The organism is Burkholderia sp. GW821-FHT14F03, assembly GCF_058803765.1.
The window spans coordinates 1-90116 of record NZ_JBXAPG010000034.1 but is presented as its reverse complement, the minus strand read 5'-3'; the positions used below and the strand labels follow the sequence as shown (position 1 = coordinate 90116).

The 90116-nt window shown below is 67.0% G+C and carries 74 protein-coding genes and 2 tRNA genes; 28 read left to right on the top strand and 48 right to left on the bottom strand.

Features of this window, described 5'->3' with window-relative positions:
* Positions 1-82: 82 nt before the first annotated feature.
* The 7 genes from purU to AC1RQF_RS22545 all read right to left on the bottom strand — a co-directional run bounded on the left by purU (position 83) and on the right by AC1RQF_RS22545 (position 9907).
* Complete coding sequence (purU, locus tag AC1RQF_RS22575; RefSeq protein ID WP_274004276.1) at positions 83-964, bottom strand: formyltetrahydrofolate deformylase; 882 nt, start codon at positions 962-964, stop codon at positions 83-85.
* 58 nt (positions 965-1022) lie between these two features.
* On the bottom strand, positions 1023-2138 hold the full coding sequence (locus AC1RQF_RS22570; protein WP_274002422.1) for an aminotransferase-like domain-containing protein: 1116 nt from the start codon (positions 2136-2138) through the stop codon (positions 1023-1025).
* A 21-nt stretch (positions 2139-2159) separates the two neighbouring features.
* The gene (gene ggt / locus AC1RQF_RS22565; protein ID WP_274002421.1) at positions 2160-3884 is read right to left on the bottom strand and encodes a gamma-glutamyltransferase; all 1725 of its coding nucleotides are present in this window, start codon (positions 3882-3884) and stop codon (positions 2160-2162) included.
* A gap of 72 nt (positions 3885-3956) precedes the next feature.
* Positions 3957-5816 (bottom strand): NAD(P)/FAD-dependent oxidoreductase, encoded by a 1860-nt coding sequence (locus AC1RQF_RS22560; protein WP_492872988.1) that lies wholly within the window; start codon positions 5814-5816, stop codon positions 3957-3959.
* A 72-nt stretch (positions 5817-5888) separates the two neighbouring features.
* Positions 5889-7211, bottom strand: coding sequence for a hypothetical protein (locus AC1RQF_RS22555; protein ID WP_274002419.1), 1323 nt, complete (start codon positions 7209-7211; stop codon positions 5889-5891).
* 20 nt (positions 7212-7231) lie between these two features.
* Positions 7232-8056 carry an alpha/beta fold hydrolase gene (locus AC1RQF_RS22550; protein ID WP_274002418.1) on the bottom strand — a complete coding sequence of 275 codons (825 nt, stop codon included), beginning with the start codon at positions 8054-8056 and terminating at the stop codon, positions 7232-7234.
* A gap of 15 nt (positions 8057-8071) precedes the next feature.
* On the bottom strand, positions 8072-9907 hold the full coding sequence (locus AC1RQF_RS22545; RefSeq protein WP_492872987.1) for an FAD/NAD(P)-binding protein: 1836 nt from the start codon (positions 9905-9907) through the stop codon (positions 8072-8074).
* Positions 9908-10347: 440 nt separating this feature from the next.
* Here AC1RQF_RS22545 and AC1RQF_RS22540 point away from each other — a divergent pair, with 440 nt between their 5' ends.
* Positions 10348-11253 carry a LysR family transcriptional regulator gene (locus AC1RQF_RS22540; RefSeq protein ID WP_274002415.1) on the top strand — a complete coding sequence of 302 codons (906 nt, stop codon included), beginning with the start codon at positions 10348-10350 and terminating at the stop codon, positions 11251-11253.
* Positions 11254-11283: 30 nt separating this feature from the next.
* Here the strand turns inward: AC1RQF_RS22540 and AC1RQF_RS22535 are convergent, their stop codons facing one another.
* The gene (locus AC1RQF_RS22535; protein ID WP_274002414.1) at positions 11284-12162 is read right to left on the bottom strand and encodes a LysR family transcriptional regulator; all 879 of its coding nucleotides are present in this window, start codon (positions 12160-12162) and stop codon (positions 11284-11286) included.
* A gap of 543 nt (positions 12163-12705) precedes the next feature.
* On the opposite strand from AC1RQF_RS22535, the gene fabV reads away from it, so the two are divergent.
* On the top strand, positions 12706-13896 hold the full coding sequence (fabV, locus tag AC1RQF_RS22530; RefSeq protein ID WP_492872985.1) for an enoyl-ACP reductase FabV: 1191 nt from the start codon (positions 12706-12708) through the stop codon (positions 13894-13896).
* 584 nt (positions 13897-14480) lie between these two features.
* On the opposite strand, the gene AC1RQF_RS22525 is transcribed toward fabV, so the two are convergent.
* On the bottom strand, positions 14481-15314 hold the full coding sequence (locus AC1RQF_RS22525) for a DNA-binding transcriptional response regulator (RefSeq protein WP_337995310.1): 834 nt from the start codon (positions 15312-15314) through the stop codon (positions 14481-14483).
* A gap of 380 nt (positions 15315-15694) precedes the next feature.
* Between AC1RQF_RS22525 and AC1RQF_RS22520 the strand changes: the two genes are divergently transcribed.
* Positions 15695-16192: an acyl-CoA thioesterase gene (locus AC1RQF_RS22520; RefSeq protein ID WP_274002410.1), complete on the top strand. Its 498-nt coding sequence runs from the start codon at positions 15695-15697 to the stop codon at positions 16190-16192.
* 10 nt (positions 16193-16202) lie between these two features.
* Here AC1RQF_RS22520 and AC1RQF_RS22515 read toward each other — a convergent pair whose 3' ends face one another.
* Both AC1RQF_RS22515 and AC1RQF_RS22510 read right to left on the bottom strand, forming a co-directional pair.
* Complete coding sequence (locus tag AC1RQF_RS22515; protein ID WP_274002409.1) at positions 16203-17648, bottom strand: sensor histidine kinase; 1446 nt, start codon at positions 17646-17648, stop codon at positions 16203-16205.
* Between the two features lie 534 nt (positions 17649-18182).
* Positions 18183-19118 (bottom strand): LysR family transcriptional regulator, encoded by a 936-nt coding sequence (locus AC1RQF_RS22510; RefSeq protein ID WP_274002407.1) that lies wholly within the window; start codon positions 19116-19118, stop codon positions 18183-18185.
* A gap of 101 nt (positions 19119-19219) precedes the next feature.
* Here AC1RQF_RS22510 and AC1RQF_RS22505 point away from each other — a divergent pair, with 101 nt between their 5' ends.
* Complete coding sequence (locus tag AC1RQF_RS22505) at positions 19220-20404, top strand: MFS transporter (protein WP_492872984.1); 1185 nt, start codon at positions 19220-19222, stop codon at positions 20402-20404.
* A gap of 320 nt (positions 20405-20724) precedes the next feature.
* Here the strand turns inward: AC1RQF_RS22505 and AC1RQF_RS22500 are convergent, their stop codons facing one another.
* Positions 20725-21039, bottom strand: coding sequence for a hypothetical protein (locus AC1RQF_RS22500; RefSeq protein WP_492872983.1), 315 nt, complete (start codon positions 21037-21039; stop codon positions 20725-20727).
* Positions 21040-21368: 329 nt separating this feature from the next.
* Between AC1RQF_RS22500 and AC1RQF_RS22495 the strand changes: the two genes are divergently transcribed.
* Positions 21369-22022 (top strand): hypothetical protein, encoded by a 654-nt coding sequence (locus AC1RQF_RS22495; protein WP_274002402.1) that lies wholly within the window; start codon positions 21369-21371, stop codon positions 22020-22022.
* Between the two features lie 125 nt (positions 22023-22147).
* Here the strand turns inward: AC1RQF_RS22495 and AC1RQF_RS22490 are convergent.
* Both AC1RQF_RS22490 and AC1RQF_RS22485 read right to left on the bottom strand, forming a co-directional pair.
* Positions 22148-22224, bottom strand: a tRNA-Arg gene (locus AC1RQF_RS22490).
* Between the two features lie 137 nt (positions 22225-22361).
* On the bottom strand, positions 22362-23192 hold the full coding sequence (locus AC1RQF_RS22485) for an undecaprenyl-diphosphate phosphatase (protein ID WP_274002401.1): 831 nt from the start codon (positions 23190-23192) through the stop codon (positions 22362-22364).
* Positions 23193-23702: 510 nt separating this feature from the next.
* Here AC1RQF_RS22485 and AC1RQF_RS22480 point away from each other — a divergent pair.
* Both AC1RQF_RS22480 and AC1RQF_RS22475 read left to right on the top strand, forming a co-directional pair.
* Positions 23703-24611 carry an aldose epimerase family protein gene (locus tag AC1RQF_RS22480; RefSeq protein WP_492872982.1) on the top strand — a complete coding sequence of 303 codons (909 nt, stop codon included), beginning with the start codon at positions 23703-23705 and terminating at the stop codon, positions 24609-24611.
* A gap of 158 nt (positions 24612-24769) precedes the next feature.
* On the top strand, positions 24770-25486 hold the full coding sequence (locus AC1RQF_RS22475) for a peptidoglycan DD-metalloendopeptidase family protein (RefSeq protein WP_274002399.1): 717 nt from the start codon (positions 24770-24772) through the stop codon (positions 25484-25486).
* Positions 25487-25543: 57 nt separating this feature from the next.
* Here the strand turns inward: AC1RQF_RS22475 and AC1RQF_RS22470 are convergent, their stop codons facing one another.
* Complete coding sequence (locus AC1RQF_RS22470; RefSeq protein ID WP_252983284.1) at positions 25544-25699, bottom strand: LPXTG cell wall anchor domain-containing protein; 156 nt, start codon at positions 25697-25699, stop codon at positions 25544-25546.
* A 114-nt stretch (positions 25700-25813) separates the two neighbouring features.
* On the opposite strand from AC1RQF_RS22470, the gene AC1RQF_RS22465 reads away from it, so the two are divergent.
* The 3 genes from AC1RQF_RS22465 (at position 25814) to AC1RQF_RS22455 (ending at position 29194) form a co-directional block, all read left to right on the top strand.
* Positions 25814-27436, top strand: a complete 1623-nt coding sequence (locus AC1RQF_RS22465) for an acyl-CoA synthetase (protein ID WP_274002397.1) — start codon at positions 25814-25816, stop codon at positions 27434-27436.
* A gap of 75 nt (positions 27437-27511) precedes the next feature.
* Complete coding sequence (locus AC1RQF_RS22460) at positions 27512-27832, top strand: DUF2288 domain-containing protein (RefSeq protein ID WP_274002395.1); 321 nt, start codon at positions 27512-27514, stop codon at positions 27830-27832.
* Positions 27833-27841: 9 nt separating this feature from the next.
* Positions 27842-29194 carry an MATE family efflux transporter gene (locus AC1RQF_RS22455; RefSeq protein ID WP_492872981.1) on the top strand — a complete coding sequence of 451 codons (1353 nt, stop codon included), beginning with the start codon at positions 27842-27844 and terminating at the stop codon, positions 29192-29194.
* Positions 29195-29213: 19 nt separating this feature from the next.
* On the opposite strand, the gene AC1RQF_RS22450 is transcribed toward AC1RQF_RS22455, so the two are convergent.
* Positions 29214-29405, bottom strand: coding sequence for a hypothetical protein (locus AC1RQF_RS22450; RefSeq protein WP_492872980.1), 192 nt, complete (start codon positions 29403-29405; stop codon positions 29214-29216).
* A 182-nt stretch (positions 29406-29587) separates the two neighbouring features.
* On the opposite strand from AC1RQF_RS22450, the gene AC1RQF_RS22445 reads away from it, so the two are divergent.
* Positions 29588-29758, top strand: a complete 171-nt coding sequence (locus AC1RQF_RS22445) for a hypothetical protein (protein ID WP_274002390.1) — start codon at positions 29588-29590, stop codon at positions 29756-29758.
* Between the two features lie 195 nt (positions 29759-29953).
* Here the strand turns inward: AC1RQF_RS22445 and AC1RQF_RS22440 are convergent, their stop codons facing one another.
* The gene (locus tag AC1RQF_RS22440) at positions 29954-30766 is read right to left on the bottom strand and encodes a GNAT family N-acetyltransferase (RefSeq protein WP_274002388.1); all 813 of its coding nucleotides are present in this window, start codon (positions 30764-30766) and stop codon (positions 29954-29956) included.
* A gap of 151 nt (positions 30767-30917) precedes the next feature.
* Positions 30918-31379: a phosphohistidine phosphatase SixA gene (sixA, locus tag AC1RQF_RS22435; RefSeq protein WP_492872979.1), complete on the bottom strand. Its 462-nt coding sequence runs from the start codon at positions 31377-31379 to the stop codon at positions 30918-30920.
* A 136-nt stretch (positions 31380-31515) separates the two neighbouring features.
* Between sixA and AC1RQF_RS22430 the strand changes: the two genes are divergently transcribed.
* Positions 31516-31592 (top strand) — tRNA-Pro (locus tag AC1RQF_RS22430).
* Between the two features lie 150 nt (positions 31593-31742).
* On the opposite strand, the gene AC1RQF_RS22425 is transcribed toward AC1RQF_RS22430, so the two are convergent.
* The 3 genes from AC1RQF_RS22425 to AC1RQF_RS22415 form a co-directional block, all read right to left on the bottom strand.
* A complete protein-coding gene (locus tag AC1RQF_RS22425; RefSeq protein WP_492872990.1) occupies positions 31743-32456 on the bottom strand; it encodes a hypothetical protein in 714 nt (237 codons plus the stop codon).
* A 388-nt stretch (positions 32457-32844) separates the two neighbouring features.
* The gene (locus AC1RQF_RS22420) at positions 32845-35817 is read right to left on the bottom strand and encodes an FAD-binding and (Fe-S)-binding domain-containing protein (protein WP_492872978.1); all 2973 of its coding nucleotides are present in this window, start codon (positions 35815-35817) and stop codon (positions 32845-32847) included.
* Between the two features lies 1 nt (position 35818).
* Positions 35819-36856: a DUF1338 domain-containing protein gene (locus tag AC1RQF_RS22415; RefSeq protein WP_274002383.1), complete on the bottom strand. Its 1038-nt coding sequence runs from the start codon at positions 36854-36856 to the stop codon at positions 35819-35821.
* Between the two features lie 135 nt (positions 36857-36991).
* Between AC1RQF_RS22415 and AC1RQF_RS22410 the strand changes: the two genes are divergently transcribed.
* The gene (locus AC1RQF_RS22410) at positions 36992-37909 is read left to right on the top strand and encodes a LysR family transcriptional regulator (RefSeq protein WP_274002381.1); all 918 of its coding nucleotides are present in this window, start codon (positions 36992-36994) and stop codon (positions 37907-37909) included.
* A gap of 3 nt (positions 37910-37912) precedes the next feature.
* Here AC1RQF_RS22410 and AC1RQF_RS22405 read toward each other — a convergent pair whose 3' ends face one another.
* From AC1RQF_RS22405 to AC1RQF_RS22395, 3 genes are all read right to left on the bottom strand, one after another.
* Positions 37913-39181, bottom strand: a complete 1269-nt coding sequence (locus AC1RQF_RS22405) for an NAD(P)/FAD-dependent oxidoreductase (protein WP_492872977.1) — start codon at positions 39179-39181, stop codon at positions 37913-37915.
* A 144-nt stretch (positions 39182-39325) separates the two neighbouring features.
* Positions 39326-40906 (bottom strand): amino acid permease, encoded by a 1581-nt coding sequence (locus AC1RQF_RS22400; protein ID WP_492872976.1) that lies wholly within the window; start codon positions 40904-40906, stop codon positions 39326-39328.
* A gap of 544 nt (positions 40907-41450) precedes the next feature.
* Entirely contained in the window at positions 41451-42419 is a 969-nt protein-coding gene (locus AC1RQF_RS22395) for a phosphatase PAP2 family protein (RefSeq protein ID WP_492872975.1), read from the bottom strand.
* A gap of 387 nt (positions 42420-42806) precedes the next feature.
* Here AC1RQF_RS22395 and AC1RQF_RS22390 point away from each other — a divergent pair, with 387 nt between their 5' ends.
* The 5 genes from AC1RQF_RS22390 (at position 42807) to AC1RQF_RS22370 (ending at position 49028) form a co-directional block, all read left to right on the top strand.
* Positions 42807-44987, top strand: a complete 2181-nt coding sequence (locus AC1RQF_RS22390; protein WP_492872974.1) for a S46 family peptidase — start codon at positions 42807-42809, stop codon at positions 44985-44987.
* A gap of 364 nt (positions 44988-45351) precedes the next feature.
* Positions 45352-47121, top strand: a complete 1770-nt coding sequence (locus AC1RQF_RS22385; protein WP_492872973.1) for a S10 family serine carboxypeptidase-like protein — start codon at positions 45352-45354, stop codon at positions 47119-47121.
* A 64-nt stretch (positions 47122-47185) separates the two neighbouring features.
* Positions 47186-47575, top strand: a complete 390-nt coding sequence (locus AC1RQF_RS22380) for a hypothetical protein (RefSeq protein ID WP_443111565.1) — start codon at positions 47186-47188, stop codon at positions 47573-47575.
* Between the two features lie 197 nt (positions 47576-47772).
* Entirely contained in the window at positions 47773-48336 is a 564-nt protein-coding gene (locus tag AC1RQF_RS22375; protein WP_492872972.1) for a cupin domain-containing protein, read from the top strand.
* A gap of 254 nt (positions 48337-48590) precedes the next feature.
* Positions 48591-49028: a hypothetical protein gene (locus AC1RQF_RS22370; protein WP_274002373.1), complete on the top strand. Its 438-nt coding sequence runs from the start codon at positions 48591-48593 to the stop codon at positions 49026-49028.
* A 102-nt stretch (positions 49029-49130) separates the two neighbouring features.
* Here the strand turns inward: AC1RQF_RS22370 and ppx are convergent, their stop codons facing one another.
* The gene (gene ppx / locus AC1RQF_RS22365) at positions 49131-50645 is read right to left on the bottom strand and encodes an exopolyphosphatase (RefSeq protein ID WP_492872971.1); all 1515 of its coding nucleotides are present in this window, start codon (positions 50643-50645) and stop codon (positions 49131-49133) included.
* Between the two features lie 274 nt (positions 50646-50919).
* On the opposite strand from ppx, the gene ppk1 reads away from it, so the two are divergent.
* On the top strand, positions 50920-52983 hold the full coding sequence (gene ppk1 / locus AC1RQF_RS22360) for a polyphosphate kinase 1 (RefSeq protein WP_274002371.1): 2064 nt from the start codon (positions 50920-50922) through the stop codon (positions 52981-52983).
* 33 nt (positions 52984-53016) lie between these two features.
* Here ppk1 and AC1RQF_RS22355 read toward each other — a convergent pair whose 3' ends face one another.
* Entirely contained in the window at positions 53017-53613 is a 597-nt protein-coding gene (locus AC1RQF_RS22355) for a TetR/AcrR family transcriptional regulator (RefSeq protein ID WP_274002369.1), read from the bottom strand.
* 99 nt (positions 53614-53712) lie between these two features.
* Between AC1RQF_RS22355 and AC1RQF_RS22350 the strand changes: the two genes are divergently transcribed.
* On the top strand, positions 53713-54504 hold the full coding sequence (locus tag AC1RQF_RS22350; protein WP_274002367.1) for an SDR family NAD(P)-dependent oxidoreductase: 792 nt from the start codon (positions 53713-53715) through the stop codon (positions 54502-54504).
* A 65-nt stretch (positions 54505-54569) separates the two neighbouring features.
* On the opposite strand, the gene phoR is transcribed toward AC1RQF_RS22350, so the two are convergent.
* The 11 genes from phoR to AC1RQF_RS22295 form a co-directional block, all read right to left on the bottom strand.
* On the bottom strand, positions 54570-55880 hold the full coding sequence (gene phoR, locus AC1RQF_RS22345; protein ID WP_274002365.1) for a phosphate regulon sensor histidine kinase PhoR: 1311 nt from the start codon (positions 55878-55880) through the stop codon (positions 54570-54572).
* A gap of 67 nt (positions 55881-55947) precedes the next feature.
* Entirely contained in the window at positions 55948-56649 is a 702-nt protein-coding gene (gene phoB / locus AC1RQF_RS22340) for a phosphate regulon transcriptional regulator PhoB (protein ID WP_017332664.1), read from the bottom strand.
* Between the two features lie 31 nt (positions 56650-56680).
* Positions 56681-57385, bottom strand: a complete 705-nt coding sequence (phoU, locus tag AC1RQF_RS22335) for a phosphate signaling complex protein PhoU (protein WP_274002363.1) — start codon at positions 57383-57385, stop codon at positions 56681-56683.
* A gap of 18 nt (positions 57386-57403) precedes the next feature.
* Positions 57404-58252: a phosphate ABC transporter ATP-binding protein PstB gene (gene pstB, locus AC1RQF_RS22330; RefSeq protein ID WP_492872970.1), complete on the bottom strand. Its 849-nt coding sequence runs from the start codon at positions 58250-58252 to the stop codon at positions 57404-57406.
* Between the two features lie 15 nt (positions 58253-58267).
* Positions 58268-59164, bottom strand: a complete 897-nt coding sequence (gene pstA, locus AC1RQF_RS22325) for a phosphate ABC transporter permease PstA (protein WP_274002359.1) — start codon at positions 59162-59164, stop codon at positions 58268-58270.
* The gene (gene pstC, locus AC1RQF_RS22320) at positions 59161-60138 is read right to left on the bottom strand and encodes a phosphate ABC transporter permease PstC (protein ID WP_274002358.1); all 978 of its coding nucleotides are present in this window, start codon (positions 60136-60138) and stop codon (positions 59161-59163) included. Before pstC ends, pstA begins: the two co-directional genes overlap by 4 nt.
* Before the next feature lie 89 nt (positions 60139-60227).
* Positions 60228-61259 (bottom strand): phosphate ABC transporter substrate-binding protein PstS, encoded by a 1032-nt coding sequence (pstS, locus tag AC1RQF_RS22315; protein ID WP_274002356.1) that lies wholly within the window; start codon positions 61257-61259, stop codon positions 60228-60230.
* Positions 61260-61969: 710 nt separating this feature from the next.
* Positions 61970-63328: a phosphoglucosamine mutase gene (gene glmM / locus AC1RQF_RS22310; protein ID WP_492872969.1), complete on the bottom strand. Its 1359-nt coding sequence runs from the start codon at positions 63326-63328 to the stop codon at positions 61970-61972.
* Positions 63329-63353: 25 nt separating this feature from the next.
* Positions 63354-64160, bottom strand: coding sequence for a dihydropteroate synthase (folP, locus tag AC1RQF_RS22305; protein WP_443111592.1), 807 nt, complete (start codon positions 64158-64160; stop codon positions 63354-63356).
* A gap of 179 nt (positions 64161-64339) precedes the next feature.
* A complete protein-coding gene (gene ftsH, locus AC1RQF_RS22300; protein WP_274002353.1) occupies positions 64340-66226 on the bottom strand; it encodes an ATP-dependent zinc metalloprotease FtsH in 1887 nt (628 codons plus the stop codon).
* 167 nt (positions 66227-66393) lie between these two features.
* On the bottom strand, positions 66394-67056 hold the full coding sequence (locus tag AC1RQF_RS22295) for an RlmE family RNA methyltransferase (protein ID WP_274002352.1): 663 nt from the start codon (positions 67054-67056) through the stop codon (positions 66394-66396).
* A gap of 183 nt (positions 67057-67239) precedes the next feature.
* Between AC1RQF_RS22295 and AC1RQF_RS22290 the strand changes: the two genes are divergently transcribed.
* On the top strand, positions 67240-67782 hold the full coding sequence (locus tag AC1RQF_RS22290; RefSeq protein WP_492872968.1) for a YhbY family RNA-binding protein: 543 nt from the start codon (positions 67240-67242) through the stop codon (positions 67780-67782).
* A 27-nt stretch (positions 67783-67809) separates the two neighbouring features.
* Here AC1RQF_RS22290 and AC1RQF_RS22285 read toward each other — a convergent pair whose 3' ends face one another.
* The 8 genes from AC1RQF_RS22285 to gloB all read right to left on the bottom strand — a co-directional run bounded on the left by AC1RQF_RS22285 (position 67810) and on the right by gloB (position 78294).
* Positions 67810-68295, bottom strand: coding sequence for a DUF4149 domain-containing protein (locus AC1RQF_RS22285; RefSeq protein WP_274002349.1), 486 nt, complete (start codon positions 68293-68295; stop codon positions 67810-67812).
* 1 nt (position 68296) lies between these two features.
* Positions 68297-68773 carry a transcription elongation factor GreA gene (greA, locus tag AC1RQF_RS22280; RefSeq protein ID WP_274002347.1) on the bottom strand — a complete coding sequence of 159 codons (477 nt, stop codon included), beginning with the start codon at positions 68771-68773 and terminating at the stop codon, positions 68297-68299.
* A gap of 117 nt (positions 68774-68890) precedes the next feature.
* Positions 68891-72145, bottom strand: coding sequence for a carbamoyl-phosphate synthase large subunit (gene carB / locus AC1RQF_RS22275; RefSeq protein ID WP_274002345.1), 3255 nt, complete (start codon positions 72143-72145; stop codon positions 68891-68893).
* 51 nt (positions 72146-72196) lie between these two features.
* On the bottom strand, positions 72197-72862 hold the full coding sequence (leuE, locus tag AC1RQF_RS22270) for a leucine efflux protein LeuE (protein ID WP_274002343.1): 666 nt from the start codon (positions 72860-72862) through the stop codon (positions 72197-72199).
* Positions 72863-72881: 19 nt separating this feature from the next.
* The gene (carA, locus tag AC1RQF_RS22265; RefSeq protein WP_274002341.1) at positions 72882-74027 is read right to left on the bottom strand and encodes a glutamine-hydrolyzing carbamoyl-phosphate synthase small subunit; all 1146 of its coding nucleotides are present in this window, start codon (positions 74025-74027) and stop codon (positions 72882-72884) included.
* Between the two features lie 326 nt (positions 74028-74353).
* Positions 74354-75583, bottom strand: a complete 1230-nt coding sequence (locus tag AC1RQF_RS22260) for an MFS transporter (protein WP_274002340.1) — start codon at positions 75581-75583, stop codon at positions 74354-74356.
* Between the two features lie 147 nt (positions 75584-75730).
* Entirely contained in the window at positions 75731-77320 is a 1590-nt protein-coding gene (locus tag AC1RQF_RS22255; RefSeq protein ID WP_492872967.1) for a transglycosylase SLT domain-containing protein, read from the bottom strand.
* Between the two features lie 152 nt (positions 77321-77472).
* Positions 77473-78294, bottom strand: a complete 822-nt coding sequence (gene gloB, locus AC1RQF_RS22250; protein ID WP_274002337.1) for a hydroxyacylglutathione hydrolase — start codon at positions 78292-78294, stop codon at positions 77473-77475.
* A gap of 19 nt (positions 78295-78313) precedes the next feature.
* On the opposite strand from gloB, the gene AC1RQF_RS22245 reads away from it, so the two are divergent.
* Genes AC1RQF_RS22245 through dnaQ form a run of 3 tightly spaced genes read left to right on the top strand, consistent with a single transcriptional unit; the run spans position 78314 to position 80330 of the window.
* Positions 78314-79126, top strand: a complete 813-nt coding sequence (locus AC1RQF_RS22245; protein ID WP_274002335.1) for a class I SAM-dependent methyltransferase — start codon at positions 78314-78316, stop codon at positions 79124-79126.
* Positions 79123-79569, top strand: coding sequence for a ribonuclease HI (gene rnhA / locus AC1RQF_RS22240; protein ID WP_274002334.1), 447 nt, complete (start codon positions 79123-79125; stop codon positions 79567-79569). The genes AC1RQF_RS22245 and rnhA overlap by 4 nt, the downstream gene beginning before the upstream one ends.
* A gap of 56 nt (positions 79570-79625) precedes the next feature.
* Complete coding sequence (gene dnaQ / locus AC1RQF_RS22235) at positions 79626-80330, top strand: DNA polymerase III subunit epsilon (protein ID WP_274002333.1); 705 nt, start codon at positions 79626-79628, stop codon at positions 80328-80330.
* A 25-nt stretch (positions 80331-80355) separates the two neighbouring features.
* Here dnaQ and AC1RQF_RS22230 read toward each other — a convergent pair whose 3' ends face one another.
* The gene (locus AC1RQF_RS22230) at positions 80356-80688 is read right to left on the bottom strand and encodes a YnfA family protein (protein ID WP_274002332.1); all 333 of its coding nucleotides are present in this window, start codon (positions 80686-80688) and stop codon (positions 80356-80358) included.
* Here AC1RQF_RS22230 and AC1RQF_RS22225 point away from each other — a divergent pair.
* Positions 80687-81091 carry a proline/betaine transporter gene (locus AC1RQF_RS22225; RefSeq protein WP_492872966.1) on the top strand — a complete coding sequence of 135 codons (405 nt, stop codon included), beginning with the start codon at positions 80687-80689 and terminating at the stop codon, positions 81089-81091. The genes AC1RQF_RS22230 and AC1RQF_RS22225 overlap by 2 nt on opposite strands.
* Before the next feature lie 122 nt (positions 81092-81213).
* Positions 81214-82695 carry a glycine betaine/L-proline transporter ProP gene (gene proP, locus AC1RQF_RS22220; RefSeq protein WP_492872965.1) on the top strand — a complete coding sequence of 494 codons (1482 nt, stop codon included), beginning with the start codon at positions 81214-81216 and terminating at the stop codon, positions 82693-82695.
* Between the two features lie 92 nt (positions 82696-82787).
* Here proP and AC1RQF_RS22215 read toward each other — a convergent pair whose 3' ends face one another.
* Both AC1RQF_RS22215 and AC1RQF_RS22210 read right to left on the bottom strand, forming a co-directional pair.
* Positions 82788-82985 carry a hypothetical protein gene (locus tag AC1RQF_RS22215; protein WP_274002327.1) on the bottom strand — a complete coding sequence of 66 codons (198 nt, stop codon included), beginning with the start codon at positions 82983-82985 and terminating at the stop codon, positions 82788-82790.
* 173 nt (positions 82986-83158) lie between these two features.
* Entirely contained in the window at positions 83159-83788 is a 630-nt protein-coding gene (locus AC1RQF_RS22210) for a glutathione S-transferase family protein (protein WP_274002325.1), read from the bottom strand.
* Positions 83789-84106: 318 nt separating this feature from the next.
* Between AC1RQF_RS22210 and AC1RQF_RS22205 the strand changes: the two genes are divergently transcribed.
* Positions 84107-84325 (top strand): MbtH family protein, encoded by a 219-nt coding sequence (locus AC1RQF_RS22205; RefSeq protein ID WP_274002323.1) that lies wholly within the window; start codon positions 84107-84109, stop codon positions 84323-84325.
* 641 nt (positions 84326-84966) lie between these two features.
* A partial coding sequence (locus tag AC1RQF_RS22200; RefSeq protein WP_492872964.1) for an amino acid adenylation domain-containing protein occupies positions 84967-90116 on the top strand: 5150 nt, incomplete at its 3' end.

The window sequence follows — 90116 nt, the reverse complement described above, 5'->3', positions numbered from 1 at the left end:
CCCCCCCCCCCCCCCCCCCCCCCCCCCCCCCCCCCCCCCCCCCCCCCCCCCCCCCCCCCCCCCCCCGCAGCGCTTCAGCCGCCTAGCGGAACACGACGGTCTTGTTGCCATTGAGCAGGATCCGGCGTTCCGCGAACCACTTCACGGCCCGCGCCAGCACCACGCATTCCGCATCCCCGCCGATCGTCGCGAGCGCCTGCGGCGACATCGCGTGATCGATCCGCGCGACGTCCTGCTCGATGATCGGCCCCTCGTCCAGCTCGCGCGTCACGAAATGCGCGGTCGCCCCGATCAGCTTGACCCCGCGCGCGTGCGCCTGGCCGTACGGCTGCGCCCCCTTGAAGCTCGGCAGGAACGAGTGGTGGATGTTGATCACGCGGCCCTTCAGCGCATCGCAGAACTGCGGCGACAGAATCTGCATGTAGCGCGCGAGCACCACCAGCTCGATGTCCTGCGCGTCGACCAGCGCGAGAATGCGCTGCTCCTGCTCGGCCCGCTCCTCCGCCGACGCGTGCGGCGGCAGCGGGAAATGATGGAACGGCAGGTTGTAGCCGTCGACGAGCCGCGCGAAGTCGCGATGATTCGACACGACGCCGACCACCTCGACCGGCAGCGTGCCGCTCGCGTGGCGGAACAGCAGGTCGTTCAGGCAGTGCCCTAGCCGCGACGCCAGCAACAGCACGCGCGGCCGCGCGGCCGTGGCGTACAGCGTCCATTGCAGGCCCGAGCCGTCCTCGAGCCGGCCGATGCCCGCGCGCAGCGCGGCCTCGCTCGCGCCGCCCTCGTCGAGCGCGAACACGATGCGCATGAACAGCCGCCGCGACGCCGGGTCGCTGTACTGCGCGGAATCGAGCACGTGCCCGCCCAGTTCCGCGAGCACGCTCGACACGCGATGCAGCAGGCCGCGCTGCGCGGGACAGGACGCGAGCAGTGCATACTCGACGCCGGCGGGCGGCTCCGCCAGCGCCGCGGCGCCGGACGCGCCGGTTTGGCTTGATGTCAACACGACGTCTTCCTCCTCGTCAGAGCGCGGCATGCGCGTGGCTGCCGCGCGCCGCCATGTTCAGGTGGTCCACCACGTCACCGAGCCGGCGAATGCCTTCGGTGAGGTCGGCGGCGCTCAGCGCGCAGAACGGCACGCGCAGGAACTGGTAGCCGGGGTGCGCGTCGAAGAACGCGCTGCCCGACGACAGCACCAGGCCCGCCTCGAGCGCGGCCGAGCGCAGCGAATGCTCGTCGATGCGCGCGCCGAGCTTCAGCGACGCGAAGAAGCCGCCCTCCGGCCGCACGAACAGCCGTCCGGGCAGGTAGCGCTCGATGGCCTGCACGCAGGTTTCGAGGCGCGGCCCGTAGAGCGCGCGCAGGCGGTCGAGCTGCGGCGGCAGCTGGCCGCTCTCGCACCAGGCCGCGACGACGCCCTGAGCGAACACGCCGGGCGTGATGTAGTGCCGCTCGGCGACGCCCGCGACGCGCTGCACGACCGCCTCGGGCGCGACCAGGAAGCCCGTGCGCACGCCCGGGCTGATCAGTTTCGTGAACGAGCTCAGATGCAGCGTCAGGTCCGGCGCGAGGCTGCGCAGCGACGGCAGCGGCGCGCCCTGGTAGCGCAGCAGGCCGTACGGCCCGTCCTCGACGAGCAGGAAACGGTATTCGCGCGCCCAGCGGATCATGGTTTGCCGCGCCTCCAGGCTCATGCACGCGCCGGTCGGATTCTGGAAATCGGGAATCAGGTAGACCAGCTTCGGCCGGCGGCGCTGCAGCTCGCGCTCGAACGCATCGAGCCGGACGCCCTCGTCTCCTACCTCGATGCCGACCACCGTGACGCCGTGCTGGCGCAGCGTCGTGAGCGCGCGGTCATAGGTCGGGCGCTCGACGAACACCACGTCGCCCGGCCGCAGGTACGCGTCGCAGATGAAGTTGAACAGTTCGAGCGAGCCCTGGCCGATCAGCACGTTCGACATCGCGCAATCGAACCACGACGCGATGAATTCGCGCAGCGGCGGATAGCCGAACGCCGGCCCGTATTGCAACATCCGGCTCGCGTCGCGCGCGAGCGCGCTCGACGCCATCGCGCGCAGCGAATCGACCGGAAACGATTGGGGATCGGGCACGCCGCGCGACAGATCGATGGTTTTCATGGGAAGTCCTCTCTACGGGGATTAGTTGACGAGCCGCACCGTACCGCGCGCGCGCGGATCGGACGCCGCCTCCGGCATGTCGCCGGCGACGCGGATCACCTGGATGTCGCCGTTCGTGAAGCGCGGCTGGAGGTTGTAGCCGCGCGCGATCAATTCTTCGGCGAGCGCGCCCTCGATCGGCGCATAGGGTTCCCAGTACACGGTGTTGACGGGCAGCAGCTGATGGTGAACGCGCATCTTCGCGACCGCTTTCGCGAGCGGCATGTCGAACGCATGCACGTTGTTCAGCACCTGGAAGATCGAGCCGAAGATCCGCGAGCCGCCCGGCGTGCCGATCACGAACGCCACCCGGCCGTCCCGGGTCAGGATCGTGGGCGTCATCGACGACAGCATGCGCTTGCCCGGCGCGATCGCGTTGGCGTCGGCGCCGACGAGGCCGAAGCGGTTGGTCGCGCCCGGCTTCGCCGAGAAGTCGTCCATGTCGTTGTTGAGCAGGAAGCCCGCGCCCTCCACCACCACGCCGCTGCCGAACTTCGAATTCAGCGTGTAGGTGTTGGACACCGCGTTGCCGAACTTGTCGACGATCGAGTAATGGGTGGTCTCGTCGCTCTCCCCGAGCCCCGGGCGCACGGCCTCCATCCGGGTCGGCACCGCGAGGTCGATCTCCGCCGCGCGCCGGCGCAGGTAGGCGGGGTCGAGCAGCGCGTCGACCGGCATGATCTGGAAGCCCGGATCGCCGAGGTATTCGGCGCGATCGGCGAACACCCGCTTCATCATCTCCGAGAACAGATGCACGTACTGCGTCGAGTTGTGCTCGACGCCCGCGAACGCGCCGTCCAGCTCGTCCCGCATCTTGAGCAGTTGAAGCAGCCCGATCCCGCCCGAGCTGGGCGGCGGCGCGGTCACGACCTCGTAGCCGTTCCAGCGCCCGACGAGCGGCTTGCGCCAGATCGTGCGGTAGTGGCGCAGGTCGTCCTTGGTGATCGGCACGTCCTGGCCGGACAGCTGGCGCACGAGCAGCTCCGCCGTCGCGCCCAGATAGAACTCGCCGACCCCGAAGCGGGCGATCCGTTCGAGCGTCGTGCCCAGCTCCGGCTGGCGGAATACGCCGCCCTCCTCCATCTTGCCGAAGTAGTGCTTGAAGTTCGTCTTGCCCTCGAAATCGTCGAGCATCACGTCGCGCCGCTCGATCAGCTGGCGATGCACGATGAAGCCCTGCCGCGCGTAGCGGATCGCGGGCTCCACGAGACGCCGCCACGGCAGCGAGCCGAAGCGGCGGTGCGCATCCCACAGCCCGCGCACGGTGCCCGGCACCGCGACCGAGTGGCGGCCGACCACGCCCTTGCCCGGCACCACCTCGCCGGCCTCGTCGAGGTACATGTCGCGCCGCGCGTTCTCCGGCGCGCATTCGCGGTAGTCGAGGAAGTACGGGATGCCGTCGTGGAAAATGGTCATGAAGCCGCCGCCGCCGAGGTTGCCCGCCTCCGGATAGGTGACGGCCAGCACGAACGCGGCCGCGACCGCCGCGTCGACCGCGTTGCCGCCCTCGGCCAGCACCGCCTCGGCCTCGTTCGCGCTGTACAGGTCCGGCGCGGCCACCGCGCCCGCCTTCAGCACCTGCGGCGCGCGCGCACCGGGTTCCTGCTGCAGCTTGCGCATGATGCGCCGCGATTCCTCGGCCGCATCACGCGAGCGCGCGTCCTGCTCCGGTTCGTGCCGGGTGGGGTTTTCATTGCTGATCTTCATGGTCTGCCAGTCCTGATGAATGGATATGAGACGGCGCGCGGGCGGCCGGAACGCGGCCCGCGCGCCCTGCCGTCAGCCGAGCGCGGCTTCCGGGTGCGCGACGGCCTGCTGTGCCGGCGCGGAAGCGCCCAGGAACACGCCGGGCCGGTTCGGGTGGTAGGCGAAATGCATCGGGTGTTCGCGGCGCTCGACCGCGTCGAACACCGCCTGGGCAATCTCGGGCGCCTGCGCGAAGCCGCCCGTGTTGTGCCCGCCCGTGATCACGCAGCGGCCGCCGCGCGCGCCCGGCACGATCTCGAACACGCCGAGACCCGACGAGGTCCACGGCCGCACGCAGTACTTGAAGCTGTCCTGCAGGTTGCCCGCCTCCGTCGCCGCGCTGTACGAGGCCGGGAAATACTTGGCCGCCGTGTCGACCAGCCCCTGGTAGATCTGCTGCAGCTGCGCGAGGTCGATGTTGCGCGGATCGACGCCGGTATGGCCGTAGCCCGAGCCGATCACGAGGATCGGCTGACCGCGCTCGTCGGTCGCCACCGTGATGTTCGCGTCCTCGGTGATGTGCCCCTTGCGCGCGAGCTTCAGCGAATGGCGCAGCCCCGGTTCGAGGTTCGGGATCCGCAGCCACGCGCCCAGCACGCCGTGGATCTTGCCCTTCGTCTCGGTGCCGCCGAGCAGCGCATCGCCGTACGCGCCCGTCGACAGCACGTAGTGGTCGGCTTCCAGCACGTCGTCGCCTATCCGCACGCCGCACACGCGCTGCTCCGCGTCGCGCTCCAGGCGCTGCGCGGCGCAGCCCCAGGTGAACTCCGCGCCGCCCGCGCGCAGACGCTGCAGCAGCCCCCGCACGAACTTGTGCGCGTTGACCGTGAAGCCGACCACGTGGATGCCGCCTGCGATATGGCCGCCCCGCACGGCGTCGGCCAGCGCCGGATGCCGCTGCGCGACCTCCTGCGGCGTCAGCACCTGGCGCGTCGCGCCGATGCGGTTCTGGCGTCGCACCGCGCCCGCGAACTGAGCGCCGTCCGAATAGAGCCGCAGGATCCCCTCGCGCAGCAGCGAGGCCGAGAACAGGTCCGGGTCGTCGTCGATCCAGCGGGTCCAGCGCGGATGGCTCGCGCGCGACAACGCGAAGATGTCCTCGTTGTACTTGTCGGCGAGCCAGACCGGGATCCCCTCGAACTCGCGCACCCAGCGCATCTCGTGGTCGGACAGCGTCTCCTTCCAGTGCACGTTCCAGCCCAGCTCGGTCACGCTGCGCCGGAACAGGTTGTTCATCGTCAGCGACACCTGCCGGTCGTTGTAGTTGTCCATCTCCGACAAGGTGAACATGCGCGCGTCGTCGCCGCCGTGGGTGCAGCCGTAGGCCGTCCACGGATGCGCCGCGCCCGGGTCCGGGCGCGCATCGACGAAGTGCACCGCATAGCCCTCCTGCTGCAGGCGGAATCCGGTCACGAGATTGACGAGCCCCGCGCCGACCAGCAGCACCGTGGTGCGGCCGACGATCGTCTCGGGCGCGGCCGCCTCGTCGCGCTCGGCGCGGCTGCGCAGCGCGTGGCGCACCCAGCGGGCTTCGAGCAGCTCAAAAGCGTTGACGTACGCGTCGCCGAGCGACTTCCCGACCGCCTGCAAGGTCATGCTGTTGCCGGCCTCGATCTCGCCCGACGGCGCGTAGTCGAGCAGATCCTGCGCATTCGGATCGGGGATCACGACGCGCACGACGTGGACGGGCGCCGCGCTCGCCGCGGCCCATTCGTCGATCGCCTTGCGCGGCACCGGATCGCTCGAGATCAGCGCGTCGACGCCGCCTTCGATCAGGGTGCGCGCGAGCATGTCCTGGCTCTTGTGCAGCAGGTCCGGACGGTAGATCACGTTGTCGGCGAGCAGCGCGTCCTGCAGCGGCTGGTCCAGCACATCTAACAACAGTATTTTCATGGTGGTATCCGATGGAATGTCGGTAAGGGTCAGGGATGCGCGCCGCGCATCCGATACGGTCGCGGCCGGGCCTCAGCCATGCGGGCTCAGCGCCAGCAGCCCGAGCACGTAGACATAGGCGAGCACCATGCCGAGCGCACAGAAGCGACCGTTCGACACGAAGCTGGTCTCGCGGCTCGACATCTGCAGACTGGTGGCGGCGAGGATCGAGCAGATCGACACGGGCGACAGCAGGTTCGACATCACGAACATCGACGTCCACGCGAGGTACTGCACGTAGGTCGGCCCGAGCACGGTGGCATCCACGAGCGGGAAGAAAATGCCGAACAGGATCATCGGATGCACGCCCAGCATCGTGATCGCGGGCAGCACGGCGATCAGCAGCACGCCCACCGCGTAGGGATTGCCGAGCGGCGCACGCACGGCCTGCGGCAGGTACGCGGCGAGGTCGACGTGCTGGATCGTGAAGATCAGCAGGCTCGACGCCGCGAGCAGCAGCAGCTCGGGCGCGATGCCGTCGATGCTCTTCGGCGCTTCCTTCGTCACCGCCCCCGCCTTGCCCGACAGCACCAGCAGCTCGAACGCGTAGCCCGCGATCATCGCGAACGCGAATGACCAGGTCAGCTTGCCGGTGGCCACGTAGCAGATCGCGCCGAACCCCGCCACCATCGCCGCGAGCACGAGCGGCTTGAGCTTGTCGACTTCGCGCGCCTTGGCGGCGCCCGTGTCGATCTCGAGACGCGGCGTCATCGCCCCCGCCACCACGAACAGCGCGAGCGGCATGCCGAGCAGCAGCACCGCGCCGGTATCGAGGTGCGGGATCGCGGCGGCGATCGACGCCGACGCGACCGTGGTCGGCAGGATGAACATCGATGCGCACAACGCGCGCATCGTGATCCGCGCGATGCCCTGGCGGTTCTTCACCTGCGGCCCGCACACGGCGCCCATCATCGAGATCGCGCCCTGGCTCGTGAACAGCGTGAGCGCCATCGTCGCGAGCGCCACCCGCACCGAGTTCCGCGCGCCATCGGGCGGCGTGATCAGGCGGCTGCTCACGAACGCGGCGAGCCCCGAGCGCGTCAGGCTGTGCCGGAACAGCGACACGCCGACGAGCAGCGCCATCACCGGCGAGAAGCGCCCCATCGCCGCGAGCAGCTGCGGCGCATCGACGACGCTGCCGAGCAGCGGCAGGCAGATCACGAAGATGCCCACCGCGTACCACAGCGTCTGCTTCTTGCGGCTCTCCTTCGACAGGCACAGGATCGCGAGCGGAATGCACGCGACCACGCCGACGCTCGACGCGAGCTTGGGCAGCGCGGCCGAGAACGTCGTCGCCGCCAGCAGCAGCAGCGAACTCAGCATCAGCGCGCTGGCCTTCTGCCATCCATTCAACATGGTGTCTTCTCCTTATCGTCCTAGATGGATTGCAGGAATTCGTTGAGGAGTTCCGGCTCGGTCACCATCGGGTCGTGCCGCGCGTCGAGCTCGCGCCAGATCCAGCCCGGCTGCGCGCGGATGTCCTTCTTGAGCTTCGCGAGCGGCGCGAACGAATGGGCGACGCAATCGACGTAGATGCGCGGCACGCCGTTGCCGATCGGGTGCTTCAGGAAGAACTTCTCCTGATAGGGGCCGACCGGATGCGGCGTCAGCAACGATCCGACCCAGGCCTTGTCCGCCTCCGAGACGATGTCGTAGGTGCTGAGCGGCGGCGTCGGGATCGCGATACCGTTGCCTTCGCGCGCCACCTGCTCCAGCCGCTTGCGGGTGATCTCGGCCGGCTGCGCGTCGAACGCGGACATTCCGTTCGGCACGACGAGCGCATCGAGGTAGACGAGCGTGCGCAGCGCCTGCGGGATCCGGTCGGCCACGCCGCTGATGATCAGGCCGGAAAATCCGCTGCCGACCAGCACCACGTCGCTCAGGCCTTCGTACTGGATATGGTTGACGATGCTCGTGATGTGGGTGGTGAGCGTGATGTCCTTCGACAGCAGATGCTTCGCCTCGCCCACCCCGGGGCAGGTCGGCGTGGATACGTTGTGCCCGGCCGCGCGCAGCTTCTGCGCGACCTTCTTCCAGCACCAGCCGCCGTACCACGCGCCATGCACGAGCACGAAGGTCTTGGCTCCGCCCGGCGCGGCCGCGGGGAGCTTGGCGGACGCATCCTGCGCCTGCGCGGAACGGGCCGCGAGCGCGCCCAGCGCGAGGCCGATCGCCCCGCTGTTGAAATTGCGTCGATTCATGGTTCCGGTCTCCTCTCAGACAGCTTCAGCGTTGAGCGCCTGCTCTGCTTCGCAGCGCGCCTCGATGTCGTCGGCCATCGCCATGCAGGCCTTGCCCGCGTCCTGCAGGCCGCGCGAATTGGAAAACGGGCGCGGCAGCACGTAGGTGTAGAAATGCGCGCCTTCCACCACGTAGCCGAGCGCCCATAGGTTCGGGATCACCGCGCCGTCGCGGTTGATCACGTTGACGCCCGCCGTGATCTCGATGCCGCTCGGGCTGAATTCGCCGTTGCGGAACGGCGTGATGGCGCCGGACGCGAGCATGTTCCGCACCAGCGGCGACGGGCTCGTCTCGGGCTCGAACAGGTCGACCTTGGCGCGGATCAGCACGTCGAACGATTCGCGGGCCGGCGTCTCGAAGCGGTCGGTCGACAACGTGAAGCACTGCTCGTCCTCGTCGTAGCCCAGCTCCGGCTTGGGACCGAAGAAGGACAGCACGCCCGCGTCCATCAGCGCCAGCATCTCCATGTTGCGTTCCTTCGGCGGCCCGCTCGCGATGCGGTTGCTGATCGAGCACCAGTACGACAGGAAGCGGCGGTGCGATTCGGGCGTGAGCCGGCAGTAGTCGACGGCGTGCCGGATGTTGTCGCGGATGTCGCGCAGGATGTCGGCCGAGGCCTTGCGCGGGTTGTCGACGTTGCCGCCGAAGCAGTCGGCGATGTCTTCGGTCAGGTGGCCGCGCACGTACTTTCGATAGGCCTCCTGATCGACGAACGTCAAATTGGCGGCGGGCAGCATCAGCAGGTCGACCGCCGCTTCGATGTCGGGCTCCGGCACATAGGTCTCGGGATCGGCCCAGACGCCCGTCACCGAACGCGAATACACATAGGCCATTTCCTTTCTCAGCGTCGGCCACAGATCGCGATCGAAATCGAGCTGCTCGTTGCCGCGCTCGCGGCGGTTCTTCGCGCGGCAGACGTCGACGAAATCGCGTGTGAAGAATTTCGCCTTGTACTGGCCGTAGGTGCCCTTCTGGTTCACCGCGCGGCCGCCCGCCGGCAGGCCCTGGCGCGAGAACACGGTGAGCTTCGGCTCGCGTCCGCAGGCGATGTAGCGATAGCGGTCGAACGACACCTTCTCGAAGCGGCCGCCGAGGCCGATGGTCAGCGCCGAGATGGCATCCGCCGCCGTCAGGCCCGTGCCGCAGATCGCCACGCGCGCCTGCGCGCTGATCGCATTGAGCGAGGTGATCGGATACGGCGACTTGAAATAGGCGAGATGGCTGTTGCCCGCCTTGCCCTGCTCGACCCAGCGGTCGAACTTGTGGTCGAACGCGTCCTTGCCGCCGAGGCTGTGGCCCATCGTCATGAACACGTAGTTCGCGTCGATCCGGAAATCGCCGTCGAGATGCACCTCGATCCGCTGCGCATCGATCGGCACGATGTTCACGACGTTGCGGCGATGGTTGATCACGTTCACGTAGTCGGGGAGGCTGTCGAGCAGGCGGTCGTATACCCAGGTCAGGTACTCGCCCAGCACGGCGCGCGGCAGATACATGTTCTCGTCCACCGGTTCGCCCTCGTCCGACACGACGTAGCGGCCATCCAGTTTCTTGTAGCCGCGATCGAGCGCCCACTCGAGAAAGGACGGGCCGGGCAGCACCGGGCCGGAATCCGTGACGGACTCGTCGCAATACATCGTGATCTGCGCGGCGATGGTGTTGACCAGCAAATGATCCGGCTGGCTCCATTCGTGAATGCCCTGACCTGGCGTGGATGGATCGATCAGATGCAGGTCAATACCGACATCCAGTTCGCGCTGCGAAAGCACGGCGTGCAATCGTTCGAGGAGCGTCAGCCCGCGCTGACCCATGCCCACAATGGCTACACTAATTCTTTCCATATTTGTTCCCGAATTATTTAATCATATACACCACACCCGGATTCAATAATCGAAAGACAAAACCTCCCCCCGGCGCTGGTCTCGCGACAGCACCGCTCCAGCCCGCCCGACGGACCTTACAGGCCTATCAAATGCACGGGGATCGGATGCCTCCAATTACCACGCGATCAGCGTCGAATTAGGCAATCCGCCCTCGACATCAATCACCAGGTAAATTCTATTTACAGGTGACCGACGGGGATAATTCAAATTTTTGATAATGCATTCGCTTTTCAAGAAACAGTTGCCCGCAGATTTAGAAGCAATGAAACTATCCTAATAAAGGAAATTTCCCGTATTACGAGGAATTTCAAATTCATCGATGGATGGGTGGGGCAAATCGCGGGGCGTATGGCATGGATCTAAGGGCATTGCAGATATTCAAGGCGGTCGTCGACGAAGGCGGCGTGGCGCGCGCCGCCGAGCGCCTGCACTGCGTTCAGTCGAACGTATCGATGCGCATCAGGCAGCTGGAAGACATGCTGGACACCCAGCTGTTCGAACGGGTCGGCAAGCGCCTGACCGTGACCCCGCGCGGCGTCGTGCTGCACGGCTATGCCGTGCGTCTGTTGCAGCTCGCCGACGAGGCGCGGCAGATGGTGAAAGGATCGGGCATGCCCTGCGCGGAGCTGCGCATCGGCGCGATCGTGACGACGGCGACGCTGCAGCTGCCGCATGCCTTGACGGAATTCCATCGCACGCATCCCGCGGTGCAGTTGCACGTGAACGTGGCCACCTCCGGCAGCATCGTGCGCGACGTGCTCGGGCAGGAGCTCGACATCGGTTTCGTCGTCGGCCCGGTGCGGCACGAGGAACTTCAGCAAGTCGAGCTCGACGCGGAGGCGCTCGTGCTGCTGACCGATCGCCGTCACCCGGTGATTCGCAGCGCCAAGGATCTCGCGAACACGATGATCATCGGCTTTCGCGAAGGCTGCGCGTACCGCAGCCGCCTGCAGCGCTGGATGGCCGAGGCCGGCGTGCCGTGGTCGCGCACGCAGGAGTTCGACACCGCCGAGGCGATCCTCGGCTGCGTCGCGGCCGGGCTCGGCGCCGCGCTCATGCCGGCCGCCCTGGTCGACACGCTCGGCTTCACGGATCAGATCCAGTGTCATCCGCTGCCCGAGAAATATGCGCTCGCCAGGACGGTGATGATCTGGCGCAGCGACAGCCGGCACGACGCCGACCACCGCCTGCTCGCGGACAGCCTGCGCGCACACGCCGCCCCGCCCGCCCTGTTCGCGCCGCCCGTCGACCTCTGCGACATCTGCGACACCTGACTCCCTCGACGCGCCGGCGCACCGCCGGCGTCACGACACGCGCAGCTCCTGTCCCTTGAGGCTGCGCACGAACGCATCGCGCGCGTTGTGACGCGCGATGTCCTTGCGCCAGACGAAGTGCACGCGATTGCGCGCGACGTCCGGCAGCACGGCATGGCACTTGATGACATTCGTCAGGTCGCGGCGCTCGATCAGCGAGCGCGGCATCAGCGACACGCCCATGCCCGCGCCGACGCACGCGATGATGACCTCGAGCGCGCCGAACTCCAGCACGATGCGCGGCTTGATCCCCGCGCCTTCCAGCCAGCTCTCGAAGCGTGCGCGATGCGTGCCGTCCGAACGGAACGCGAGGAAGCTGCAGCCGCGCAGGTCCTCGGCCGACGTGACGGTCGGGTGGCTGTGGTCGGTGATCAGCAGCAGTTCCTCGTCGAACGCGGCCTCCTCCGCCAGCTCGTCGGACGTGACCGGCGCGGGCACGAGCGCGATGTCGAGGCGATGGCCGATGACGGCGTGCGTGATCTGCTCGATCGAGCCGGTCTCGATCGTCATGTCGACCTTCGGGTAGCGCTGGTGGAACCCGGCCAGCATGCGCGGCAGGCGCGCGGCGGCGGTGGCCTCGGTCGCGCCGATCCGCAGGCGCCCGGCGGGCTCGCCGCCGCCCTTCACGATCGAACGCGCCTCGTCCGCCAGCTGCAGCATGCGCTCCGCGTAGCCGAGCAATTGCGAGCCCTCATTCGTGATGACGAGGCGCCCGTTGACGCGATAGAAAAGCGGAATGCCCAGCCGGGTCTCGAGTTGTCGCAGCCGGGTCGAAACATTGGACTGCACACAGTTCAGCACGGTGGCCGCGCGGGCAATGCCGCCCTCGTCCGCAACGGCCTTGAAGATCTTCAACGCCTGCAAATCCATCCTGGTCCCTCGTCACTTTCGCTTGCCAATGACGTATTGGCTGTCCTGCTCTGGGTTGCCCTCGTCAAACGGGCGGGAACGGGCGCGGTCGTGCCGCGCGTAGGCTCGCCTCACCAGACCGGCCTGGTGATGGAAAAACAAAGCGGCGAGAAGTGAAGCGTGAAGCGCTGCGCCGTGCGCGAACCCGCGCGCGCGGCGGACCGGCCGGGCACTCAAGCGCCGTCGGCCGATGGAGGTCGGTAGGTGCGCGCGCGCCGCTGGCCCTTGCGGTGCGGCCGCCCGCCCGCCGGCGCAATGGCCGACGCAATCGGAACGTCTCTCATGATTATTCTCGGACTAGAAATGATTGTTTGTCGACATGATAGCGAACTATGCGAACAATGGGTTTCTTTTTGAAAGGAAATAGAAATATATGTCATGCGACGTCATGATTCTTCGGTCCGCCGCTGCGCCGCGCGGGCCGGCGCGCCCGCCCGCGCGGCCTCGGATAGAATGCACGCACTCCCGCCGACCGACCGGCCGGCTCACTCCCATGAGGCTCCCATGATCGTCAAACCGCGCGTGCGCGGCTTCATCTGCGTGACCGCGCATCCGACCGGATGCGCGGCGAATGTCGACGCCCAGATCGACTACGTGCGCGCCCACGCGCCGCACGGCGACGGACCGAAGAAGGTGCTGGTGATCGGCGCGTCGACCGGCTACGGGCTGGCCGCCCGCATCAGCGCCGCATTCGGCTACGGCGCCGCAACGCTTGGCGTGTTCTTCGAACGCCCCGGCGCCGCCGACAAGCCCGCCACGGCCGGCTGGTACAACAGCGTCGCGTTCGAGCAGCGCGCGGACGAAGCCGGCCTGTATGCGGCCAGCCTCAACGGCGACGCGTTCTCCGACGAGATCAAGCAGAAGACCATCGAGACGATCCGCCGCGACCTCGGCCAGGTGGACCTCGTCGTCTACAGCCTCGCCGCGCCGCGCCGCACGCATCCGCGCACGGGCGAGACCTTCACGTCGACGCTCAAGCCGGTCGGCCGCGCCGTCAAGCTGCGCGGCCTCGACACCGACCGCGAGACGATCCGCGACACGCAGCTCGAACCCGCGACCCAGGACGAGATCGACGCCACCGTCGCGGTGATGGGCGGCGAGGACTGGCAGATGTGGATCGACGCGCTGCTCGCGGCCGACGTGCTCGCGCCCGGCGCGAAGACCACCGCGTTCACCTACCTCGGCGAGAAAATCACGCACGACATCTACTGGCACGGTTCGATCGGCGCGGCCAAGCAGGATCTCGACCACAAGGTGCTCGCGATCCGCGACACGCTCGCCGCGCGCGGCGGCGACGCGCGCGTGGCGGTGCTGAAGGCCGTGGTCACGCAGGCCAGCTCGGCGATCCCGATGATGCCGCTCTACCTGTCGCTGCTGTTCAAGGTGATGAAGGCGCGCGGCACGCACGAAGGCTGCATCGAGCAGGTTCATGGCCTGTACCTGGACAGCCTGTACGGCGCGAACCCGCGCCTCGACGAGGTGGGCCGCCTGCGCGCCGACGGCAAGGAACTCGACGCCGACGTGCAGGCTCAGGTCCAGGCGCTGTGGGACCAGGTGAGCGACGCCAACCTGTACGAGCTGACCGACTTCGCCGGCTACAAGCACGAATTCCTGCGCCTGTTCGGCTTCGACATTCCCGGCATCGACTACGACGCGGACGTCGCGACCGACGCGCCGCTGCGGCACCTCGTCTGACCCGCGCGCGGACGTCGCGCGAGGCGACGGCCGCGTCACCGTCCTTTGGCCGGCATCGGACGCGGCACGGTCGACGCCCCACGTTCGGAGACGTGCGCGAATACGACCACCGATGCGGTGCTGCCCGCGATGGAGCCGGCACGCGCGACAGGGTCGCGCGCGGCGCCTTCACCGCATGCGCGAATCTCGCGGACGGCGCGCCCAAGGTCGCGCCGCGCCGATGACCACCACGCTGGCCCAGTCGCCCGCCCGGATATCAGACGTCGCGCTCACGCCCGCCCTGCCGCGGCTGCTCGCGCGCTGCGCATCGGCGCGCGGGCCGGCCGCGCGGATCGCCGCCGGCCGCTCTGTGCGGCTCGCGAATGCGATGCGGCTTGCCCCGACCACGGCGCCGGCCGCGCCGAATATCGACGCGTGCCGACGAGCCGGCAGCGCCGCGGCGCGCCAGCCTTGGACGAATCGAACACGCTGGAAGTCGACACGCGCGCCGCATCGCATCGGCACGGCGTGCGCCGGGCATCCCGACGAAGGAACCCGTCGCCGCGCTCAGCGCGACGACGGGCGGATGCAGGCAGGAGCGGCGCTTACGACCGCCCGCCGTCCGCGGCCGCCGCGTCGCGCTTCGCGCGCCGCCAGCCGGCGAAGCTCAGCCACGCAGGCGCCAGCTCGTCGGCGTCGAGCGGCGCCACGCAGTAGGACGCGCCCGCCCACTCCGGCACCGGCAGCGGCTCGGCCGAACGGACCCCGATCAGCTCGGGCCGGTACGCCTGATGCGGCCAGAACAGCGGCATGATCCTCCGCTCCGCCATGCCGCGGTGCAGCCGCGACGGCGCGCCGGCATCCGCCGCGGTGTCGCACTGGAACGACCATTCGTCGGCATCCCAGGCCACGAACACCGACGCCTGCCCGGCGTCGTCGAACATCAGCACCGCATTCTGCTCGGGCCGCCAGTAGTATTCGACGATCTCGCCGCGCGCGACCCGCTCGTCGAGCAGGCGAACGACGCGCGGATCGCAGTAGGTCGCGCCGATGTCGTGCACGCTGATGTGGCCGCGCAGCGCGCAGTGCTTCTTCTTCGCCTCCGCCAGCGCGGCCGTGAGCTTGCCCGGCATGCCGGGATCGCTCTTCCTCAGATAGAAGTCGATGAGCCCGGCGTTGAACGCATCCACCGCCTCGCGATCGCCCGCCGCGCCCGTCAGCAGGATCCGCGTGCACACGGCGCCCTCGAGCGAGGTCAGGAAACGCAGCCCGTCGATCTCCGGCATCTCGTAGTCGACCACCACCGCGGCGACCTCCTCGAAGCGCGACGCATCGTCGAGCGCATCGCGCCCCAGCGCGTTGCTGCCGCCCTTCTCGACTTCCGAGTAATCGGCGCCCGCGATGCGGGCCACGGGCACCGCGCGATCGCGCGACGTCATGAAATCGAGCGCGGCCCTCGGGCGCGTGAAAAACCGATTCAATTCCCGATCCCGGAAGCGTCCCCGCAAGCCATCGAGAAAATCCGCACTATCGTCGAGAAAGACAACTGATACCGGGTGAAACATCGGTTGCCTGACAAAGGAGCTCATTTCTGCCTCGGGAAAAAGAAAGTTACGCGCGCAAACGATAAACGAATCAAGCCGCGCCCCGATTATCCAGCGCCGTCCGGAATATCGGCAAGCCCCCGCGCCCGCGCGCGCCGGCCGCCACGCCAAGGCTTCGCTATCACGCCGGATAAAGGCGGTAAGAATCCGTCATTCCGCCAATACAGGGGGAATGCGCTGCTACCGCCTGTAGCGATGTTTACGAGGACCTGATCATGTTGAATCGCGACGCTATTCCCGCCCTGCTCTCCCGTGGCCCGGCACTGCTGACGCCCGACGGCATGGACGTGACCGCTCACAAGACTTTTCACCATGTGATCGATATCTATCTCAAGGATTCGAATGCCTTCATGAACACCTATTTCGCGCGTTATTTCGAATGGCAGGGCATCTGCCGCGAACGCTGGTTCCACGAGTGCATCGACAACAACCTGTTGGGCGCGGGCGGCAGTTTCATCACGAAGCGCGCGCACCAGGAATATGTCCAGGAAACGTTCCCGTTCCAGCGGGTCGACTGCTACCTGAACACCGTCAAGGTCAGGCAGTGCTCGGCGTACCTGCTGTTCCGCTTCTACGTGGACGGCCGCCCGGTGTCGATGGGCTACCAGCAGATCCTGTTCGCCGGTCCGGACAAGCGCATTCGCCGCTTCCCGGCCGGCATCCTCGCGCGGGTCGAGGAATATGAACTGAGCACCGATATGGCGACTCTCTGAGCGCCGTGATTCACCCGATCCGATAGTCTCCGGACGGTTGCGGCAGATCGCGAAGCCTGCGGTCTGCCGCCGACCCCGGCTCCGGCAACTGCAGCGTGAAGGTGGTGCGCACGCCCTGCGCCGATTCGCACGCAATGCCGCCGCCGAACGCCTCGCACACGCGCCGGCAGAACGTCAGGCCGACGCCCGTGCCGCGGCCGTGCGCCTTGGTCGAATAGAACGGATCGAAGATCTGCGGCAGGACATCGGGCGCAATGCCCGGCCCGCTGTCGCTGAAGCGCAGCACGCAAAAGCCCTCGCTGCGATAGGCGGCGATCTCGATGCGGCCCTCGCCCACCGAATGAATCGCCTGGATCGCATTTTTCAGCAGGTTGAACAACACGAACATGAGCAGCGTGTCGGAACCGGAGAAGCGGATCTCCGGATCGATCTGCGCGACGGACACGAGCGCACGCTCGCCGTCCCGGAACGGATAGCGTTCAAGCGCCGCCTCGACGCACGCGCCCACCGAGTGGACCGCGAAGCTGCGCTTGTCGAGCCGGTTCAGGGTCAGCGAGGCGAGCGACATCTCGACCACGGTATTGGTGCTGTCGACGTGGCGACGGATCGCGGACACCAGCGCGGGCAGCCGCTCGGGCTCCTCGGCGGTGTCGAGCCGGTCGTCGACCAGGCGATGCTCCACCGCCAGGCGGTAGCCGCGCATCAGCTCGGGCAGCGCGTGGCGCAATTCGTCGGCATGCAGGCCGATCGTCGCGAGCGGCGTGGCGACCTCGTGCGCGACCGTCGCGAGCGTCAGGTACGGCCCCATCAGCCCATAGCGCACGATCGACACGGCCAGCATGCCCAGGCTGACGGTGATGAACAGCACGCCCAGCGGATACAGCTCGTAGCCGTAGTTGACAAGGTAGTCGGTGGCCGCGAGCGAATACAGCCCGAGACTGACGAGGCACAGATCGAGCAGCCGCCGCGAACCGGCGTTGGTGATCTTGCGCCGCGCACGCAGCAGCAGCCAGGCGGCGCGGCAGACCAGGAAGACCGTCTGCGCGACGTGCAGCGGATGCAGCCGCCCGGCGCGCGGGTAATAGCCGAAGAAATAGGAACCGAAGCCGTCGACGACTTCGTTGCTCGTGACGAGCAGCACCGCCAGCACGGCGCTCAGCGCATACGACGCGAGCAGCAGCGGCCGCTCGTCGCGGCGCGCGACGACCTCGACGACGAAGTGATAGAAGGTGGTCGGCAGGAACAGGATGAACAGATAGCCGATCTTGACGAGCAGGCCCGCGAGATCGGGGCTCGTGGCCTGGAACAGCAGCGCCCAGGTGCCTTGCCACACGAAGGTCGTGACGCACATCACGGCGAACGGGATCGATACGCGCGTCGCCCCCTCCGTGATCAGCACGTAGGTGCCGAACCCGAGAAACAGCGCCGATACGAAGGCAGGCAATAACGAGTACATGGAGCTGGTTCGCGTTTCCCGTGTTCCCGCCGAGCGCATCACTCGCGAGCGGCCGTCTCGTGAGCGGGAATTGGCGCGGCGCTCGCCGTGCGTGGTTGAAATCGTCTCCGGATAGTTGGCTTCACCGATACCGGGGAATTTTTGTTTCGTGGCGCCGGGAAAACCCACCCCGATGCAGCTGCGATCTTAACGCATCTTCAGGGGTGGGGCGGAGGTCGATTTCATTGCGTTAGAGCAAATGATCGCGCCATATTCATGAACAATATCGGGAAATAGATCGAAAACCTTCAATTCGTTCGACGCTGAAAATGATCGGGAACGTAAAGCGGAAGAACGAGGCGCGACGATTTGTCCCGGCCCCGATTGCAAGACCGCGCGGCCGACGTTCCGCGAATTGCACCGCAAGGGATGTGCGCAATGCATCGGCTTCGGTCAAGACGGAACGGCATGCGCTCGCAGGACGCATCGGGCGCCCCGGCGCGATCGGCTCGGCTCGCGCGCCGGCCCTTTCCCTTCCCGCTCCGGCCTCGCCGCTCAGGCGCGCGACAGCCTGCGTCCGCCCGCGCCGCCGCGCCGCTTGTCCGCGCCGAACGCCGCCGCCATCGCCTCGCCGAAGCATTCAAAGGGACGCGCGAGACGCCCCGCCGGCGCACGATGCACGATCCAGGCCTGGACCTGCGGCCGGAAATCCCGCACCGAGAGCATCCTCAAGCGCGCCCGGAACGGACTGCGCTCGAATGCATCCCGGGACGTCAGCGTGACCCCGAGCCCGCGCGCGACGAGCGACAGCCGCAGGTCCGAACTGAGCGCCTCGATGCCGATCTGGAACGGCAGGCGCTCCTGCGCCATGCGCCGCTGGATCACGCTGCGAAAACCACACCCATCCTGGTTGATGATCCACGGCAACGCCGACAACGCCTGCAAGCTCACCCGCGCCGGCAGCGCGACGTCGTGCGGCGCGACTACCGACAGCGCTTGCAGGCCGACCGCGCGCGCCTCCACATCGCCCGGCGGCGCAACGTCGTCGGGCAGGCAGAACGCCGCGAGGTCGATCTCGCCGCGGCGCAGCCGCTCGGTCAATTGCTCCGGCCAGCTCGTCGTCACGCAGACCGCGAGCTGCGGAAACGCCGTGCGCAACGCATCGAGCGGCGCGGCGACCGCCAGCTCCGACAGATAGGGCGTGATGCCGAGCCGCAGCTCCCCCGCGACGTCGCCGTCGGGCGACAGCCGCGTCTTCAGGTCGTCCAGCACCCGCAGCAGGCGGCGGCCGTGCTCGTAGGCTTCGCGGCCGGCCGCGGTCGGCCGCAGCGGCTTCGATTGACGATCGAGCAGCGCCGCGCCGAGCAGCGTTTCGAGACTCTGGATGCGACGGCTCACGCCCGGCTGCGTGAGATGCAGCCGCGCCGACGCCGCCACGATCGAGCCCGTCTCGACCACCGCCAGGAATGCTTCCATGTCACGCGTGTTCATGCGGGTTCCACATAATCTTCATGAGGATATTTGAATTGCATCATACAAATTTCCCCGCATAATTTCAAAGACCATCATGCGTGATTGTTATTCCCCATACGATGAACGCCACGAATTGCGCCGCGCCCGCGCGCCGCGCCGAGCCCATTTCCGCCGTCCCGCCGTACCGCTCGCTGTGGGCCGCCTGCTTTCTCGGCTATGCATCGATCGGCATGACCATCCAGGTGATGCCGTCGTTCACCCACGATCGTCTCGATGCGAATGCGGTCGTCGCGGGCCTCGCGGTCACGATCGGATCGCTCGCGACGATGCTGAGCCGGCCCTTCGCAGGCCGCTTCGCCGACGTGCGCGGATCGCGGCCGATCGTGATCGCGGGCGCGCTGCTCGGCGTGCTCGGCGGCCTGCTGCATCTGGTCGCGGCCACGCTGCCCGTCCTGATCCTCGCCCGCCTCGTCCTCGGGGCAGGCGAAGGCGCGCTGTTCACCGGCTGCATCGGCTGGGTGCTCGCGCACGCCGAGCCGAGCCGACGCGGCAAGATCGCGGGGCACTTCGGACTGTCGATGTGGGCCGGGCTCGCCTGCGGCCCGATGCTCGGCGCGGCCGTGCTGGTCATCGGCGGCTATCGGGACGTGTGGATGGTCGCGAGCGTGCTGCCGGCCGTCGGCGCTGCGCTGATCGCCCGCACGCCGCGCCTGCCCGGCCCCGCCGCCGCGCCTTCCGCACGCCGCGCGCGGCTGCCGCGCGCCGCCTGGTCGCCGGGGGTGTCGGGCGCGCTCGCCGGAATCGGCTACGGCGTGATCGCGGCCTTCCTGGTGCCGCGCGTCGCAGCGCTGCATCTCGTGGGACAGGACCTCGTGCTCGCGGCATTCGGCGCCGCGTTCCTCATCGTGCGATTCGCCGGCAGCCAGACCGTCGACCGGCTCGGCGCACCCCGCATGCTGCTGATCGCGCTGCTGACCGAAGCGCTCGGCCTGTACGCGCTGTCGGTCGCCGCTCACGCGCCGGCCGTCTTCGCGGCGACGATGCTGACAGGCGCCGGCCTCGCCATGCTGTATCCGTGCCTCGCCAGTCTCGTGACCGAAGCCGCCGCCGCGCACGAACGCAGCGCCGCGCTGGGCACGCTGACGTCCGCCTGGGATCTCGGCATCGCCGTGAGCGGACCACTCGGCGGGTTCGTCGCGGGGCACGCCCACGCCGGATCGTTCATGCTCGGCGCCGTCTCGGCGCTGCTGGCCGCCGCGCCGCTGATCGTGCGGCTTGGCAAACGCCGCGCCTCCGCCGCCTAGACGCGCGGCGCCGCGCGTCGGCGCCGACAGCCGAACGTCGCAACCCCGCTACCACCGCCTTCTACCAGCGCGCGATCTCCGGCGGCACACTGCCCAAGGTCGCGCTGGTCGCCCGCATGCGCAAGCGCCCGACCATGCTCAATGCCATGGTCAGATCCACGGGGAGCGCAGGCGTGAGCGGTCGGCGTAAGGCCGCGCAGATAGGCAAGGCAGATTTAGGTCCGTCCATTTCATCGGCGCATCAAAACCCAGCGCGATCGACCGGACCATCTTGAGCAAGACAACAATCGCCAACCACCGAACAACAGGAGCAGGGAACGTCAATCGTATTTCGGGAGCACCATCAATGCGGTGGTGGCAGCACCGTCGTCCCCGAAGCTCTCCAGATACTCGTGCTGTCCCCGCTTCACTCGAACCTTATCGGTGTGGCGATACGAGCCGGGGCCGTCAGGCACGATGACGTACACGGTGTCTCCGCCTACGATCAGATCGGCAACATCGTGATAGGCCATCGCCCTGCCCGCATCCAATCCGATGTTTCCGTCCTTGTCTTTGCTGAACTGATGCACCTTCGCCTCGGCCACTTCACCCACCGCCGCATCTAGCTTAATCATCGAAATTCCGTAGCAGCTCATCGCCGCTCCCGAGCAGTTTAGGATCAGGGCTACTCGCCCGCTGATAACGAGGATAGGTAATCGGCAATACAACCGCGACTGATCTCTTGACGCGCGCACCAAATTAATCAGCACCGCGCACCTTCATCGGTCTACCCGCCCATCCACCATTCACCGGGACAACCCAGCGCCCAATCGGCTACGCACCCGGCGCAGAAATCTCTATCGAATTTCGGCTCGGCAGTTTAAGCGGCAAGCGGCATAATCTTGCTGCCCCTCGGCTTTAAAGCTTGCCATGAATAGCGCCTCTGTTCAGCCATCATCCCCGATCCTATTTCAACCAAAATAAAATGAAACGCATAGAAGAAGGCCATCGGCAACAATTGCATTACTGCCGCGTATTCAGAGAGGAATTACAAGACGTGATTGATCTCATGACTATTGACGGCGATCCACCAAAGCTAACCAGTGGAAACTATGAGTTTGACAATGCGGAGGAGCTATTCACATTCCTCGGGGAGAACGGGAAAGGCGAGATAAGAATCAGCCGCCACAATCCCTCCACCACTCTTTGGAGCGACGGCCGACTGTATGCAACTGTGTCGACGTATGACACCAGTGACGCAAGCGTTGCGCTATTTCAGCGGATAGCCACCACTGTCAGAGGCTGCGAAGGCACGAAGCCTCTGCGAGATCGGGGATGGGTCGCATTTACTTCGGGAGCTGTGTTTTGGCTCGGGATCGGGCAGACAGTGTTCCACTACAAGTCGTGGCAAGCGGTGCCCTTTGCCTGCTTAGCAGGTATCGGCCTTGCGATGTGCATTGCCATATTTAGGCCAAGGCCACGCCGGGACACCGTGTTTTATGGCATCCGACGTGATGCCCGGAAATCGTTCTGGCAGCGCAAGCGCGATGACATCCTCGCCAACTTGATAGCGGCCGTCATAGGCGCAGCTCTCGGTGTCGGAGGAACATTGCTAACCCAGACGCTCGGCAAACAATGACGCGGCCCCAGCATAGTAGGCCCACGGGTAGATTCCATTCACACCCTATTCACGCTGAACCGTGAATGGGGCCAACTTAGCCACAGTCGCTCGCGTTGATAAGCGCTTGTTTTGGAATGAATTTCTGGCCCGCCCTACACGATTCGAACGTGTGACCTACGGCTTAGAAGGCCGTTGCTCTATCCGTCTGAGCTAAGGGCGGTCATGAAGAAGGAGGAAAACAGCGGCGCGTTCGGCGCGCCCGAGGCGCCCAAAAAGCCGAGCCAAAGATTATACCCGATCGTCAGACCAAACCAATCCGCCGACCGGGAACACTCAACACCCGCAACCCACGCCCGCTCAAGCCGGCTGCGCGTGAAACGCGAACCACCCCAGGCAGAACAACCCCGCGAGCACGCAATACAGCCCGAACGAAGCAAGCCGCCCGCGCCCTTCGAAATAGCGCATCAGGAAGCGCACGCTCAGATAGGCGGCGATCGCGGTCAGCACGCCGCCCAACACGGCATCGGCCAGTTGCCCCGGCGCATGGAACAGCTTCGGCACTTCGAGCAGCCCCGCCGCGAAAATGATCGGCGTCCCGAGCAGGAACGAGAATTCCGCCGCCTTCTCCGCGCTCAAACCCGCCGCATTGCCCGCGATCATCGTCAAGCCACTCCGCGAGAACCCGGGAATCAACGCCCCCACCTGGGCGAGCCCGACGAAAAACGCCTGCCTGAAGGTCAGCTTCTCCGGCGGCAGATGCGCGCGCGAGCGCTGCAGCCGATCGCCGAACCACAGCAGCACGCCGTTGATGATCAACGCGATCGCCACGATCCGCAGATCGTGAAACACGCGCTCGAGGCGCTTCTCGAGCAGCAAGCCGACGAGCCCCGCGGGAATCGTGCCGATGATCAGCGCCCACATCATGTGGCCGTCGTCGTTGCGACGCCCGGCGAGCGCTGCGAAGAACCCGCGGATCAGCGCGACCCAGCGCGTGCGGAAGTACCACAGCAACGCCACGGCCGTACCCAGGTGCAGCGCGACGAGGAACGGCAGGAGTTGCGGCGCATGCTTGTCGATATGCATGCCGAACAAGGCGGGCACGAGCAGCGTGTGGCCCAGGCTGCTGACGGGAAAGAGTTCGGTGACGCCCTGCAGGACGCTCAGAAATACCAGAAACCAGAGGCTCACGCGTCGGTCCTTTTTATCGGAGAAATTAAGCGAGGAGATCGGCGCGACGACACCGCGCCGCCCAGAAAAACCGCGCCCCGATTATGCCGACGGGAAACGTGCGCGCCAAGGCATCCAGCGCCGAATGGGCATCTGGCCCACAAGCGGCTCGATGCCGTAATGAAATTGAAATAAAAAACCCGCCATTGATTGAATGGCGGGTTTCATTGATGCGAAATGTATCGTGTCAGCGATTGACGCGATAGAAAAACAGTACCGTGCTGCCGGTGAACATACCAAACAGCGTGAGGCCCATTGCGGTTGCCAGATCCATGCTCGCTCCTGAAAGAGTCAAGACTCGACGCCAAGATGGGTGACGCGTAGACGGCATTGTCCTTACAACTCACGATTTTTTACACTCGCAATTTCCCTGGACGGGTTTACCCTGCCTCGGTCAGCGCACGCACCGCACAGGCGCGCGCCGATCCGCTATGCTGGCGGCCCGTCGACTACTCGCAGACTATATCCGCCATGCCGACCTTCCAGCAACAGGACATCCTCGAACTCCAGGACGGGCCGTCGCGCGTGCGCATCGCGCCGCAAGCGGGCGGCCGGCTGCTCGCCTGGGACCTCGGCGACGACGCCGTGATCTTCTGGCCCGCCGAGGCGGACTGGTCGAATCCGGCGAAAATCCGCGGCGGCAATCCACTGCTGTTCCCGTTCCTCGGCCGCCATCGCGTCGACGGCCGGCTCGGCCGCTGGCGCGACGCCGCCGGCGTCGTGCGCGACCTGCCGGCGCACGGCTTCGCCCGCGACCTGCCCTTCGCCGCCCAACCCGATGCGGACGGCCGGGGCGTCACGATGACGCTCGACAGCGGCGCGGCCACCCTGGGCGGCTATCCGTTCGCCTTCCGTTTCGCCGCCGCGTACCGGCTCGCCGACCCGCACACGCTCGACGTCGCGCTGACCACGACCAACACGGGCGAGGTGGCGCTGCCCTATTACGCGGGCCACCACTTCTACTTCGCGCTGCCGCATGCGGAACGCGCGGCCGCGACACTCGATCTGCCGCCCACCCGGCGGCGCCACCAGCAGGAAGACGGCTCGATCAGCGCGGCGGAACCCGGCGCCGCGCGCTACACGCTCGACGACGAGGCCATCCTCGACCGGTTCCACTGCCTCGACGGCGCCCCCGCGACGCCGGTGCGGATCGCGATGCCGGGCCGCCGCCACGCGATCGAGCTGGACCTGCAGCGCCCGGGTTCGATCCCGTGGTACGCAGTCACGACCTGGACCGAAGCGCCGCAATCGGATTTCTATTGCGTGGAACCGTGGCTCGGGCTGCCGGACGCCATTCACAACGGTCTCGGCCTGCGCGAGCTGGCGCCCGGCGCGACCGAAACCGCCGCGCTGCGGATCCGCGTCAGCCCGCTGGCCTGAAGGCGCGACGGCCCCCCGCGAGACGGCGCATGGGGCCCCGCCGCGAGCGCGCCGGAACGCCGCGCGACGCAAGCGAACGGTAAGCACTCTCTCGAACCCGTTAAAATCGAATGTTTTGTATCCCTGCCGCATGTCGCGGCAGCGCTTTGCGAGGTTCAATGTTGGTGAATACAACGAGACGGCTCATCGTGGCGTCACTGGCCGCCCTGCTCGCCGCCTGTGGCTCGGCCCCGGTCGGTCCCGGCTTCTACCGCGTCGAACGCGGCGACACGCTGTCGAAGATCGCGCGCGACAACCGCCAGCCGGTCGCGAACATCGTGCGCTGGAACAAGTTGTCCAATCCTGACGCCATCGAGGTCGGGCAGGTGCTGCGCGTCGATCCGCCGCCCGGCACCGCCTCGACGGTCGGCACCGGCAGCGCCGGGCGCGCGAAGAGCAGCGGCGGCAACGCCAGCAGCGCGGGCGCGAGCCGCCCGGCGCCGGCCGAGCCGGCCGCCAAGCCGCCGACCAACATCGCGCTCGTGTGGCCCGCGGCCGGCGAGGTGGTGCGCACGTTCAACGGCGCCAACGCCAAGGGCATCGACATCGCGAATGCGGCCGGCACGCCCGTCATCGCGGCGGCGGCCGGTACGGTCGTCTACTCGGGCAATGGCCTGCGCGGCTACGGCAATCTGCTGATCATCAAGCACAACGGCGATTTCCTGACCGCCTACGCGCACAATCGCGCCCTGCTCGTGAAGGAGGGCCAGACGGTCACGCAAGGCCAGAAGATCGCGGAAATGGGCAATACCGACAACGATCGGGTCGCGCTGCACTTCGAGCTGCGCTACGGCGGCCGCTCGATCGACCCGTCGCGTTATCTGCCCGCGCGCTGACAAAGGGATACCGCGCGTGGCGAACGCCCGCGTGGACAAAACCGGGAGGGAGAACGATCAGCGCTTGCGCAGACGGCCGTGCAAACGGCCGGAGAGCGGATCGACACGCCGCGCGAACGCGATCAGCGCGCCGATTCCGATCAAGCTGAGCCCCGCAGCAATCAGAAACAAGTTCATGGTCGAATCGGTTATGAGTGCAACGATAATACGCATCCTTCAAAATTCTTGCATCGAGGCCGGCCTCGGATACGCGCGCACTATCGCCTGAATGGCATGACGATCCGGTGTAATGTTCATAGAAAACAGTGACACCGGAGACCCGCCGTCATGCTGCCCGACGCCCAAGATTACGATTATCTGTCGACCGGCTTCGCCTGGTCGATTCCCGCGCGCTACAACCTCGGTGTCGATACCTGCGACAAATGGGCGGACGGCAGCGGCCGCCTCGCGCTCGTGCACGAGCGCGCCGACGGCACGCTCGAACACTTCAGCTTCGACGCGCTCAAAGCCGCCTCCAACCGGCTCGCGAACAGTTTCGCGCGCGCCGGCATCCGTCCCGGCGACCGGATCGGCATCTTCCTCGCGCAAGGGCCGCAAACTGCGATCGCGCATCTCGCCGCCTACAAGTTCGGTGCGATCGCGGTGCCGTTGTTCGCGCTGTTCGGTGCCGACGCGCTCGAGTTCCGCCTGTCCGACAGCGGCGCGGTCGCGCTCGTCACCGATCGCGCCGGCTACGAGAAGATCGCCCCGCTGCGCGCGCAGTTGCACGCGCTCACCACGGTCTATTGCATCGACGACGCCCCCGATCTCGCCGAACCCGGCGTGCTGTCGTTCGACGCCGTGCTCGACGCCGAATCGCCCGACTTCACCGCGGCCGATACCGCCGCCGACGATCCGGCCCTGATCATCTACACGTCGGGCACCACCGGCAAGCCGAAAGGCGCGCTGCATGCGCACCGCGTGCTGCTGGGCCACCTGCCCGGCGTCGAGCTGTCGCAGAACCTGTTTCCGCGCGATGCGCGACTGTTCTGGACGCCGGCCGACTGGGCCTGGATCGGCGGCCTGCTCGACGTGCTGCTGCCCTCGTGGCATCACGGCGTGCCGGTGCTCGCGCGCCGCTTCGAGAAGTTCGACGGCGAAGCCGCGTTCGACCTGCTCGCGCGGCACGGCGTCACGCACGCGTTCCTGCCGCCGACCGCGCTGAAGCTGATGCGCGGCGTCGAACGCCCGCGCGAACGCTTCGCCCTGGCGCTGCGCGCGGTCGCGAGCGGCGGCGAAACGCTGGGCGACGAATTGATCGCCTGGGGGCGCGATGCGCTTGGCGTGACCATCAACGAGTTCTACGGACAAACCGAATGCAACGTGGTGGTGTCGTCCTGCGCCGCGCTGTTCGAGCGGCAGCCCGGCGCGATCGGCAAGGCCGCGCCCGGCCATGAAGTCGCGATCGTCGACGCGGCCGGCCGCACGCTGCCGGCCGGCACGCCCGGTCATATCGGCGTGCGCGCGCCCGACCCGGTGATGTTCAGCGGCTACTGGCACAACCCCGCCGCGACGCACGCGAAGTTCGCGGGCGACTACCTGTTGACGGGCGACATCGGCGTCGCCGACGCGGCGGGCTTCATCCGCTTTGTCGGCCGCGACGACGACGTGATCACGAGCGCCGGCTACCGGATCGGCCCCGGGCCGATCGAGGACTGCCTGCTCACGCATCCGGCCGTGCGCATGGCCGCCGTGGTCGGCGTGCCGGACCCGGTCCGCACCGAGATCGTCAAGGCGTTCGTGGTGCTCAACCCGGGCCATGCGCCCGATGAGGCGCTCGTGCAGGCCCTGCAGGCGCATGTCAAAACCCGGCTCGCCGCGCACGAGTATCCGCGCGCGGTCGCGTTCGTCGACAGCCTGCCGATGACGGCGACGGGCAAGATCATCCGGCGCGCGCTGCGCGACGCGTGAGCGTCGCCGCCGCGGCCGGCGCGGAGGCCGGCACGATGGTTTATAGTGGCGCCACTTATTTTCCCCACGACAGTCATGGCTTCAAACGAAACTTCCGCGGACGCCTCGCACAGTCCGCTCTACGCCCAACTGCTCGGCGAAACCGCGAAGATCGACTGGTGCGATCTGGAACGCTTCTTCGCCCAGGGCAAGCTGCTCCTGGTCGCCCGCGACCTCGATCTCGTCAGCGTCGCCGAGTCGATCGCGAGCGACGACAAGGACCAGGTCACCCGCTGGCTGTCCGCCGGGCTGGTCCAGCGCATGCCCGCCGACGCCGCCCAGGACTTCGCGGCCCGCACGCCCGAGCTGTGGGCGGTGGTGGTCTCGCCGTGGGTGTGCGTGCAGGAACGCGCGTAAGCCCGCGCGATGTCCGTCCCCTCTCCGTCCGCGCCCGCGCCGGGCACCGCCGCCCGCTGGCATGGCCGCGTCCTGGCGCTCGCGCTGCCGATCATCCTCGCGAACCTGACCCAGCCGATCCTCGGCGCGGTCGACACCGCCGTCGCGGGTCACCTCGACGGCACGCAGTATCTCGGCGGCGTGGCGCTCGGCGGGCTGTTCTTCAACTTCGTCTACTGGGGCTTCGGTTTCCTGCGGATGGGCACGACCGGCCTCGTGGCGCAGGCGCACGGCGCGGGCGACGCCGTCGCGATCCGTCTCAACGTGCTGCGCGCCCTGATCCTCGCGGGCGTGCTCGGCAGCACGGTGCTCGCGCTGCAAACCCCGTTGCTGGCCCTGGCGTTCGCCCTGCTGGGCGGCAGCGACGCGGTGCGCGCCTCCGCGCTCGCGTATTCGCAGACGCGGATCTGGGCCGCGCCGTTCGCCCTCGCCAACTACGTGCTGCTCGGCTATCTGCTCGGTGTGCAGCGGGTGCGGCTCGCGCTCGTGATCCAGATCTTCATCAACGTGGTCAACATCGGCGCGGTACTGCTGTATGTGTATCGGCTGAACACGGGCGTCGCGGGCATCGGCGCCGCGACCGCGACCGCCGACGTCGCGGGCTTCGCGCTCGGCGCGCTGATCCTGTGGCGTCAGCGCACGCGCGGCCTGCCGCGCCCGACGCTCGCCACGCTCCTCGATCGGGGCGCGCTGCGCCGGCTCGTCACGCTCAACCGCGACATCTTCATCCGGACCCTGTGCCTGCTGACCGCGTTCGGCTGGTTCGCCCATCTCGGCGCGCGCCAGGGCGACGCGACGCTCGCCGCGAACGCGCTGCTGCTCAATTTTCAGACCTTCATGGCCTATGCGCTCGACGGCTTCGCACACGCGACCGAGACGCTCGTCGGCGCCGCCAAGGGCGCGCGCGATCGCCGCGCGTTCCGCCAGTCGCTGCGCGTCGCGAGCCTGTGGGCCGGCGGCGGCGCGCTCGCCTTCGCACTCGTGTATTGGGGCGCGGGGCACTGGATCGTCGCGCAACTGACCGATCAGCCCGGCGTGCTCCGCGTCGCCGAGCGCTACCTGCCGTGGGCGGCCGTGTCGCCGGTGATCTCGGTGTGGGGTTTCCTGCTCGACGGCGCGTTCATCGGCGCGACCGAGACCCGCGCGCTGATGCGCTCGATGGCCGCCTCGCTCGCGATCTTCGTCGCGGCGACCTTCGCACTGGTCGGCTCATTCGGCAATCACGGCCTGTGGATCGCGCTGCTGATCTTCATGGCCGCGCGCGGCGCGACGCTCGCACGCCACCTGCCCGCGCTCGACCGTTCGATCGCGCGCGGCGACTGAGCCGCGCGCGCCTTCCTTCTTATTGCACGGCCGGCACGGCCGGCGCCGTCGGCGCAGGCTCGCCCAGCATCGACGGCGGCGTCATGTCGGTCGGCACGCCGTGATAATCGACGGGATCCTGCGGAGGAACGCCGCGATGCGCGGCGCGGGGATCGCTCGCGCAGCCGGCCAGCGCGGCCGCCGCGAGCGCGACGAGAATCAAACGGGTCATGAAACATCCTGTGAACGGGAGCGCGACAGCGACATGCGGCCGCGACAAGCCCGGGGAGTCTAATGGAAATCGCGCCCGCCGGCAGCGGACGCCCGTGTCGCCACGATCCGGCCCGCTTTCATTCCGCCCGGCCTGACCTACTATCAAGGGATGGCGCTGAAGCCGCGGAAAGGAGGGCTGCCATGGATACCGAATCGATTGCGGGCCTGATCGGCCTGGCTATTGGGCTGGGCGTACTCGTCGGCCTGTCCGTGTTCGAATCGCGCGAATACAAGCGAGCGCACGGCGGCGAAGGCATGATTCATCACTGGATGGCCGAGCACCATCTGCTCGACTGGCGACGCAAACACTGACACTGACGCGCGCCGCATTCCCAATCCGTCACGACCGGCACCGGACGCCGCGCGTCCGGTCTCGCCGCGGCAATGCGCATGCGGCAGTGACCGCGCGGCAACCGGGCAACACGCGCCCCGCGCGTTGCCCATGGATCGACATGACCGGCGATCCGGCGCGCGCCGCGACAGCGCCGCGCGCGACCGGAATCCGCCTTACTGCGTTTCGCCGAGGAAGTGACGCGCGTAACGGGCGTTGATCTCCGAGAGCCGGAACAGCGTCAGGAAATCCGCGCAGTTGAAATCGGGATCCCACGCGGGCGCCCCGCAGATCTTCGCGCCGAGACGCAGGTAGCCCTTGATGAGCGCGGGCGGCGCGACTTTCGCGCCGGTTTGCAACTCGTCGACCGGCAGCGGCGTATGCGGGAACGCGCGGTACTCGGGCGTGGTCAACGCATCGCCGAGCGACTGATACAGGTTCGCCGCGTAATGGCCGCCATCGGCCATCGACACGCTCGCGCAGCCGAGCATCGTCTCGTAGCCGTTCTGCATCATGTAGGCGCCGAGGCCGCCCCACAGAGACATGATCACCGCGCCGCTGCGATAGTCGCGATGCACGCACGAACGGCCGACTTCCACCATCTTCGCGCGCAGGTGAGTCAGGCGCGACAGGTCGAACTCCCCTTCCGCGTACAGGCGCCCGATGCGCGCCGCCTGATGCGGCGGCAGCACCCGGTAGGTGCCGACCACCTTCAGTGTGTCGAGATCGCGCACCAGCAGGTGATCGCAATACGGATCGAACGAATCGACATCGAGGCCCGCGGGGCCGCTGACCTGTGCGCCCATCTCGTCGGCGAACACGTGGTGGCGCAGCCGCTGCGCTTCGCGCAGCTCGTCTTCGCTGCGCGCCCACGCGGCGCGCAGACGATATTCGGAGGTGACGGTTTCCGCGGCGCGGGGCAAACGGCGACGCGGCAGATCGAGAGGCAGCGAGGCAAAGGGGAGCGTGGGCGTCGGCAGTTCTCGCATGTAGGCTTTCCTGGTCGTAAGAAAGGAGACGACATGCACGCCAATGTAGTAACCGGCCGTGAAGCTTGCGTGGCAAAACGGTGTCTATTCGATGACGTGTCGCCGAATTGACTTTAGCAGAATGCCTGAAATGCCGTTTGATCGACCGTAATCAAATCAGATCGAGGGAGATCGCCGCACGCAGCACCGCCTGCCGGCCACCGTCGCGCGTGCGGCTTGCGAGCCACAGTACCGCGCCCTTGCGCAACGACCAGCTGTCGTCCACGCCGCCGAGCAGGCGCGCGGCGACCGCGCCGAGCGTCGGCTGGTGGCCGACCACGAGTACCGTGGGCGCAATGCCGTCGGGCCAGCCCGCGACCGTGAGGACGTCGGCAACGCTGCCGCCCGGCGCCAGTTCACGCACCGTGCGGTACTGGTCGGTCAGCGCCTCCACGGTCTGCACGGTGCGCGCGGCGGGGCTCGCGAGAATCACGGCGCTGCTTTCCATGCGCGCGCGCAGCCACTTGGCGACCGCTTGCGCGTCCTTGCGGCCGCGCGTCGTCAGCTGCCGCGCGAGATCGCTGGGCGCCGAGTCTTCCGCTTCGGCGTGGCGCCAGAGGATCAGGTTCATCATGGGGAGAGGCTCCGGAATCGGTGGGATAAGCCGACCTTGCGTCGGGGTTGCGCGCCCTCGCCTGCCGGCCTCGGGTCGCGTCGTGCGTCTGATGATTGACCTTTATATATCATTGACGCTAGAATTGCCGATTCCTCGGAGCGTAGCGCAGCCTGGTAGCGCATCTGATTTGGGATCAGAGGGTCGTAGGTTCGAATCCTATCGCTCCGACCAAGGATATCAAGGGGTTACAAGTCATTGGCTTGTAACCCCTTTCCTTTTTCCGAGGCGCCGCCGCGAAGCCTCTCGCGGCTCGACCGCCCTCGTTCCGCGTGCTTCGTCAGCACATCCGCCGGTCTCCTACCGGGCGGATCCCGCCAGCCCTCAATCCACCCTGTACCAGCGACCCGTCTCCGGGCACACGGCGGCGGGCCCGTCGTTCAACCAGACTTGCTCGTCGTCCACGTGTGGCGGGATCGAGGGCTCGGCGTCGTAGGCCACCTCGAGTACTCGCCCAACCCGGGCGTCCTCGATGGGAAGCTCCCAGGTCAGGAAGATCTGGATGCAATCCTGGTCCGATGCGAAATCGGCCGCGTCGAAACCGTCGCTGCCCCGCCGAATGACGCCATGCGGCTGACTGGGATCGAACAGCACGGCGGTTCCCCGGGTCAGGGGAATGCGACGCCCCGTAGAGGGAAAATGCACGTCCAGTCCCAAGTCTTCGCTCAGGAAGAGATTGCAGAAGGCCGCGCCGCCATATTGCCCGCCGTCGTGGTGATATCTCGCGCCTCGACAGGCCATCAAGGCGACCTCACTGGCGGCAAGCACGCCGGGCAGTCCAAGCGCGCCGGTCCAGTCGTTCATTGCCTGCACGCAGCGCGTGTAGTCCGGCCAGCGCGCCTGCGTCCGCGCCAGAGGCATGACCTCGACATCCCCCGGCTCCAGCACGAGCCGCGACGAAGTCTCTCTTTTCCAATCCGCAAGCACGCGCGCAGAGGGCATCGGGACATCGAGCGCGCCGGACAAAACAATGTCGCTCAAACGTCGACTGCGGATGACGTCGCCGCTCCAGAAATACGAGGTCAGTCTGTTTTGCATGCGATGTTGTCGGAGGAGGCGCTCATCGGGGCCATTGTAACGATTCGGCCAGACCATTCCGGCTGAAACCGGCCGCCGGCCCCATGTTCCGACCTTGGCGACACAGGGGCATCCCGCGTTATCCGCCAGCCAGGGCATTCGATCGATGGATCGCCCGGCTAACTCATCCTTGCCGGCGTGATCGCGGCGCTTTGCGTGAGTGGCATTGACGCAGGCATCGACGCCTTCGACCGGCCATCTGCCGTACAGTGACGCCCCATGCCAACCGCGCGCCGAAATCGATTGCATCGCCCGCATCCCCACGCGCTGCCGCCCGGATTCAGCCGGCATCTTTGCGATAAAGCGCACATGAGACCGTCGTTCCGCGCCCCGGGATGACCGACGGCGATTACACCGCCGCCGCCTCGACACAACCGGATCTCCGTCCGGACGGCCCCGCCCGCCCCTCCGCAAGCGCGCGCAGCGCAAGCTCCGCGATATGCAGCGTATGCCGCCCCGCCCCCTGAGCGATCTGCTCGCGGCAGCTGAACCCGTTCGTCACCACCAGCGTCTCGCGCGGCGCTTGCCGCACGAGCGGCAACAGCGCGTCCTCGCCGATCTTCATCGACAGCGCATAGTGGTCCGCATTGAAGCCGAACGACCCCGACATGCCGCAGCAGCCGGCGTCGAGCAGCGTCCAGCGCACCCCCAGCTTGTCCAGCAACGCGGCTTCGCCCTTCATGCCGAACAGCGACTTCTGGTGACAATGCCCATGCACCAGGACCGTCTCGTCGAGCGCCGGCCAATCGAACGGGATCTGCGCGACGAAGTCGGAAAAGAGAAAACTCTGCCGTGACAGTCGCCGCGCGAGATCGTTGTCCGGAAGCTGCTTCAACAACTCGTCCTTGAACACCGACAGGCAACCCGGCTCCAGCCCAACCACCGGCACGCCGCCGAGAATGTCGTCCGCGAGCGTCTCGACGATCCCGGACAGCAGCGCCCGCGCCTCGTCCAGCAAACCGTAGTCGTAGAGCGGGCGGCCGCAGCAGAGCCGCCGAGGCGGCACCACCACGTCACAGCCGAGGCGCTCCAGCACCTCCATCGCGGCGGCCGCAATCTGCGGCGAGAAATGATCGTTGAAGGTATCGACCCAGAGGATCACCTTCCGGCGCGCCCCATGCGGGCCCGCCTCGCGCCCCGCGCGCTGGCCGGCGCGCGACGCCCTGAACGACTTCGGCGCGAACGCGGGGAGGCTGCGCTCGGCGGCCACGCCCGCCACCCATTTGCCGATGCCGGCCAGCGGCCGCGCAGTCATCGCGAAGTTCGCCAGCCGGGGAAAGCGGCTCGCCCACGGCGCCCACTGTCCGATTCTTCCCATGAACAGCGCCTGCCGCGGCCGACGATGGTTCTCGTAGTAATGCGAGAGAAACTCCGCCTTGTACGACGCCATGTCGGTATGCGTCGGGCAGTCGGACTTGCAGCCCTTGCAGCCGAGGCACGTGTCGAGCGCCTCCTTGACTTCCCCGCTGTTCCAGCCGTCGGTGATGACCTCGCCCTGCAGCATCTCCCAGAACAGATGCGCGCGGCCGCGCGTCGAGAAACGCTCTTCCCGCGTCGCGCGAAAGCTCGGGCACATCGTGCCGCCGTCGAGGGACCGGCACTTCCCCATGCCGATGCAGCGTTCGAGCGCGCGCGGCATGCCGTCGCCCTCGGGGCTCTCGAAGCGCAGCTTCGTCGTCAGCGTCACGGGCTTGTAGGACGGCCCCATGCGCAGGTTCTCGTCGACGCGATAGGCGTTGACGACCTTGCCCGGATTCAGCCGATTCGCCGGATCCCAGATCGCCTTGAACGCCTCCATCGCCTGCATGATCTCGGGGCCGTACATGATCGGCAGGAATTCCGCCTTGGCCTGCCCGTCGCCGTGTTCGCCGGACAGCGAACCGCCGAAATCCACGACGAGTTGCGCCGCCTCGCGAAGAAATCCGCGCCACTTGCGAATGCCCTCGGCCGTGCGGACGTCGAACGTGATCCGCGCATGCACGCACCCGTCGCCGAAATGGCCGTACAGGCAGGTTTCGTAGCCGTAACGGTCCACCAGCGCCTGAAACGCCCGGAGATAGTCGCCGAGCCGCGCCGGATCGACGGCGGCGTCTTCCCAGCCCACCATCGGGTCGGGCGTGCCGGGGTCGATCGAGAGCGCGACCGCCGATGCGCCCGTCTCGCGTATCGACCAGATCTTCTGCTGCTGCGTTTTTTCCGTGACGACGAAGCCCGACACGTCCTCGCCGGCCGCTCCCGCGAGAAAATGGCGCGCCGCCGCCTGCGCCTGAAGCGTCGCGGCCGCCGCCGAATCCGCGCCGAACTCGAGCACGACCCACGCATCGCCGCGCGGCAGCAAGGCGATTTCCTCGTGCTTGAGGCCGCGCGCCTGCAAACCGCGCACGATGCCGCGATCCAGGCCCTCGATCGCGATCGGATTGAAGCGGTTGAAATGCGGCACCGCGTCCGCCGCGACGTAGATGTCCTTGAAGCCGAGCAGCAGCAATACCCGATGCGCCGGGCTATGCACGAGCCGCACCTTCGCGTGCAACGTGATCGCGCAGGTGCCTTCGGTGCCGACGAGCGCGCGCGCGAGGTTGAAGCCGTTCTCCGGCAGCAGCTGGTCCAGATTGAAGCCCGACACGCGGCGCTTGATGCGCGGAAACGCGCCGCGGATGTGATCCGCATAACGGTCGCGCAGTTCGCGCAGACGCCGATAGATATCGCCGCGACGGCCCCCCTCGGCAATGATCGCGTCCAGTTCGCCTTCGCTCGTCGGGCCGACCCAGAAGCGCGCGCCGTCGTACGTCAGGATCTCCAGCGCCTCGACGTTCTCCGCCGTCTTGCCGGCCATGACCGAATGCGCGCCGCAGGAATTGTTCGCGATCATGCCGCCGAGCGTGCAGCGGCTGTGCGTGGCCGGGTCGGGCGCGAAGGTCAGGCCATGTCGTTCGGCCGCGTCGCGGAGCGCATCGCAGATCACGCCGGGCTCCACGAGCGCCGTCTTGCCGACCGGGTCAAGGGAAACGACGCGATTGACGTACTTGCTCGTGTCCGCCACCACCGCCACGTTCACGCACTGGCCGTTTTGCGAGGTGCCGCCGCCGCGTGTCAGGAACGGTACGTCGTGGCGCCGGCACACGTCCACCGCGGCGACGAGATCCTCCACGTCGGCCGGCACGACGACCCCGAGCGGGATCTGCCGGTAATTCGACGCGTCCGACGCATAGAGCGCCTTCGAACCGGCATCGAAGCGCACTTCGCCGCGCAGCGCGCGACGCAAATCGGCCTGCACGTGTTCGAGCAGGCGCTCACCGGCTTGGAACGGGGTGGCGGCTTTCAACTCACGCCCCGCTGTCGGCCGTACCGGCCGTCATCTTGAAGATGCCGGCGGCATTGCCGGCGTCGAAGCGCAGATCGGTTTCCCACTGACGCGTCGCCTGATTGAACATGCGTTTGCGCGTGATGAATTCGTAGAACGAGCCCGGCACTTCCCGCATCACCATCGCGCCGTCGCTCTGGCGCAGCGCGCGCAGCACGCGGTCCGCGCGATAGGCGGTCTGGAACACGCGGCCGGAGCGCGAGCGCTCGACCTCGGGCTTCATCGGGCGCCCCTTCGCCTTCTCGTCGTCGGCGAGCTTGAACACGTCGGCCACGCGGTCGGTCGCGTGGTTGAACGCATTGCCCTCCGTCGCGATCCAGGCCATCTCGGCCGACTCGCGCAGCAGCGTCTCGTAGTCGCCGACGCCCGGCGCGTCGTGCTGACGCGCAAATGCGCCGACGAGCACGGGCAGCAACGCGCGCGCCGCGTCGAGCGGCAGGCAGCCGTCGCGCGCCAGCTCGGCAAGCTGCGCGTACGCCAGCGGCGTGAGCGGATCGCGCGATGCTCCGAGCACATTGGACACGGCCTGCTGAAACGCCGTCGAGAAGCGCTCCGGATGCAGCTCGCTGACGAAGAACTGCGCGATCTCGTCCGGCGCGTCCTCGTGCACATAAGCGCGGCCCGTCATGCCGAGCGGGTCCAGCGGATAGCGGCCGTTGAGCTTGAAGCCGAGCGGCAGCAGGATCCGCGTGAACGCGGCCTCGCCGGGCGGCAACGCGCCGCACTGCGCCCAGCGCACCGTCCGCAGCGCGCCGTGGTCGAAGTACACGGAACCGCCCTGCGCGATCGCGTCGTCGGTGTAGCGCCGGCCGTTGGGCGAGCGGTCGAGCAAATCCTCGAAAAGCACCATGTTCATCGCCTGGGCCAGCTCGGCACGCGTGACCACGCCCGCCTCCCATTCCCGCAGCAGCGCGGGAATATTCAGCGCCGCAAACAACCGCCCGGTTTTCTCCGCGCCGAGCACGCCATGCAACAGATTTTCAACATTCGAATTTCTCATCACCGCCTCTCAGATCACCGTCAATCGGGCTTGCAACGCGTTCCATCCGGTGCATCACGTCGGCGGATTATTCAAAATGCCGGGCTTGTCGTAAAGTGACATAAAATCGACAGTCGATGAGTTTTTGGAACTATCGTGCGTAAATTCAGAATCCCGAACATGAGTGCGCTGATCGCGTTCGAAGCGGCCGCGCGGCATGAAAGTTTCACGCAGGCGGCAAAGGAGCTGTTTCTCACGGAGAGCGCCGTATCGCGGCAGATCGCCACGCTCGAATCGGGTCTCGGCGTGCGCCTGTTCGTGCGCGCCAAGCAGCGCGTGGTGCTGACCCGCGCCGGCAAGCTGTACGGCATGCAGGTGCGCCGCTCGCTGGAACATCTCGATAAGGACACCCTCTCGATCGTCGTGCACGGCAGCGGCGGCGGCTATCTGGAGCTGGCGGTCCTGCCGACCTTCGCCTCCGAATGGCTGATACCGCGCATGAAGGATTTCACCGAGCGCAATCCCGACGTGCGGATCAACATGGGCGTGCGCACCGACGCGTTTTCGTTCAGCGAATCGCACTTCGAGGCCGCCATTCACTACGGGAAGCCCACCTGGCCCGGCACGACGTCCGATTACCTGTTCGGCGAAGAGGTGGTGCCGGTCTGCTCGCCGGCGCTGTTGAGGAAGCCGATCCGGAAAGCGCACGAGCTGCTCGCGTATCCGCTGCTCCACTCGACCACGCGGCCTCACGGATGGTCGCAATGGTTCGCGTCGCTGGGGGTCGAGGACAACGCGACGATGCAAGGCATCCGCTACGAGCTGCATACGATGCTCACCGCCGGCGCGGCGGCCGGGCTCGGCATCGCGCTCGTGCCGAGGTTCCTCGTCGAAGGGCAGCTCAAGCATCTGGGCCTCGTGATTCCGTTCGAATCGCCCGTGGCCCGGCATGCCAATTCAGATGCCGCCTACTATCTCGTCTATCCGACGGAATTCAGCCACGGCAAACCCCTCGAGGCGTTTCGCGGCTGGCTGCTGGAACAGGCCGCCGACTACGCCGGCGTGCCGCAATAGCCGTCAGCGCCGGTATGCCGCGAGCGCGTCGCGGGCTTGAAAAGCCGTGTACGTGAGTTGCGCGGCCGCGAGCCCGGCAAGGCCGAAGGTGCGGGTCAGGCCGAACGCGGCGAAACCGTCCGGCAACGGCCGGCGCTGCACCAGGGCGTCGGCGAGCGCCTCTCCGGCGACCGTGGTGGGCGCCATGCCGTGCCCGCCGAAGGCGATCGCGTGCCAGACGCCGTCCGCGTCGCGGCCGATCTGCGGCATCTTGTGCCGCGCATAGCTCATCAATCCGCCCCACGCGTACTCGACCTTCACGTCCGCGAGTTGCGGATACACGCGCGCGAGATCGCGCTTGAGCAGCTTCGCGATGGCCTCCGGACCGCGGTCGAGCACCGAGATCCGTCCGCCCCACACGATGCGCGTGTCCTTGAGCGGACGGTAATAGTCGAACGCGAAACGCGTGTCGTAGACCGCATAAGGCGCGTCGATCGCATCGGCGAGGCGCGCGCCGAGCGGCTCGGTCGCGATCACGTAGGTCGCGATCGGCAGCACGGCGCGCTCGATGCGCGGCGACACGCCGCGCGCATAACCGCCGCACGCGAACACCACGTCCTTCGCGCGCACGACGCCATTCGGCGTACGCACGACGAAGCCCGCACCGTCGCGCTCGATCGCGCGCGCGGGCGACTGCTCGTAGAGGCGCGCACCGCCCTGCGCCGCGGCGTTCGCCACGCCGAGCACGTATTTCAGCGGATGAAAATGAAACGCGTTGGGTTCGAAAAGCCCCCCGTGATAACGCGCGGTTTTCAGCCGCGCGCGCAGCGCATCCCGCGCCACCGGCTCCCACTCGACGCGAAAATCGCGCTTCATCAGCGTACGCAATGCATCGAGCCTCGACGGATCGTCGAACCAGTTCGCGAGCATGACGCCGCGATCGACGAGGTCGCAATCGATGCCGTAGCGGGCGATGCGCGCGCGGATCAGATCGACGGCCTCGATCGTCAGGCCGTACAGGTGGCGCGCCCGGTCCTGACCGAGCGTGCCGAGCAGGTCGCCATTGTCGAGACTGTAGCCGCCGAACACGAAGCCGCCGTTGCGCCCCGAGGCGCCGAAGCCGACGCGTTCGCCGTCGAGCAGCACCACGTCGCGCACGCCGCGCTCGACGAGCCCGAGCGCGGTGTTCAGGCCCGCGAGACCGCCGCCGATGATGCAGACCTGCGCGTCGAGCGTGCCGCTCAGCGATGGATAAGGTGAACGCGCAACCGTGGATTCGTAAAAGTTTTGCATGCGATCTGACTTCGAGAAACGAGAAAATGGATGCGGGCGCATCGGCTCCGCGAAAACGGCGCCTGCCTCGCATCCTTGTCGCGGCGCGCCGATGGAGCAGCCGACTGCCCCGCCCGCGCCGCGGTCACGGCCTGAGGCGCCGGATCACGCGTAAGGCGCCACCTTGGCCGGCGCGGGCACCTGGCCCAGGTGGTCGCCGCCCTGCTCGGCCTCGACGCGGCTCGCCGCCTGGCGCGCGATCCAGGGCGCGATCTCCATCTCTTCGTAGCGCACCAGGCGGCATCTGCGCACGAGCGCATAGCCCATCCAGATCGCCAAAAAGAGCGGCAGGCCGATATAGGTCGCGGCCACGCCCACCCAGTCTATCCTGTCGGCCAGAAACGCCTGATAGTCCTGACCGACCGTGACGAGCGCGCACAGCGCCGCGGCGAGGATCGGGCCGAACGGGAACAGCTTGGCCCGGTACGGCAGCTGTTCGAGGCGATAGCCCTGTTTCACGAAACCCTTGCGGAACCGATAGTGGCTGATCGCGATGCCGAGCCACGTGATGAAGCCGGCCATCCCGGACAGGTTCAAAAGCCACAGGTACACCGTCTGGTCGCCGTAGAGCGACGTGAGAAAGCACAGCGCGCCCACCGCGGTCGTCGCATACAGCGCATTGAGCGGGACGCCGCCCCGCGAGACCTTCGCGAACACCTTGGGCGCGCGGCCCTGGACCGCGAGGTTGTAGAGCATCCGCGTGGACGCATACATGCCGGAATTGCCGGCCGAGAGCAGCGCGGTGAGGATCACCGCATTCATCACGCCGGCCGCGAACGCGAGGCCCGCATGACGGAACACGAGCGTGAACGGGCTCACGCCCACATCGGTCACGTTGCTTTTCAGGAGGCTGGGGTCGGTATAGGGAATGAGCATGCCGATCACGAAGATCGCCAGCACGTAGAACAGCAGGATGCGCCAGAAGATCTGCTTCACCGCGCGCGGAATCGTGGTGCCCGGGTTTTCCGCCTCGCCCGCCGCGACGCCGATCATCTCGGTGCCCTGAAACGAGAACCCGGCGATCATCGCGACGCCGAGGATCGAGGCCCAGCCGCCGACGAACGGGGCGTCCTTGAGCGTGAAGTTGTCGAAGCCGTTGCTGGGGCCGCCCTGCATGACGCCGAAGATCATCAGCACGCCGATCGCGATGAACGCGATCACCGTCAGCACCTTGATCAACGCGAACCAGTATTCCGCCTCGCCGAAGCCACGCACCGACATGGCATTGAGCGCGAAGATCAGCGCGAGAAACAGCGCGCTCCACCAGACGCCCGGCACCTGCGGAAACCAGTAGTGCATCACGAGCTGCGCGGCGACCAGTTCGACCGCGATGGTCACGGCCCAGCTGTACCAGTAGTTCCAGCCGAGCGCGAAGCCGAAGCCTTCGTCGACGAATTTCGCGCCGTAAGATGCGAACGAACCCGACACGGGCATGAAGGCCGCCATTTCGCCGAGGCTCGTCATCAGGAAATAGACCATCACGCCGATCACCAGATACGCGACCATCGCGCCGCCGGGCCCCGCCTGCGAGATGGACGCGCCCGTGGCGACAAACAGCCCCGTGCCGATCGAGCCGCCGATCGCGATCATGCGCAGATGGCGAGCCTGCAGCCCGCGATGGAGAACGGGCGCCCTGGAACGCGGGTCGGATGAATCCCGGGAATGCTGCTCGGGTTGTGAACGCATGAGGTGCGCTGTCTCCATGTTTGTCTCGGATGACGGTGCACGCCTGGTTCTGCTGCGCCCGCCAGCGGCTGGAATGCCCCGACCGGCCGACGTGCGCGCCGCCTTCATCGCTGAGCCGGCCGCATGCGAAAAGCGCGGCCGAAAAACGCCGGCTGCTTGTGCCACAGACCTTGACGCCGAACAAAGTGTATTGATTAAAAAAAAGAAGCGCCAAACGACATTTCGGAACTAGTTGATGCATGTTCATCATCAACTGTCGACGGCGGGGTGAAGGCGCGGGTCGCGTGCGCGTTCGCGGGTTGAAAACGGAGGGATGGCATCCGCGATGCCGATCGGAATGGCCTCGCCCCTCACGCGCCGAGGCGTGAATAGTGTCGTCGAACGTCTCGATGCAATCGAATATATCCGACATGTTCGTCGCTACGCCGCCTGAGCGATGCACGCCCGGGGGCGTCGAGGCCGCGCCCGATCATGGCGCAGCGCCGCTTCGCAACGCTCATGATCGAACCTGCGCATCCACCGGCGCATGCGGTCTCGCGGCGCGTCATCCCTGCGCCTGTCGCCGACCGTCCAATCCGCCCGACCTCACCAACGCGATCGCCGCCCCCGCCACCACCGCCCCCGATATCACGTCGACCAGATAGTGCCCGCCCTGCGTCGGCGTCGACGCGATCATCAGCGCATTGAGCCCCAGCGCGACGATCGACACGCCCCGTGCGCGTCTCAACGCATACGCGAAGATCACGCCAAGCGCGGTATGAAACGACGGCATCGACACGAGCCCCTGCAAGGTCAGCAAGTCGATCTCATGCAGGGAACCCGCGCGCAGGCGCGCGAAATCCGCAACCGTATCCGCGGTATCCGGCGCGCTCACGCCGAAATGCACGAACGCGCTCGCCGCCGGCCAGGGCGTGGACACCGCGAGCACCATCATCCCGCTCAGCATGAACAGCCAGACGAACGCGCGCAGGTTGCCGCGATCGCGCAGCACGGCGAGCAGGAACGGAATGACGATCAACTGCCACTTCGCGCTGTCGTATGCGAACGCCAGCACCTGCCGCGCCTGGGGACGCGCCTGCACCCACGCGAATACCCGCGGCCAATCGAAGCCGAGCCATGCATCGGCGCGAATCAGCGCAGCGTCGATCAGCGGCGGATTCACGCTCACGCACAGATAGGACAACACGCCCGTCGCCGCCATGAAGGCAGCCAGCAGCGCCGTGGCGAACAAGGCCTCGGCCACCTCGCGATATCGGAAGCGCTCGGCCAGCTCGCGATAACGCGCCACGCGCGCCACGCCCACCAGCAGCACCGCGAACCCGATGCAGGTGCCGATCAGCTTCAGCGCCGCCGCCACGCCCGCGCGCTGCACCGCATAACCGCCTGCGCGCAACCACAGCAGATCGCACGCGACGATCGCGGCCACCACGCCCCATCCATACGCGTAGGGATGGGCGGCCAGCCAGCCCGACCGCACGCGCATCGCCCGCACCTCCGCCTGTCGCACCTGCATGCCTCTCCCGTCCGGTTGGCGGACCGCGCACGGCGGCCGCGTGGGTGTCGCCCCGTCTCGTCTCGTCTCGTCTCGTCTCGTCTCGTCTCGTCTCGTCTCGTCTCGTCTCGTCTCGTCTCGTCTCGTCTCGCAGCACGTTATCACGGCCGCCCCCGGTGACGGCAATACCGGCCGGCCCGCACGCCGCACACGAGCAATGGCCCCCCGCCACCGCGCCCCGCGACACGGCGATTTCTGACTCGCTACACTGTCCGCCGGGGCGGATGCCCGTCCGCATCCTTTCAGTGTGTAGGCCGGCATCGGCGCGACTACCGCCGCGCCTGCCCCGGCCATGCCCGCACACGACGCGGACATGGCTGCGTGATAACAACAAGAGATGAGGATTCAATGCTTGCAAAACCGTCACCCGCCGCGCGCCTGCTGTCGCTCGCGGCCGCCGCATCGTTGTGCGGCATCGCCCATGCGGACGAGGGCATGTGGCAACCCCCGCAACTCCCGGGACTCGCCGGCGCGCTCGAACAGCGCGGCCTCGCGCTCGATCCGGCCAAGCTCGCCACGCTGACCGACTGGCCGCTCGACGCGGTCGTGAGCCTCGGCTTCTGCACCGCGTCGTTCGTCTCGCCCGACGGCCTGGTCGTCACCAATCACCACTGCGGCTACGGCGCGCTGCAATACAACTCGACCACGCAGAACAACCTGATCGAGAACGGCTTCCTCGCGCGCGCGCCCGGCGAGGAGCTGCCCGCGGATCCGACCCAGCGCATCTACGTGACCGACGAGATCAGCGACGTCACCGCGAAGATCAACGCGGCGCTCAAGCCCGAGATGAACGGCTATGCGCGCTACGTCGCGATCGATCTCGCGAAGAAGCGGCAGGTGCAGGACTGCGAGCAGCCCGGCTATCGCTGCGACGTCTACACCTTCAGCGGCGGCTACAGCTACCAGTTGATCCGCCAGCGCGAGATCCGCGACGTACGGCTCGTCTACGCGCCGCCGCTGTCGATCGGCAAGTTCGGCGGCGACGTCGACAACTGGATGTGGCCGCGCCACACCGGCGACTTCAGCTTCCTGCGCGCCTACGTCGCGAAGGACGGCAGCGCGGCCTCGTACTCGAAGGACAACGTCCCCTACCACCCGAAGCACTGGCTGACGGTGAACCCGGACGGCGTGCGCACGGGCGACTTCGTGATGGTGGCCGGCTATCCAGGCCGCACCGACCGCTATCGACTCGCGGACGAACTGCAAAACACGATCGACTGGCGCTATCCGACCGAGATCGCGCTCTTCAAGGATCTGCTCGCGATGGTCGACACGGCGAGCCGCGCGCGTCCGGAGGTCGGCGTCAAATACGCGGACCTGGTCGCCGGCCTCAACAACTCGATGAAGAACTACCAGGGCAACCTCGAGGGTCTTGCGCGCAGCAACGCGCTCGCCGCCAAGCGCGCGCAGGAGGCCGACCTCGACCGCTGGCTCGCCGCGCAAGCCGACGGCGGCGCCGCGCAGGCCGCCGACGTCCGCGCGCTGCGCGCCCTGGTCGCCAGCCAGTTGAAGCTGCGCGACCGCAACCTCGTGTATCGCCAGCTCGGTTTCGGCGGCCTGTTCCACAGCGCCTACCAGATCGTGCGGCTCGCGCAGGAGAAGCAGAAGCCCGACCTCGAGCGCGAATCCGGCTACCAGAAGCGCGACGAGATCCGCGTGGAGGGCGAGGCGCGCCGCCTCGACCGCACGATGGATCCGGCGGTCGACCAGCAGATGCTGGTCGATACGCTGCAACGCTACGTGAAGCTTCCCGCCGACCAGCGGCTGCCGGCGCTCGATCGCTGGCTGGGCGGCGCGTCCGATCCCGCCGCGCTGACCCGCAAGGTGGCCGCGCTCTATCGCGGCTCGCGCCTCACCGATACCGCGACGCGCGTGCACTGGCTGGATGCGACACCCGAGCGGATCGCCGCGAGCAACGATACGTGGTTGCAGCTGATGCGCGCGCTGATGCCGGATCTGCTCGCCTACGAGCACGAGCAAAAGGCGATCGCGGGCGACGACGCGCGGCTGCGCGCGCGCTACATGACGGCGCTCGTCGCATTCGACGCCGCGCGCGGCCGCCCGATCTACCACGATGCGAACAACTCGCTGCGCGTGACGTACGGCACGGTGGGCGGCTATGCGCCGCGCGACGCGGTCAGCTATGCGGCGTTCACGACGGTCGACGGCATCGTCCAGAAGAACACGGGAGCCGAGCCGTTCAACGCGCCGCCCGCCGAACTCGCGGCGATCCGCGCGAAGGCGTTCGACGGCTACGCGAGCCCGACGCTCGGCACGCTGCCCGTCAACTTCCTGGCGAACCTCGACATCACGGGCGGCAACTCGGGCTCGCCGACGCTCGACCGCAACGGCAAGCTCGTCGGTCTCGTGTTCGACGGCAACTGGGAAGGCGTGAGTTCCGGCTGGCTGTTCAATCCGGCTGAAACGCGCTCGATCCACGTCGACGTCCGCTACATGCTGTGGGTCATGCATCACCTCGACCACGCGGACAACCTGCTGAAGGAAATGCAGGTCGGCACGGCGCGCTGAGCGCCGTGCGCCGCGCCCGCTTCTGGCGGGCGCGGCGATTGTCCCCATAGCCGTCTGATTTACCGCCGATTCATTCGAATCAATTACCGGGAACATTCAATCCCGCGACCTCGATATCCCTGGCCGGCGCGCGCCGGCCGCCCTCCCACGCGCTTGCGTGGCGCAGCCCGCACAAAACTCGACAGGAAAACGCCCCGCGCCGGTTGACGCCTCGATTTTGAATTTTTACGATTTATCAAAATCACACGTAATAATAAAAACGAAAGAATTAAATAATATTCACGTAAATAAACAGCTCGATGACCGAGGCTTTACCCTTGCTGCATGTATTTCGTTAAATAATCGAAAGGCACAAAGGATAAAAATGAAAGCAGAGCGCTTCCGGAAGGACGCAGGAACGGGCCGCCGGGCCCGCTACATGGGAGGGACGATACTGGCGCTGGGGCTCCTCGCGCTGGCAGGTTGCGGCGGCGACGGCACGAGCACCACGCCCCCGCCTCCCGACCAGACCTACACCGACAACGTCGCGTACTCGCCGAAGGCCGGCGACAGCCTGCCCGCCGCGCAAATCACCGAGCAAGCCGCGGTGATGCACCACAGCTGGTCCGCGGGCGGCACCACGGTCAACTACACCACCACCACCGGGCACCTGACCGCATCCGATCCGAGCGGCAATGCGGAAGCCACGATGTCCTACGTCGCGTACACCGCGCCGAGCGCGGACGGCTCGCCCCGCCCCGTCACGTTCTTCTACAACGGCGGCCCGGGCTCGTCGTCGGTGTGGCTGCGGCTCGGCTCGTTCGCGCCGACCCGCGTCGCGACGCCCGATCCGCTCATGACGAACTGGCCGAACTTCCCGCTCGTCGACAACCAGGAAAGCCTGATCGCGACCACCGACATGGTGTTCATCGACCCGCCGGGCACCGGGCTGTCGGAAGCGATCCAGCCCAACACGAACAAGACCTTCTGGGGCGCCGATTCCGACGTGCAGGTGATGCGCGACTTCATCCGTCGCTACCTGAGCGTGAACAACCGCGCCAGCTCGCCGATCTATCTGTACGGCGAATCGTACGGCACGCCGCGCACCAACATGCTCGCGCTGTCGCTCGAATCGGCGGGCGTGCACCTGACGGGCATCGTGCTGCAGTCGTCGATCCTCAACTACTTCGCCGATCCGGGCGAAACCGCCGCGATCACCAACGGCAACCCCGGCAACGCGCAGGTCGAGCTGAAGTACACGACGGACGGGATGATCGGCTACTTCCTGAGCTATGCGCAGGTTGCCGCCTACTTCAACCAGGTGGCGCCCGCGCCGACCAGCATGGGGGCGTTCGCGCTGCAGATCCAGAACTTCGTGACCTCGCAGTATTCGTCGCTCGCGCAGTACGCACCGACCTTCTTCTTCGGCGGCTCCGCGCCGCAGACGACGCCCGCGACGTTCCCGAACAACACCACGCTGTCGGCCTGGTCCGCGCAGACCAACATGACGGTCGCGTCGCTCAACGCGTACTTCGGCAACAGCCCCTACGGCACCGCGCTCGTGCCCGGCTACACGATCGGCCGCTACGACGGGCGCGTCTCGCTGCCGAGTTCCGATCCGCGCCTGGCGGCCGATTCCGATCCGTCCGACATCCTGATCTCGCAGCCGTTCACGACGGCGCTCGCGACGCAGATGCCGAACTACCTCGGCTACACGGCGCCGAACGCGACCTACCAGACGCTCAACAACGACATCATCGGCGCGTGGAACTTCAGCCATGCGGGGCAGGCGGTGCCGGACACGATCCCGGACCTGCTGGCCGCGCTGACGCTCAATCCGCAGCTGAAGGTGCTGTCCGCGAACGGCTACCACGATCTCGCGACGCCGTTCTTCATCACGGAGAACCAGCTTGCGCGCCTGCAATCGGTGTCGGGGATCAATCCGAACCTGCAGGTCACGTTCTACCAGGGGGGCCACATGATCTACCTGGACAACACCGCGCGTCCGCAGCTGAAGTCGGACCTGGTCGCGTACTACCAGAGCCAGCCGATCGCGAACGCGCTGACGCTCGCCAAGCTGCCGCCGCCGTGGCCGGATGAGAATCCGGCCAATACGCCGACGACGCTCAAGGCGGCACTCACGGCCGCGCGCTGAGTCCAATGGCGAGCGGGCCCGGTGCGGCCCGCTCGCGCGACCCTTTTTTCTTGCGAGTCACGTTATGTCCAAGTTCTCTCTGATGCGGCGCGTCCCGACCCTGATCGCGCTCGCGCTTGCCGCCGGCGCGGCCCATGCGGCGTCGCTGCAGGCCGTTTCGCCCGCCACGCCGCCCGCGGGCGGCGGCGTCGACGGTCCGTTCTTCCCGCGCGCGGCGGTGGCCGCGCCCGCCTCCGCGACGACGGGCCCCGAATTGCAGCAGCAGGCGCAACAGCGGCTCGCCGCGAGCTTCGCCGCGAACCAGGCGTTCAGCAACGGCGCGGCCGTCTCCAAGGCGCAGGCGCAAAACAGCGGCCTCGGCTATGTCGCGCAGCATTTCGACCAGATCGACACCGCGCATACCGGCAAGGTCACGCTGAAGCAGGTCCAGCAGTATCTGCAGCAACGGCAGTAACACTCGCCGTCATCGAGCTGCGACGCCGCGCCTCGCGCGGCGTTTTTTTTGCGTCGTTTTGCTTCGGCGCGGATTTGGGGAGTTTGAGGATGTGGAGCAGACTGTCGGGGCCTGCCGCAAGGAGGCCGTATCCGGCGCTCACCGACGGCTCGCGGAATCGGGTCGACAAACGCGGAGCAGACGAACCAGGAGCGAACATGCAGCCTGAGAAAGAAACCGGGAGAGACGCCGCGCCCAACGTCGTGAACGTCGATAGCGTGGAGGAAGTCGAGCAGTTCGACGGAGGTCATTGGGGCAGCGCGTGGAAGCCCTTGACGCCCGCCATGGACACGACGCCCGGTCGGCTCGGTGCGAATGTCGCGCGCGTTCCGGCCGACCGGACAGCGTGTCCATTTCACACGCACGCACGGGAGGACGAAATCTTCTACGTGCTTTCGGGGCGAGGCGTCTTCCGCTACGGCGATACCGTTCAGGAAATTCGCGCCGGCAACTGCATCTCGTGTCCAGCGGGAACGGGCATCGCCCATCAACTCGCCAATCCATTTGATGAAGATCTCGCCTACTTTGCCGTTGGGCTGATCGACCCTCACGAGGTATGCACCTATCCCGACAGCGGCAAGGTCATGGTTCGCAGCCTGAAAACAGTTGGACGGCTGACCAAAGCGCCCTACATGGACGGCGAAGCGGGCGAACCGCAAGTGTTCCACTCGCACGGCGACTGCGCGATTAGCGCCACGGCGTTTGCTTGGGCCGCGTCATAGAGGTGTCGGGTCGAATGGTAGACATGGGGCAGGCGGTCGATCCGCTTCAGGTCGAACTGCGACATCCCACGCATCCTTTCTCGGCGTGATGCCGGCGCGCCGCGATCCGCCGCTGCATCGGCCGGCCGCGCCTCGAAGCCTCCTCGCGCGGTCGCCCCGCGCGCTTTTTCGTTATCATCGGACCACAACGGCGCGCCGGAACATGCGCTGCGCCGCCCGTTCAACGACAACCTCGCGCCCCGCGCGCGCATCGCATGCCCAATCTCCTCCGCCCGGCCACGTTCGCGCTGGCCGCCGCGCTCGCCGGCCCGGCCGGCGCCATCGCGGCGCCCAAGGCGCTCGACGCCGCGCTCGACTGCTCGTCGACGGGCCACGACTTCATCGCGCCGCTTCTCGCCGCCGGCGACATCCGCGACAAGCCGATGCATGTCGAAGCCAACTCGGTCAACGCATTCCGCACGATCCATTCGCTCACCGCCTACGGCTTCCCGGTGTTCGTCGCACTCGGCTACCAGGCCAATGACCCGATCTTCGCGCACGGCGACGGCAAGCCGATCGGCGACTGGTCCTACGGCGTGGTGGTCAGGGGTTCGAAGGATGCGGTCGAGGCGAAGGTGCGCGAGGCCGGCAGCCGCGCGACCGTCAAGGAGGCGTTTCCGTTTCTCACGGCGATCGTCTGCACGTCGCCTTGACGGGATTTGCTTCGGCGCGGTCCCGCCGTGACGGCGGGACCGTAACGGCGAGACCGTGGCGCGCTCGCCGGCCGGGCGCCCGCGCGCGGCGCCCGATGCGGCTCACGCGCCGGTGTACACCACCCGGTACGGAATCCCGACCTTCTCCCATTCCGCCGCCTCCTGGCTGAGGCTGTAGTCGGTCAGCGGATTCTGCTCGACCCAGTCGCCCGGCAGCCGCACCTCGTAGCCGCCCTTCTTGATCTGCGTGACTGCGATGTCGGGCAGCCCCGCATCGGTCCGGCGCCGGCACAGCAGCGCCGCGAGCCGCAGGCAGAACAGCAGCGGCCACTCGACCTCGCGCGACTGCGACAGCTTGCCGAGCTTGCCCGCATGCCCGAGCACCAGCGCGGCAAGCCGCGCCTGGTCGGTCCGCGAGAAGCCGGGCATGTCCGCGTTGCTCGCGATATACGCGGAGTGCTTGTGATACGCGCTGTGCGAAATCGACAGCCCGATCTCGTGCAGCGCGGCCGCCCAGCCGAGGAACATGCCGCTCTCCATGCGGCGCTCCTCGTCCGGCTCCTCCAACTGGTCGTAGAACCGCACCGCCAGCGCGCCGATCCGCTCGGCCTGCGCGCGATCGACGCCGTAGCGGCGCGTGAAGCCATCGACCGTCACGGCGCGCATGTCCTCGTGCTGGGTCCGGCCGAGCAGGTCGTACAGCACGCCGAGGCGCAGCGCGCCGTCGGTCGTGTCGACATAGTCGACGCCCAGCTCCTCGAACACCGCGAGCATGATCGACAGCCCGCCCGCGAGCACCGGGATGCGGTCCGGCTTCAGCGCGACGAGCTTCAGCCGGTTCACGTTCTCCGCCTTGATCAGCGCGCGCTTCAGGCGTTCGAGCCCGCCCCGCGAGATGCCGTGCGACACGCCCGCATCGTTGAAGCCGTTCGCCTCGACCAGTTCCGCGAGCGCGCGCGCGGTGCCGGACGAACCGATCGCCTGATCCCAACCCGCCTTCTTGTAGTCGCCCGAAATGATCTGGATCTCGCGCTTCGCGGCCAGTTCGGCCTGGCGCATCGTGTATTCGTCGACGTTGCCCGCCGGGAAGAAGGCGCGGCTGTGGCTCACGCAGCCGATGTAGAGGCTTTCCATCACGAGCGGCGTGTAGTGCGAGCCGATGATGAACTCGGTCGAACCGCCGCCGATGTCGACCACGAGCCGCTTGCCCGCGTTCGCGGGCACCGAGTGCGCGGCGCCCGCGTAGATCAGCCGCGCCTCCTCGCGCCCCGCGATCACTTCGATCGGGAAGCCGAGCGCCGCCTGCGCCTCGCCGAGGAATTCGGCCGCGTTCTTCGCGACCCGCAGGGTATTGGTCGCGACCGCGCGCACGTGATCCGGGTGGAAATCGCGCAGCCGCTCGCCGAAACGCTTCAAGGCCTCCCAGCCGCGCTCCTGCGACGCCCGGTCGAGCAGCTTGTCGCCCGACAGCCCGGCCGCGAGCCGCACCGGCTCGCGCAACGCGTCGACAGGATAGATCTGACTGCCCGCCGGCGTCTCCTCGACCCGCCCGACAATCAGCCGGAAGCTGTTGGAGCCGAGATCGACCGCTGCCAGTAAATGCGGGGATGTAACCATCGAGAGGGCTCCGTTCTCGTCCGACCGCCGGGCGATTGCCGCGCCGGCCGTAAAAATCAAAGGCGCCATTTTAAAGCGTAGTACGCTTTCACGTGTCGCCTGACGCGAGATCCTGCGTTCCTTCATTGTATATAGCGGAAATCCGGATGAGCCCCGGTGTTTTCCGTCGTATTATTTGGCGATAAACATCAAACTGTCATCAAGACGTCATCGCACCGTGAGAATTTCCGAGCGTCCTTTCGAGTCTTCGCCTGATTTTCCGTCTTCTCTGCCGATGTCCATCCGTTACCCGCTTCTCAACCGCGAATTGGGCATCCTGGGGTTCAACGAGCGCGTGCTGGCACAGGCCGCCGATCCCCACGTTCCCCTCCTCGAACGGCTGCGCTTCATTTGCATCACCAGCAGCAACCTCGACGAATTCTTCGAGGTCCGCATGGCCGGGCTGCAAGAACAGATGCGCGACAACCCCGGCGCGGTCGCGCCCGACGGCATGTCGCTGCAGCACGTGTACGACCTCGTCGTCGAGCGGGCGCAGCGCCTCGTGCACCGCCAGTACACGCTGCTGCACGAGACCGTGCTGCCCGCCCTCGAACACGAAGGCATCTACTTCCATTCGCCCGAAAGCTGGAGCGAGGGGCAGATCGAGTGGGCGCACCGCCACTTCTTCGACGAGCTGCTGCCGGTGCTCACGCCGATCGGCCTCGATCCCGCGCATCCGTTCCCGCGCGTGCTGAACAAGAGCCTGAACTTCGTGGTCGAGCTGGAGGGCCGCGACGCGTTCGGCCGCCAGGCGGTGATGGGCATCGTGCAGGCGCCGCGCGCGCTGCCGCGCCTCGTGCGCATGCCGCAGGCGCTGTCGGGATTCCAGCACGGCTTCGTGCTGCTCAGCTCGCTGATGCAATACTTCGTCGGCGAGCTGTTCCCGAAGCTCACCGTGAAGAGCTGCAACCAGTTCCGCATCACGCGCAACAGCGAACTGTTCGTCGACGAGGACGAAATCACCAACCTGCGCGTCGCGCTGCAAGGCGAGTTGCCCGCGCGCCATCTCGGCAACGCGGTGCGGCTCGAGGTCTCGGCGGATACGCCGCCGCACCTGGTGCGACGCCTGCTCGACGAGAGCAATCTCAACGACAAGGACTGCTACCGCGTCAACGGCGCCGTCAACCTCGTGCGCCTGATGCAGTTGCCCGATCTCGTCGATCTGCCGGAACTCAAGTTCGCGCCGTTCACGCCGGCGATCCCGGCCGCGATCGCCAACGCGCCGTCGATCTTCGACGCGATCGACCACGGCGACATCCTGCTCCACCATCCGTACGAAAGCTTCCAGCCCGTGCTGGAGCTGCTGCAGCAGGCCGCCCAGGATCCGAGCGTGGTCGCGATCAAGCAGACCATCTACCGCACCGGCACCGATTCGCCGCTGATGGACGCGCTGATGGAAGCCGCGCGCAACGGCAAGGAAGTGACCGTCGTCGTCGAGCTGCTCGCGCGCTTCGACGAGGAGACCAACATCAACTGGGCGGCCCAGCTCGAGGCCGTCGGCGCGCACGTCGTGTACGGCGTGGTCGGTCACAAGTGCCACGCGAAGATGATGCTGATCGTCCGGCGCGTGACGCGCGGCGGCAAGTCGGTATTGCGCCGCTACGTGCACCTCGGCACCGGCAACTACCATCCGCGCACCGCGCGCCTCTACACCGACTTCGGCCTGATGACGACCGAACCCGCGCTGTGCGAGGACGTGCACCACGTATTCCAGCAGCTGACCGGGATCGGCGGCGAGCTGAAGCTGCACGCGCTGTGGCAATCGCCGTTCACGCTGCATCCGCGCATCATCGACGGCATCCGCGCCGAAATCGCCAACGCGCGCGCCGGCAAGCGCGCGCGGATCGTCGCGAAGATGAACGCGCTGCTGGAGCCGAGCGTGATCGCCGAGCTGTACGAGGCCTCGCAGGCGGGGGTCAAGGTCGATCTGATCGTACGCGGCGTGTGCGCGCTGCAACCGGGCGTGCCGGGGCTGTCGGACAACATCACGGTGCGCTCGATCATCGGACGCTTCCTCGAACACCACCGGATCTACTATTTCCATGCGGACGGCAAGGAGCTCGTCTACCTGTCGAGCGCCGACTGGATGGACCGCAACCTGTTCCGCCGCGTCGAGGTCGCGTTCCCGATCCACGAGCGCAGGCTCAAGCGCCGCGTGATCGCCGAGGGGCTGTCGGTCTTCCTCGGCGACAATCAGTCCGCGTGGCTGATGCAGAGCGACGGCCACTATCGACGCCGCCGCGCGGGCAAGACGCCGCGCAGCGCGCAGCTCGGCCTGCTCGCGAAATTCTGCCCGTGACCGCCGACGGCCGCCGCTTCCCGCGCGCGACGCTCAGGCCGCCGGCCAGGCCATGAGCGCGGTCCGCGCCACCCCTTCCAGCTGCGCGCGCGACGCGCCGTCGCGCGCCTGGATCGACATTCCGTACAGCACCGTCACGAAATATTCCGCGAGCGCATCGACGCTCGCACCAGCCGGCAATTCACCCTCCCGCAGCGCGCGCGCGAGGTGATCGCGCAAGCGCACGACGAACGCGCGCCGCTGCTCGCGCAACAGCGCGCACGCCTCCTCGCTCGCCACCTCGCCGGGCAGCGCGCCCAGCACGACCAGACAGCCGCGCGGCCGCGCCTCGAGCGTCAGGCTCCACGCGGCCGTCATCAGCGTCCGCCCGAGCGCGTCGCGCACCGCGCCCGGCGCATCGAGCGCGTCCAGCACATGTCGGCCGTCGGTGCACAGATAACGCTCCACCACCGCCCGGAACAACGCGTCCTTGCCGCCGAACGCCGCGTACAGGCTCGGCGCGGCCACCCCCATCGCCGCCGTCAGATCGGCCATGCTGGTGGCTTCGTAGCCGCGCGCCCAGAACAGTTCCATCGCGCGCGCCAGCGCTTCATCGCGGTCGAAACGACGCGGACGTCCCCGCTCTGCCATGTCATTCCCTATTTATATAACGGTCACTAAATAAATCGATTGACGGCGTGTCGGCCGTCCCGCATCATTTTATAACGATCACTACAGAAAGGAACGATCATGTCGACCTCCGTGCTTGCCCCATCCATCGTCCAACCGCTCGTGCGCGGCCGCACGCCGCTGACCGGCAAGGTCGCGCTCGTCACCGGCGCGAGCCGCGGGATCGGCGCCGCGATCGCGCGCCGCCTCGCGGCGGACGGCGCCGACGTCGTCGTCACCTACGCCCGTTCGGCCGACGCGGCGCAGGCCGTGGTGCGCGAGATCGAGGCGCTCGGCCGGCGCGCGCTGGCCCTGCAGGCCGACGCCGCCGACGCGCGCGCGGCGGCCCGCGCGGTCGAACAGACCGTGGAGGCATTCGGCCGCCTCGACATCCTGGTCAACAACGCGGGGCTCGGCCTGATCAAGCCGTTCGAGGACATCACGTTCGACGAATTCGACGAACTCGTCGCGGTCAACGTGCGCGCCGTGTTCGCGACGACCCAGGCGGCGGCGCGCCATCTGCGCGCGGGCGGCCGCGTGATCACGATCGGCAGTTGCCTCGCGGAAGTCGTCGACAACGGCGCGGCGGCCGTCTACGCGATGACGAAGGCGGCCTTGATCGGCCTCAACAAGGGCATCGCGCGCGACCTCGGGCCGCGCGGCGTCACGGCGAACCTCGTGCATCCGGGCCCGGTCGACACCGACATGAATCCGGCCGACGGTCCGCACGCGGACTACCAGCGCGGCCGGCTCGCGCTCGGCCATTTCGGCGCGCCCGACGACGTCGCCGGCGCGGTCGCCTATCTCGCGAGCGAGGAAAGCCGCTTCATCACCGGCGCGGCGATCACGATCGACGGCGGCGCGAACATCTGACGCCCGCGCGCCGGACATGAAAAAGGCGGCTCGCGCCGCCTCTTTTTCGCCGTATCGGATCGCACTCAGGCCGCGCGCCGGTTCACGATCGTGCGATGCGCGGGAAAGCGCGCGGTGAAGGTGCTGCCGCGCCCTTCCTCGCTCTGGATCAGCAGTTGCGCGTCATGCCGCTGCAGCACGTGCTTCGCGATCGCGAGCCCGAGCCCCGTGCCGCCCGTGTCGCGCGAACGGCTGCGGTCGACGCGGTAGAAGCGTTCGGTCAGGCGCGGCAGGTCGGCGGCCGGGATGCCGAGGCCGCTGTCGGTCACCGAGAACACCGCCTGCGCACCGTCGCGCCGCCATTCGACGCGGATCCTGCCGCCCTCGGGCGTGTAGCGCACCGCATTCGTGACCAGGTTGCCGAGCGCGCTGAAGATCTCCGTCTGCGCGCCTGTCACCGAGAGCGCCTCGTCGATATCGAAACTGATCTGATGATGGCCGCTCGACAGCGTGTTCGCATCTTCCCGCAGATGACCGAGCACGCCGCGCATGTCGACCACGCGATCGGCGGGCGGCTTGCTTTCGCCTTCGAGTTTCGCGAGCACCAGCAGGTCGGTCACGATCGAGCGCATGCGCGACGCCTGCTGCTCCATCATTTCCAGGTAACGCGCCCGCTCGTCCTCCGACAGGGGCAGCTCGCGCAAGGTCTCGAGGAAACCGGACAACACCGTGAGCGGCGTCTTCAACTCGTGCGACACGTTCGCGACGAAGTCGCGCCGCATCGCGTCGGTGCGTTCGAGTTCCGTGATGTCCTGCGTGAGCAGCAGCTTGCGGTTTTCCCCGTACGGGAACACCTGCACCGACAGCACGTTCTGGCGCGCGCCGCCCATTCCGCGCATCACGAGCATCTCGTCGTAATGCTGCGCGTTCAGGTAGCGGACGAAATCGGGATGCCGGACCAGGTGCGTGATGTGCTGGCGCAGATCGCGCTTCGCGTCGAGCCCGAAGTGAACCTCGGCGATCGCGTTGCACCACTCGATCTGGTCGCGGTCGTCGAGCATCGCGACGCCGTTCGGCGAGGCCTGGATCGCCTGGATGAAGCGCGAGTGCTGCTGCTCGACCTGGCGCACCTGCGCGTGCCATTGCTTGGCCAGCTTGTGCAACCGGTAATAGATTTCGCCCCAGATGCCCGGCGCGCTCGGCACCTCGCCGTAGACGGGCGCATCGAGCAGACGCCACAGGCGCTGTGTATGAAAGGTGCCGAAGAAGCTTTGCGCGACCAGCATCAGGAGCGCGAAGACCAGCGCGCTCCTGATGCCGATGAACACGCCGATCAGCGTGCTCAGCAGCGCGAGCAGCACGAGCGACACCAGAAAACGCGCCCAGATGATGTTCATGGATGGCGCTCAAGCAAGAGGAAAACTGTGTGATTCAGGCAGCGCGCGCGGCGCGCCGCGGGTGATGTCATGCGTGCTTGGCGAGCCGGTAGCCGCTGCCGCGCACGGTTTCGATCATAGCATCGCAGCCGGCCGGCTTGAGCGCCGCGCGCAGGCGCTTGATGTGCACGTCGACGGTGCGTTCCTCGACGAACACGTGATCGCCCCACACCTGATCGAGCAACTGCGTGCGGCTGTGCACGCGCTCCGGGTGCGTCATGAAGAAATGCAGCAGGCGGAACTCGGTCGGGCCGAGGTCGAGCTTGATCTCGCTGCCCTCGGCGTGCGCCGCGACCCGGTGCGTGGCGGGATCGAGGCGCAGGCCGTTGATCGACACCACGTCCTCGGTCAGCTGCGGCGCGCGGCGGCGCAGCACCGCCTTGATGCGCGCCATCAGCTCCTTCGGCGAGAACGGCTTGGTCACGTAATCGTCCGCGCCGATCTCGAGACCCAGCACCTTGTCCTGCTCGTCGCCGCGCGCGGTGAGCATGATGATCGGGATATGCTTGGTGCGCTCGTTGTTGCGCAGGTCACGCGCGAACGCGATGCCGGACTTGCCCGGCAGCATCCAGTCGAGCAGCACCAGATCCGGCAGCACGTCGCTGATCAGGTTCTGCGCCTGCTCCGCGTTGTATGCGCGAATCGGGCAATGGCCCGCGTGCTGAAGATTCACCGAGATCAATTCGGAAATCGCAGGCTCATCTTCAATGACAAGAATGTTGCTGGGCATCGGCACCTCTGTCCGTCCTTAAAGTGACGTGTTAACTGTTGGCTTCGCGGTCGAGCAGATCGCGCGGCTGGTGCCGCACGTCGGTGCCCTTCACGATGTAGATGATGAATTCGGCGATGTTCTTCGCGTGGTCGCCGATCCGCTCGATCGCCTTCGCGATGAACAGATAGTCGAGCCCGACCGAGATCGTACGCGGATCTTCCTGCATGTACGACACGAGCTTGCGCACGAACGCGCGGAATTCGAGGTCGATTTCCTTGTCGTCCTTGACGATCTGCGCGGCCGCGACCGTGTCGAGGCGCGCGAACGCGTCGAGCGCCCGACGCAGGATCGTCACGGCCATCTCGCCCGAGATCTTGATCTCGGCGATGTTCACGCTGCGCGCGACCGGCTCGTCGACGAGGCGCCGCACCCGCTTCGCGATCTTCTCCGCCTCGTCGCCCGCGCGCTCGAGGTTCGTGATCGTCTTCGAGATCGACATCAGGAGCCGCAGGTCGCGCGCGGCCGGCTGGCGGCGCGCGATGATGTTGCCGCACTCCTCGTCGATCTCGACTTCCATGTGATTGAGGCGCTCTTCCGCCGCGATCACGCGCTCGGCCGCCGCGCGGTCGAACTCGTTGAGCGCGTGCATCGCCTCCGTGATCTGCGCCTCGACGAGGCCGCCCATTTCCAGAACCTTCGACGACACCGCGTTCAGATCGGCGTCGAACTGGCTGGACAGATGTTTATCCGACATGATGTGTTCTCTCCCTCATCAACCGAAGCGGCCGGTGATGTAATCCTCGGTTTCCTTGCGCACCGGCTTGATGAAGATCTTCTCGGTCTCGCCGAACTCGATCAGTTCGCCCAGGTACATGTACGCCGTGTAGTCCGAGCAGCGCGCCGCCTGCTGCATGTTGTGCGTGACAATCACGACCGTGTAGTCGCTCTTCAGCTCCGCGATCAGTTCCTCGATGCGGCCGGTCGAGATCGGGTCGAGCGCCGAGCACGGCTCGTCGAGCAGCAGCACTTCCGGCCGGATCGCGATGCCGCGCGCGATGCACAGGCGCTGCTGCTGGCCGCCGGACAGCCCGTAGCCGCTCTGGTGAACCTTGTCCTTCACCTCGTTCCACAGCGCGGCCTTGGTCAGCGCCCACTCGACGCGGTCGTCCATCTCCGAGCGCGTGAGTTTCTCGAACATTTTCACGCCGAACGCGATGTTGTCATAGATCGACATCGGGAACGGGGTCGGCTTCTGGAACACCATGCCGATCCGCGCGCGCAGGAGCGAGATGTCGCGCGTGGTCTCGAGCAGGTTCTCGCCGTCCATCACGATCTGGCCTTCCGCGCGCTGCTCCGGATAGAGCGCGTACATCTTGTTGAAGGTGCGCAGGAGCGTCGACTTGCCGCAACCCGACGGGCCGATGAACGCGGTCACCTTGCCTTCCGGGATGCGCATGTTGATGTTCTTCAGCGCATGGAACTTGTTGTAGAAGAAGTTCAGGTTGTTGACTTCGATCTTCGCGTTGAGCGGCGCGAGCGGGCTCTCGCCCGATTGCGCGTGGCCGCCGGCCGGCGCCGTGGCGCGATCGATGGAGTTCAGGTGGCTTTCTGCCATGTTCATCGGATTGCTCCGCCGTTACTTTTTCGAGAAGATCGAGCGCGCGAGGATATTGAGCCCCAGCACGCCGAGCGTAATCAGGAAGACGCCGGCCCAGGCGAGTGACTGCCACTCGGCGAACGGGCTCATGGCGAACTTGTAGATCGTGACCGGCAGGTTCGCGATCGGCTGGTTCATGTCGAGCGAGAAGAACTGGTTCGACAGCGCGGTGAACAGGAGCGGCGCGGTTTCGCCGGCGATCCGCGCGACCGCGAGCAGCACGCCCGTCACGATCCCGCCGATCGACGCGCGCAGCGTGATCGCCATCACCATCCGCCATTTCGGCGTGCCGAGCGCAAAGGCCGCCTCGCGCAGCGCGTTCGGCACCAGCTTCAGCATGTTCTCGGTGGTGCGGATCACGATCGGCACCTGCAGCAGCGCGAGCGCGATCACGCCGGCCCAGCCGCTGAAGCGGCCCGACTTCGCGACCACGAGCGCATACACGAACAGGCCGACGACGATCGACGGCGCGGACAGCAGGATGTCGTTGATGAAGCGCATCAGGCTCGCGAGCCAGTTCTTCTGGCCGTACTCGGCCAGATAGACGCCCGCGAGGATCCCGACCGGCGTGCCGACGAAGGTCGCGAGGCCGACCAGCATCAGGCTGCCGACGATCGCATTCGCGAGGCCGCCGCCCGCGGTGTTCGGCGCGGGAGTCGACTCGATGAACAGCGACACCGACAGGCCGCCGATGCCGAGATGCAGCGTCGTGTAGAGAATCCAGACGAGCCACACGAGGCCGAATACCATCGCGCCCAGCGAGGCCGTGAGCGCCATCGCGTTGGTCGCCTTGCGGCGGCGCTGCAGCTTCTCGCGCATCGCGTCGAGCGCCGCGCCGCGCACGCCGCCCGGCAGGTTCAGAATAGGCTCGCTCATTTCTTGCCCTCTCCTTTTTCGAGGCGCAGCAGCATCAGCTTGGAGATGGCCAGCACGATGAAGGTGATCACGAACAGGATCAGCCCGAGTTCCATCAGCGCCGAGGTATGCAGGCCCGGCGCCGCTTCCGCGAACTCGTTGGCGAGCGCGGAGGTGATGCTGTTGCCCGGCGAGTACAGCGAGATGTTGTCGAGCAGGTTGGTGTTGCCGATCACGAAGGTCACGGCCATGGTCTCGCCGAGCGCGCGGCCGAGGCCGAGCATCACGCCGCCGATCACGCCGGTCTTCGTATAGGGCAGCACGATCTTCCACATCACTTCCCAGGTCGTGCAGCCGATTCCGTAGGCCGACTCCTTGAGCAGCACCGGCGTGACCTCGAACACGTCACGCATCACCGAGGCGATGTACGGGATGATCATGATCGCGAGGATCACGCCCGCGCTCAGGATGCCGATGCCGATCGGCGGGCCCTGGAACAAGGCGCCGAGCCCCGGGATCGGGCCGAGCAGCTTGCCGATGGGCTTCTGGAAGTATTCCGCGAAGATCGGCGCGAACACGAGCAGGCCCCACATGCCGTACACGATCGACGGGATCGCGGCGAGCAGCTCGATCGCGATGCCGAGCGGACGGCGCAGCCAGACGGGCGACAGCTCGGTGAGGAACAGCGCGATGCCGAAGCTGACCGGCACCGCGATCACGAGGGCGATGAGGGACGTGACGATCGTGCCGTAGATCGGCACTAACGCCCCGTACACGTCGGAATTGGGATCCCATTCGGATTGCCAGAGGAAGGCCAGGCCGAATTTCTGGATGGTCGGCATCGACGCGATGATCAGCGAAACGATGATGCCGCCGAGCAGCAGCAGCGTGACGATCGCAGCGAGACGCGTCAGGCCGCCGAAGATGAGGTCGCCGAGCCGGCTCGGCGCGCGCTGGAGCCCTTGGCTCGTCGACGCGAGAGGAAAATCAGACATGGGAGCCTGTTATTCAGGGGCGGACGGCCTGGGCCGCCCACCGGTACCGCACACGCCGCCCGGTGAACCGGGCGGCGAACCGCTGCCGCTTACTCGGCGACCGACTTGCCTGCTGCGTCCGTCACCTTGACCTTCCACTGCTTGCGGATCTCGGTCTCAACCGCCGACGGCAGCGAGATGTAGTCGAGGTCATCCGCGGCCTTCGAGCCGTTCTTGAACGCCCAGTCGAAGAATTTCAGCGTTTCCGCGCCTTGCGCCGGCTTTTCCTGCTTCGCGTGCAGGAGCACGAAGGTCGCGCCGACCACCGGCCATGCATCCTTGCCCGGCTGGTTCGTCAGGATCTGGTAGAACGACTTCGACCAGTTCGCGCCGGCGGCCGCTGCCTTGAAGGTTTCGGTCTTCGGCTCGACCACGTTGCCCGTCGCGTTCTTCAGGTCCGTGTAGACCATGTTGTTCTTCTTCGCGTACGCCCACTCGACGTAGCCGATCGCGCCCGGCAGACGCTGCACGAAAGCCGCGACGCCGTCGTTGCCCTTGCCGCCCGTGCCGGTCGGCCAGTTGACGGTCGTGCCTTCGCCGATCTTCGACTTCCACTCTTCGTTGACCTTCGACAGGTAGTTCGTCCAGATGAAGCTCGTGCCCGAGCCGTCCGCGCGGCGCACCACCGCGATGTCGGTATCCGGCAGCTTGACCTTCGGGTTCAGCGCGGCGATCGCCGGATCGTTCCACTTCTTGATCTTGCCCAGGTAGATGTCGCCGAGCACCGGGCCCGACAGCGCGATCTCGCCGGGCTTCACGCCGGGCACGTTGATCACGGGCACCACGCCGCCGACGACGGTCGGGAACTGGAACAGGCCTTCCTTGGCCAGTTCATCGTCCTTCAGCGGTGCGTCGGAGCCGGCGAAATCGACCGTCTTCGCGATGATCTGCTTGAGACCGCCCGACGAGCCGATGCCCTGGTAGTTGATCTTCGCACCGCCGGACTGCTGGTAGTCAGCGGCCCATTTCGTGTAGATCGGCATCGCGAAGGTGCTGCCCGCGCCGGTGATGTCGGCGGCGTGCGCGGCGACCGCGAAAAGCGCGCCAGCCAGGCCGGCAAACGCGGTTTGCATCAATTTCATGAGACCTCCAGTGTGTGAGCGGATGACTACGGCACCGCGAAGATTAGGGGCTGCTCATGACGGTAATGTGACAATCGATGAAACTGGCGTGACAGTAACATGACTGTTTGAAAGGCGGCAACGCGGGAAAATGGGCGGCGATGCGCGGCTGGGCAAGCCCGCCTGTAGAGGGTAGGCGAAAAGTCACGGGACGGAAAAAAATCCCGTGGCGGGCGCCGGAGATGCGTGAAATAGAAGCCCGTGAAGCGTTGGGGATGGCCCTGCGCGGCGGGTGCTGGTGGCTGGTGGCTGGTGGCTGGTGGCTGGTGGCTGGTGGCTGGTGGCTGGTGGCTGGTGGCTGGTGGCCGGTGCCGGTGCCGGTGCCGGTGAGCGGTGCCGGTGCCGGGTGCCGGGTGCCGGTGCCGGGTGCCGGTGAGCGGTGAGCGGTGCGCGGTGCCGGTGCGCGGTGCCGGTGCGCGGTGCCGGTGCGCGGTGCCGGTGCGCGGTGCGCGGTGCGCGGTGCGCGGTGCGCGGTGCGCGGTGCGCGGTGCGCGGTGCCGGTGCGCGGCGCGGCTGACGCCACGCCGGATTGAGGGACTGAGCGATGCAGGATGCGCGCGCCGCCGGCGTGACGGCCGGCCCGGACCTGTCCGGGATTTTGTGGGCGGGGCATATCATGAGAGGTAAAAGTCATGGATATGCGGACAGGTCCGCCGGCCCGCGCGCTGCGCTCAGGTGGTGGCTTCGCGCACCACCTCGGCGATCGCCTCCGCATGGCGGGCCGCGGCCGCGGCATCCTCGGCCTCGACCATCACGCGCAACACGGGCTCGGTGCCCGAGGCACGGATCAGCACCCGGCCGCTGCCGGCCAGCGCCTGCTCGGCGGACGCAATCGCGTCGCGGATCGCCGCGCTGCCTTTCCAGTCCGCGCCCGGCTTCATGCGGACGTTGATCAGCTTCTGCGGAAACAACGTGACGCCGTTCAGCATCTCGGCGAGCGTCTGCCCGCTGCGCTTGAGCGCGGCCAGCACCAGCAGCGCGGAAACAATGCCGTCTCCGGTCGAATGACGATCGAGCGACAGGATATGACCCGACCCCTCCGCGCCAAGCTGCCAACCGCGCTCGTGCAGTTGTTCGAGCACATAGCGGTCACCAACCGCCGCGCGCACGAACTGCACGCCCGCCTGTTTCAGCGCCACCTCGACGGCCAGATTCGTCATCAGCGTGCCGACCGCGCCGTCGACCCGGCCGTTGGTCGCGATCCGGTCCTTGACCAGGACGTACAGCAGCTCGTCGCCGTTGTACAGGCGGCCCGCGCCGTCAACCACCTGCAGCCGATCCGCGTCGCCGTCGAGCGCGATGCCGAGATCCGCACGGTTCGCGCGCACCGAACGCATCAGCGCGTCCGGCGCGGTCGCGCCAACGCCGTCGTTGATGTTGAAACCGTTCGGCGCGACACCGATCGGGATCACGTCGGCGCCGAGCTCGTGAAACACGTGCGGCGCGATCTGGTAGGCCGCGCCATGCGCGCAATCGATCACGAGCTTCATGCCGCGCAGATCGAACGCCGCCGGGAACGTGCTTTTGCAGAACTCGATGTAGCGGCCGCCCGCGTCGTCGAGCCGGCGCGCCTTGCCGAGCCCGTCGGACGGCGCGCAGTCGAGCGGCTTGTCGAGCCACGCCTCGATTTCAGACTCCGTCTCGTCCGGGAGCTTGTTGCCGTCGGCCGAGAAAAACTTGATCCCATTGTCGTGGTACGGGTTGTGCGACGCGCTGATCACGACGCCCGCCGACAGGCGCAGCGCGCGCGTCAGGTATGCGACGCCCGGCGTCGGCATCGGGCCGGCCAGCATCACGTCGACGCCCGCCGCCGAGAAGCCCGCCTCCAGCGCGGCTTCAAGCATGTAGCCCGACACCCGCGTGTCCTTGCCGATCAGCACCGTCGGTCGCGCGCCGGCGGCCTGGGCGCCCGAGGCGCGCGCGAGGACCTTGCCGGCCGCGTAGCCGAGCCGCAGCACGAAATCCGGCGTGATCGGCGCCTCGCCAACCGTGCCGCGAATGCCGTCCGTACCGAAATAACGACGTCCCATAGGGAATATTCCTCCTTGTTTCGACTTAAGCGCGACGTGCGGCTTCGCGCACGGCATGCCAGATTTTCAGTGCATCGACGGTCGGCGCGACATCGTGCACCCGCACGATCGCCGCGCCCCGCTCCACCGCGCACAGCGCGGCCGCGACGCTCGCCGCGACCCGCTCCGGCGCGGGCTTGTCGATCACCGCGCCCAGCATCGACTTGCGCGACATGCCGGCGAGGATCGGGTAAGGCCGGCCGTCGGGCCGCGCGGGCGTGGTCGCGGGCAGATGCGCGAGCAAGGCGTAGTTGTGCTCGATCACCGTCTTGCCGAACCCGAAGCCCGGATCTACGCTGATGCGCTGGGCGTCGATGCCCGCCGCCTGCAGAGCCGTCGCGCGCGCCGCAAGAAAATCGCGCACCTCGCCGACCACGTCATCGTAGGCCGGTTCGCCCACCTGCATGGTCTGAGGCTCGCCGAGCATATGCATCACGCACAGCCCGCATTCACTGTCCTTCACCGCCTCGATCGCGCCCGGCTGGCGCAGCCCCCAGATATCGTTGATCAGGTCCGCGCCGGCCGCCAGCGACGCACGCATCACATCCGGCTTGTAGGTATCCACCGACAGCGGCACGCCGGCCCCGCGCAGCGCCTCGATGAGCGGGATCACGCGCGCCAGTTCCTCGTCGAGCGGCACCGGCGGCGCGCCGGGGCGGGTCGATTCGCCGCCGATGTCGAGCAGGTCCGCGCCGTCGGCCAGCATCTGCTCGGCCTGACGCAGCGCGGCGTCGCGCGCGAGATAGCGGCCGCCGTCCGAGAACGAATCCGGGGTGACGTTGAGGATGCCCATCACGAGCGGACGGGTGAAGTCGAGCGTGAAGCGGCCGCAGCGCAGCGGCGCGGGGACGAACGGGAAAGAAGATCTGGACACGGATAAGAGCGACGCGTGGTGTCGCAATGATAGTGCGGAGAAAGCAAAACGGGCCGGTGTGACAGCCACACCAGCCCGTGAATCCAGCGCGCGCCCGGTCAGGCCGGTGCGGTCGCGTTGCCCGGCTTGACTTCGGTGCCGGCGCTGCCGCCCGACGACGGATCGCTCGCGGGCGGGCTGCTCTTCGGCGAGCGCGGCGGACGACCTTCCATGATGTCGTTGATCTGATCGGCGTCGATCGTCTCCCACTCCATCAGCGCGGCCGTCATCGCCTCGACCTTGTCGCGGTTCTCGTCGAGCAGGCGACGCGCGAGGTTGTACTGCTGATCGAGCACCCGGCGGATTTCCGCGTCGACCTTCTGCTGCGTCGCCTCGGAAATCGTGCGCGTGAAGCCGCGCCCGAACGGGCTGGCGTCGTTCTCGTCGTCGACGTAGACCATCGGCCCGAGCGCATCGGTCATCCCGAAACGGGCCACCATCGCACGCGCGGTTTGCGTCGCCTTGTTGAAGTCGTCCGAGGCCCCCGTGCTGAGGAGGTCCATGAACAGCTCTTCCGCGACCCGGCCGCCGAACAGGATCGCGAGGCGATCGAGCAGGTAGTCCTTCGAATAGGTCTCGTTGTCATGCTCCGGCAGCTGCCAGGTGACGCCCAGCGCGCGACCGCGCGGGATGATCGTGACCTTGTGCACCGGATCGGCCTTCGGCAGCAGCTTCGCCACCACCGCGTGGCCCGACTCGTGGTACGCGGTGGCCCGCTTCGCTTCCTCGCGGATCACGGCCGACTTGCGCTCCGGACCCATGAAGATCTTGTCCTTCGCATCTTCGAAGTCCTGCATCTCGACGATGCGCTTGCCGCGACGCGCCGCGAACAGCGCGGCTTCGTTCACGAGGTTCGCGAGATCGGCGCCCGAGAAGCCCGGCGTGCCGCGTGCGATGACCGCCGCGTCGACGTCGTTCGAGATCGGCACCTTGCGCAGGTGCACGCGCATGATCTGCTCGCGGCCGCGGATGTCGGGCAGGCCGACATACACCTGGCGGTCGAAACGACCCGGGCGCAGCAGCGCCTTGTCGAGCACGTCGGAACGGTTGGTCGCGGCGATCACGATCACGCCTGAATTCGCCTCGAAGCCGTCCATCTCGACCAGCATCTGGTTCAAGGTCTGCTCGCGCTCGTCGTTGCCGCCGCCCATGCCGGCGCCGCGATGACGGCCGACCGCGTCGATTTCATCGATGAACACGATGCACGGCGCATGCTTCTTCGCCTGCTCGAACATGTCGCGCACACGGGCCGCGCCGACGCCGACGAACATTTCGACGAAATCGGAACCCGAGATGCTGAAGAACGGCACCTTCGCCTCGCCGGCGATCGCGCGGGCGAGCAGCGTCTTGCCAGTGCCCGGCGGGCCGACAAGCAGCACGCCGCGCGGAATCCGGCCGCCGAGCTTCTGGAATTTCTGCGGATCGCGCAGGAAGTCGACCAGTTCGGACACCTCCTCCTTCGCTTCGTCGCAGCCCGCGACGTCGGAGAAATTGACCGCGTTGTTGTTTTCGTCGATCAGACGCGCGCGCGATTTGCCGAACGAGAACGCCCCGCCCTTACCGCCGCCCTGCATCTGCCGCATCATGTAGAACCAGAAACCGATGATCAGGATCGTCGGCCCCAGATAGTAGAGCGCGGAAACGAACGCATTCGGCTCGTCGTCTGCCTTGCCGCTGACTTGCACGCCGTACTTCATCAGGTCGCCGACCATCCAGATGTCGCCGGGCGACACGATCTGGTACTTCTGGCCATCCGCGGGAGTGACGGTGAGGTTACGCCCCTGCACGATGACGTTCTTGACCTTGCCGTTCTTCGCGTCGTCCATGAACTGCGAATACGACACACCTTCCTGGACGCGGGGCTTATCGAACTGCTTGAACACCGTAAACAGCACCAGTGCGATTACCAGCCACACTGCTGCCTTGGAAAACATATTGTTGTTCAAAGCACCACTCCTTCACTCATAGACGAGCGCCTACATATTCCTTGCGGCGCTCTTCAGGCATTCTAATCCAGTCCGCAGGCCCCTGCCATAACGATTCATTACCGCCCTGATAGGCGGAACGCATGGCCGGCAAGGGCCGGGACAGGGCCTGCGGCATCACGCCCCGGTTATCGGGGATGCTTGAGATGCCGACCCAAAATAAACGTCTCGGACGATTTGTCGCGGGAAGCCTTCGGCTTGCGCGGAGCCACCGTCCTGAATTGTTGCTTGAACTTCTCGACAATCTGGCTGTAGCCACTGCCGTGGAAACACTTGACCAGCAGCGCCCCATCCGGCTTCAGATGGTTCTGCGAGAATTCAAGCGCCAGATCGCACACATGCTCGATCCGTGCCGCGTCCGCGATCGCCACCCCGGACAGATTGGGGGCCATGTCTGAAATTACAAGATCGACCTCGCGACCTTCGAGCACCGCCTCCAATTGCGCGAGCACCTCGTCCTCGCGGAAGTCGCCGAGGATGAAGTGCACGTCGGCGATCGGCTCCATCGGCAACATGTCGAGCGCGATGATCGTGCCGTCGATGCCGCCTTCGCGCGCGGCGTCGCGGTGCCTGCCCTGCGCGAGCTTGTTGCGCGCGTACTGGCTCCAGCTGCCCGGCGTGGCGCCGAGGTCGACGATGACCTGACCCGGCCGGATCAGCTTGTCCTGCTCGTCGATTTCCTTGAGCTTGTACGCGGCGCGCGCGCGATAGCCTTCCCGCTGCGCCATCTTGACGTACGGATCGTTGATGTGGTCATGCAACCAGTGCTGGTTAAAGCGATTCTTTGCCATTCGAACGAGAGATTGCTGCCAATTGCTTCGTGAAGCCGCGCTTTTGGCGGATAATACGCGTCTTATTCGCGCGACTCGCGGCCGTTTCGGGCCGAAGTCGCGATTTTACGTGGTTTCGGCGCGCCGCCGGAGAAAAGCCGTGAGGCTGATCGCCCGGCCCGCGCCCTCAGAGTGAAGTCATCCATGCCCGCCCTTTCGCTTTCCCCCGCCGAGCGCTCCGCGCTGCGGTCCCAGGCTCATGCGCTCAAGCCGGTCGTGCTGATCGGCGCCGAAGGCCTGACCGACGCCGTGCTGGCCGAGATCAAGGTCCACCTCGCCGCGCACCAGCTCATCAAGATCCGCGTGTTCGGCGACGAACGCGACGCGCGCATCGCGATCTACGACGAGGTCTGCGATCGATTGAACGCCGCGCCGATCCAGCACATCGGCAAGCTGCTCGTGATCTGGCGCCCCGAGCAGGTGGCGCCCGCGCCGACGCGCGGCCGTCGCGGCGCGCCGAGCGCCCGCGAGATCGCGCTGCAGCGCGGCGAACCGGAACAACCGGGCAAGGGCCGTGCCCCGCGCGTCGTCAAGGTGGTCAAGCAGACGCTCGACAAGCCGCTGCGCAAGCCCAAGGCACAGAAGGTCGTGGTGCGCGGCAACGAGCGCGTGACGGCGGGCGGCAACGTCAAGCGCGCCAAGAAGCGTCAGTCCAGCGCCAAGCGCCCGTTCCAGAACGACAAGTAAGCCGCTCCGGGCTCGCGGGCCCGGCCCTCAGGCCGCGGACCGCCCGCCCTGCGCGGGCAGGATCCACACGAGCCACAGCCCCAGCACGCTCTCGACCAGATAGAACAGGCTCGACACGCCGTGCAGCAGGCCGAAGCGCGCCGCATAGGCCGAATGCGCAAGATCGGTGCCCGCCTCCATCGCGGCGATCCGCAGCGCGCTCATGAACGGCTGCAGCGCGAAATAGCCGACCAGCACGCAGACCAGCATGCCCGCGACGATCCAGCGCACGCGCCGGTACGCAGCCTCGCCGCGCTGCGCGAAGCGGTTCGCGAGCATCAGCAGCAGCACGCCGCTCACGCAGCCGACATAGGCCTCGATCCGGAACAGCTGCGCCGCGACCGAGCCCGCCGTGGTGCGGTCGAGCATCGTGAACAGGACCGGCGCGACCGCATAACCGATCGTCAGCAGGCTGCCCACCCACAGCATCGACACCGCCCGGAACACGCGCGCCGAAACGACGGAGGCTGTCATCTCAGACGTAGCTGACCGAGATGATCTCGTACTCGCGCACGCCGCCCGGCGCCTGCACCGCGGCGACGTCGCCCTCGGTCTTGCCGATCAGCGCGCGTGCGATCGGCGAGCTGACCGAGATCAGGCCGTGGTCGAGATCCGCCTCGTCGTCGCCGACGATCTGGTATTTGACGGTGCTGCCCGACGCCAGGTCTTCCAGCTCGACCGTCGCGGCGAACACCACGCGCCCGTCCGCGTCGACGGCAGTCGGATCGATGACCTGCGCGGCCGACAGCTTCGATTCGATCTCGGCGATGCGGCCCTCGATGAAGCCCTGCTTTTCCTTCGCGGCGTCGTACTCGGCATTCTCGGACAGATCGCCTTGCGCACGCGCCTCGGAAATCGCATTGATGACGGCCGGCCGCTCGACCGACTTGAGACGCTGCAACTCATCGCGCAGCTGCTCCGCGCCACGTTTTGTCAACGGAATGGTGCTCATAAACGACTCAATAGCTAAAAACGGCTATAAAAAAAATCACCGCGATTAAGCGCATTTCCGATCCACCGGAAACGCCGCTTAATCGCGGCACGTGATACTGAACAGGTAACTGAAGGCTTAGTTTAGGCGAGCGTGCAGACCTTGTAAATCATAGACTTCCAGGTCCTTCAGGTAGCGCAGCCCTTCGACCGCCGCGCGCGCGCCCGACATGGTCGTATAGTACGTGACCTTGTGCGCCTGCGCGCTCATGCGGATCGAACGCGAATCGGCGATCGCCGCGCGAGTCTCGTCGACCGTCGTGAACACGAGCGCGATCTCGCCGTTCTTGATCATGTCGACGATGTGCGGACGGCCGTCCTTCACCTTGTTCACCACCTTCACCGGCACGCCGGCGGCGTCGATCGCCGCCGCGGTGCCGCGCGTCGCGACGATCGGATAGCCGAGCGCATGCAGCATGCGCGCGACCTCGACCGCCTTCGGCTTGTCCGCGTCCATCACGGTCAGCAGCACCGTGCCCGACTCCGGCAGGCGCGAACCCGCCGCGAGCTGCGACTTGAACAGCGCCTCGCCGAAGGTCCGGCCGACGCCCATCACCTCGCCCGTCGAACGCATCTCCGGCCCGAGCACCGGATCGACGGTCGGGAACTTGATGAACGGGAACACCGCTTCCTTCACGCTGAAGTACGGCGGCACCACTTCCTTCGTCACGCCCTGCTGCGCGAGCGTCTGGCCCACCATCGCGCGGGCCGCGATCTTCGCGAGCGGCAGGCTGGTCGCCTTCGACACGTACGGCACCGTGCGCGACGCGCGCGGATTCACTTCGAGCACGTAGATGACGTCCTGCTTCGAACCGTCCGCCTGCGGCACCTGCTGGATCGCGAACTGCACGTTCATCAGGCCGACCACGTTCAGCGCCTTCGCCATCGCGCCCGTCTGGCGCTTCAGTTCGTCGACCGTCCCGGCCGACAGCGAGTACGGCGGCAGCGAGCACGCGGAGTCGCCCGAGTGCACGCCCGCCTGCTCGATGTGCTCCATCACGCCGCCGATGAACACGGCGTCACCGTCGCAGATGCAGTCGACGTCGCACTCGATCGCATCGTTCAGGAAGCGGTCGAGCAGCACCGGCGAATCGTTCGACACCTTGACCGCCTCGCGCATGTAGCGCTCGAGGTCGCGCGGCTCGTGGACGATCTCCATCGCGCGGCCGCCCAGCACATACGACGGACGCACCACGAGCGGATAACCGATCTCGTCGGCGAGCTTGAGCGCTTCGTCTTCCGCGCGCGCGGTGCGGTTCGGCGGCTGGCGCAGGCCCAGGTCATGCAGCAGCTTCTGGAAACGCTCGCGGTCTTCCGCCGCGTCGATCATGTCGGGCGAGGTGCCAACGATCGGCACGCCGTGCGCCTCGAGATCGAGCGCGAGCTTGAGCGGCGTCTGGCCGCCGTACTGCACGATCACGCCGAGCGGCTTTTCCTTGTCGACGATCTCGAGCACGTCCTCGAGCGTCAGCGGCTCGAAATACAGGCGGTCCGACGTGTCGTAGTCGGTCGACACGGTTTCCGGATTGCAGTTGACCATGATGGTCTCGTAGCCGTCCTCGCGCATCGCGAGCGCCGCGTGCACGCAGCAGTAGTCGAACTCGATGCCCTGGCCGATCCGGTTCGGGCCGCCGCCCAGCACCATGATCTTCTTGTTGGTGGTCGGCTGCGCCTCGCACTCCTCCTCGTAGGTCGAGTACATGTAGGCGGTCTTGGTCGCGAACTCGGCCGCGCAGGTGTCGACGCGCTTGTACACCGGGCGCACGTTCAGTTCGAGCCGGCGCGCGCGCACGTCGGCCGGGCTCACGCCGAGCAGCTTCGCGAGGCGGCGGTCCGAGAAGCCGCTCTGTTTCAGGAAGTGCAGCTCGGGCTTGGTCAGGCTCGCGAGCGTGCGGCCCGCCAGCGCCCGCTCCTTCAGCACGATCTGTTCGATCTGCGCGAGGAACCACGGGTCGATCCTGGTCTCCGCGAAAATCTGCTCGCGCGACATCCCCGAGCGGAACGCATCGCCGACGTACCAGATCCGGTCCGGACCCGGCTCGCCGATCTCGCGGATGATCTCGTCGCGGCTCACGGTCTTCTCGTCGAGCCCATCGACGCCGACCTCGAGGCCGCGCAGCGCCTTCTGGAACGACTCCTGGAACGTGCGGCCGATCGCCATCACCTCGCCGACCGACTTCATCTGCGTCGTCAGGCGCGAATCGGCCTCGCGGAACTTCTCGAACGCGAAGCGCGGGATCTTCGTCACGACGTAATCGATCGTCGGCTCGAACGAGGCCGGCGTCTGGCCGCCCGTGATCTCGTTCTTCAGTTCGTCGAGCGTGTAGCCGACGGCGAGCTTCGCCGCGACCTTCGCGATCGGGAAGCCGGTCGCCTTCGACGCGAGCGCCGACGAGCGCGACACGCGCGGATTCATCTCGATCACGACCATGCGGCCGTCGTCCGGGTTGATCGCGAACTGCACGTTCGACCCGCCGGTGTCGACGCCGATCTCGCGCAGCACCGCGAGCGAGGCGTTGCGCAGCACCTGGTATTCCTTGTCGGTCAGCGTCTGCGCGGGCGCGACGGTGATCGAATCGCCGGTGTGCACGCCCATCGGATCGAGGTTCTCGATCGAGCAGACGATGATGCAGTTGTCGGCGCGGTCGCGCACGACTTCCATCTCGTATTCCTTCCAGCCGAGCAGCGACTCTTCGATCAGCAGCTCGCGGGTCGGCGAGAGATCGAGGCCGCGCTTGCAGATCTCCTCGAATTCCTCGCGGTTGTAGGCGATGCCGCCGCCCGAGCCGCCCAGCGTGAAGGACGGACGGATCACCGCCGGGTAGCCGCCGCCGCCCGTCGCGACCGCGATCTCGGCCTGCACCTTGAGCGCTTCCTCCATCGAATGCGCGATGCCCGACTTGGCCGAACCGAGGCCGATCTTGGTCATCGCGTCCTTGAACTTCTGGCGGTCTTCCGCCTTGTCGATCGCTTCCGGCGACGCGCCGATCAGCTCGACCTTGTACTTTTCCAGCACGCCGTGGTGATGCAGGTCGAGCGCGCAGTTGAGCGCGGTCTGGCCGCCCATCGTCGGCAGGATCGCGTCCGGGCGCTCCTTCGCGATGATCCGCTCGACCACTTCCCAGGTGATCGGCTCGATGTAGGTGACATCGGCCGTGTTCGGGTCGGTCATGATCGTCGCCGGGTTGCTGTTGACGAGGATGACCTTGTAGCCCTCCTCACGCAACGCCTTGCATGCCTGCGCGCCCGAGTAGTCGAACTCGCACGCCTGGCCGATGATGATCGGGCCGGCGCCGATGATGAGGATGCTGTTGATGTCTGTGCGTTTTGGCATGGCTCTAGGAATCAAAAAATAATCGTTAATGCACGGGTCCGCCGGCCGCGCTCAGCTCATCGTCGCGAGTGCGAGCTTCACGCTGAAGCCGATGAACAGGCCGCCCACGCCGCTGGCCGCGCCGGCCGCGAGCTTGCGGCGGCGGCGGAAATGCGCGGCGAGGCGTGCGCCCGTGAAGATCAGCGTGCTCAGGTACAGGAAGCTCGTGAGCTGCGCGATCGCGCCCAGCACGACGAACGGCAGCACCGGATGCGGGAACGCCGGGTCAACGAACTGGATGAAGAACGAGATGAAGAACAGGATCGCCTTCGGATTCAGGAGACTCACGATCAGGGCCTTGCGGAACGGCCGCTCGCCGTCGACCGCCGGTGCGTTCGCCGCGGCCGCCTCGGCGGCCGCCGGCTGGCGCAGCTTGCGCCACGCGCCGCGCAGCATCGCGATGCCGATGTACAGCAGGTACGCGGCGCCGCCGTACTTGACCACCGAGAACAGCAGCGGATTGGCCTTCAGCAGCGACGCGACGCCCGCCGCGGACAGCACCATCAGCACCGCGTCGCCGACGAACACGCCGCACGCGGCCCGATAGCCCGCCTTCACGCCGCGCTGCGCGGCGAGCGACAGCACGTACATCGAATTGGGGCCGGGCAGCAGGATGATGAACACCACCCCGACCACGTAGGTCCAGAAATCGGTGATGCCGAGGGCGTGTCCGAACATGCGAATCTCCTTGCCGGTCTCAGGCGCTGCGGGCCTTCGCCGCGTCCATCAACGCGGTGAAGCGGTCGAACAGGTAGCCGATGTCGTGCGGCCCGGGCGATGCTTCCGGGTGCCCCTGGAAGCAGAACGCCGGCTTGTCGGTCAGCTCGAAGCCCTGCAGCGTGCCATCGAACAGCGACACGTGCGTCGCGCGCGCATTGGCCGGCAGCGTGTCGGCGTCCACCGCGAAACCGTGGTTCTGCGACGTGATCACGACGCGGCCGTCGCCGAGGTCCTTCACCGGGTGGTTCGCGCCGTGGTGGCCGGTCTTCATCTTGAGGGTCTTGGCGCCGACCGCGAGCCCCATGATCTGGTGGCCCAGGCAGATGCCGAAGGTCGGCACGCCGCGCTCGATGAACTCCTTCGCCGCCGCGATCGCGTAATCGCACGGCTCCGGGTCGCCCGGGCCGTTCGACAGGAAAACGCCGTCCGGATTGAGCGCGAGCGCCTCGGCCGCGCTCGCCTGCGCGGGCAGCACGGTGACGTGGCAGCCGCGTTCGGCCAGCATCCGCAGGATGTTGTACTTGACGCCGAAGTCATACGCGACGACCCGGTAGCGCGGCGCTTCCTGCATGCCGTAGCCGCTGCCGAGACGCCATTCGGTCTGCTTCCATTCGAACGACTTGGTGGTCGACACGACCTTCGCGAGATCCATGCCCGCGAGGCCCGGGAACGAGCGCGCGAGCGCGATCGCCTTCGCCTCGTCATCCGAGCCCGTCAGAATGCAGCCGTTCTGCGCGCCCTTGTCGCGCAGCACGCGGGTCAGCTTGCGGGTGTCGAGCCCGGCGATCGCGACCACGCCTTCGTCGCGCAGGTAGTCGCCGAGCGTGCGCCCCATGCGGAAGTTCGACGCGAGCGCAGGCAGATCGCGCACGATCAGGCCGGCGGCATGGACTTTCGTGGCCTCGACATCCTCGGCGTTGACGCCGACGTTGCCGATGTGCGGATAGGTCAGCGTGACGATCTGGCGCGCGTAGCTGGGATCCGTGAGGATTTCCTGATAGCCGGTGATGGCCGTGTTGAACACGACTTCACCGATCGTGTGGCCGGCCGCGCCGATCGAATAGCCACGAAAGACCGTGCCGTCGGCAAGTGCGAGCAAAGCGGGAGAAAAAGACGGCAACACGGGAGGCTCCTTGGGGAACACCCTTGCTGCCGCCCTATCGATCCTGCCGCGTGCGCCGCCGCGCACAATGGCGCTCGGGCGCTTGCTGGACGCGGCTCGCGGGTGGCGCGCAGCCGACGCGGCGCGCAGGCTGTCGCGGCAGCACCGGCTCAAGCGGCGTGCGGCGGAATGAACGAGAAGATGAAGGTAGGCGCTAGGGTGCGAGGTTGATTAGCACAAACTTTCAAATTATAGCTTGAACCCGCCCTTCCCTTCAATCTCGATCCGCGTGAACCGGCCATCCACGCGCCGCGGATCGATACTCCCCTTTTTGTCCGGCCGGCGGATCAGCCCGCCTGCGCGCCCCGCTTCGCGAGCGCGCGGCTCGGCAGCACGTACCAGATGGCGCTTGCCACCTGCAGCGCGACCAGCACGCTCCATGCGGTCAGGTGCGCGGCCGCAGGGTAATGGCCGTCATGCACCGGCCACTGCGACAGCAGCGCGCCCACGCCCACCTGGAACGCGAAGATCAGCACGAAGATCACGAGCGTGAGCGTGGTGTTCGTGCGGCCGATCAGGTGTGCGGGAAAGTGCTCGGCCATGATCGCGTAACTGAGGATGCCGACTCCGCCGAACACGCCGTAGGCCGCCCACAGCAGCGCGGCGGGCAGCGGCGCGCGCAGCATGATCGCGAGCTGGGTGGCGACGAACAGCGCCATGCCGATCCCGCAGAACGCGTACACCGACACGCCGCGCCGTTCGAGGCTGCGCGCCGCCGCGCCGAAGCCGACGCAGCCCGCCATCATCGCGAGCCCGAGCACCGACACGAGCGCCGCCGCGCCATGCGTGTCGAAGCCCATCACGTCACGCAGGAACGGCCCGACCCACAGCGACTGCATCGCATAGAACACCCCCTGCGTGACGACCGAGAACGACGCGATCTTCCAGAACGCCGCGCTCTGCAGGATGTGCCAGGTGCCCTTGAACTGGCTCGCCACGCTCGCCTGCTGATGGGACGGCGGCGTCTCGGGCGCGAGCGTCCACAGCAGCCCGGCGACCGCGAGCGTCAGCAGGCCGAGCCCGCCGCACACCAGACGCCAACCGGCGAAACCGAGCAGCCAGGTCAGCGGCGAGCCGACCGCGACGCCGCCGAGGCCGCCCACCGCCATCACGAGCCCGTTCACGAGCGGCAGCCGCGCAACCGGGAAATGCTGCGCGAGCGCCTTGAACGCCGCCCCGAGGCACACCGACACGCCCACCCCGATCAGCAGCCGGCCGGCCATCATCACGCCGAGGCTGTGCGCGGCGCCGAACACCCATACGCCCGCGGCCGCGAACAGCAGCATCCCCGCGCTGACGCGGCGCGGACCGTAATGATCGAGCAGCACGCCCGCCGGAATCTGCGCGCCCGCGAAGCCCAGGAAATAAAGGCTCGTCAGCAACCCGAGGTCGGTCGCGGACAAGCCGAGATCGTGCGTGATCAGCGGCGCGAAGCCGAGATTCACGCCGCGGAAAACGTAAGAAATGAAATAACCGATCGCGAACAACGCGAACACGCGAAACTGAACCGAAGACATGCCCCCTACCCCTCTACCGGCCGCCCGACCCGCAGGCGGCGCACCAACAAAAACGCCGCCACGAAAGTGACGGCGCATCGGTGCGGATGATAGTCGATCGGCCGGCGCACGGACGAATGCCCCCGCGCCCGGTGCGACCGTTTCGCACTACTTCTTCTTTGTCTTGTTGCTCGCGGTCTTGGTCGAGTGGGCGGGCGCGGCCTTGCCGGCGGCGCGCGCGGGCGCCTTCGCGGCCGGCGCGGCCGACTTGCGACCGCGCACCGCCTTGCCGCCCGTATGCAGGCTCGCCTTCTCGATACGGCCGCCCGCCACCGCGGTTGCGATCCGCTCGGGGCCCGGCTCGGCCGGCACCGCGCGCCCGACCGGCACGTGCAGCACCATCGTCTGGCCCGGCATCACGATCGCGCGGTGCGTGCGGTTCCACGCGCGCAACTGCGCGACCGACACGCCGTAGCGGCCCGCGAGCGCTTCCATCGACTGCTTGCGACGCACGCGGATCAGCATCTTGCGCGTATCCGGCACGTCGGGCTCCATCGCCAGCGCGCCGTTCTCGGCGACGTCGGCGCTGATGTCCTCGTCGTCGTCGTCGCTGCGCGGCACGACGATCGTCGAGCCCGGCTTCAGGCGCATGCCGGCCGGAATCCGGTTCACCGACATCAGCGTGTCGGCGTCGACGCCGATCTTCTCGGCGATCGCGGCCGGGCGCGCACGCTCGGTCACGGTATAGGTGGTCCACGACGACAGCGCGCCGTCATAGCCCTTCAGGTTCTTCTCGAACGCGGCCGCGTTGTCGAACGGCAGCAGGATCTGCGGCACGGTCGCACCGAGGATCACCGGCTTCGAGAACGACGGATTGAGCGATTTGAACTCGTCGAGCGTCAGGTTCGCGAGCTTCGCGGCCACCTTCACGTCGATGTCGCGCGCGGTGGTCACGGTGACGAAGTACGGGTGGTTCGGGATGTCCGGCAGCGCCAGCCCGTATTGCTGAGGATTCGCGATGATGTTCTTCACCGCCTGCAGCTTCGGCACGTAGTTGCGTGTCTCGTTCGGCATCCGCAGGCTCTGGTAGTCGGTCGGCAGGCCGGCCGCCTGGTTGCGCGCGATCGCCCGCTGCACGTTGCCCTCGCCCCAGTTGTACGCGGCCAGCGCGAGATACCAGTCGCCGAACATGTCATGCAGGCGCGACAGGTAGTCGAGCGCGGCGCTCGTCGACGCGAGCACGTCGCGCCGCTCGTCCTGCCACATGTTCTGCTTCAGGTTGTAGGTGCGCCCGGTGCCCGGGATGAACTGCCACATCCCCGCCGCCTTCGCGACCGACAGCGCCTGCGGGTTGTACGCCGATTCGATGAACGGCAGCAGCGCAAGCTCGGTCGGCATGTGCCGCGCCTCCAGCTCCTCGACGATGTGGTACAGGTATTTCTGCGACCGCTCGGTCATCCGCTGCACGTAGTCGGGACGCTGCGTGTACCAGGTGGTCTGCATGTCGACCAGATCGGTCTGCAGGTCCGGCATCTGGAAACCGCGGCGGATCCGCGCCCACAGATCGGTGTCGGCGGTCGTCAGGTCGACGACGGACTGCTTGTCGACGTCGACGGTCTCCTTGGCGGTCGCGGACTTGCGGAGGAAATTCGAGGCGGCTTGCGGATCGGAAGCGGCGGCGGGACTTTGGGCCGTGGGCCCCGGGCTCGCGCACGCGGCGAGCATGAGGACCAGGAGCGCACTGAGGATAAATCGCATGAAAAAATCTCGGCTTCCAACGGCTGGAAATTGCAGGCGATAGTACGGAAGTGCGCCGTTCACGTCAATAAAAACGCCGAAAAACCCAATAAATCCTGTATTTGGGGCCGATTCTGGAGATTCGGGATGAGCTTCGGCCCGCCCGCCCCCGTTCATCGGAATCGGTTCTTCCACGCCCGCATCAGCGTGAAAGCCGCCAATCGATCCGGCACTGTTTCATGCAATTCCGCTTCGAGCGCGGCGCGGATCGCCGGGCTGTCGGCGCGCAGGAACGGATTCACCGCCCGCTCGTGCGCGATCGTCGTCGGCAGCGTCGGCACGCCGCGCGCGCGGCGCGCCTGCGCGTCGTCGCGCCAGGCGGCGAGCGCGGCGTTGTCCGGCTCGCAGGCGAGCGCGAAGCGGATGTTCGACAGCGTATATTCGTGCGCGCAGTGCACCTCGGTCGCGCCGGGCAGCGCGGCGAGCGCATCGAGCGACGCGAGCATCTGCGCGGGCGTGCCCTCGAACAGTCGGCCGCAGCCGCACGAGAACAAGGTGTCGCCGCAGAACACGTGCGGCGTGCCTACGTGCGGCGTGCGGCGCGCATCGTCCGCGCGCTGGTAGTACGCCACGTGGCCGCTCGTGTGGCCCGGCACGTCGAGCACCTCGAGGTGCAGCGCGGGCGCCTCGATGCGTACCGCGTCGCCGCCCGCGACGCGCTGCGTGAGATGCGCGATCGCCTCGCCGGCCGGGCCGTAGACGGCCAGCGGCAAGTCGTCCGGCTGGCTCGCGAGCAGATCGGCGACGCCGCCGACATGGTCGGCATGGTGGTGCGTGAGTAAAATAGCGGTCAGCCGCCAGCCCCGCTCGCCGAGACAGCGGCGAACCGGGCCGGCTTCGCCCGGATCGACGGCGACCGCGTTGCGGCCGTCCGACACGAGCCAGATGTAGTTGTCCTCGAATGCCGGCACCGGCACGTATTCCAGCTCGTTCATGGGGCGCGCAACCATTGATATGTCTGACCGTCCAATTATAGACTGGCCCGCCTGGACCGCATCCCCGCCGGGCCGCTACGTGCTCGACTGGGAACAGGCGCAGCTCGACCGCATCGTCTCCGACGTGTTCGGCTTCCACGCGCTCCAGCTCGGCCTGCCGCAGCTCGACGCCCTGCGCGAGAACCGCATGCCGGGGCGCGCGCTCGTGCTCGACCCGGCGAGCGGCGCGAGCGCGCCGTTCCACCCGCCCTGGGCGCGCGAGGCGCACGGCGCCACGCACGCGCCGGCGGGACGCAGCACGGTGTGGAGCGACCTGCTCGACCTGCCGTTCGAATCGCAGAGCGTCGACCTGATCGTGATGCCGCACACGCTCGAATTCACCGCGGATCCGCACCGCCTGCTGCGCGAGGCGGAGCGCGTGCTGATGCCGGAAGGCCAGCTCGTGATCACCGGCTTCAATTCGCTGAGCCTGTGGGGCGCGCGCCAGTCGTTCGGCCGCATGGCGAACCGGCCGTTCGTGCCGGCCACCTGCGACCAGATCGCGTTCATCCGGCTCAAGGACTGGATCAAGCTGCTCGGCTTCGACCTCGAACGCGGCCGCTTCGGCTGCTACCGGCCGCCCCTCGCCACCGACCAGTGGCTCGCCCGCTACGCCTTCATGGAAGCCGCGGGCGACCGCTGGTGGCCGATCTTCGGCGCGGTCTACATGGTGACCGCGATCAAGCGCGTGCGCGGCATGCGCCTCGTCGGCCCGCTCAGGGTCAAGAAACCCGTGCTCGCCGCCGGCCTGTCGCCCGCGGCAAGCCCCACCACCCATCAAGAACATTCATGACCCAGCAAATCATCGACATTTACACCGACGGCGCCTGCAAGGGCAATCCCGGCCCTGGCGGCTGGGGTGCGCTGCTGCGCTACGGCGACCAGGAAAAGGAACTGTTCGGCGGCGAGCCCAACACCACCAACAACCGGATGGAACTGATGGGCGTGATCGCCGCGCTCGAGGCGCTCAAGCGCCCGTGCAAGCTGGTCGTCCACACCGATTCGCAGTATGTGCAGAAAGGCATCAGCGAATGGATCCACGGCTGGAAGAAGAAAGGCTGGGTGACGGCCGCGAAGGCGCCCGTCAAGAACGCCGACCTCTGGAAGCGCCTCGACGCGCTCGTCGCGCAGCACGAGGTCGAATGGCGCTGGGTCAAGGGCCACGCCGGCCACCCGGAGAACGAGCGCGCCGACGCGCTCGCGAACCAGGGCGTCGCGTCGCTCGCCCAGGCCTGACCCGCCGCACCCACCCGTTTCGTTTCTCCGCCCCACCCGACTCACGTTTCACCGACATGCGCCAGATTATTCTCGACACCGAAACCACCGGCCTCAACGCCCGCACCGGCGACCGCATCATCGAAATCGGCTGCGTCGAACTGTTGAACCGGCGCCTCACCGGCAACAACCTGCACTTCTACGTGAACCCGGAGCGCGACAGCGATCCCGGCGCGCTCGCGGTGCACGGGCTCACGACCGAATTCCTGCGCGACAAGCCGAAGTTCGCCGAGATCGCGAACGCGTTGCGCGACTTCGTGCAAGGCGCCGAGCTGATCATCCACAACGCGCCCTTCGATCTGGGCTTCCTCGACGCCGAGTTCTCGCTGCTCGGCCTGCCCGCGTTCACCGCGCATTGCGGCGGCGTGATCGACACGCTCGTGCAGGCCAAGTCGATGTTCCCCGGCAAGCGCAACTCGCTCGACGCGCTGTGCGACCGCTTCGACATCAGCAACGCGCACCGCACGCTGCACGGCGCGCTGCTCGACTCGGAACTGCTCGCCGAGGTGTATCTCGCGATGACGCGCGGCCAGGAAAGCCTCGTGATCGACATGCTCGGCGACGGCGGCCCGGGCGACGCCGCGGGCGACACGCCGCGCGTCACGTTCAGCACCCTCGACCTGCCCGTGCTCGCCGCGAGCGCGGACGAGCAGGCCGCGCATCAGGCCCAGCTCGACGATCTCGACAAGTCGGTCAAGGGCACCTGCGTCTGGCGGCAGTGAGGCCGCCGCGGCCGCGCGGGCCGCGCTAGACGCGCGGCTGCAGCGCGATCACCGCCATCCCGGCGAGCGCGAGCACCGCGCCCGCCGCATCCCAGCGCGACAGCGGCACGCCGTCCACCACCCGCAGCCACAGCAGCGCAACCGCGATATAGACGCCGCCGTACGCAGCGTAAGTGCGGCCGGCCGCCGCCGGATGCAGCGTCAGCAGCCACGCGAACAGCGCGAGCGACAGCGCGGCCGGCGCCAGCAGCCATGCCGACCGCCCCGACTTCAGCACGAGCCAGGGCAGGTAGCAGCCGACGATCTCGGCAAGCGCGGTGACGGCGAACAACGCGGCGATTTTGAGCAGGGCAATCATGGGCGGGCAGCGGCCGGTAAGCGGTGAAAAAGGCCGCGCACCGGCGGCGAATCCAGCCCGCGATTATGCCGCCGGATCCCCGCCGGATCAGGGCTTCCCGCCCAATTTGCACGATCATCCGTCATCGTGCTACCATGTCACCTGTTTCAACATTCAATTTCCGTCATTTATTTCGGTCGCCGCGCCGCCCGGGCTATCCCGCTCCGGTCGCTCCGTCCGACATATCGAGCACAAGCGCGCCCCTCGGGTCGCCCGCTTCGTTTCAACGCCCTTCGTGGGCATCGCCGGTCGCGCCCCGCGCCACACCGGCTTGCCGCCTGTTCCGCACGGCGGCAGCGTCATTCTCGAGTGCTTTTTCGCGACGGCCCGGCGCCCGCGAGGTTTCGACCTTTTTCTGGATTAAACGCTTAACGGCGTGATCCGCGCACCCCGGCCCCCGCTCGCGAAACCGCACTTTCGGCAAACCGTGGCGAACCGCGCCCGCCTCACCGCGCGCTTCGACCGCAGTCACAGGAGCTTTCAACCTTGACCGCTACACACGCCAGCCCGTCAGCTGCCTCTTCATCCTCCGCGAACGGCGACGCGCCGCTCGCCGTCGACGACATCACCGTCGTCGACCAAAGCCTTCTCAAGCGCTCCGTCAGCGCCATGGCCATCGGCAACGCGATGGAATGGTTCGACTTCGGCGTCTACAGCTACATCGCCGTCACGCTCGGCCAGGTGTTCTTCCCGTCCAGCAGCCCCTCCGCGCAGCTGCTCGCGACCTTCGGCACGTTCGCCGCCGCCTTCCTCGTGCGCCCGCTCGGCGGCATGGTGTTCGGCCCGCTCGGCGACCGCATCGGCCGCCAGCGCGTCCTCGCGATGACCATGATCATGATGGCCCTCGGCACCTTCGCGATCGGCCTGATCCCGAGCTACGCGTCGATCGGCATCATGGCGCCCGTGCTGCTGCTCGTCGCCCGCCTCGTGCAGGGCTTCTCGACGGGCGGCGAGTACGGCGGCGCCGCGACCTTCATCGCCGAATTCTCGACCGACAAGCGCCGCGGCTTCATGGGCAGCTTCCTCGAGTTCGGCACGCTGATCGGCTACGTGATGGGCGCAGGCGTGGTCGCGCTGCTGACCGCCGCGCTGTCGCACGACGCGCTGCTGTCGTGGGGCTGGCGCGTGCCGTTCCTGATCGCCGGCCCGCTCGGCCTGATCGGGCTCTACATCCGCATGAAGCTCGAGGAGACGCCCGCGTTCAAGCGCCAGGCAGAAGCCCGCGAGGCCCAGGACAAGGCGCTGCCCAAGACCCGCTTCCGCGAGACGCTGCTGCGCAACTGGCGCGCGCTGCTGCTGTGCGTCGGCCTCGTGCTGATCTTCAACGTGACCGACTACATGGCGTTGTCGTACCTGCCGAGCTATCTGTCGTCGACGCTGCATTTCAACGAGACGCACGGCCTCGTGCTGGTGCTGATCGTGATGGTGCTGATGATGCCGATGACGCTCGCCGCCGGCCGCCTGTCCGACCGCGTCGGCCGCAAGCCCGTCATGCTGGCCGGCTGCCTCGGCCTCCTCGCGCTGTCGATCCCGGCGCTCATGCTGATCCTCACGGGCGACATGCTGTCGGTGTTCGGCGGCCTCCTGATCATCGGCGCGCTGCTGTCGTGCTTCACCGGCGTGATGCCGTCCGCGCTGCCCGCGCTGTTCCCGACCGAAATCCGCTACGGCGCGCTCGCGATCGGCTTCAACCTGTCGGTGTCGCTGTTCGGCGGCACCACGCCGCTTGTCACAGCGTGGCTCGTGGACAGCACCGGCAACCTGATGATGCCCGCCTACTATCTGATGGGCGCGGCCGTGATCGGCGTGATCTCGGTGCTGGCGCTGCCCGAGACCGCCCGCCAGCCGCTCATGGGTTCGCCGCCCGCCGTGGCGTCGCGACGCGAGGCGCATGCGCTCGTGCGCGCGCTCAACGACGACGCGACCGACGACCGCGCGTACGCGCACGTGTCCACCGCCCGCGCCTGACGCCCGCCTGCCCGCTCATGAAAAAACCCCACGCCGTGAACGGCGTGGGGTTTTTGTTTGCGCGGGCGACCTGTATGCCGGCCGGCGTCGATTCAATGCGCTGCGTTCGGGCAATGCAGCCCCGAGACCAGCGAACGCGAACGCTCGACCGCGACCCGCGCGCCCTTGGCCGCGACCGCGAAGCCCACCTGACCCAGGTTGAAATCGTGCGTGACCATCAGTTGCATCAGGGACACCATCGGCAACACCACGGACGGGTGGTAAAGGCGGGCTTCGATCAAGGTCTTCATGGCGGGCTCCAGCGGACAGCGGCGTGACGTTGGAGTGAATTCTAAGAATCCGCGCGCGCGGGATAAACCACGCGCGCATGAAGTCACTTGTCGGGGCAGCCGAACAATCCGTGGCCGTCGTGCGAAGGCCCGCCCAAGGACGCCCGGCGCCCGGATGCCCGGCGCCCGGATACTCAGTCGAGCGGGCTCTCCACGAACGCCGGCAGAGCTTCCGCACGCGCCGAGAACGCAGCCAGCGCCGGATATCGGGCTGGATCGAAGCGCGCGAGATCCGGGAAATGCGCCGCGACGTACTGCGTGAAGCGCCACGCCACCGCCACCGTCACGTCCGCCTGCAGGATGCGCTCGCCGATCAGCCAGCCCGGGCGGCCCGAGACGCGCGTCTCCAGTTCGCCGTAAGCCGCCTCGACCTGGCCCAGCACCCGATCGAGCCAGGGTTGATGCTGTTTCTCGCCCGGCCGCTGGCTGTGCTCGTAGACCACCTGGACCGTCTTTTCCGCCGCGGCGAGCGCCAGGCCCGTCAGCTCGAGCGCGCGCACCCGCAGCGCCAGTTCCTCCGGCATCAGGCGCCGCTCCGGCGCGACCAGCCGATCGAAATAGTCGACGATCAGCGACGAGTCCAGCAGCATCGCGCCGTCATCGAGCAGCAGGGTCGGCGCCTTCACGACCGGGCTCAGCGCCTTATATTCATCAATCTGACGAAACACCGACACCGACCGGTGCTCGAAAGGCAACGCCAGCAACTTCGCCGAGATCGCGGCGCGGCGCACGTAGGGTGAATCCAGCATGCCAATCAGCTTCATCGCTCAAGTCTCCGTCTGTCAGGAATGCGCCCACTGTAGCAGCCTCCTTCCTTACAGCGAAACGTAACAATCACGGCATTCATCTCGCCGACACCCGCTGTCACGCATTCGTTATTGTTTCCGTCAGGTCAACGCAAAGTCAGCGTATTTTTTCCGGCGAAATGATTTTCCAATCAAATTAAACACCGTGCAAATTTCTATCGATTTCATACTAGACACCCGAGTATCTTGAAACTAACATGGGCTCGCCTGTCGTAACGAAGTCCGCAGCAAGCATTTCAACCACACGCAGCGCTCATCCGATAAGGAATCCACATCATGTCCAATCCATTTGATGACAAGGATGGTACGTTTATCGTGATCGTCAATAAGGAGGGCCAACATTCGCTATGGCCTGAATTCATTGAGACGCCTGCTGGCTGGAATCATGCTTTCGGACCGCAGGCGCGCCATGCGTGCCTCGAATTCGTCGATCAAAACTGGACCGACATGCGGCCGCGCTCGCTCATCGAAGCCGAGACAGCATCCGCACTCTAAGCCCTGTCGCCTACGCCGGAATGCATGAATCCGCTGTCATGCAATTCTCATCCGAGCGACATATCGCTTAAATATATCGTTTCGATATAAGCATTTACTTTTAATTGCGATCCCGCAAAACGGGATCAGTCCCGGCCGGTAAACCCCTGCCGGTCGGTCAGTGCGCGCGTTCAATTCAATGACATCCATTGCCTTGAATGCGCGCACTCTTTCGACGCGCCCGCCGCGCTGCGCCGCCTCATGGCCGGCCGCATCCGGCCCGATGCGCCGGACCACGCGCGAACACCGGTTTATGCAGCACTCGGAGAATCTATGACGCACCTGCATTGCGATGCACGGCGACCGAAGCGATCCACCGAACCTCAGTGCTGGAGGCGCTGCGCGCCATCGCCGCACTAACAACAGCAGGCCGGCCCGCGCGGAAGCCGCTGCACGGCATGCCATGCGCAGCCCATCGCGACACCGCAGCAGGTCGTCGCACCTGACGCATTCCCGGGACGAAGCGCCCCCGCGACGCTCGGTCGGCCGCCTCGCCCCGCCCCCACCCGTTCCAGTCAACCGATTGCCGTATCGCACTGCAGCGCCCCTTCCGGCGCCGCACGCACGCGCCACCACCGTATTCCATTTCCGGGAGCAGTTTCATGAGCCACGAGACATTCCTGCCGCTGTCGGCCCCGCAACTCGAAATGTGGTTCGCCCAGGAGCTTGACCCGGACAACCCGCATTACGACAGCCCGTGCTATGTCGATATCCGCGGCCCCATCGATGCGCTCCGCTTCGAAACTGCGTTACGGCACTGCGTCGACCAGGTCGACGCGCTGCACCTGCGCTTCGTGCGCGACGTGGACGGCCCGCGCCAGTATTTCGAGCACCCGGACCTGCCGTACGCGTTCGTCGACGTGTCCGCCGCGCCGGACCCGTTCGCGACGGCCCACGAACGCATGGCGGCCGCCTGCGCGCGCCCGCTCGACCTGCTCGCGGGCCCCGCCTTCGAGCATGTGCTGTTCCGGCTCGCGGCGGACCACTACGTCTGGTTCCACCGCTATCACCACGTTCTCGTGGACGGTCTGGGTCTCGCGCGGCTGACCGAACAAGTCGCGGCGCACTATAACGCGCGCGACGCGCAGGCCCCCGATACGCCCCCGCCGCTCGCCTCGCTGCTCGATGAAGATCGCCACTACCGCGAATCCGCGCGGCTCGCGCGCGATGCGGACTATTGGCGCGATTACCTCGCGCAGGCCGGAGACGCACTCACCGCAAGCGGGCCGCCCTCCGAATCCAGCGAGTTTCACCGCCGCCGCGTGACCGTGTCGCCCGAACTCGCCGAGCGAATCCTGGCCGCGGAACGTTCAACCGGCGTGAGCTGGACCCGGCTCGTCACCGCGGCGATCATCGGCTACTTCCACAAGGCCGCGAACGTGGCCGACATGTTGTTCGATTTCGCGCTCTTCGGGCGGGACCGGGCGACGTCATCGGTGGTAGGCATGACCTCGAACGTCGTGCCGCTGCACAGCGCGCTGGGCCACGGCACGACGCTGCATGATCTCGCCCGCACGCTCGGCGGCCATATCTCCCGGCACTTGGCGCACCAGCATTTCCGCGGCAAAGACCTGCATCTCGCGAACAGGCTCGCCAAGACTTTCGGTCCGCGCGTCAACATCATGCCGTTTTTCGACACGGTCCGGTTTGACGGCGCGCCCGGCCATATCAACCTGTTCTCGACCGGGCCGGTACCCGATCGAGCCATCACGTTCTATGGCCGCCTTGGCCACGCCGCCTGCGTGATCAACTTCGAGGGGAACGTCGAATACTTCGACAGCGATGAACTCGGCGCGCAACATGCGCGGCTGATGCGCTTCATCGACGCCGCGATGGCCGATCCGAACGCGCCGCTCGCGCAGATCGACATGCTGTCCGACGGCGAGCGGGACCGCGTCGTGCGGGAGTGGAATGACACGGCTCACGATCTGCCCGGCACGACGCTTCACGTACTGGTCGAGCAGCAAGCGGAGAAGTCCGCTGATGCCGTGGCAGCCGTATTCGAGAATCAGTCGCTCAGCTATCGGCAACTCAACGCGCGCGCCAATCAGTTGGCGCGCATGCTCGTTGCCTCGGGGATCGGGCCGGAATCCGTCGTCGCCGTCGCCATTCCGCGTTCGCTCGATCTCATCGTCTCGCTGCTCGCCGTCGTCAAGGCCGGGGCGGCCTATCTGCCGCTCGATACCGACTATCCCGCCGAACGCCTCGCCTTCATGCTTCGCGACGCCAAGCCCGCCGCGCTCATCTCGCGCGGCGACGTGCTCGCCCGGCTGCCCGAAACCGGATCGATTCCTGTCTTGCAGATCGATGGAGACGCCCTTCTCGCGCAGTTGGACACGCAGCCCGACCATAACCTCGACAATCGGACTCGCGTCGCGCCGCTTTCGGTGCTGCATCCGGCCTATGTAATCTATACCTCGGGGTCGACAGGCACTCCCAAGGGCGCTGCCAACACCCATGCCGGGATCGTCAACCGGCTGCTCTGGATGCAGCATGCCTATCAACTCCAGAGCGATGACGCGGTACTTCAGAAAACACCTTCCAGCTTCGACGTTTCCGTCTGGGAATTCTTCTGGCCGCTGATCGCCGGTGCCCGCATCGTCTTTGCTCGTCCTGATGGACATCGCGATCCCGCCTATCTCGCTACGCTCATTCAGCAGCAACGCATCACCACCGCGCACTTCGTGCCCTCCATGCTCGAAGCCTTCCTGCTTGAGCCTGACGCCGCTCAATGCGGAAACACGCTGCGCCGTATCGTCTGCAGCGGTGAAGCCCTCTCCACCGATCTCGCCAAGCGCGCTCATGCCACTCTCGGCACGCCGCTGCACAACCTTTACGGCCCGACCGAGGCCGCCGTCGACGTCTCCTACTGGGCTTATCGTTCCGACGAGGTGATTGGCAACGCCGCCCCCATCGGCGCACCGATCTGGAATCTCCAGCTTTACATCCTCGATGAGGCGCTGCGTCCCGTGCCGCCGGGTGTGCCCGGCGAGTTGTACCTCGCCGGCGCGGGCCTCGCCCGTGGCTATCTGAACCGCTTCTCGCTCACCTCCGAGCGTTTCGTTGCGAACCCGTTCACCCCGGGCGAACGCATGTATCGTTCCGGCGATCTCGCACGCTGGCGGCATGACGGTCAGATCGAATACCTCGGCCGGACCGACCATCAGGTCAAGATCCGCGGCTTCCGCATCGAACTCGGTGAAATCGAAGCGCGCCTCGTCGACCATGAGGCCGTGCGCGAAGCTGTGGTCGTCGCTGCGGGTTCCGATGCGGACAAACGTCTGGTCGCCTATGTCGTCGCACCTGCCCAAGCGTTCTCGGATGAACATGCGTCCGAACACGACGCGGCTCAAGCAATGATGAGCGCACTGCGCGCACACCTCGCCGAACGTCTGCCCGAGCACATGGTGCCCGCAGCGTTCATCCGCCTCGATGCGTTCCCGCTCACCCCCAACGGCAAGCTCGATCGCAAGGCACTCCCTGCTCCCGACCAGGATGCCTTCGTCCGACAGGGCTACGAGGCACCGCAAAGCGAAGTCGAAACTTTCCTTGCCGACATCTGGAGCGAACTCCTCGGTATCGACAAGGTCAGCCGCCACGACAGCTTCTTCGCTCTTGGCGGTCACTCGCTCCTCGCCGTCAAGCTGATCGAGCGCATGCGACAGCACGGCCTCAGCCTGTCGATCCGCGATCTGTTCCGCGCCCCAACCCTCGTCGCGCTCGCCCAGACCCTCGGCCAGCACCGCGAGATCGAAGTCCCGGCCAACCGCATCACCGCCGGCATCACCGCGATCACCCCGGACCTGCTGCCCCTCATCGACCTCACCCAGGCCGACATCGACCGCATCGTCGCCCAGGTTCCCGGCGGCATCGCCAACATCCAGGACATTTACGCCCTTTCCCCGCTGCAAGACGGCATCCTGTTCCACCATCTGCTCGCCTCGGAAGGCGACCCGTACCTGATCCTGATTCAACACGCGTTCGACAACCGCACGTTGCTAGATCGCTATCTCGGCGCGGTCCAGCACGTCGTCGACCGGCATGACATCCTGCGCACCGCGTTCGTCTGGGAAGGGCTTTCCACGCCGGCGCAGGTGGTCTGGCGGCATGCCGAACTGTCGATCCAGGAACTGAGCCTCGATCCCGCCGACGGCCCAATCCCCGCGCAGCTCGCCGCGCGCTTCGATCCGCGCTGCCATCGCATCAACCTGGGCGAAGCGCCGCTGCTGCGCTTCGCGATCGCCCAGGATGCCGACGGCCGTTGGATCCTCCAACAGCAACTCCATCACCTGATCGGCGACCACTCCACATCCGAACTCCTCAACCGCGAGGTATGGGACCGGCTGGAGCGGCCCGACCACGTTCCGCCGCAAGCACAGCCGTTCCGTCATCTGATCGCCCAGGCGCGCTCCGGCCTCCGCGACGACGATCACGCACGCTTCTTCCAGACAATGCTCGCCGAGATCGACGAGCCGACGCTGCCGTTCGGCCTTTCCGAGGTGCTGAACGACGGACCTGAGATCGGCGAAGCAAGGACGACCCTGCCGCAGGCGGTGAGCGATCGTCTGCGCGCGCAGGCCAAACGGCTCGGCGTCAGCCTCGCGAGCCTGTGTCATCTCGCCTGGGCCCAGGTCCTCGCCCGCACGAGCGGCCAACAGCAGGTCGTGTTCGGAACGGTGCTGTTCGGGCGCATGCAGGCCGGCGGTGGCGATCAGGCAATGGGCATTTTCATCAATACCCTGCCGATCCGCATCGATCTCGACAATGCGCCGGTCGAAGCCAGCGTCCGCCTGACCCACACCCGGCTCGCCGATCTGCTCGCGCACGAGCATGCATCGCTCGCGCTCGCCCAGCAGTGCAGCAGCGTACCGGCCGGATCGCCGCTCTTCAGCGCGCTGCTCAACTATCGGCACCACGCGGCAGCGGCGCAGGACAGCGCGACGCTGCAAGGCGTCGAGCATATCCACACCATCGAGCGCACCAACTATCCCGTCACGCTCTCGATCGACGATCACGGCCACGCGTTGAGCCTGTTCGCCCAGGTCAGTCAGCCGGTCGAGGCCGCGCGCGTCTGTCGGTACATGGCGCAGGCGCTGGAAAGCCTCGTCGATGCGCTCGATGCACCAGCGGTCCAGCCTGTGAGGCTGCTGGACGTGCTGCCGGAGGACGAGCGGCAACTGGTCGTGCGGAAGTGGAACGAGACCCGGCAGCCGGTGCCGGAAACGACGCTGTGCGCACTGGTCGAACAACAGGTCGAGCGTTCGCCCGATGCCGTGGCGGCCGGGTTTGAAGCCCAGTCGCTCAGCTATCGGCAACTCAACGCACGCGCCAATCAGCTCGCCCGCGTGCTGGTCGCGGCAGGCATCGGGCCCGAGGCCATCGTGGCCGTGGCGATTCCGCGTTCGCTCGATCTCATCGTCTCGCTGCTCGCCGTCGTCAAGGCCGGGGCGGCTTATCTGCCGCTCGATACCGACTATCCGGTCGAACGTCTCGCCTTCATGCTCGGCGACGCCAAGCCCGCCGCTTTACTCTCGCGCAGCGACGTCGCGCGCAAGCTGCCGGATGCCGGGGCCGCTCCAGTCATGCTGCTCGACGACGTGGAATGGCTGGCTCATCTGCGTAGCCAATCCGACCGGAATCTGGATGACGGGGATCGGAGTGCGCCGCTTTCGGTGCTGCATCCCGCCTATGTGATCTATACCTCGGGGTCGACAGGGACTCCCAAGGGCGCTGCCAATACCCATGCCGGGAT

What these genes read in the sequence shown, in the direction of transcription:
- AC1RQF_RS22570 (WP_274002422.1), bottom strand. Translation starts at nt 2,138, where the DNA reads ATGAAAACCATCGATCTGTCGCGCGGCGTGCCCGATCCCCAATCGTTT.
- ggt (WP_274002421.1), bottom strand. Translation starts at nt 3,884, where the DNA reads ATGAAGATCAGCAATGAAAACCCCACCCGGCACGAACCGGAGCAGGAC.
- AC1RQF_RS22560 (WP_492872988.1), bottom strand. Translation starts at nt 5,816, where the DNA reads ATGAAAATACTGTTGTTAGATGTGCTGGACCAGCCGCTGCAGGACGCG.
- AC1RQF_RS22555 (WP_274002419.1), bottom strand. Translation starts at nt 7,211, where the DNA reads ATGTTGAATGGATGGCAGAAGGCCAGCGCGCTGATGCTGAGTTCGCTG.
- AC1RQF_RS22550 (WP_274002418.1), bottom strand. Translation starts at nt 8,056, where the DNA reads ATGAATCGACGCAATTTCAACAGCGGGGCGATCGGCCTCGCGCTGGGC.
- AC1RQF_RS22545 (WP_492872987.1), bottom strand. Translation starts at nt 9,907, where the DNA reads ATGGGTCAGCGCGGGCTGACGCTCCTCGAACGATTGCACGCCGTGCTT.
- AC1RQF_RS22535 (WP_274002414.1), bottom strand. Translation starts at nt 12,162, where the DNA reads ATGGATTTGCAGGCGTTGAAGATCTTCAAGGCCGTTGCGGACGAGGGC.
- fabV (WP_492872985.1), top strand. Translation starts at nt 12,706, where the DNA reads ATGATCGTCAAACCGCGCGTGCGCGGCTTCATCTGCGTGACCGCGCAT.
- AC1RQF_RS22525 (WP_337995310.1), bottom strand. Translation starts at nt 15,314, where the DNA reads ATGACGTCGCGCGATCGCGCGGTGCCCGTGGCCCGCATCGCGGGCGCC.
- AC1RQF_RS22520 (WP_274002410.1), top strand. Translation starts at nt 15,695, where the DNA reads ATGTTGAATCGCGACGCTATTCCCGCCCTGCTCTCCCGTGGCCCGGCA.
- AC1RQF_RS22515 (WP_274002409.1), bottom strand. Translation starts at nt 17,648, where the DNA reads ATGTACTCGTTATTGCCTGCCTTCGTATCGGCGCTGTTTCTCGGGTTC.
- AC1RQF_RS22510 (WP_274002407.1), bottom strand. Translation starts at nt 19,118, where the DNA reads ATGAACACGCGTGACATGGAAGCATTCCTGGCGGTGGTCGAGACGGGC.
- AC1RQF_RS22505 (WP_492872984.1), top strand. Translation starts at nt 19,220, where the DNA reads ATGAACGCCACGAATTGCGCCGCGCCCGCGCGCCGCGCCGAGCCCATT.
- AC1RQF_RS22500 (WP_492872983.1), bottom strand. Translation starts at nt 21,039, where the DNA reads ATGAGCTGCTACGGAATTTCGATGATTAAGCTAGATGCGGCGGTGGGT.
- AC1RQF_RS22495 (WP_274002402.1), top strand. Translation starts at nt 21,369, where the DNA reads ATGAAACGCATAGAAGAAGGCCATCGGCAACAATTGCATTACTGCCGC.
- AC1RQF_RS22480 (WP_492872982.1), top strand. Translation starts at nt 23,703, where the DNA reads ATGCCGACCTTCCAGCAACAGGACATCCTCGAACTCCAGGACGGGCCG.
- AC1RQF_RS22475 (WP_274002399.1), top strand. Translation starts at nt 24,770, where the DNA reads ATGTTGGTGAATACAACGAGACGGCTCATCGTGGCGTCACTGGCCGCC.
- AC1RQF_RS22470 (WP_252983284.1), bottom strand. Translation starts at nt 25,699, where the DNA reads ATGCGTATTATCGTTGCACTCATAACCGATTCGACCATGAACTTGTTT.
- AC1RQF_RS22465 (WP_274002397.1), top strand. Translation starts at nt 25,814, where the DNA reads ATGCTGCCCGACGCCCAAGATTACGATTATCTGTCGACCGGCTTCGCC.
- AC1RQF_RS22460 (WP_274002395.1), top strand. Translation starts at nt 27,512, where the DNA reads ATGGCTTCAAACGAAACTTCCGCGGACGCCTCGCACAGTCCGCTCTAC.
- AC1RQF_RS22455 (WP_492872981.1), top strand. Translation starts at nt 27,842, where the DNA reads ATGTCCGTCCCCTCTCCGTCCGCGCCCGCGCCGGGCACCGCCGCCCGC.
- AC1RQF_RS22450 (WP_492872980.1), bottom strand. Translation starts at nt 29,405, where the DNA reads ATGACCCGTTTGATTCTCGTCGCGCTCGCGGCGGCCGCGCTGGCCGGC.
- AC1RQF_RS22445 (WP_274002390.1), top strand. Translation starts at nt 29,588, where the DNA reads ATGGATACCGAATCGATTGCGGGCCTGATCGGCCTGGCTATTGGGCTG.
- AC1RQF_RS22440 (WP_274002388.1), bottom strand. Translation starts at nt 30,766, where the DNA reads ATGCGAGAACTGCCGACGCCCACGCTCCCCTTTGCCTCGCTGCCTCTC.
- sixA (WP_492872979.1), bottom strand. Translation starts at nt 31,379, where the DNA reads ATGATGAACCTGATCCTCTGGCGCCACGCCGAAGCGGAAGACTCGGCG.
- AC1RQF_RS22425 (WP_492872990.1), bottom strand. Translation starts at nt 32,456, where the DNA reads ATGCAAAACAGACTGACCTCGTATTTCTGGAGCGGCGACGTCATCCGC.
- AC1RQF_RS22415 (WP_274002383.1), bottom strand. Translation starts at nt 36,856, where the DNA reads ATGAGAAATTCGAATGTTGAAAATCTGTTGCATGGCGTGCTCGGCGCG.
- AC1RQF_RS22405 (WP_492872977.1), bottom strand. Translation starts at nt 39,181, where the DNA reads ATGCAAAACTTTTACGAATCCACGGTTGCGCGTTCACCTTATCCATCG.
- AC1RQF_RS22400 (WP_492872976.1), bottom strand. Translation starts at nt 40,906, where the DNA reads ATGCGTTCACAACCCGAGCAGCATTCCCGGGATTCATCCGACCCGCGT.
- AC1RQF_RS22395 (WP_492872975.1), bottom strand. Translation starts at nt 42,419, where the DNA reads ATGCAGGTGCGACAGGCGGAGGTGCGGGCGATGCGCGTGCGGTCGGGC.
- AC1RQF_RS22390 (WP_492872974.1), top strand. Translation starts at nt 42,807, where the DNA reads ATGCTTGCAAAACCGTCACCCGCCGCGCGCCTGCTGTCGCTCGCGGCC.
- AC1RQF_RS22385 (WP_492872973.1), top strand. Translation starts at nt 45,352, where the DNA reads ATGAAAGCAGAGCGCTTCCGGAAGGACGCAGGAACGGGCCGCCGGGCC.
- AC1RQF_RS22380 (WP_443111565.1), top strand. Translation starts at nt 47,186, where the DNA reads ATGTCCAAGTTCTCTCTGATGCGGCGCGTCCCGACCCTGATCGCGCTC.
- AC1RQF_RS22375 (WP_492872972.1), top strand. Translation starts at nt 47,773, where the DNA reads ATGCAGCCTGAGAAAGAAACCGGGAGAGACGCCGCGCCCAACGTCGTG.
- AC1RQF_RS22370 (WP_274002373.1), top strand. Translation starts at nt 48,591, where the DNA reads ATGCCCAATCTCCTCCGCCCGGCCACGTTCGCGCTGGCCGCCGCGCTC.
- ppx (WP_492872971.1), bottom strand. Translation starts at nt 50,645, where the DNA reads ATGGTTACATCCCCGCATTTACTGGCAGCGGTCGATCTCGGCTCCAAC.
- ppk1 (WP_274002371.1), top strand. Translation starts at nt 50,920, where the DNA reads ATGTCCATCCGTTACCCGCTTCTCAACCGCGAATTGGGCATCCTGGGG.
- AC1RQF_RS22355 (WP_274002369.1), bottom strand. Translation starts at nt 53,613, where the DNA reads ATGGCAGAGCGGGGACGTCCGCGTCGTTTCGACCGCGATGAAGCGCTG.
- AC1RQF_RS22350 (WP_274002367.1), top strand. Translation starts at nt 53,713, where the DNA reads ATGTCGACCTCCGTGCTTGCCCCATCCATCGTCCAACCGCTCGTGCGC.
- phoR (WP_274002365.1), bottom strand. Translation starts at nt 55,880, where the DNA reads ATGAACATCATCTGGGCGCGTTTTCTGGTGTCGCTCGTGCTGCTCGCG.
- phoB (WP_017332664.1), bottom strand. Translation starts at nt 56,649, where the DNA reads ATGCCCAGCAACATTCTTGTCATTGAAGATGAGCCTGCGATTTCCGAA.
- phoU (WP_274002363.1), bottom strand. Translation starts at nt 57,385, where the DNA reads ATGTCGGATAAACATCTGTCCAGCCAGTTCGACGCCGATCTGAACGCG.
- pstB (WP_492872970.1), bottom strand. Translation starts at nt 58,252, where the DNA reads ATGAACATGGCAGAAAGCCACCTGAACTCCATCGATCGCGCCACGGCG.
- pstA (WP_274002359.1), bottom strand. Translation starts at nt 59,164, where the DNA reads ATGAGCGAGCCTATTCTGAACCTGCCGGGCGGCGTGCGCGGCGCGGCG.
- pstC (WP_274002358.1), bottom strand. Translation starts at nt 60,138, where the DNA reads ATGTCTGATTTTCCTCTCGCGTCGACGAGCCAAGGGCTCCAGCGCGCG.
- pstS (WP_274002356.1), bottom strand. Translation starts at nt 61,259, where the DNA reads ATGAAATTGATGCAAACCGCGTTTGCCGGCCTGGCTGGCGCGCTTTTC.
- glmM (WP_492872969.1), bottom strand. Translation starts at nt 63,328, where the DNA reads ATGGGACGTCGTTATTTCGGTACGGACGGCATTCGCGGCACGGTTGGC.
- folP (WP_443111592.1), bottom strand. Translation starts at nt 64,160, where the DNA reads ATGGGCATCCTCAACGTCACCCCGGATTCGTTCTCGGACGGCGGCCGC.
- AC1RQF_RS22295 (WP_274002352.1), bottom strand. Translation starts at nt 67,056, where the DNA reads ATGGCAAAGAATCGCTTTAACCAGCACTGGTTGCATGACCACATCAAC.
- AC1RQF_RS22290 (WP_492872968.1), top strand. Translation starts at nt 67,240, where the DNA reads ATGCCCGCCCTTTCGCTTTCCCCCGCCGAGCGCTCCGCGCTGCGGTCC.
- AC1RQF_RS22285 (WP_274002349.1), bottom strand. Translation starts at nt 68,295, where the DNA reads ATGACAGCCTCCGTCGTTTCGGCGCGCGTGTTCCGGGCGGTGTCGATG.
- greA (WP_274002347.1), bottom strand. Translation starts at nt 68,773, where the DNA reads ATGAGCACCATTCCGTTGACAAAACGTGGCGCGGAGCAGCTGCGCGAT.
- carB (WP_274002345.1), bottom strand. Translation starts at nt 72,145, where the DNA reads ATGCCAAAACGCACAGACATCAACAGCATCCTCATCATCGGCGCCGGC.
- leuE (WP_274002343.1), bottom strand. Translation starts at nt 72,862, where the DNA reads ATGTTCGGACACGCCCTCGGCATCACCGATTTCTGGACCTACGTGGTC.
- AC1RQF_RS22260 (WP_274002340.1), bottom strand. Translation starts at nt 75,583, where the DNA reads ATGTCTTCGGTTCAGTTTCGCGTGTTCGCGTTGTTCGCGATCGGTTAT.
- AC1RQF_RS22255 (WP_492872967.1), bottom strand. Translation starts at nt 77,320, where the DNA reads ATGCGATTTATCCTCAGTGCGCTCCTGGTCCTCATGCTCGCCGCGTGC.
- gloB (WP_274002337.1), bottom strand. Translation starts at nt 78,294, where the DNA reads ATGAACGAGCTGGAATACGTGCCGGTGCCGGCATTCGAGGACAACTAC.
- AC1RQF_RS22245 (WP_274002335.1), top strand. Translation starts at nt 78,314, where the DNA reads ATGTCTGACCGTCCAATTATAGACTGGCCCGCCTGGACCGCATCCCCG.
- rnhA (WP_274002334.1), top strand. Translation starts at nt 79,123, where the DNA reads ATGACCCAGCAAATCATCGACATTTACACCGACGGCGCCTGCAAGGGC.
- dnaQ (WP_274002333.1), top strand. Translation starts at nt 79,626, where the DNA reads ATGCGCCAGATTATTCTCGACACCGAAACCACCGGCCTCAACGCCCGC.
- AC1RQF_RS22225 (WP_492872966.1), top strand. Translation starts at nt 80,687, where the DNA reads ATGGGCGGGCAGCGGCCGGTAAGCGGTGAAAAAGGCCGCGCACCGGCG.
- AC1RQF_RS22230 (WP_274002332.1), bottom strand. Translation starts at nt 80,688, where the DNA reads ATGATTGCCCTGCTCAAAATCGCCGCGTTGTTCGCCGTCACCGCGCTT.
- AC1RQF_RS22215 (WP_274002327.1), bottom strand. Translation starts at nt 82,985, where the DNA reads ATGAAGACCTTGATCGAAGCCCGCCTTTACCACCCGTCCGTGGTGTTG.
- AC1RQF_RS22210 (WP_274002325.1), bottom strand. Translation starts at nt 83,788, where the DNA reads ATGAAGCTGATTGGCATGCTGGATTCACCCTACGTGCGCCGCGCCGCG.
- AC1RQF_RS22205 (WP_274002323.1), top strand. Translation starts at nt 84,107, where the DNA reads ATGTCCAATCCATTTGATGACAAGGATGGTACGTTTATCGTGATCGTC.